Below are 115343 nucleotides of genomic sequence, written 5' to 3'. Positions count from 1 at the left end.
AAGAACTGTTTTTCGAGATTTCACGCAACAAAATGTTTCTCCGGCAGATTTTGAACTGAATTTGTTGTCTCTCTGTTCTATTATAATCAAAGCTGATGGGCAAGTAAGCCAACGGGAATTGGATTATGTGCGACAGTATTTTTTAAGCACTTATGGAAAGGAAAAAGCGAACGCAATCTTTAGAACCTTCAATGAAGTAATTAAAAAGCGGGAGGTTTCGGCACAACGTATCTGTTCTTATTTGGTGCAACGCACGCGTTACGAAGTCCGATTACAGTTGCTTCATTTTCTTTTTGGAATTGCACAGGCCGATGGTCAGGTAAGTAAGGCTGAAGTTATCAAACTCAAAGAACTTGCAGGCTACTTGCGAATTGGGCAACATGATTTTGAAAGTATTATGGCCATGTTCATCAAATCTGCTGACAATGCCTACAAAATTTTAGAGATAGAAAAAACGGTAACGGACGATGAGGTAAAAAAAGCATACCGAACCATGGCGAAAAAATATCATCCGGATAAGGTTGTCACCGAAAATGAAGCCATAAAAAAAGGGGCCGAAGAAAAGTTTAAGGAGGTACAAAAGGCCTATGAGGTTATTCAGCAGGAACGTGGAATTTCATAATAAAGAACTATGCAAGAATTTTGGTTTTATATAAAGTTAGGATTAGATCATGTGCTGGATTTTGGTGCCTATGATCATATTCTTTTTTTAGCTGCTTTGGCAGTGCCGTTCACATTCAAAAATTGGAAACAAGTGATTGTTCTGGCAACAATCTTTACATTAACCCATTGTACTTCACTGGCACTTTCTGCCTTTGATATTTTTACGGTTGATGCAGGACTCATAGAATTCTTTATCCCCGTTACCATTTTATTGACCGCGTTGTATAATTTCACTTATGTGGTTAAGGAGACAAAAATGCCCAGTATGTATCCACATGTATTGGCAACGGCTTTTTTTGGTCTTGTTCATGGCTTTGGATTCTCCAATTACTTCAAATTACTTATGGCCGAAGAGGAAGAAAAAGTGATGCCCCTAATAGCATTTGCCACAGGAATAGAATTTTCTCAGATTATTATAATTCTTTGCGTTCTTGCGTTGGCTTTTTTGGTTTTGGATATTTTTAAGGTAAAAAGGAAAATTTTTATTGCTTTGGCATCTATTTTGGTCATCTGTATTACAATACCCTTGCTAATTGCCACGTTTCCCAAGTAAGGCCTTCGTTAAATTTAATAGAATAAGATTGTAAGGGTCTTTCAAAGCAGGTATATTTATTTAAAAATCAGATATTTTCTGATGTATGAAGGAGCGTAAACAAGAGAAGTACGATAAGGCCTATTTGCGAATGGCAAAAGAATGGGGAAAACTATCCTATTGCCAAAGAAAACAGGTTGGCGCCATTATCGTAAAAGATAGAATGATTATATCTGATGGTTACAATGGAACGCCAACAGGTTTTGAAAACATTTGCGAAGATGAAGAAGGGTACACCAAGTGGTACGTTTTGCATGCCGAGGCCAATGCGATTTCAAAAGTTGCATCCTCTACCCAATCCTGTGAGGGAGCTACCTTGTACATTACGTTATCCCCATGTAGGGAATGCAGCAAGCTCATACATCAATCCGGGATAAAACGTGTAGTATATCAGAAGGCATACAAAGATGATTCTGGATTAAAATTTTTGGAACGTGCAGGTGTAATAACCCATCACCTTCCTATTTTAGAGGAAATGGTTTAACCCCACCATTTATTATGAAAAAGAAGTACAGCTATATTTTACCTACCCTAATTGCTCTTGCAGTGGCTATTGGAATTTTTATTGGAGGCAAACTCCATTTTAATGACACTCCAGAAAAACTGTTTTCTACCAATTCCAAAAAAGACAAACTAAACCGCTTGATCGATTATATCGATTACGAATACGTAGACGATATAAATACAGATAGCATTGTAGATGTTACCGTCAATAATATTCTGGGAAAGTTAGATCCCCATTCCGTCTATATTCCAAAGAGCGAGATGGAGGAAGTTTCCGAAAACATGAAAGGTGATTTTGTAGGTATTGGGGTAAGCTTCTATATGTATAAAGATACTATCACTGTAATTAGAACCATTAAAAATGGGCCTAGTTACATTAGAGGGATAAAACCTGGGGACCGAATATTAATGGCGGATAGCGACACCCTTTTTGGGAGGAGAATACCCAATAGCACCGTTGTTTCAACATTAAAGGGCAAAGAAGGGAGTAAGGTTGATTTAAAAGTGTTCCGAAAGTCGGAGAATAAGATCATGAACATTACCGTTACCCGTGATAGGGTGCCCATAAAAAGTGTTGATGCCTATTATATGCTCACCCGTGATATGGGCTATATCAAAATCAACCGTTTTGCGGAATCAACCTTTGGTGAGTTTAAAGATGCCCTTAAAAAACTTAAGCTCCGTGGAGCTGAAAAATTGGTTTTGGATTTAAGGGATAATCCTGGAGGATATTTGGGAATAGCTGAAAAATTGGCCGATGAATTTTTGGAAGATGACAAATTGATTTTATATACCAAAAATAAAAAGGGAAGGATCAAAAAAGCTTTTGCCACCAAAAAAGGCGACTTTGAAGATAAACCCGTTTATGTTCTGATCAATGAACGTTCCGCATCTGCAAGTGAAATTATTGCAGGTGCCTTGCAGGACAATGATGTGGGCACCATTATAGGAAGACGATCTTTCGGAAAAGGTCTGGTGCAGCGAGAAATGGATTTGGGAGATGGTTCTGCAGTGCGCTTAACAGTTTCTAGATATTATACCCCAACGGGTCGTTCTATCCAGAAATCATACAAAAAAGGACACCGCGATTACTACCAAACTTTTATGGAACGCTATAGTAGTGGTGAATTAATTTCTGTTGACAGTATAAAAGTGGCTGATTCGTTAAAGTTCAAGACACCAAAAGGTAAGATTGTATATGGCGGTGGTGGTATTATTCCAGATGTTTTTGTGCCTATAGGAAGTAATGAAGAAGAAGCTATTGAAAGCATGGATGATACGTACGAGTTCTTCTCCCGTTTTATTTTTGAACATTTGGAAAAGGATAGAAATCGCTATGCCGAGTTTACAAAAAACCAATTTTTGGATGAATACGGAGTGGATGATATACTGCTTGACGAATTCATTCAATTTATGCTGAACAGGAAAATAAAAATTGACTTCTACGCCCAGGAAGACAAAATAAAGGCCTATTTAAAAGCAAATATTGCTGAACAATTATTCTCACCCAACATATCGGCACAGATTAAAGGTGAACATGATACCATGTTGGAAAAAGTAAAGGAATTGGATGCAGCAATTTTTAAGCAATCCGAAATAGGAGTATTGGATTTGGAAAATTAATCCTCCTTCAATTTTTTGTCAATCTTTTTTGAAGTCATAAAAATGAGCAGCAATACTATTGCACACAATGAAGCTACAATACCTATTAAAGCAATAGTGCTATCCCCTTGAAAAGGATTCTCAAAATCCACTAAAGTTACATTATAGGCAACCAGTGCCAGTGCCAATAGAATTAGAATAATACTAAACGTCTTGTTCATACCTAAGAAAAGTTTATCAGTTCATCCATAACTGATTGATATTTGTAGCGAATAGTTTTACAGCTATCGCCAATAGGATAACCCCAAACACCTTGCGAATAACACTAAGGCCATTCTTGCCCAAAATCCGTTCTATTTTAGAGCTGGATTTTAGAACAAGATAAACAAAGATAATATTAATGATAATGGCCACTACAATGTTTTCCACATGATATTCGGCGCGTAAAGCTAAAATGGACGTCAAGGTACCAGCACCCGCAATAAGTGGAAAAGCGATAGGGACAACAGAGGCACTTTCTGGCTGGTCATCCTTAAAAAGAGTAATGCCCAACACCATTTCCAGAGCTAGGAAAAAAATGACAAATGCTCCCGCTACGGCAAAAGAGTTTACATCTATCCCGATCAAATTCAAGATTCGTTCCCCCACAAAAAGAAAAGCCACCATAATACATGCAGCAACAATTGAAGCTTTTTCAGATTGAATATGCCCCACTTTATTCCGTAATGAGATAACAATGGGAACACTTCCCAAAATATCTATAACAGCAAAAAGAACCATACTTGCTGTCACTATCTCCTTAAAACTAAAATTCATCACGTTTCTATTTGACAGGCAAATTTACGTCTAAAAAGAGCTTTTGGATTACATTAATGGGTTTAGTTCGCATCATTTTTTGGTTTTGAATTAACTTTGTTCAAAAAGCAGGGATTAGCATGTTCCAAATAGGAAAGACCATAGTTTCTGAAGAGATTATTCAAAACGACTTTGTTTGTAATTTAAGTGCATGCAAGGGGGCCTGTTGTGTAGATGGTCATTATGGTGCACCTTTAGAAGATTCGGAGACGGAGATATTGGTCGATATTTTTAAAGAAGTAAAGCCATATTTGCGACCTGAAGGAGTAGCCGCTATTATGGAGCAAGGTGCTTTTGTAAAAGGGGAAGATGGGGAATGGGAAACTCCTTTAGTGAACGAAAGTGAATGTGCTTATGTGATTTTTTCCACTGATGGAATTGCCAAATGTGGTTTAGAGGAGGCCTATAACAACGGTGCGACCAAATGGAAGAAACCAGTTTCATGCCATTTGTATCCGGTAAGAACCCGAGAGTATTCAGAATTTACGGCTGTGAACTACCATAAATGGGAAATTTGTGACCCAGCATGCAGTTTGGGAGAAGAACTAAAAGTGCCGGTATATAAATTTGTAAAGGAGGCTCTGATCAGAAAATTTGGAAAAGCTTGGTATAAAGAATTGGAAGAAGTGGCCTTAGAAAATTCTAAACAGTAGGTACATCAAGAATAACTTTAGTTCCTTTTGGATTTCCTTTGTCATCGAATAAGTCAACAATATCTACCACAAAATTATTTTGATAGTCCTTTGAAAAGTTTGCGAAACGTTCCTTGGTAATGCGGATGCCAACAGACTTTCTTTTTAACACCCTATTTTCTTTATTGGTTTGCGCGGCCCCGCGCCCAACACCATTATCTATAATTTCTATTGATATAAAGCCTTGCTTTTTCTTTTTTATATTTAATTGAATGATTTTTTTACCTTCTTTTGGTGAAAGGCCATGCCAAAGGGAATTTTCCAAAAATGGCTGTAAGGCAAGAGAAGGCACTTTTATGTTATCAATGTTTATGTCGTCATCTACCGAAATTTTAAAATCTATTTCATTGGAGAATCTTATGTTCTCAATGTTCATATAAAGTTCTACGGTCTCCAATTCTTCCGCTAGGGAAATTTCCTTTAATGATGAAGCTTCTAAAATTTTACGAATCAACTTTGAGAATTTGTTCAAATAATGAACTGCATTTTTTTGCTCATTATTGATGATATATAATTTTATGGAATTCAGGGAGTTGAACAAAAAATGAGGGTTCATTTGGCTGCGTAGCATGTTTTGTTCCAATGAAAGAACCCGTTTCTCATTATTACTTTGATATTGACGATAAAGGATATAGAGTATAGAGGAAATCAACCCAACTATAAGAGCACTTACAAGTAAGGTGGTCTGGTTCTTTCTTAGTCGTAAACGTACAATCTCATTTTCTTTTGCCAGCACCGAAATCTGATTATTTTTCTTATCAGCTTCATACCGGACAATAATGTCGTTCATGTACCTTACATTGGTCGCACTTGTAATTTCATTCTCATATTCATCTGCCTTTTTGTAATATTCATAGGCCTCTTTGTAGTTCCCCCTTTCCTTTTCGTAATCCGAAAGTTTTTGGTAGCCGTACAAAATGTTGCTGGGCATGTTGCGATTTTTGGACATCTCCAACCCATCCATTATAAATTTGCCCGCCTTGTCAAAATTTCCAAGTTTGGTATGGGCCCATCCGGTATTTATATAGATCGAGGCAGTAATGAAAAAATCGCCAATTGATTTTGATTGTTCATGAAGTGGCTCCAATAATACAAGGGCAGCATAGGGCATATCTTGTTTAAGATAGATTTGGGCAAGGCTGTTTTTACAAATAACACGACCAAAGTCAGAATTGATTTCTTCGTTATAGGCCAAAGACTTTCTATAGTTCTCAAGCGCACCTTCCAAATCTCCTTTTTTCTCAAGACAGTCACCAATATTTTGATGATTAATGGCCAAACCCAATTTATTATCCAGTTCCGTTTCAAACTTAAGGGCTCTTTTAAACTGAACGATTGCTAAATCATACTGTTCCAAGGCTTGATATAGATTTCCAATACTGTTCAGGGAAACATTTATACTCCTTTTTATATGGTGTGAAGGGTTCTCAACTTCTTCGGCCAGCTCCAAAGCTTTTTGATTATAGTCCAATGCAGTTTTAATGGCATCGGTTCGTCTATAAACAACACCTAGCATGTTTAGGCTTAAAACCTTTAATTCGGTATTATTTATCTTTTCAGAGAGCTCTAATGCTTGTTGGTGAAGGTCCACCGCTTTTTTATACTGGGATATGTTCCTGTATTTTGTGCCGATTTGATCTAGGGCATACGCCTGTCCTTCCAAATAATTTTCCTTTTCACATAAATTGGCAAAATACCGTAATAGCGTTGTGTCCCTCTTTTCAGATTTCAACTCGGTATCCAGTGTCAAGTATGTTTTAGGACGCATTTGCACCAGTCTTTCCGCTTTTTCCTTAAAAGTTGTTGGAATTTCTTGACCAAAAGAAGGAAATAGAGCCAAGAAGAAAGAAAAGAACAGTAGGATGTCTTTTATTTGCCGATTTGGATTTTTACTTTTTGTTTCTTGTATTTTATACACAGGTGTTTTGGGAAGTTACAGCATATCCAAAAAATCGGATTTTTTTTGCCGGGAGACAGGAATCTTGTGGTTGGATTCTAAAACCACATAACCGTCAGTTTTGAGAAATTCTTTTATCTTATTAAGGTTGATAATATATGAATTGTGAATTCTGAAAAAGCTGCTTTCCGGTAATAGGGTGTTTACCTCCTTTAGCTTCTTTGTAAGTAAAATCTTTTGGCCATCACTTAAAAAAATTGTACTGTAATTACCATCAGATTCTGCATAGAGAATATCGTCACTGTTCAAGAACAACAATTTGCCATCTGTATTTATCGTGATTTTTTTACTATGGGAATCCGCGTTGAAATTCAATAGAATTTTTTCTAATTTTTCAACGGTCAAATTTTTGGTATTATGCTTTTTTATTTTTGAAATGGTTACCTGAAGATCGTCCGTATCAATGGGTTTCAGCAAATAGTCAATAGCCTCATTTTTCAAGGCCTGCAAAGCGTATTGATTGTAAGCCGTAGTAATGACAACGGGGAAGTCTTTATTTTTCAGATTTTTTATAAACTGAAAACCGTCCATTGCGGGCATTTCAATATCCAAAAAAAGACAATCTGGAGTATTGCGTTCAAGATAGTCCAGAGCCTCATGGGCATCGGTAAAAGATGCAATTATATCCACTTCGTCACTTAAATTGGTCAATTCCCAACTTAAGCTCTGCAGGGCTTTTACCTCGTCATCAACAATAACCGCTTCTAACATGCTTTTATAGAATATAAATCAAATTTAGGATTATTCCGTTTAGATTTTTAAAAATATGTGTTAATGGACGTTTTACACTTATAACTGGTTAAAATTGGTCGGCAAAAGGAAGACTATAAAATTTTCTACAAGAGAATACATTTTTCAACAATCAGCAAAACTGTTAAACATCAAAAACCAATTATACACAAAAACCAACCGTTCATACATGCTGCGCTTGAACGTGGCTTTTAGTTTAATACCTTGGCCTTGTCAAAAATTAGAGACAACTTAAAACTAAATCAAAATGAGAAAATGCATTGTGTTATTCGTGATTTTGATATTTGCTCTAATATACGCTGCTACATTAGAGAGTAAGGATTTAAAAATACAGTCAAACTGGGAGAAAGTAGCAAATACGGACTAACAAGCTCCCACAATAAAAGTTCATATACATTACCAATTTAAATGTACGGCCATAGCAACCAACCTCTTCTATTAAGAACTGCTTGCAAAAAAAATTTTTCGGTTGAGCTGGGGTTTCAAAGTTTGGTTTTAGGTTTCGGGGGAACTACCTAAGATTAAAATTGTATTCCACAGTTAAACTGGAAATGGCCGTGCTTTTGGTAGTGTAACATCAATAAAATTAACCAAAAGGCCAAAAAGTGTACCGAGATATACTTTTTGGTCTTTTTTTATTGTTTAATCCTAACCAAAAATCTTATTCAACAATTGTATTTCCAAAAAGCCAAGTAACATCACTTGTGAACCTAGATTTCAACATGTTGTGTTAAAAACTTTGCTGCCCTTTTAGTAAAACAAACTTTACAATCTGATCACATTTTTGAATCTTTGTTGGCTCTGTTCACAAGGAAATTTCCTTCCGGATAATAAACTTTTTTAAGAATAAACTATGTCAGCAACTGTAGAACCTATATTACAAGAAAACGAAGATAGATTTGTGATTTTTCCCATTAAACATCATGATCTTTGGGAATGGTACAAGAAATGTGAAGCTTGTTTTTGGACTGCAGAAGAAATAGATCTTCATGAGGATTTGACGGACTGGAACAATAAATTAAATGACGATGAGCGTTATTTTATAAAACACATACTCGCTTTTTTTGCTGCATCTGATGGTATTGTAAACGAGAATTTGGCAGAGAATTTTGTAAGTGAAGTTCAATACGCGGAAGCAAAGTTTTTCTACGGATTTCAGATTATGATGGAGAACATCCATTCAGAAACCTATTCTTTGCTTATTGATACTTACGTTAAAGATGAAAAGGAAAAAAACATCCTTTTCAAGGCGATAGAAAACTTTCCTGCAATAAAAAAGAAGGCAGATTGGGCCTTAAACTGGATTGAATCTCCAAGTTTTGCGGAAAGATTAATTGCATTTGCCGCTGTTGAGGGAATTTTCTTTTCAGGTGCCTTCTGCTCCATTTTCTGGTTAAAGAAAAGGGGGCTAATGCCAGGACTTACATTTTCCAACGAGTTAATTTCTAGAGATGAAGGAATGCACTGTGACTATGCGGTTCATTTACATAACAAACACTTGATCAACAAAGTGCCAAAAGAGCGGATTACTGCGATTTTGACTGACGCTCTTGATATTGAAAGAGAATTTATTACCGAGTCGCTTCCAGCAAGTCTTATTGGAATGAACTCAAAACTAATGACACAGTACCTAGAGTTTGTAACGGATAGGTTATTGGTAGAATTAGAATGCGAGAAAGTATATAATGCCACCAACCCATTTGATTTCATGGATATGATTTCACTTCAGGGTAAAACAAATTTCTTTGAAAAGCGCGTGTCTGAATATCAAAAGGCAGGTGTTCTCAACAAAGAAAAAGATGAAGATGCACAAAAAATCAGTTTCGACGCTGATTTTTAAATTGACCAACCTTTAAGAAAGCACTACCCCCTAGTGTTTTCATGACCTTAACCTAAGTGCGATGGAATTTTTCCAGCGCCGCTAAATGTATGCTGGGATAACCAACAAACGTATCATATAAAAAGAATAGTAGCCACATGTATGTAGTAAAAAGAGACGGAAGAAAAGAGCTGATCATGTTTGACAAGATCACGGCCAGAGTAAGAAAATTATGTTATGGTCTTAACGGATTGGTAGATCCACTAAAAGTTGCTATGCGTGTCATAGAAGGACTTTATGATGGTGTCACCACATCTGAGTTGGATAATTTGGCAGCAGAGATTGCCGCTACCATGACAACTACACATCCAGATTATGCGAAATTGGCAGCTCGTATTTCAGTTTCGAACCTACACAAAAACACTAAAAAATCCTTCTCGGAAACCATGAAGGATTTGTACGAATACGTAAACCCTAGAACAGGTAAAAAGGCACCACTATTATCTGATGAGGTGTATGAGGTAATTTCCAAGAATTCAGAAAAACTGGATTCAACCATTATTTATAACCGTGATTTTGGCTACGATTATTTCGGTTTTAAAACTTTGGAACGTTCATACCTATTAAAATTGAACGGAAATATTGCAGAGCGACCACAACACATGTTGATGCGTGTATCCATAGGAATCCATTTGAACGATTTGGATTCAGCCATAGAAACATATGAGTTGATGTCAAAAAAGTACTTCACTCATGCTACACCTACCTTGTTCAATTCCGGCACACCCAAACCACAGATGTCCTCTTGCTTTCTTTTGGCAATGAAAGATGACAGTATAGATGGTATTTACGATACGTTGAAGCAAACCGCAAAAATTTCGCAATCTGCAGGTGGGATCGGTCTTTCTATCCATAATGTAAGAGCTACGGGATCCTACATCGCCGGTACCAATGGTACATCTAACGGAATTGTTCCGATGCTTCAAGTATTTAATGATACGGCCAGGTATGTGGATCAAGGAGGAGGAAAACGTAAAGGAAGTTTTGCAATCTATATGGAGCCGTGGCATGCGGATATCTATGAGTTTCTCGATTTGAAAAAGAATCATGGAAAAGAAGAAATGCGTGCACGGGATTTGTTCTATGCCATGTGGATTTCTGACCTTTTCATGAAAAGAGTAGAAGCAAATGAAGAATGGACATTAATGTGTCCTAACGAGTGCCCAGGACTTTTTACGCATCACAGTGAGGAGTTTGAAGAACTATACTTAAAATACGAAGCGGAAGGAAAAGGTCGTAAAACGGTACGAGCACGTGAACTTTGGGAAAAAATATTAGAATCTCAAATTGAAACGGGCACACCTTATATGTTGTACAAGGATGCTGCTAACCGCAAGAGCAACCAGAAGAATTTAGGGACTATCCGCTCTTCTAACCTTTGTACGGAGATTTTGGAATATACCTCACCAGATGAGGTGGCGGTATGTAATTTGGCTTCTATCGCATTGCCCATGTTTATAAAAAATGGGGAGTTTGACCATAAAGAATTGTTCAAGGTTACAAAAAGAGTTACCAAGAACTTGAATATGGTAATCGATAGAAATTACTACCCGGTCAAAGAAGCTGAAAATTCCAATATGCGTCATAGACCTATTGGTCTTGGAGTACAGGGCTTGGCAGATGCATTTATAATGTTGCGTTTACCATTTACCAGCGATGAAGCTAAAAAACTGAATCAAGAGATATTTGAAACCCTATATTTTGCTGCAGTAACGGCTTCTATGGAGCAAGCAAAAGTGGATGGGCCATACTCATCATACAAAGGCTCTCCAATTGAGCAAGGAGAGTTTCAACATAATCTTTGGGGAATTAAGGACGAAGAACTTTCTGGACGTTGGGATTGGGCTAAATTGAGAAAAGACGTTAAGAAAAATGGTGTTCGCAACTCCTTGTTGGTGGCGCCAATGCCAACAGCATCCACTTCTCAAATACTGGGCAATAATGAGTGCTTTGAACCGTATACCTCTAACATTTATACCCGAAGAGTACTTTCAGGAGAGTTTATTGTAGTAAATAAGCACCTTTTGGAAGACTTGGTGAATTTAGGTCTTTGGAACGAAAATATGAAGCAAGAATTGATGCGTGCCAACGGATCTATTCAGCATATAGAAACCATTCCACAAGATATTAGAGAATTGTACAAGACGGTTTGGGAGCTTAGCATGAAGGATATCATTGATATGAGTAGACAGCGTGGATACTTCATAGACCAAAGTCAATCCTTGAACCTGTTTATGGAAAATGCAAATTATTCCAAGCTGACCTCTATGCACTTTTATGCTTGGAAAAGTGGACTTAAAACAGGAATGTACTACTTGAGGACCAAAGCAGCGGTAGATGCCATTAAATTTACTTTGGACAATACCAAGAAAAAAGAAGTTCCTGTTAGTGTGGCTGCAGAAGCAGAAGTTGTTGCTGCAACACCACAGGCCGCAGAAGCAATTAAGGTAGATACTACTCCAGTAAGCCAACAGGAAGTGGATATACAACCAATGAGCGCAGAAGAAATGAAAGAAATGATTGCACGAGCTAAAGAAGGCCAAGCGGACGATGACTGCTTGATGTGCGGATCATAGTTTATACTGAACTTATCAGTATGTGATAGTGTTTATTGAACAAATGCCTCGGAAAAGTTCACCCCACGTAGAACAACTTCCGGGGTGTTTTTTTGAATAACAGATACTTGAAAAATAAAAAAGCCCGTTTTAAAACGGGCTTTTTTATAAATTGTTTTTTAGTTACAACGACCAAGCTCTACCTTGGGTTAATTTTTGCTCATCTTCACAAGCAATGTATTCCCCTGGAACAGGGAGATATGCTAAAACTTCTTCACCAACATATTCAGAGGTCTTGTAGGACCAGATAGAAATGTCACGTAACGAATTTGCAAAACTATAACAGGAAATCTCATCATCCAGTTGAGCACCTCCAGTTTCTTCAACAGCTTTAAAATAAGCTTCTAAAGCTTTCTCATGAGTTTCTTCAACCTCATCTGTTCTTTTCTTGAGATATGTGGCAAAAATTGGTTCTAAATCTTCTTCATCCAACTCTGACATTGTTTCTTTTTCGGCTGAAGCCAAAACTTTACCCACAAATTTGCCCATGCCCATTTTTAGAAAATCTTGATGCTCCTTCGGCAAAACCTCATTGGCAAATTTGTCTATGAAAACATGCACATTTACTTCTGTGGCGGATGGAGTATCAGTTTTTGGCAATAAGATGTCCAGAAGGGTATGTAAAACTGTTCCTTCCTCCTTGGTGAAAAAATCTGGAGTCCAGTCCAATACTTTCTTGCTATTACAACTCTGTACTATCCCTAAAAGGGTAGGGGCAGCAACAGTATAGCCAAAGGCAAGCCCCATATTTTTTAAAGCAACTCTTCTTTCCATTATATGTTTCCTTTTTTAAGTTCTTCCACTGCATGATTGGCAGCTCTTGCAGTAAATGCCATATAAGTTAATGATGGATTTACACAACTTGCAGATGTCATAAAAGCACCATCAGTAACGTAAACATTTTTAACTGTATGAACTTGATTGTTTCCATTTACAACAGAAGTTTTTGGATCTCTACCCATTCGTGCGGTTCCCATTTCATGGATTCCAAGACCTAATGCATACTCTTCATCATAAGTTTCAACATCCCGAACTCCTGATTTTTCAAGCATGGCAGCAGCCTGCTCCTGCATGTCTTTGCGCATGTTTAACTCATTTTCCTTTATCTCGGCATCAAACGTGACTGTTGGCAGACCCCATTGGTCCTTTTTATCATAATCTAGGCTCATTTTATTTTCGTGATATGGCAAAATTTCACCAAACCCATTGATACCCATTTGCCACCCTCCTGTATTTAGAATAGCATCTTTAAGTTCTTTTCCGTGGGAAACCTCAGCTACTATATCTTCATAGTTGCCCCTGCTTGCCCCACCTTGGTAACCGTAACCGCGAATAAAATCCTTCATGTCACTATTTCCTCCCAAATTGCGGAAACGGGGAATGTATACCCCGTTCGGTTTCCTTCCTTTATAGTATTTATCGGTAAATCCATCCATTTTACCTCTGGCTCCTGCTTTAAAGTGATGGTCCATAATATTGTGGCCGAGCTCTCCAGAATCATTGCCCATGCCATTTTCGAACCTATCCGATTTAGATTGCATTAAGATTGAAGTGGATGCTACAGCAGAGGCGCATAGGAAAATCACCTTTGCCTTAAACTCATAAACTTCCTTGGTAACCCGATCTATAACTTTGACTCCAGTGGCTTTTTTTGTATCTGGATCATATATTACCTCATGTACAATGGAATCTGGTCTGAGGGTCATGTTTCCAGTACGTTCAGCAGCTGGTAAGGTAGATGAGTTACTACTGAAATATGCGCCAAAAGGACATCCTCTTATACACCTATTTCTAAACTTACAAGAACTACGGTTCAGACCTTCAAACTTTTTATCACTATTTATATGGGCTACTCTGCCGGCAGTTATTACACGTCCGTCAAAATGGTCGGCAACGCGTTCACGAACATGCTGTTCCACACAGTTCAACTCCATCATGGGCTCAAATTTCCCATCAGGAAGCTGGGGTAAATTCAATAATTCACCAGTAACACCAATATAACTTTCAACCTTATCATACCATGGAGCAATATCTTTATAGCGAACGGGCCAATCTACAGCAACTCCGTCTTTCTTATTGGCTTCAAAATCCATAGGACTCCATCGGTAACTATGGCGGCCCCACAATAAAGATCTTCCACCTACGTGATATCCTCGCATCCAATCAAAACGTTTGGTCTCATTATAAGGATGGTCTATATCGTCCACAAACCAAAAATGATGTGGTGCTTTTACTGTATATCCTGTTCTATTTTGTTTTTCTTGTCGCGCAATTTTATCTGGAGACAACTCACCATTGTTTGGAAAATCCCAAGGGTCTAGATTTGCTGTAGGATAATCTGTGATGTGATTAACCATACGACCACGTTCCAAAACCAATGTTTTAAGACCATTTTCGCATAGTTCTTTGGCAGCCCAACCACCACTAATGCCTGTTCCTACTACAATAGCATCATATGATTCCTGCTCTTCGTTGTAATAAAATTTACTCATTTAAAAGGATTGTTTATTTCATAAATGTATTAATTATTAAATTAATTTTCTACATTTATTCCCTATGTTTATTGAGAATTTGCCACTATAACGTTATAGTTTTTAATTTTATCCAATATTTCAAGAATACCTTATGAAGAGAAGGAATTTTATTCAAAATAGTGCCCAAGCTGGAATTGCATTATCCATATTAGGCATATATGGTTGTAAACAAAACAAGAAGAAGGAGATGGCGGATACAGAGGTAGAAGAAGATACTTTATTGGATGCTCATGTTGAGTCATTGTTTAAACTTTCACTTGCTCAATGGTCCATACACAGAATGATCAAAGAAGAAGGACTAGATCCTTATCTATTTGCTGAAAAAGCCAAAGGTTGGGGGTTTTCTGGCTTAGAGTACGTAAGCCAGCTATATGAAGATGAGCTTAAAGCCGCTAATTTTTCTAAAGAAGCTATGGATAGGTTTGTAGAAAAATCCAAAACGGAAAGTGAAAAGCATGGATTGGAAAATCTGATTATCATGATTGACCATGAAGGGGATTTGTCGGCAGCAGATGAAAAAGAAAGAAAAGCCGCTGTAGAGAATCACTTTAAGTGGGTAGATGCAGCTAAAGCCTTGGGCTGTCATTCTGTAAGGGTGAACCTAATGGGGAGCAAGATTGCTGAGGAATGGACTCCGGCATCTATTGATGGCCTTACACAGCTTTCCAAGTATGCACAGGATAAAAACATTAATGTCATTGTAGAAAATCATGGAGGATTTTCTTCAAATGCTGCTATGCTGGTTCAAGTGATTGAAAAAGTAAATCTGCCCAACTGTGGTACACTTCCAGATTTTGGTAACTTTTGTGTAAAAAGAGAAGATGGGTCTTACTTTGATACAGCTTGTGTTGAGGAATATGATCGTTACAAAGGAATTACAGAATTAATGCCTTTTGCAAAAGCAGTAAGTGCAAAATCGCATGATTTTGACGAACTAGGTAACGAGACCAACACGGATTATGTTCGTATGATGGAAATTGTTAAAGATGCAGGTTATTCTGGTTATATAGGAGTAGAATATGAAGGAAAAGAACTGAGCGAAGAAGAAGGAATACTTGCCACAAAAAGCCTATTGCTAAAATTACTTAATCAATCTGCATAAAAATTCAGTTTATGAAGGGGTTTTTACACCAACTCTTCGATTACAATTTCTACTGCAATAAAAAGCTCATTGAGCAGTGCGTTGCTATGGAAAAGGTTCCGGAAAAGAGCATAAACTTATTTAGCCATATTTTGAACGCACATCACAGATGGAACAAAAGAATTGTCGAAAAACCAGTAGAGTTTGATGTTTGGCAAGTGCACTTGATTGAAAGTTGGGAAGAAATTCATTATGAAAATCAAAGAACTTCTTTTGAAATCATAACCAATGCAGATGATTTCAGCAAAAGAATAGATTATGAAAACAGCAAGGGAAGAACATATGCAAATGAGCTCAAGGACATACTTTTTCATGTAGTAAATCATTCCACGCACCATAGAGGACAGATTTTGGCTGATTTTCGAACGAATGGAATTGAACCAGAATCGTTGGACTACATATTCTATAAAAGATAATTTCTCTTTATGAGTCCAAAAATTAAGTTTCAACTCTCTTTTATGATGTTTTTTGAATTTTTCATTTGGGGTGGGTGGTTCGTTACACTTGGTACTTTTCTTGGAGAAAATTTAAATGCCTCAGGTGGAGAAATAGCGTTGGCTTTTTCAACACAATCATGGGGAGCTATTATTGCCCCGTTTATTATAGGACTGATAGCTGACAGGTATTTTAATGCAGAACGAATTTTAGGTATTTTACACCTTTCCGGGGCATTTTTAATGTATCAAATGTATGGTGCAGATAGTTTTGGTTCCTTTTACCCCTATGTTTTTGGGTATATGATTTTATACATGCCTACTCTGGCTTTGGTGAATTCGATTGCATTCAACCAAATGAAAGATCCCGCTAAGGAGTTCTCCTTGGTGCGAGTCTTTGGAACAATTGGCTGGATTGCTGCAGGGTTGATAATTAGTTATGTATTTCTTTGGGATTCTCCAGAAGGAAGGTCAGCAGGAATGCTAAAAAACACTTTTTTAATGGTAGCTGTTGCCTCTGCAATTCTGGGACTTTTTAGCTTTATACTTCCAAGGACCCCTCCAAAAATATTGAAAAATGAAAAGGTCAACGTTTCAAGTTTATTGGGATTGGATGCACTAAAGCTTTTAAAGGATAAAAACTTTCTCGTCTTCTTTCTTGCCTCAATACTCATATGCATACCCCTGGCATTTTATTACCAAAATGCGAATCCATTTCTTTCAGAAATTGGGATGGACAACCCAACCGGAAAGATGACCATTGGGCAGGCATCGGAAATACTTTTTATGTTGTTGCTTCCATATTTTTTCAAAAAATTTGGATTCAAAAAAACAATCATGTTGGGAATGCTGGCATGGACTATCCGATACTTATTATTTTCATATGGCAATGCTGGTGAAATGGCCTTTATGTTACTAATTGGAATAGCTTTGCATGGGATATGTTATGATTTTTTCTTTGTATCCGGTCAGATTTACACAGATTCCAAAGCAGGTGAGAAATACAAAAGCGCTGCCCAAGGTCTTATTACCCTAGCAACCTATGGAGTAGGAATGTTGATAGGCTTTTGGGTTGCAGGGAAGATTACCGACATGTATTTAATTTCTGAAAATAGGCACAGTTGGGAAAATGTTTGGATTATTCCAGCCATATTTGCTTTTGTGGTATTACTGTTGTTCACCTTGCTATTTAAAAAAGAACAGGTAACTTATAAATCTTAAACAACCAATATATTTAGTAAACATGGAAAATATAAACAAGAATCGATTATTTATTGCCTCATGCATATCGCTGATAGTTACGGCAATGACCTTTGCTTTAAGGGCTGGAATTATGGGAGAATTAAATGTTGAATTTGGATTCAATGACACCCAACTTGGATGGATGAATTCAATGGCATTTTATGGATTTCCAGTGTCCATGATTATAGGGGGTCTTATCTACCCTAAAATCGGACCTAAACCAATCTTATGGGTCGCATTTATTTGTCACCTCTTAGGATTGATTCTAACAATTATTGCTAAAAGCTTTGTTCCGTTACTTGTATCAACCTTCTTAATTGGCCTTGCCAATGGTGCAGTGGAAGCTGCATGTAATCCTTTGATTGCGGATATGTACACAAAGAACAGAACCACTATGCTAAATAAGTTTCATGTTTGGTTCCCGGGAGGGATAGTTATTGGAGCTCTACTTGGTGAGTTTATGGGAAATGCCGGACTTTCATGGCAAATTCAAATAGCTATAATGATCATACCTACATTAATTTATGGCTATTTAATACTTGGGCAAAAATTCCCAAAAGCAGAGAATATAGAATCAGACATAAAGATGAATATCAAATCAATGTTCACACCATTATTTATATTTATGCTTGTATGTATGGGTTTAACGGCCACTACAGAACTTGGAACAGGTCAGTTTATTGAAAGATTGTTGGGTCAAGCTGGAGCCCCACCACTTATTATTTTGGCAATAGTTACTGGATTGATGGCGGTTGGAAGGTATTTTGCGGGACCGATTATTCATAAATTGAATCCAGTTGGAGTTTTGTTTGGGTCTGCAATAATTGCTTCTCTTGCACTTTATTTATTGTCAAGTGCCACAGGTCCAATGGTATATGTTGCAGCTATTTTATTCTCATGTGGAGTTATGTATTTTTGGCCTACTATGATTGGATTTATAAGTGAGTACAGTCATAAAACTGGAGCATTGGGAATGTCAATCATAGGCGGGTTTGGAATGTTGATTACAGGGATTTCACTTCCAAAAATTGGTCAAATGCTGGATGAAGAACGCACCAATGCCTTGGATTCCGGAGTTTCTGCAGAAGCGGCAGACCTAGTAGCTGGTCAAGCTACATTGGGAAATATTATGTGGCTTCCTGTAATATTGATTGTCCTTTTTGGAATTTTGTTCCTGATGAGAAATAAGCTGGAGGAAAAAAGATTAAAACAAGAACACTAAAAATAAAAAAGAATAATGCCTAAAAAAATAAGACTCGGAATTCTAGGAGGAGGGGGAGATTCCCTTATTGGAGTACTTCATAGAGTAGCCTCGTTTATTAACGATAATTATGAGATTGTTGGTGCGGTCTTTAACCCAGATTTGGATCAAAGTATAAATTTTGCAAAGGAAATTGACGTTCCCACCAATCGTATTTATAAAGATTTTGAAACTTTGGTAGAAGAGGAATTAAAACTTCCTGAGGACGAACGTATTCAAGTCTGTTCCATATTAACACCTAATTTCCTTCACTTTCCAATGGCAAAAAAATTGTTGGAAAACGGGTTCCATGTCATTTGTGAAAAACCGATGACCACAACGTATGAAGAAGCCAAGATTCTTCAAGATACTTTGGAAAAAGCAGGAACAGTATTTGCCGTTACCCATACCTATACGGGGTACCCTATGGTACGCCAAATGCGGGAAATGATCAAAGCGGGAGCTTTGGGAAAAATCCATAAGGTGGATGCAAGGTACTATCAAGGGTGGATAAATACTATTATCCATGACAAGGAAAAACGTTCTTCTGTTTGGCGCTTAGATCCTAAAAAAGCAGGAATAAGTTCGTGCATGGGAGATATCGGGGTTCATGCGTTCAACATGATTGAATTTACCACTGGATTAAAGATAAAATCATTGTTGTGTGATTTTAATTATTTGTACGATGATAATCAAATGGATGTGGATGGAACTGTTCTCATCCGAATGGATAAACATGTAAAAGGTGTTATTCGTGGCAGTCAAGTGGCCACTGGTGAAGAAAATGGTTTGGCAATAGCTATTTATGGCGAAAAAGGAGCTTTTAGATGGGAACAGGAAAAACCAAACTTCCTGTACAAAATGAGCGATACGGAACCTGTTCAAATATACAAACCAGGTCATGCATACAACTCGGAATTATCTTTGGATGGGACCAAACTGCCACCAGGACATCCAGAAGGAATTTTTGATGCCATGGCCAATATATATTTAGGAGCTGCCCGGGCAATTCGAGGTGAAAAATACAATGATGGTGAGTTTCCAACGATGTTAGATGGAGTGCGGGGATTGAATTTTATTGAAAGCACCGTGGCTTCGCACAAGCAAGGAAATGTTTGGGTGGATATGGACTAATACTTTGCGTATACACTATAAAAACAAAGTGGCCGCTTTTGCGGCCATTTTATTTTTCAAACAGTTTTTCAAAATTTTCAAAGACTACTATCATACTCTCCCTTGGTTTTCTATCAAACTGAGAGAGTTCTCGGGTATAATAATCCCAGTGGGTTTTTTGCCAATGCTCTAAGCTTTTGTCACCTTCACCTTCCAATCGTGCATGATCCGAATTCACCGCAAAATAGGGAACCAATCTTACACTGGTAGTTCGGATAATACACTTGGCATTTCCAGACCAATCCGTAACAACGGCAAAATCTCCTATTTTTGGAAGCTTCTCTTTCCGCAGTTGCAGTCCCAGTAATGAATGGGACGTAGCACGTTTAACATCTTTGCGAACTAAATCTGCACAGATATTTGCGTCCTTTTCATTATCACAGAAGCGAATTACTTTTGGAGCGTCTTCTGAAGCAAATTCCAAATGTGCATCCAAAAAATCACCCCAGAGATTTCGAGCAGAACTATTTTCCATGTATGGTATTAGTTTTCGGTTTTTTTAGTACTTTTCTCTTTCCAAGAAAAAGAAAATATTAGGACTAAATATAACCGAATATTCTAAAAAATTAATCCAAAACATCGCATAAAAGCAAATTAGATGAAAACAATTAAAGGACCTGCCGTATTTCTTGCCCAATTTGTAGATAGCCAACCACCTTTTAATTCTTTGGATGGTTTATGTAAATGGGCCTCGGGTTTGGGGTATAAAGGAATTCAAATACCAACCTGGGAATCTTTTCTAATAGATTTGGATAAGGCTGCAGAAAGTCAGGACTATTGCGATGAGCTAAAGGGGAAAATCAATTCGTATGGTTTGGAAATCACCGAGCTGTCCACGCACTTGCAAGGTCAACTGGTGGCAGTTCACCCAGCTTATGATATAATGTTCGATGGTTTTGCGCCTGAATCCGTGAGAAATAATCCAAAAGCACGAACAGAATGGGCAGTTGAAACGGTAAAAAAAGCAGCTACGGCAAGCCGAAGGCTGGGAATAAATGCGCACGCTACATTTTCCGGATCATTGCTTTGGCATACCGCACATCCCTGGCCACAGAGACCTCCTGGATTGGTGGAAATGGGTTTTGAAGAGTTGGCAAAACGGTGGATGCCTATCTTAAACCATTTTGATGAAGAAGGTGTGGATGTTTGTTATGAAATTCATCCGGGAGAGGATTTGCATGATGGCGATACGTTTGAACGATTTTTAGAAGCGACAGGGAATCATAAGCGGGTCAATATTTTGTACGACCCAAGTCACTTTGTATTGCAGCAGTTGGATTATATCGCTTACATTGATCATTATCATGAGTTTATAAAATCATTTCATGTTAAAGATTCCGAGTTCAATCCTACGGGAAAGAAGGGAGCATTTGGCGGATACAATGATTGGGGAGATAGAGCTGGAAGATACCGTTCTTTAGGAGATGGCCAGATTGATTTCAAAACCATTTTTTCCAAGTTAACACAATATGGTTGTGATGTTTGGGCTGTTATGGAATGGGAATGTTGTATTAAAAGTCCGGAGCAAGGAGCGCGAGAAGGAGCAAAATTTATTGCCGATCATATTATAGAAGCTACAACAAAGACTTTTGATGATTTTGCCGGAGGGAATACAGACACTGAAAAACTTAAAAAAATTCTGGGATTATGAAGAAAATAGTTGTGTTCGCATTGGTATTGGTCGTTTTTGCATGTAAGGAAAAGCCAAAAGAAGATTCCAAAGAAGTTGAGCAAGAAGCAGAAATACAAATAGAACAGGAAGAATCTGAATGGACTGTTTTGTTTGATGGATCATCTTGGGATGGATGGCATGTGTATTCCGGAAGGGACATTGAAGAAGCATGGAGCCTGCAAGATGGAGCTATGCTGTTAAACAAAACTTCCGAAGCACGAAAAGATGGGAGTCGTTTCAATATCATAACAGACAAGGAATACACCAATTTTGTGCTTTCCGTGGAGTGGATGGTAAATAGTGGAGCAAATAGCGGTATTATGTGGGGGGTTGTTGAAGATGAAAAATACCCAGAACCCTACACCACGGGTCCTGAGATTCAAGTGCTGGATAATATAGATCATCCAGATGCAAAGAACGGGACCAATCATCAAGCAGGAGCTTTGTATGATATGGTATCACCAACTAAAAATGTGGTAAAACCGGTTGGAGAGTGGAACCACTATACTATTTCTATAAACCATAAAACTAATAAGGGCAGTGTGGTTTTAAATGATATTCTGATTACCGAATTTCCCGTAAATGGAGAAGCTTGGGATGCTATGGTATCCAAATCCAAATTTGCCACTTGGGAGGCCTTTGGGAAATCACAAACAGGGAAAATTGCATTACAAGACCATGGAGAGCCCATTGTAATTGGTTATAGAAATATAAAAATAAAGGAACTGTAATATGCCTAAATACAAGAATATCCTATTACCGTTATTTGCCTTAGTTGTTACCATTTCTTTAGGCCAGGAAAAAGAGCCAACCAAGCCAGGGGCTACCGAATATTATGAACCGGTTCCACCAAAAGTTACACCAGGGGAAAATGGAAGTGCACCAAGTGATGCGACTGTTCTTTTTGATGGAAAAGACTTTACAAAATGGATTAGCAGTACTGATAGCACTGCGGTAAACTGGCATTTAAATGATGATGGAAGCATGACGGTTAAGGACAAGACCGGGAATATTCAAACAAAAGAAAATTTTGGAAGTATGCAGCTTCATGTTGAATGGAGATCACCAGCAGAAGTACAACGGGAAGGTCAGCATAGAGCGAACAGCGGGATTTTTCTGCAAAGAAGATACGAAGTCCAAGTTCTGGATAACAACGACAACCCAACCTATGTAAATGGTCAAGTAGGATCCGTTTATAAGCAGGCTGTTCCACTGGCGATGGCTTCCGTACCTTCAGGGGAATGGAATACGTATGATATTATTTTTCATGCGCCAAAATTCAGCAGAGGAGGAAACCTTGAAAAAGCTGCAACGGTTACCGTGTTGCACAATGGGGTTTTAATTCAGGATAACTTTATTCTTGAAGGCCCAACGGAATATATTGGATGGCCCAACTATGAAGCTCACGGGAAAGCTCCTTTGATGCTTCAAGACCATAAAGACAATAGCAGGGTAAGCTACAGAAATATTTGGGTCAGAAAATTGGATTAGCATATTTTCAACCTTTCTGTTTTCAGTTATATTCAATAAAACCAAAAACCTATTTTGGTTACCTTTGCCAAAATCTAAGTATTCCTTATGATTCAATCCATGACAGGGTTTGGAAAGCATATCGTGCAACTTCCTTCCAAAAAGATTACCATAGAACTTAAATCGCTTAACAGCAAAAGTCTTGACATCAACGCCAGAATTCCACAATTCTACAGGGGAAAAGAGCTGGAATTGCGCAAAATGATTGCCGATGTATTGGTAAGGGGTAAGGTTGACTTTGGTCTTTATGTTGAGATTACCGGAGAAGAAACAACAGCCGAAGTAAATGAAGCAGTGGTTAAAAAATATATGAAACAACTAGCCAATATTGCTGATGGTGATAAGGTGAAGTTATTGGAAATGGCGTTGCGTTTGCCGGATGCAATGAAGACAGAAAAAGGAGATATTGACGAGACAGAATATGAATCCATTAAGGAGGCAATGAAGCAGGCGCTCTCAGAAATCAAAATTTTCCGTGATGAAGAAGGCCAAGTATTGGAAAAGGATTTTATTGCCCGACTTAAAAACCTGAATCGTTTATTGGATGATGTGAAAGCCATCGACCCGGAACGTTTGGACACGGTTCGCGAACGTCTGGAAAAAGCAGTTGCAGATTTGAAAGTGGAATTGGATGCCAATAGATTTGAGCAAGAATTAATCTATTATTTGGAAAAATACGACATCACTGAAGAGAAGGTCCGTTTGGCTAACCATTTAGGCTATTTTGAAACTACGCTAGAATCTAACGATTCCAATGGAAAGAAACTTGGGTTTATTGCTCAAGAAATTGGTAGGGAAATTAACACGATTGGTTCAAAGGCCAATTATGCACCTATGCAACAGTTGGTGGTGCAAATGAAAGATGAGCTGGAGAAGATCAAAGAACAAATGTTGAATGTTTTATGAAAAAAGGAGGGAAGCTTATTATATTTTCCGCTCCTTCGGGCAGTGGAAAAACTACAATTGTTAGGCATCTGCTGAAACAACCAGAGCTTAATCTGGCGTTTTCCGTTTCCGCTACATCACGCCCAAGAAGGGGAAAGGAAAAACATGGCATCAACTATTATTTCATGTCCATTTCCCAATTCAAAACCCATATTAAGAATGAAGATTTTTTGGAATGGGAAGAAGTCTATCGCGATAATTTTTATGGAACCTTAAAAACTGAGGTTGAACGTCTTTGGGCCGAGGGGAAAAATGTAATTTTTGATATTGATGTAGTTGGTGGATTGCGTATAAAAAAGAAATTTCCGGAAGAAACCTTAGCTGTTTTTGTAAAACCTCCCAGTGTTGATGAATTAAAAATCAGACTGAAAAAACGAAGCACGGAAAGTGATGATAAGATTAATATGCGGGTTGCAAAAGCTTCGGTTGAGCTGGCCACGGCACCACAGTTTGATAAGGTTATCAAAAACTATGATTTAGATGTTGCCCTAAAGGAATCCTACGAATTGGTATCCGATTTTATAGGAGCAAAGGTACCTAGTTCAGAAGAAGAATAGAAAAATGAAAAATGTAGGGCTATATTTTGGAACCTTCAACCCTATTCATATTGGCCATTTGGTCATTGCTAATCATATGGTGGAGTTTTCGGACTTGGATGAGGTTTGGTTTGTGATTACTCCTCAAAGCCCATTTAAAACAAAACAGTCCTTGCTAGATGACCACCATCGCTATCAAATGGTTTTTGAAGCTGTACAGGATTATCCAAAATTACAGCCCAGCAAAATAGAATTTAATTTGCCCCAACCCAATTATACCATAGATACGTTGGTTCATTTGGATGAAAAATATACTGCTGAAAACAATTTTTCACTTATAATGGGAGAGGACAATTTGAAAAGTTTTCACAAGTGGAAAAACTTTGAAACCATTCTGGAGAATTATTCCATTTATGTGTACCCAAGAATTTCTGAAGGGAAGATGAAACATAAATTTGAGGGGCATCCAAAGATTCAAGTTGTTGAAGCCCCCATCATGGAGATTTCATCAACCTTTATTAGAAAACAGCATAAGGCTGGAAAAAATGTAAGACCCTTGCTTCCAGAATCAGTTTGGAAATATATGGATGAAATGAACTTTTACCGTTAGAGGTTTAGTGGACCGTAGGCTTAATCAGAACATCAGTTCCTAGATATTTATCATCCTTGTTGTAATACCAAGCCCGTGTTTTTGGCATTTTTACGCCATTGATTTCTTCCAAACCGCTGAGTAAGATATACTCCCCATCTCCCTTACTCTCATCATGATAGAATTGATAGACTTCCATTGCGTAGGTGTTGGGGTCAAAATAGAAATACCAAACATCATTTCCCACTTCCTCTTCATAATTTACTTTTAGAACAAGGTATTTCTTGCCTTTAAAAGTTTTGCTCTGAACGGTATCGTCAAGAATGGTTCCAGGGTCTTTTAACTTCATTGGGAGGCCATATAGATAGGTGTAATAGTTTTGCATCATTTTTCCTCGCTCACACGAAAGTCGATGTTTTTTTCTATCTGTCTCAGAGATTTCTGTGGAGCCATTTAAACGTATAGTACATTTTTCTTTATTAAACAGATAACTGTAAGTAGTACTATCTTTTTCGACAGATAAGCTAAATTGTTCCTTTAATAAGTCGATTTTAATGGTACTTAACCGGTCACTGGATTTAGGGGTGTTCATAAGGACCGTAAATGATCCATTGAAACTTTCCCACTTTTGGTTTGGATTGTGAAATGTTATCGACTTGTTCAATAACTCTTCTGCAGAAATGTCCTGTGCATAAAAGACAGTGCCCCAAAAAAGAATCAAAATTAAAATAAGATTACGCATTGATCAATCTTGTTTTTCTATCCTTGCTGGCTCAATAGTGCTGTCGTGCTCTGAATAATATAGTTCCAACAAACTCATTGTCGTCTTAATTAAATCCTTGCTTTCAGTGAGGAAAGAAAAGTATAAGGTGGTGTTTTTTGGGCTGGATTCCTCGGTACGTGTTCTAGCAACCTGCTTTTCGATTTTTTCGGAAACCATGGCTAAAAGCTCATCTCTTTTGGTTAAAATGGATTGAATCTTTTCAAAGGTTCTTGTTTGGAAAATTTCTTGGGTTCCATTAAAAAGCTGTTCCAGTTCAACATCAAGTTCCTTGAGTTCTTTTATCTGCGTGTACTTTAATTTTTTATGGTTGTTGCGTACATGTTTGTATCCAAGCGTTGAAATATACTCCAAGGATTGGGAAAGGTCTTGCAGATGCCCTAGTAAACTAATGTAAAAATTACTGGCTCCCCCAACACTGGATTCATCAAGATTTTTAATGAAATAGAAAATGTTGTTTTTTAAATCGTCTATTTCACCAGACATTTTGTTCACTCCTTTTTTGTTCTTTTTGAGCACTTCAATATCATGTCTTGCCAAACCATTTACAGAATAGGTATATATCCTATTGCTTCTTTTGATCATATTGGCAATGTTATCGGCACTTTCCTCTATTACCCCTTGAATTGAACTGCTCTCGGCTCTTCGTAAACTATCTTCTGCTTTGGTTACCTTGGTTTTTTTATTGTGCGACATGTAATTGCGCAATAAAATTATAGCGGTAATAAGCAATAAAACTACCAACCCAACAAACCTTCCCAAATGAAGTGTATAGGCAATTAGTGCGGCCGCTACAAATGCGCTTAAAGCGGTAAAAAACCATCCTCCAATAACATTTAAGACCCCAGCAACCCTGTAAACGGCACTTTCCGCCCCCCAAGCCCTATCTGCCAAAGAAGTACCCATAGCAACCATAAAAGTCACATAAGTGGTTGACAAGGGCAACTTCATGGACGTAGCAATAGAAATAAGAATACTTGCTACCATTAAATTTACAGATGCCCGTACCATGTCAAAAGCTGGTAAATCTTGTGCCTTTGTAATGGGAACATAGGTATAAGGTACGGTAAAACGTTTATCCACTTTTTGCTGTATGGAAGGAGGTATGATTTTTGAAAGATTCTCAAAAGTGGCAATGCTAAACTTAACAACCTGTCTTGACAGATAATTAGGTTGAAATCGTTCATCACCCTCATCTTGTCTTGACAAATCTACACTTGTTTTAACAACATTTTTTGCCTTGGATGAAAACCATAAGGTAACGACCATAATGCCACCAGAAAGCAATAATAATAAAGTGGGTGTTTGTACTGCTGCGGACAACCCATTCATATTAAAATTCTCGGGTGCAATGCTAGATACTTGCCAATCCTGAAAGGACTGTAATGCAGCAATGGGAACTCCTATAAAGTTTACAAGGTCATTACCTGCAAAAGCCATGGCGAGTGCAAAAGTTCCAAATGCTATAACAAGCTTATAAATATTCCATTTTAGAAAACTTGCTGCAGTCCAAGAAATTAATGTCCATAGAACAATATTGAGTAACACAAAAATTTGAGGTTGGGAGCTAACGAAATCTGAAATTGGGCCATTAAAAATAGCCGCACTTTTTAGCCCTTTAACTAAAATAAAATATATGATTGCAGTCGTTGCCAATCCACCAAAAATAGATTCAACCCATTTTGATTTTGATTTGTAATCGAATGAAATCAGTAGTCTTGAAATAAATTGTACAATGGCTCCAATGGTAAAGGCCACAAACACGGATAAAAGTATCCCAAAAATTATCTCGGCTGCCTTGTCTGTATTGATATAGGTGGCTAAATCTGAAAAGCCCCCATCACTTTTAATGATTTTCACCAAAGATATCGCTACGGAAGCCCCTAAAAGTTCAAAGACAATTGAAACCGTTGTTGAAGTGGGCATTCCCAAAGTGTTGAAGAAATCCAGGAGCAGAATATCGGTTATCATCACAGCCATAAAAATGAACATGATTTCCTCAAACACAAATTCCCCTGGATTAAAAATACCCTTTCGTGCTACCTCCATCATGCCGCTAGAGGACATTGCCCCAAAGGCAATCCCAATGCTTGCCACAATCATAATAGTCCTAAAAGAAATAGCTTTGGAACCTATTGCTGAATTTAAAAAATTAACTGCATCATTACTTACGCCAACAACCAAATCGGTTATTGCCAAAATTCCCAATGCAATAACCATGAAAATGTAGATGTTCTCTCCCATTAAAAAAGAAATATGACAAAAATGCCATTATAAATTGGCACCAAGGTTAACATAATGTTACGAAATATAAGGTGAAAACGGGAATATTTTTAATGCACCATGAGTTGAATTTAACTTTTGGCATATCTTCGTTCAAAAACTAGGAAATCTATGGATTGGGAACGTTTACTTTCTTTAAAACGTTTTGGGGATACACATAAAAGATTACGAAAGGAACAGGAGGAGACCCGCTTGGGTTTTGAAGTGGATTACGACCGTATTATTTTCTCCTCATCTTTTAGAAGTCTTCAGGATAAAACGCAGGTTATTCCGCTTCCAATAAGTGTAGGATCTAAAAAGGATTTTGTGCATACACGACTTACACATAGTTTAGAGGTTTCCGTAGTTGGCAGGAGTTTGGGCAGGACAGCTGGACAACGAATTTTAGCAAAGTATCCCTATCTATCAGAAATTCATGGATATCATTTTAATGATTTTGGAGCAATAGTTGCAGCTGCCGCTTTGGCCCATGATATTGGGAATCCGCCTTTTGGACATAGCGGTGAGAAGGCAATCGGCAGTTATTTTGAACAAGGTATTGGAAAAAAATACAGAACTATTCTTTCAAATGAAGAGTATCAAGATTTAATCGATTTTGAAGGAAACGCCAACGGATTCAAATTGCTTACGGAATCTAGGGAAGGAGTTCCTGGCGGACTTCGTTTGAGTTATGCAACTTTGGGTGCCTTTATGAAATATCCAAAAGCGTCACTTCCCAAAAGGCCATCAAAGCATATAGCTGACAAAAAGTTCGGGTTTTTTCAGTCTGAAAAGGATTTCTTTCTAGAAGTTACTGAAGAAATAGGACTCGCTGTGAATCCCAAAAATTCTGGAATTGGTTTTTACAGACATCCGTTGACCTATTTGGTCGAAGCCGCTGATGACATTTGTTATACGATTATTGATTTTGAGGATGGTATCAATTTAGGATTGATTCCTGAGGAATATGCATTGGAATACCTTATCAATTTGGTGAAGGAAAACATCAATACCAAAAAATACAATGCTATGAAGCATTCCAATGACCGATTAAGTTATCTAAGAGCATTGGCGATAAACACCCTAATTACAGATGCGGTTGAAGTTTTTGAACAAAATGAAACAGAAATTCTTACAGGAAGTTTTGATTCTGCATTGTTGGATAAAGGAAAGTATAAAGCTCAGGTAGACGACATTATAAAACTGAGTGTTGAAAAAATTTACCAATCCACAGAGGTAATAGACAAAGAACTTGCGGGCTATAGAATTATCTCTGATATTCTTGATTTTTACACCCAAGCCTTGGTGAATAAAAAAGAAGGAAACGCAACGAATTATGACAAACTATTAATTCAAAGTTTGCCCGATGTGTATAAAAACACCGATGTACCTATTTATAATATCTTGCTGAACACCTGCTGTTTCGTTGCTAGTCTTTCGGATAGTGCTGCGGTGCATTTTCACAACAAACTAATGGGGAAACAATTTTAAAAAGCATAGGTAAGGCCCACCCCCAGCAATTGTTTAAATTGTATTCTTGGTATACCGGGGTCTGTAACGGTTCCATCATCGGCCACTACTTCATCAAACTTAATGTCATCATCATATATAAGGTGGGTTCCAATGTTTGCATTGATATGTTTGTTCACCTTTAGATTGAAGTTCATTTCCCAATCCACATCAATATTACCAAAGCTAATGAGGTAATCGGTATATAGGTTTACCCGATGGCTCATTATTACATTTTTTATGATTTCTTTCTCCCAGGTATTGGTAATTAGAAACCCAAGTTCCATAAATACGTGTTCCCCTTCTTCAACCCCAAATGCACCTTGGTTGGACAAATTTTCATCCGTAACAAATGTTGCTTTTTGAGTAATTGGGGAAATATATAGGTTAAACTTTTTCCCTTCGGGAATATAGGATGTTCCCACACCCAAAAAAAGATATCCCGGAGACATAAACCTTGAAATAGGAGTAGTTCTGTTGGGATATTTAAAACCATTGGAAAATTGTGTGTTGAAGTTTGCCTTTACCGAAAAATACCAATTGGTGATTGTATCCTTTCTAAAACCGATGGTTGAAGATATTCTTATTTGATCATCAGTTTTTCTAAGTTGTCTCCCTTCCTGCGCGTTTAGGCCGTATCGCAAACGCAATTCGTTGTTCCAATTAAGATAACGGAATTTATAATTTCGTGTAAAACTTGCATTGGCCAAAGCGGAAACTGAATTATCTCCACCGGCATTCCAGTTTACAAAAGCAACCTCGTTAATGTTGAGTCCAAATTCATTTTTTTTATCCCAAAAGGATGTTGGCACAAAGCGCTTATATTTTTTGCTCAATGGTTTTACACGGTTCAAGATTGTTCTTGGGTCGGTCCGCTTAGCAGCTCTAGTAACATATTTTAGTTTTACTTCTTTTATCCGCACTACTTGAAAATCATTTGAAGTGGTATCTGTGTCAAATACCCTTGATAAATTTACCTGGGCATTAACGGCAGACAAAGCGGATAGAAGTACAGCAATAAAACAAATTAATCGCATGTGGTCAAGGTTGATTTAATATAAGTTTGAATTGCATCAAAATCCATACCAGCAATCTTATGAGTTTCCTGTATTGTTCCATGTTCAACAAAGCTGTCCAGAACGCCAAAAATTTTAACAGGTTTTGAAAACTTAGCTTCATTTGCAAATTCCAACACTGCAGAACCAAAACCTCCAGTTTTGCAACCATCCTCAATAGTAATGATATGGTCATATTTTTCAAAAATAGACCTAAGTGTGTTTTTAGCCAAGGGTTTTACAAACCGCATATCAAAATGCCCTATTAAACCAACACTATCCAAATTTTTCAATACTTCTGCAAATTGATTTCCGATATGACCTATGGTAAGAACAGCAATTTTAGAGCCTTCCTTTAGACAGCGGGCCGTACCAATTTCAATAGGTTCAAATTTAGCTCTCCAATCCAAAGTAACACCTCTTCCGCGGGGATACCTGATGGTTATTGGATGGTCTAGACCTAACTGCGCTGTATACATGATATCCCGCAACTCCATTTCATTCATTGGCGCAAACACTATAAGGTTGGGAATACATCGCAAATAAGCAATGTCAAAAACACCGTGATGCGTCGGTCCATCTTGCCCAACAAGTCCAGCCCTATCCAAGCAAAAGATTACTGGTAAATTTTGCAAAGCAACATCATGGATTACCTGATCATAGGCCCGTTGGAGAAAAGTAGAGTAGATATTACAAAAAGGGACAAGCCCTTGCGTAGCCATTCCAGCGGCGAGGGTAACTGCATGTTGTTCAGCGATTCCCACATCAAAAGCCCTTTTGGGAAGCTCATCCATCATAAATTTCAAGGAGCTTCCTGTTGGCATTGCAGGAGTGATACCTACAATCTTTTTATTTTTTTTAGCCAATTCAACCAAGGTGTGACCAAAAACGTCCTGGTATTTTGGAGGTTTTATTTCTTCCGATTTTTTAAGTCGTTCTCCAGTTGTGGCATCAAACTTTCCTGGAGCATGGTAAACCACCTGATTTTCCTCTGCTTTTTTGAGTCCTTTTCCTTTTGTTGTTATGATATGAAGCAATTTTGGACCGCTTAATGTCTTTAGCCTTTCCAATTCTTGCACTAATTCATGTACGTTATGTCCATCTAGAGGACCGGAATAGTTAAGATTAAGGCATTCAAAAATATTTTCATCCTTGGCAGTACCTGCTTTTACATTGGTCAAGTACTTTTTCAAAGCCCCAACACTTGGGTCAATACCAATAGCGTTGTCATTTAAGATAATCAAAGCGTTAACATCCGTAACACCTAAATGATTCAAACCTTCAAAAGCCATTCCACTGGCTATCGATGCATCACCAACCACGGCAATATGTTGTCTTGAATATTCTCCCTTTAGTTTTGAGGCCATTGCCATTCCCAATATGGCTGAGATTGCTGTTGAACTGTGACCGGTTCCAAAGTCATCATATTCACTTTCACTTCGTTTGGGAAAACCGCTGATTCCGCCCAATTGTCTATTGGTATCAAAAATTTCCTTTCTACCTGTCAAGATTTTATGCCCATATGCCTGATGGCCAACATCCCAAATGAGTTTATCGTTTGGTGTATCAAATACATAATGAAGCGCGATCGTAAGTTCCACCACACCCAAGCTGGCACCTAAGTGGCCCTCTTTTGTGGCTACAATATCAATTATAAATTCCCTAAGCTCCCGCGCAAGTTGAGGCAGTTTGTCTAAAGACAGCTTTTTAAGGTCTTTTGGTGAATTGATATGTGTTAAAAGTCGTTCCAAGAAATCAAAAAACAAAAGTACCTAATATCAATAACATGATTTTATGTTTAGTTTAGCCGCTGATAAAATATTTTGACACATTGGAAAATCCTTTTGATGATACTTATTTTATGAAAAAAGCCTTGCAGGAGGCCGAGATTGCATTTGAAAATGGCGAGGTTCCTGTTGGTGCCGTAGTGGTTGTGAACAATAGAATTATTGGTAGGGCACATAATTTAACGGAACGTCTGAATGATGTAACCGCTCATGCCGAGATGCAGGCAATAACGGCTGCCGCAAATTTTTTGGGAGGTAAATATTTACACAGATGTACGCTATATGTTACTCTTGAACCATGCCAGATGTGTGCCGGAGCCTTGTACTGGAGTCAGATTTCCAAAGTAGTTTATGGTGCTTCGGATTTGGAGCGCGGTTTTAGTGTAATGGGAGGGAATTTACATCCTAAAACAGAGCTGGTTGGTGGAGTTTTGGAAAATGAGGCCTCAGAATTGTTGAAGCGGTTTTTTATACAAAGGCGTAATCTCAACTAAATAAAAAAACCCCGATGAAACCATCAGGGTTAAATCAAATTAAGAATACAATATTGTTATCAGATTATCTGCACTTGTGCAGCAACCATTCCTTTTCTTCCTTCTTCTTCTTGGTATTCTACTTTGTCGCCTTCGTTTAGTTCCAATCCGTTCAATGCCGTAACATGAACAAAAATGTCCTTTCCTGTGTCGTCGTTGGTAATAAACCCAAAACCTTTGGATCCATTAAAAAATTTTACTGTACCAGTCATTAAAAATAATGTAAATGTTAAAATACTAAATTAGGGTATTTTCGATTTATCTGGATGAAATAAACTTTAAATCTTATGAAAATTATTGATTTTCAGTGTTTTTGTCCTTTTTACCTTGCATTTTTTTAATGTTCTCATGGGTTAACATGTAATCTTTCATGTTTTTACCTTTGCTTTCTTTTATCAAAAAAAGCGGCATTGCCACAAAGAAAAGTCCTACAGTACCTGATCCTATAAATTTATTTGCTTTTAATGGGTCATCTTTTTTAATACTGAATCCATAGATGATCAAGCCAAATGAGAGTAACACAATTAGAACGATTATGTATTTCAATTTCATCTTGTATGTGTAATTAATTTTCTTCGATATGCTGTCAATAATTTTGATTTTGAAATAAAGCCCATATACTTCCCTTCTTGTATAACGGGTAAATTCCATGCACCACTGTCCTGGAATTTTTGCATAACCTGTTTCATAGTATCGCTACCATAAAAAACATGTTCTGGTGGGGCATGCATCAAATTTTTAACGTAGGTTGAATTATAAAGTTCGGTATCGAACATAAATTCCCGGATATCATCCAAAACAATAATACCAATCAATTTTTCTTCCTCATTGAGAACGGGAAAAATATTTCTTTTGGATTTTGATACGGATTCATGCAACATTTGGCCCAATGTCATTTCTGGGTGAACGGATTTAAAGTTCTTTTCTATCACGTCATCCATTTCCAATAAAGTCAATACCATTTGATCTTTGTTATGGGTTAAAACAGCTCCTATTTTTGCCAATTCCTTAGTGTAAATCGTATAATCAAGGGCATTTTTTGTAATTAAATAGGAGATGGATGCTGTAATCATTAAGGGAACAAAAAGCTGATACCCACCAGTAATTTCCGCAATTAGGAAAATGGCCGTTAATGGCGCATGGATTACTCCTGCAATTAGCCCAGCCATACCGATTAGTGTAAAATTACTTTCTGAGACCGAAAAACCCAATCCCAGATTGTTGATGACCTTGGCGACTACATTTCCCAATGCGCTTCCCATTACCATAGTTGGAATAAAGATTCCCCCAGCACCTCCAGCAGCAAAAGTTGTGGTCATGGCTATGGCCTTAAAAATGGTGATGCCGAACAACAGCGCTATAACTACCCAAATATTATGGATATGTGCATCAAAAGGGGTTTTTCCTAGAGCCTTTAAATGGTCACCATCCAATAGATTATTTATAAAGCCAAAACCTTCCCCATATAGCGGAGGAATTGCATATAGCATTATTCCAATAGCAATACCACCAACCAAGAGTTTGTATTTTGGACTTTTAAATCGTTTGAAAAAGTCAAAAATGGCAAAATACATCTTGGTAAAATATATAGAGGAAAAAGCCGTGCCAACACCCAAAAGAATATAAAAGAAGGTATCTTCTAATTGAAAGCCTTCTGATAGTGAAAAGCTAAAAAGCACTTCATTTCCCAGAAAGAAATAGGAGGTGAGCACTCCTGAAATAGAAGCCAATAGTAGAGGTAACATCGACAACATGGTCAAATCCAAAGTGAATACTTCCACGGCAAAAATAATAGCGGCAATTGGGGATTGAAATATTGAAGAAATAGCTCCGGCCGAAGCGCAAGCAACCAGCAAGGAGCGTGTTTTTGTATCTAAATGGAACAACCTGCTTAGATTGGAACTTATTGCCGAACCTGATTTTACCGCTGGACCTAACAATCCCACGGATCCTCCAAAGCCTACAGTCAAGGGTGCCGTAATTAAAGGCGCATAAATATTTTTAACTTTTAAAAGCCCTCCTTTTTTAGAGAGGGCAAATATTATTGAGGAAATAGCATGTTGTATCGGTTTTTTATGAATGTATTTAACGTAAAGAAAGACCAGGGCTAACCCAATAATTGGTAAAATAAAATATAATTGGTTTTCAGAAAAAACAATACCTTTTTCCAACAAGGATTGTATAAAATAGGTGGTATTTTTTAAAGTTACAGCTACTAACCCTGCTAGAAAACCAACTACCAAACTCATGATATGCACGAAGGTTTTGTTGGAGATATGTTTATATCTCCATTTTAAAAATCTAGTCAGCAAAGTTTTGGCATCAGGCATGGCTAAAGTTAACCCAATATTTGTGATTTCAGTTCTTCTAAATCTTCCATATAGATTTGGCGCAATAACTCAACATAATGGTAGTGATTATAGAAACCTGAATTGAAATCTTCAATGGCCTCATTTATCATTAAAAGAGCTTCTTTTTTTTCTCCTTGTTGGTGCAGTAATATTGCTTTGTAGTATTTCGCGTCGGCGGAGTTTTTAAAATAATGTATGATTTTATTGAAATCATCAAGAGCCTTTGGAATATTACCAGCTTCAAAATATGTTATGCCCCTATATAAAAATGCTTCCAGTTCAACCCAGTCCTCTCCGGTATCCTCAGTTTCTTTTTGGATATGCTTGTTCCAATAGTGCAAAGCTTGCGTATGGTCTTTAAGTCCCAAATAAGCAATTCCCCGCCAATAATCAACACTGTGGCCTTGTGGATAATCTAAATGTGGTGTAAGTGTATCCGACGCATTAAAATCTGCAATTGCTTTTTTATAATCACGATAAAAATACAAATAGAGATAGCCTCGCCAAGGAACCCAGGTTTTTGGGTCATGACGTACAGCCTTGTCAAATTGTGGTTTCCACTCATGGGGCATGCCCCGTTTTAGATAAGCAACTGAAAGTTCTCTCAATGCCTCTGCATAGGTTGAATCGACTGCAATGGCTTTTTCTATTCTAACCATGCTTTCTGGGGAACCTTGATATAGATGAGAGCCTTCTTGAAATATTTTTTCTGCCAATTTTCTACGCTCAGGGGTGTTGAGTGTATCAGTTGCACCATTACAAGAAATTATAACCAAAAGAAAACTAAGGCAATATTTCAACGATTTCACCATTTTCAATTCGATATGAGATGTACATATAATAATTTAAGGGACTCCCTTTATAGTCTAAGGCATTCCAATGGTTTGAATTAGATGTAATGCTAAAAAGTTGGTCTACCATGTTCTGTTCAAGTTCAGTTTCCTCAAGGTCTAGGTTCATTTCAATAATTTCGAACCAACCTGGTTCACCTTTACAATTGACTAAAAAACGGAAGTTTAAATACCCTGAGTCTGAATAGCCATTATTTTGGTAAGTTTTTAATATATTTTTTCGAAAAGTATTCTTGCTGATTTTATATGCCCTGTAGGCCGCACCGTTATATGTGTATGCTATTTTTTTGTCACCACAAAGTTCATATTTTGTATTGGCGAGGGCAGTGCTTTGTTCAATGTAACCGATATAATGAAGGTATTTTTCTTTGGCAGACTCATACTTTGTTGCGTTTTCGTAATTGCTATAGCTGTAAATTATGGCAATTAAGACTAGGAGAGGCAATAGTGCATAAAGTAATATCTTAATCCATTGTTTCATCGATTATGAAGTTAACAAGTTTTTCTGATATTCTTCGATATGTTCAGGATGACTAAATGGAAAAAGAGTAATTGCTTCAAAGGTCCATTATTAAAATTGAAATCCTACAAATCAACCTTTAAATGAAGCTCCTTTAATTGTTCATCATCAATAGTTGCTGGAGCATCGATCATTACATCCCTGCCGCTATTGTTTTTTGGAAAAGCAATAAAGTCTCTGATGGTTTCCTGTCCACCTAAAATAGCGACCAATCTGTCAAGTCCGAAAGCGATTCCACCATGTGGAGGAGCACCATACTGAAAGGCATCCATCAAAAATCCAAATTGTGCTTTTGCTTCTTCTGGAGTAAAACCAAGATGCTTGAACATGGTAGCCTGAATTTCTTTATCGTGGATTCGAATGGATCCGCCACCAATTTCGTTCCCGTTCAATACCAAATCATAAGCGTTTGCTTTCACTTCACCTGGATTGGTTTCCAACAATTCCAATTGTCCGGGTTTTGGAGAGGTGAAAGGGTGATGCATGGCATGGTACGTGTCCGTTTCTTCATCCAATTCCAATAAGGGGAAATCAATTACCCAGAGAGGAGCAAATACATTGGGTTTTCGCAATCCAAGTCGTTCCGCTAATTCCATACGCAGAGCGCTAAGTTGGGCTCTGGTTTCATTCGTGTTTCCAGAAAGCACGCAGATAAGATCTCCAGCTTTAGCATTGGTCGCCTCTGCCCATTTGGCCAAGTCTTCTTGATCATAAAACTTATCTACTGAGGATTTAAAGGTGCCATCTTCATTACATTTTACGTAGACCATCCCTTTAGCCCCTACTTGGGGTCGCCTTACCCAATCAACAAGCTTGTCAATTTCTTTTCGGGTGTACGATGCTCCGCCGGGAACAGCAATGCCAGCAACTAGTTCTGCCGAGTTGAAAACATTAAAATCTTTGTGTTGCGCAACTGCATTCAATTCTCCAAACTCCATTCCAAAACGAATATCAGGTTTGTCATTTCCATACAAACGCATGGCATCATCATAGGTCATTCTTGGAAAATCTTTTGACTCTATTCCATGGACTTCTTTCAGCAGATGTTTTGTCAATCCTTCAAAAGCATTGAGGATGTCTTCCTGTTCCACAAAGGCCATTTCGCAATCTATTTGGGTGAATTCAGGTTGTCTATCAGCACGTAAATCTTCATCCCTAAAACATTTTACAATCTGAAAGTACTTGTCCATTCCACCCACCATAAGTAATTGCTTAAAGGTTTGGGGCGATTGTGGCAGCGCGTAAAATTGCCCTTCGTTCATTCTGCTTGGAACAACAAAATCCCGAGCTCCTTCGGGAGTAGACTTTATCAAATATGGAGTTTCAACTTCAATGAATCCTTCTTCAGATAAATACTTACGGACTTCCATAGTTACTTTATGCCTAAAGATGAGATTATCCTTTACAGGATTTCTTCGAATGTCCAAATAGCGATATTTCATTCGGATGTCTTCTCCACCATCCGTATTATCTTCAATAGTAAAAGGAGGTAGGATAGATTCATTTAATATTTGAAGCTCAGCCACAAGAACCTCAATATCACCAGTTGGAATATTGGGATTTTTGGAGGCTCTCTCTATAACCTGGCCTTTAATTTGGATTACGGTTTCCCGTCCTAAGCCAGTTGCCTTACTTAATAGAGCTTTTGGGGTGCGATCCTCATCAAACACTAATTGTGTAATGCCATATCGGTCGCGTATATCTACCCAAACAACAAAGCCTTTATCCCTTACTTTGTGTACCCAGCCACTTAGAATAACTTCTGAATCAATATCTGATGCCCTTAATGCACCACAAGTATTATTTCTGTACATGATATTTACTATGGAGCGCAAATTTAAGAGGAATGGCAGTATTTATTGTTAGAGATACCTATTTTCTTGCCAATTCTAAGTTTAGAAAGAAATAAGGAGAAAAAATCTATAATTGACCAACGTAATATTTAAAACACATTTAACTAACCTAAAATTTACATTTAGTGTTTTTTTCAAGCTTTTCGGTTAAAATTCATCGATAAAAGGTTTTATCTATTTCAATGCTATATTTGTTAATATGTTGATTATTATTGTTTTATGTATTTAAAGTTAATTTAATGTAAATTAAATGTTATTAAAATATTCATTTAACGTAAAATAATAATTACATTTGTATCGTTAATGTTATTGAATAAACTTAAAACCCATATCATATGAAGAAAGCAATATTTTTTTTAGCGGTGATGTTTTCGGTTTGTATGTATCCACAAGATATTGAACCGACTTTTGAAAAAGTGGGGAAAATGGTAAAAGCTACATATTTTCACGAAAACGGTGAAATAGCCCAAACGGGTTATTTATTAAAAGGTAAGTTACATGGACAGTGGTTTATGTACGATGTAAGTGGTAAGAAAATTGCCTCTGGTAAATACAATGAAGGAAAAAAATCTGGAAAGTGGTTCTTTTGGAAAGGCCAGATTTTAAAAGAGGTTGATTTTGCAGAGAACCGCATTGTTAATGTAAAAAATTGGAATCAATCTGAATTGGTTTCGGTAGATAAGTAACTATTACAATACTTAAATAAAAAAGCCCCGACCTAAGGTCGGGGCTTTTTTATTTCATAGTACTTTGTTAGGCAGCAATATCTACTTGTTCTTTTTCCTTTACTGAGGATTTCTTGCCTCCTCTAATCCTGATTTTTAATCGATATATGATATTGAACAATACTGGTACAATAATCAATGTAAGGAAAGTGGCCACAATTAACCCGAAGATTACGGTCCAGGCCAATGGTCCCCAAAAGATTACATTATCCCCACCCATATATATTTGCGGGTCAAAATCTGAAAATAAGGAAACAAAATTGATGTTCAACCCTATGGCCAGTGGAATCAAACCAAGAACTGTTGTAATTGCCGTCAATATTACAGGTCGCAACCTTGCCTTACCTCCTCGAATAAGTACTTCGGTAACTTGTTCACGGTTCAATAATGCATTATCGGGAAGATTCAGCTCAACCTTTTTACGATCAATCAATATTTGCGTGTAGTCCAACAGTACCACACCATTATTTACTACAATACCAGCTAGAGAGATAATTCCCATCATGGTCATCATAATTACAAATGGCCAACCCGTAATGATCAAACCGCCAAAGACCCCAATAAAGCTCAAGAAGATGGCCATCATAATAATTGCCGGTTTTGAAATACCTCCAAATTGGAAAATTAAAATGAGCATGATAAGGCCTAAACCAGAGAAAAAAGCGCCAACCAAAAATTGCATTTGTTTGTTCTGTTCTTCTATTTGACCAGTATAATCAATCTTGACACCAGCCGGTAAGCCTTTAAACTCCTCCATTTCTTTTTGGATTTCTGTCACAATTGCTCCTGCATCTGTAAATCCAGGTTTTAAGGCTGAATATACTGTTACAACTCTTCTGGTATCCCTGTGTTTGATGGCACTAAAAGATGAGGTGTTTTTTTGCGATGCGACAGCAGATACAGGAATTTCCTTTATCTGCCCATTAGCGGGATCTCTAAAAATGATGTTCTGATTGAACAAAGCACTCGTATTGTATCGTAGATCCTCATTAAAGCGAACATTGATGTCATAATCTTCGCCATCTTTCTTATAAATGCCCGCTTTATCTCCAAACAGGGATTGACGCAATTGATTTCCAACTTGGCCCACAGAAACTCCAAGTTCACCAGCTTTTTCTCGGTCTACAACAACCTGCATCCCAGGCTTGCTTTTGTTTACATCGATTTTCAGCTCTTCTATCCCAGCTACGTTTTTACCGTTGATATAATCGCGCATACTTTCTGCCGTAACAATCAGCTCATCATAATCGTTGCCCTCAATTTCAATATTGATAGGATAACCCGCTGGAGGTCCAACCGCATCTTTTTCAACCGAAATTGTAACCCCAGGATAAATACCGGCAATACCATCTTGAATTTTTAAGCGAAGGTCTTCTGTATCCAGACCATCCCTATATTTAAACTCACGCATGGAAATGGTGATTTTTCCACGGTGTGGCATTTCCGCTGCAGAACCTCCTTCGGTAAATGGGTTTTCAGCACCTTTACCCACCTGGGAAACGCTGGATTCCACTAAAAGGTTTTTATCTGCATCCAAGTATTCATTACCATCAGCAATTGCATAAACGCGTTCTTCAATAGCCTTGGTAATCATATCGGTTTTATCAATATCCGTTCCTTCGGGATATTGAATATAAACATAGACTTCATTGGGTGTATTGTCTGGAAAGAATTCCACCTTTGTTCGTTGACTGCCCAAAGACATTCCGAAAAACATAAATGCACAGATCAACATCGTGACGGTAGCACCAAAATACCAGTATACATTTTTACCCCTGAGAGCATGCTTCAATCTTCTTTCATACCAATTTTCAAAACGTACAAGCGTATTCTTTTGGAAACGTAATGCCCATTTTTTAAGGAAATACTTATAAATCCAAAACATACCTGCAACTACGATCATCAAAGTCCCCAATCCGCGCATGGCTCCACCTACAATAAAGATGAACAAACCAAAACCACCAAGAATTGCACTGATTCGAATCAATTGCTTTACCGTTAATTCTTTTTCACCAACTTCCATAAAACTGGAAACCAACATGGAGTTCATAAAAATGGCCACAAATAAAGAGGAACCAAGAACTACGGATAGTGTGATTGGGAAAAATATCATGAACTGCCCCATTAAACCTGGCCACAGACCAAGAGGTACGAAGGCAGCAACCGTTGTTGCCGTAGAAATAATAATGGGAACAGCGATTTCCCCAATTCCTTTTTTGGCCGCTTCAATCCGGGACATACCTTCTTTGTCCATCAAACGGTAAACGTTTTCCACAACCACAACTCCATTATCAACTAGCATTCCAAGTCCCATAATCAATCCAAATAGGATCATGGTATTTAGGGTGTAGCCTACAGCAGATAGGATCATAAAGGACATGAACATTGACATTGGAATTGCAAAACCAACAAACAGTGCATTTCTAAACCCTAAAAAGAACATGAGTACCGTAACCACCAGAATGATTCCAAAAATGATGTTGTTGACCAAGTCATCAACCTGGTTCAATGTTTTAGCACTGGAATCGTTGGCAATGGTAATGTGTAGGTCTTTTGGAAAGTAATTTTCCTCTGCATCTTTAACAATTTCACGAATTAAATCTGCAGCCTCAATAGCATTTTCCCCTGAGCGCTTTTTAATATCGAGCATTACCACACTCTCTCCTTTTTCCCTAGCGTAAGTAGTCTTGTCTTCTTCTTTAAAGGAAACTTCGGCAATATCCTTAAGATAAACTGCACCATTTTCAGATTTGACCACAAAATTATAAAGCTCTGTAGGCTTTTCAATTTCTCCAAGGATTCGAATAGTTCTTCGTTGTCCACTGGTAACCAAATTCCCTGCGGACATTGTCATATTTCCATTACTGATGGCATTTTTAACGTCGGTAAAATTTACCTTGGCTGCCATCATTTTGTAAACATCAACGGCTATTTCAACTTCTTTTTCCTGAGCACCTCTAATGTCTACTTCCTTAATCTGCGATAGATCTTCAATTTCATCTTCAAGATATTCCGCATATTCCTTTAACTTCTCAACAGGATAGTCTCCAGTCAGGTTCACATTCATGATTGGGAATGACTCTGCCAAGTTTAGGTCAAAAACATTGGGTTCGACCTTGGCACCGTTAAAAATAGGCCAATCTTCCCCAGCCTTCTCACTATCCACCTCATCCTTTACTTTTTGCTTTGCGGATTCTACCGTGATATTCTCATCAAACTCTACAACAAGCATGGAATAATCCTCTTGTGAAGTTGAGGTAAGCTCTACCAAATTGCTTACGTTTTTGAGTCGGTCTTCCAAGGGATCCGTAATCAAACGTTCCATATCTTCAGCAGTATTGCCAGGATATGGTGTGCTAATGTAGATTTTGGTTTCTTTTACCTCGGGAAAGTCTTCACGAGGCATTGAAAAGTAGGAGGATAATCCTATAAAAAGGAACAACCCGATCATCACGTAAATCACAGACGGATTGTCTATGGCCCAAGATGAAAGCTTGAATTCCTTATTAATATTCTTCTGTACTTTGCTCATTATTCTTAGTTTTTGGCAGTTGAGGTTGAGTCTAGAATCTGTACTTTTTGACCATCTCTTACGCTTCGTGCACCTTCAGAGATAATTCGGTTTCCATTGGTTAAACCTCCAAGGACTTCAACAAAATCTCCTTGGGTCTTACCTGTTGATATAATCGCTTTTTTTACTGTTGGATTCTCACCATTAGAAGCTTCATCAACAACATAGACATATTCTTCACCTTCAGAATTTTCCGAAATAATACTCTGTGGAATAAGGATGGCCTCCTCATTGGTATAGTCATTAATTTTAACCTGTGCCGTTAGATTGGGCTTTATACTTCCATTTTTGTTGGGAACAGGAATCTCAGCTTTAAACGAACGATTCCCTGGATTTATAAAGTTACCAGTTTGTCTAACTTTGGTTTCCACATTGTCCCCTAAAACTGGGAAGTATACCTCTACAGACTTACCTGGGGTAACATTTGGTAAATGACTTTCAGGAACTTCGACCTCTACATACATATCATTAAGGTTTACAATTCTGAAAACCTCTGACCCAGGACCGGGACTTACCACGGTACCCTGATCTTTGATAACATCATCAATTATTCCAGAAAATGGAGCTCTTAGAGAGGATTTTGATAACTGACTCTGCATTTGCTTCACTGCACTTTCTTGTGCTTCATAGTCTGTTTTTGCCTGTAAATACTGAATCTCAGAACCTATATTTTGGTCCCATAGTCTTTTTTGACGTTCAAAAGTTGTTTTTGCCAGTGCAGCACTCGTTTTCATTTGGGCCAGGGAACTGGACAATCCACCATCATCTATATAACCTAACAATTGTCCTTTTGAAACTTTTTGTCCTTCCTTAACATATACTTTGTGCAAAGTACCTGCCATTTCTGGGTAAATAAGTACATTCTGCTTGGTCATTACATCTCCCTGCAATTCCAAATAATGATTAAACTTTTCTGCCTTTGCCGTAATGGTTGTGACCAAGGGTAATTTGGCATTATCATCTAATTGGGCAATAGCAGAGTCCAACAATTTTATTTCAGCTTCCAAAGCTTTTTGTTGGTTGGTAATTTCCGTTCGTTTTGCTCGAATGGTCTCCAAATTGTTACCTGCGATAACACTTTCTACGGAACCTTCGCTACCTCCTCTGCAAGAAGCGAAGACTAATACTGCGAGTACTGGATATAGTATTGTTTTCATGATGATATGGTTTTATTTTTTGACTATTGATTTATGATTGTTTCCAATTCTGTTTTGCTGTTGATGACATCAACCATGGACTGTAAATATTCTTGTTGAGTGGCGTATAATTGTGTCTGTGCCTGTCTAAGCTCGAAACTTGTTGCCAATCCTTCAGAGTATTTAATTTGATTTTTGTTTTCAATGCGTTCTGCAAGCTTTAAATTCTGCTTTGAGGTGTCATATTCTTCAATTGCCAGGATATAATCACTTTTTGAACTTTCCAGTTGAAGACGAATTTGTTCTTGGGCTTCAGTTAGTTGAGTTTTTGCCTTATCCAAAGCTATTTTGGCACGCTGGGTTGTGGCACTCCTCCCCAAAGAACTAAAAATGGGAATGTTTAGGTCGAACCCTAAAATAGATTGCCCAAACCATTGCTGTCCGCTACTTAAGAAGTTAAAACTATCGCTAAAGGAAGAACCTCCATAGTTTACAAAGGCATTCAAAGAGGGTAGTGCCCTACTCTTTGCCAATTTCAACTCATAGAATCGTTGCTCATTTAAGTTGTTGGCCAATTTATAGTCAACATTATTTTCCATTTTAAACTCTGTATCCAATAATCCTAAATTGATTTGCTTTTGAGCTAAATCATCCAGGTTTTCAGTTAAAATGGTTGGATTTTGAATAGGAAGACCCATCATTAGATTCAACATTTGTAATGTTATCTTCTCCAAGCGCTTTGCATTTTTCAGTTGGTTGTTTACTGAAGACAATGTAATCTGTAATTGATCAACGCTTTCTTCATCACCAAGACCATTCTCATAGATTCGTTTTGTTTCATACAAATTCTTTTCCAAGGTGGCTTTGTTGTTCTCTGAAATCAATACACTTTCTTGCGCTAGAAGGACATTTCCATATGCTTCAACAACGGCTTGCCTAACATCTAAATCTGTTTTTTCCTTGTTATTTCTGCTATAGCTCAAAAAAGCCTTGGTAGCTTGAACTCCCACTATATAAGATCCATCAAAAATCTGTTGTGTCAAGGTTGCCGTTGCTGTAGCAGTTTGGGGCTGTCCAAAGACCACTTCCTGGAAGGTTCCTGGTTCACCATCCGGAAAGAATTCGCCCGGGATTTGGTTTACTGGTTGCTTGAGCTGGTTTTGATAACTAATGGCACCAGATATTTGGGGAAGTCCTGTTGCAATGGTTTCCCATTTTTGTTTTTGGGCATCTACAAGATCTCTACTTGCATTAATTGCACTATAGTTGTTTTGCTGGGCATGAGCAATAGCCTCGTCCAGACTAAAACTATTGTTGCTCTCTTGACCTTGGCTTAACCAAGGTGATACTAATAGTAAACAAATGATTAGTGTTCGCATTTATTCAAGGTTTGAATTGATGATTGAGTTTAATATTTTTCTTCCTTTTGGGGTTACAATCCCTCTTAGGTGGTATTCCAGATAATCCTCCATGAGTTGGGTAACGGAAAAGACTTGTAGTGGGAAAAGACCGTTGTCCTTAATACTTGTGACTCCTGAAAAATAAATTCGGGAAACAAAGTCAACATTCAAGTTGTCCCTATAAATTCCCATTTCAATCCCTCTGGTCACATTATCTACTACACAATCTTGCATGGTCTCAAACTGTTTGTTTTTGAGTGAAGTATGAACTTTTGGATAATATTTCTGCAATTGATATTGAGGAGAGGATTTTTCATCCTTAAGATGGAGCATTACAAATCTTTTTATTTCATATAGTTCTTCAATGGGATTTTTTTTCAGGGCAACAATTTCATCTATACCATTTGAGATGTACCAGAAAAGATCCATAGTACTCTCCTCCACCAATTTGGTCTTATTCTCAAAATGGGAATAAATGGTTTTTTTTGAAATCCCCATTTCGTTGGCAAGATCATCCATTGTCACACTCTTAAATCCAAGATTTAAAAATAGTTCGGTCGCCTTGTGTAAAATCTTTTCTCTCATAATCGGCGACAAAAATATGTTCGGAAACTTTAAAAACAAAAAAAGTTTCCAAGGTTTTGCATTTTTTTAACGAATTCTTAAAACTTCTGTTTTTTTTTATAATCATTTTACATGATGAAGACGAAAATGCGAATTGATTTTGGACTGGATTGTTGTTTTTCTTTCTGAGTAGAAAAAAAGATACCTTGTACTGGCGTTTAGCCGCTCCCTCACCGTCAAAGTTTTATTTTTAGATGTCATCCTCTTTGTTTTTGTGTTTATCAACATAATCTTTAAAGGCTTTTTCACCTTCTTCCTTCCAGAAGTCATCATAAAGCTCCCAATCTGAAAAATCCCTTCGCATAGGACGACATTTGTCAAACGATTTAAAGTGTTTTTTGGATTTTTTACCACTTTTTGAACTATTGCTGTGTCCGCCACCACCAAATCCAAATATGATTTTGGCCAATACAAGTATTCCCAAGGCCTTCCAATACCCTATTGTGGGTAGACCAAAAAGATCGGGCATTAGCCAATTCCATAATCGCATTAACACATAATTTGCAAGTAGAAATAGTAAAATGCCCAGCACTATCATGGCAAATACTTTAAATGCCTTAGTTACGTAGTGTATGGTTTTCTGTTCCATATGTTCTTCCATATCTTTTTTATAATCCATAATCGAATTTTTTTATACTATTTTAAGTTTTAAGTCCCTAAATAAAATTGATATTGCCCTATGTCTTCTTGACATTAAGGTTCCTGGTGAAATATTGGTCTGTTCCGAAATCTCTCGATACGTATATCCTTCAAAATCAACAGCGATAATAATATCCCTATAAGATGGTTTTAATTTCATAATTGCCATCTGCAACTGGTTTTTCATCTCCTCGGAATAAGTGTTATCGGCATTTCCGTAGAACAATTCTGCAAATTCTGCCCATTTCGTATCAATACCTTCGCTGTCGTATTTTGTTTCTTTTTTGGTACGCATGATATCTATAATCCTATTTTTAATGGCGCTATAAACAAATCCTCCTATATTGGTTATAGGGATGGCATCCTGGGGTCTGGAAAATATTCGCAACGCCACATCCTGTACAATGTCTTCTGCATCCCTTTCTGTTGTGTTGTTGATTTTTGATTGTACATATCCTTTAAGGGAATGGTATTCCTCGTCAAAAAAATCAGAAAGGTTGTTATAGTTTTCTTTATTGGAAACCATTCAAAAAAAGGGCTGTTTGCTGTCTTCAATTATAAAGACGTGGGTTTTCAAATCCATTGCATTTTTTTGAAAAAAAAATTGCACACTATCAATTTGACGCGCAATTACACTATTTGTAACAATGGCTGTATTTTTGGAAAAAATTGAAGCAATGCGTTCAACAGCGTTTTACCGTAACGAGTTTATAATACACCTTGAAAAGAAAATTGAGGTCAAGGAGCCCAAAAACCTATATGAGCCAATCAATTATATTTTAGGTTTGGGGGGAAAGCGATTGCGCCCTGTGCTAACCTTAATGACCACTGATCTGTTTGGTGGAATTCTCCAGGATGCCTTGGATGCAGCTTTGGCGATTGAAATGTTCCATAATTTTTCCTTGGTCCATGATGATATTATGGATGATGCCCCCTTGCGTAGGGGTAAGACCACGGTGCATGAAAAATGGGATGTGAATACAGGTATTTTATCCGGTGATGCCATGCTGATAAATTCCTATCAGTTTTTTGAAAGTTATGATTCAGAGGTTTTTAAAAAGTTGACCATTCTTTTTAGCAAAACTGCGATTGAAGTATGTGAAGGACAACAATATGATGTTGATTTTGAATTGAGGGATGATGTTACAATTCCCGAATATCTAAAAATGATTGAGTACAAAACGGCAGTTTTGGTAGCTGCAGCCATGAAAATGGGAGCCATTATTGCCAAAGCTTCCCAAAATGATACCGATTATATTTATGAATTTGGCAAAAACCTTGGAATAGCCTTTCAGCTACAAGATGATTATCTGGACGCTTTTGGCGACCCCGAAACCTTTGGAAAACAGGTTGGGGGGGACATCATGGAGAACAAAAAGACGTTTCTCTACCTAAAATCATTGGAGTTTGCCCCAAAAGAACAACAAGAAAGTCTAAAGCATTTATATTCCCTACAACCTGAGGACCCTACAACCAAGATCGAGACCGTGAAATCCATTTTTATGGAAAGTGGGGCAGTGGAAGAAGCGAAAAAGGAAATTAGTGACTATACCCAAAAAGCTTTTGATGCGTTGGTTTCGATAAAGATGTCAGAGAAGAACAAATCAGTGCTAAAGGAATTTGGAGAAAATCTTATGAAAAGAACGGTCTAAAAACTCTCTTTAACAATGCTTTCATAAAAGGGAACGCTTTAGGAGCTGCCATTATTTGTATGTCTTCATAAACACTGGTTTCATTATCAAGAAACTTTAAGATTAACGAAGCTTTTCTTTTTTTGAACAATGATTCAAATATAGATTGGCCCAAATGGTTTTGACTATGAAGGATATCCAAAAGCAACAAGTCGTAGAACCAAAATTTATCCCTTTTGTAAAATTTGGATAGTGTTTTTCCTTTCTTTAGATGATCAGTCAGTGCCTTTACTTTTTTGCTGGTATTATAAAATGTGAATCCCGTACTGGGTTTTGCCCATCCACCGGCTATACCAATATTCAAAATACTATTCGTATTGTGCTTATGAAATTTATAACAGGTCATGGGAATGTTACCTACTTCTTTTTCCATTATTTCATAATCAGAGCAATTCAATACATTGGTTAGGTAATCTTCAATGGCATCTTCATATTCCTGTTTTTCCAAGGTTTTTTCTGAAAACAAGGTATATTCCAAAAGCGCTTCGGTTTCGGAGAATGGAAGCACATACATAAAACGGGTATTCCCTTTTTGAGGTATGGAAAAGTCCATAAAAGTAGCTTCATCTACCTTAAAAATAGGATGTTTGGTTTTTACAAACCAGCCTAAGAAATGCTGTTGAAGTACCGGATATTTCTTTTGATTTATGACGCTTTGATAATCAAAGGTGCTATTGAAAACTTGCGTTCCAGAAAATTTTTGCGTGTTGGTTGATACCATGGCTCCATTTTCATTTTCCTCAATAGCAACAACATTGCCTTTTAGCCATGAAATGTTGGAATAGCCTTTTATTCTCGTTAAAAAATGGCTATAAAAGTCAATGCCTCGAAGCATTTTATATGTATAGGGTCTAATTGTTGTGGAAAGTTTTAAATCTTTTCCCGCAAAATATACCTTGGACCAGCTTTTATGGAGAATATCATCAAACGCACCATTTTCTTTTTCCCAAAAACACCAAGTTCGGTCGTTTTTTGATTTATCATCCTTCTCCAGTATCAATATGGATTTGGATGCGAAGAAATCATCTTTTCCCAAAGAATCTGCCAGCATAAGACCAGCTGCACCTGCTCCAATAATGATATAATCGTAATGGGACATGCATCAAAAGTACGGAAAGGAATATATATTTACTTAGGAAAGGTTTAGCTCTAGCATTATTGTACTTTACTGGGGTTCTCAACTTTTTTTAGCCAAGGCTAGAGCGGAAGTACCCTAATGTTACGATACTCCACCGTCATAACGGAACCATCATGAATCTGGAAACCAATGATGCCTTCTTGGGAAGCTTTTGGATCGGTATCGGTATAATCCATTACCTTAAAGCCGTTAATCCAATATTCCAAACGATTTCCATGTGCCCTAAGGGTCATTCGATTCCACTCATCCGTTTTGTAAGCTTTATTGATGATATCCTTATCGGGGAAAATACGCAATGATGGTCGGGCGTACCAATCCCCGAGGGTTCCCCTGAAATTTTTCCCATCGGGATGGTGAAAGGCGGCATCAAATTCGTATCCCGAAGGGGCCATATACGATTTCTTACCATTCTGACTTTTGAAAAGAAACGGATGTACCCGATAGTAGATACCCGTATTGCGACGTCGATCTCCGCTAAGTCGCATCTCGCAAGTGAACTCAAAATCCCTAAACCGCTGTTTGGTATAAAGCCATTCCGGGATTTCAAGTTTCTCCTCTCCGGTAGATCCAATAATACTTTCGTTCTGTATCTTCCAGTTTGTGGAGGGAACCTTCCAAGCATCCAGGGTACCCCCTTCAAGCAAATCTATCACTCTGTTCCCAGCAACTTCGGGCTCAATGACTTCATTGGTGTTTTGGGAAAAGGACAGCTGGGAAATCATAAAACAACAGCCTATACATGTAAACAACAAGAGCTTCATTGGATTGGATATTTTAGGTTCAATGATAACGGCCATAGGATTTAAATACATTTTCCTTCCAAGATACAAAAAGGCAGTGTCCTAAAAAACCGTATACCGTAATCCAAAGAACCCACGGATACCTTGGTTGGGGCCGTACACATAGCTGGGATCAAAAGTAAGGGCATATGGATTGTCCGCTGTTACCACAACATTACCTTGGGGGTCAAATTGTACGTTTTGATCAAAGGGATCATTGGCACGAGCTATTATAAAAGGATTTCCCCGGTTGGGCGTCCAATCCAAGAGGTTTTTAATACCACCGTAGAATTCAAACTTGTCTAACCCTTTGTAGGTAAACTGAATGTTCTGAATGCTCCAAGTAGGTGAGAACTCCTGTCGGGGATCTAACTCCCCTAAAGTTGGTAAGCGCATTGGCCCGTACAAATTACCTGTATAATCTACAGTAAGATTTAAACTTCTAAAAGTATAGGAGACATTCCATGTTCCAGTAATGCTTTCGGTAAGTATTTGACGTTCCGTAACTCCATTTTCAGTATTGCTTACATCTTGCCAAGTGGCCCCCACCAAAAACTTAAGTCCATTGGGCAGCACTAAATCGATATTGGCACTTACCCCTTTGGAAACTGATTTTCCATCTAAGTTATCATAGATAATTTGATTAGGGTCGGTATCGTAATCTGGTAAAATAACATTGGAGAAATGGGTATAAAAAGCGGAAGCATCAATACCTACGAAGGTGCCATTGTCCATATATATTTTTTTCAAATAGTTGAGGTTTATGTTTACAGAACGTTCAGGTTTTAGTTCTTCGGAAATAATTACGTCCCGTGCTCCAGTCAGTGCGGCATGATCTTCAGTAAACAGGTTCACCACTCGAAACCCTGTTCCTGCATTGATTCTGAAAATATCATTATCGGAAATTCTCCACTTATATGCGGCTCTTGGGGTAAGAATATTACCATGCCTATTGTCATAATCATAGCGGATGCCCCCTAAAAGGGAATGTTTTTCAGCAAGTTTTAATTCATCTTGAACAAAAAGACTGGGAATCCAGACTTCGTCAGCACTTTCTGTAGCTGGGGTATTATCATCATAAAAGTTATAGCGAATGGCACTTCCAAAGAGCAAATCATGGTTGCCAATGGATTTGTCCCAAGTCATTTGTCCAAACCCGATTCGCTGATTTGCCAAATAGGAAACATTCCCGTAAACAGAGTTTTGATCATGGTCATTATAGGACACAGAAAGCATTACTTTTTCATCAATGGGTAATTGATATTTTCCCAAAACTTCCCATCTGCGGGTATAGATACTTTCTCCATAAATATCGTCGCCACCTCTAAACTCTGGTGTCCATTGGAGTTCCCCTCCCCATCGGTCTTCATAAAAGAATCGGCCTGCAAGAGAAAATACCTTGGCATTATCCCGCTTAAAGTTCCATTTTTGGAAAATAGAGATACGATCTTGTAATGTCAGATCTGTAAAATTATCGTCGTTGTTGTCAATGATTTCATCAAAATTAAAATAATTGATGCCCAACAATACATCTGTTTTTTTACCCACCTCAAATTTTGAACCAATATCTAGGTTGTATTCCCCCCAACCGGTCAAATACCCATCCGCAAAAAACTCGGGGGCATTGGGTGCATGTTTGGTAATGATGTTGATTAAACCGCCAACAGCTTCACTGCCATAAAGTGTGGAGGCAGGCCCTTTTACAATTTCAATTTGTTCAATTAGGGAGTTTGGTATTCCGGATAATCCGTAGACCGTACCCAGACCGCTTACAATGGGCATGCCGTCTATCAACACTAAAGTGTAAGGCCCTTCCAATCCATTTATATGGATGTCGCCCGTATTGCAAACGTTGCAATTGATCTGCGGACGAACCCCATTTACATTCTGAAGGGCTTCAAAAATACTTGGGGTTGGGTTTTGTTTTAGAAAGGTTGGCTTATAAACTTCAACAGGAACAGCACTTTCCAATCTACTTACTGCTTTTAAGGTACCGGTAACCACCATTTCATCCAATGCTTCGGCGGATGGTGTCAACTCAATATTGAGTGTTATTGATTCATCTCTTCCAATTAAAAACGACTTTCTATAGGGTTCATATCCAATAGCTGAGGCAATCAGCACATAGTTTCCTGGGGCCAGGCTAGCAATAGAATAGTTTCCATTTTTATCGGTAGAGGTACCGTTTTGGGTTCCTTTTAAGTAGATGTTGATAAAAGGTAGGTTTTGTCCATTTTCGGAGACCTTACCTTGGATTGTTCCGGTTTGGGACCATCCCGAAATGAAACTTAGTAAAATTAGTGCCAATGAGATTGATTTCATTTTTTACTCATTTAAATTAAAATTTAGACAAATCTAAAAATTTGTTTTTATAAATAAAAATGTATTTTTGAAAAATTAAACTAATTGCTATTTTCAGTGCAGTTGGGTGGTAACATCAAAAGAACATATGACCAGGTCCGAAGAAAACTATATCAAGACCATATTTCATTTAGGAGGTAATACGGCTACGCCAATTGCTACCAACGCCATAGCGGAGCAAATGCAAACAAAACCGTCTTCAGTTACGGATATGGCCAGAAAATTAGCTGATAAGGGTCTGGTCCACTACAAAAAATATCAAGGGGTCTCTTTGACCGATTTCGGAATTAAAACAGCGCTTTCCATTATTCGAAAACATAGGTTATGGGAGGTTTTTTTGGTAGAAAAATTAGATTTTTCATGGGATGAGGTTCACGAAGTAGCAGAGCAATTGGAACATATAAAAAGCGAAAAGTTAATTGACAAATTGGATGAGCTTTTGGGTCATCCCAAATATGATCCGCATGGAGACCCAATTCCCACAAAAGACGGCAAGTTTATGGTGAGGGACAAACAGTTGTTGAGTGAGATGCCTTTAAAAAGTATTGGTGTTTGTGTTGGAGTTAAAGATACTTCTGCTATGTTTTTAAAATTTTTGGACAAGAACAATATTGCTTTGGGAAATACAATCCAAGTTTTGGAAAAAGAAGATTTTGATATGTCGCTCCATATAAAAGTCGAGGATAAAAAATTGAATATATCGCATCAAATAGCATCGAATCTTTACGTTAAAAAGAATGACTAATGGAACAAGTAATCAACTATTTTGAATCTATAAACCCTATTTTGGCCGCTTTTTATGCCACTTTGTTTACTTGGGGACTGACAGCCCTGGGAGCTGGATTGGTTTTTTTCTTTAAAAACCCAAACCGAGCCGTAATGGACGGAATGCTTGGGTTTACTGGTGGGGTGATGGTAGCCGCCAGTTTTTGGAGCTTGCTTGCCCCTGGAATTGAAATGAGTCCGGGTGAAGGTTTTGTTAAGGTAATTCCTGCCGCAGTAGGGTTTTTACTGGGGGCGTTTTTTCTTTTTGGATTGGATAAGGTACTACCGCATTTGCATATAAATTTTAAAGAAAGTGAGGCGGAGGGTATGAAAACACCTTGGCACAGAACCACTTTGCTCACCTTGGCGATAACATTGCACAACATCCCTGAAGGGTTGGCCGTAGGGGTACTTTTTGGAGGTGTCGCTGCTGGCTTTGATGGGGCAACCATTGGAGGCGCAGTTGCCTTGGCCCTGGGGATTGGATTACAGAATTTCCCTGAAGGTTTTGCCGTGGCCATGCCCTTGCGAAGGCAAGGTCTTACCCGAAGAAAAAGTTTTATGTATGGGCAAGCATCGGCATTAGTGGAGCCCATAGCTGCGGTTATAGGGGCTTGGGCCGTGCTTACCTTTGAACCCATTTTGCCCTATGCACTGGCCTTTGCGGCGGGCGCGATGATTTTTGTTGTTGTTGAAGAGGTGATTCCGGAAACCCAACAAGACAAACATTCGGATATTGCTGTAATGGGCTTTATTGGGGGTTTTATTGTGATGATGACCTTGGATGTAGGGCTGGGGTAGTTTGAAATTATTGATTTTAGGACTTATCTAATCAAAGAAAAGTGTCCCGATTCAGAACTTCCGTTTTCAAAGACTATGCTGAACCAATAATCTGATGAAGGCAATCTTTTACCGTTGAAATTTCCATCCCAACGGGAATTGTTGTTATCTAATTGCTTTAACAATTTTCCAAATCTGTCGAAAATTGTAAGTGTAAAATTTTGGTTTATTTCTCCAGAAATTTCCCAATAATCATTAAAACTATCCATATTTGGGGAAAAGAATTTTGGGATGAACAACAATGAAACTTCCTTCTGAAAAAACCCACAACCATTTATTTCCCTTCCAAAAACAGTATAACTTCCTCCTTCCAATACAGGTAAAACATTATTTTGGGTGTAATTAATACCATCCAAAGAGAATTCAAATTGATTATCATAATCTACCATTACAGTAATGAGTCCTTCTTTTGAAGATGTTTTGATGTCTATTAAATCCGATGGAATTTCAAAACCTCCTGAAATTGAAATAGTAGCTTCGGCAGTATCTTGTCCACAGTCAAAGGTAACGGTGTAGCTATAAATTCCTGCTACATCAATTGTAGGATTGAAAATATTAGACCCGCTTGACAAAGAAGGACTCCAGGTACCCCCTTGTGCGGCATTTTCACCTAAACGCTCCAACAAATCAAAGGGTTCATTATTTATACAGGCTTCCAGCACAATATCATCTCCTGCGCTGGTTTGCGGATCTATGTCCACTTGAACTTGAAAAGAGGTACTACAGCCACAATCTGATTCGGGTAGCATGTATGTATAAATTCCAGAGGAATCTACACTAGGATTCAAAATGTTACTTGTTGAGTTTAGTTCGGGACTCCAACTACCGCCAAGTTCAATTGAATTAGGGAGAAGACTGGTTAGATCAATTGGAGTATCTGAAGAACATAACTCTACCGTTTCTGTAATATTTGAGCTTCCTTCTTCTGGGGGGAAGATGCTATTGCTTAAATCATAGTTCCAGACACTGGAGGATAAAGTTCCTCCAAAAAGAAGGTCATCTGTTAACACAAGTTCATTTACAGTCCGTTTTCCTATACCCGCACACAACTCAAACCAAGGTGAGCCATCAAGAGAGGCGACAAAAACCCCTTGATCTGACCCGGCATAAACCAAATCATCTACAATTTCCGCATCAAATAATGGAATGGATTCATCATTAAATGCATTCCAGCTCCCTCCAAAATTATCACTTACCCAAAAACCTCGAGCTGTTGCCGCATATAATTTATCTTCATGTAGAATTAGTTTATAAACCAAAGTAAAACCGTTCGTAATTGAAACCTCGCCCCAGTTTAATCCAAAATCTATGGATTCAAAAACTTTACCATTTCTTGCACTGATCAATATGGTGGCGCTTTGGATAACAATGGATTCATAGTCTGAATTTATACCAAGACCTGACCCACTTGTAAGGCTCCAAGATACTCCATCATCCAATGAAATATAGAGGCCAACTCCATTTACTCCTGCCAATATAACCCGATCTCTTGTGGCAAGAGTTGCTACATTACCTCCTGGGCCTGGGTCAAGAATTTTTGTCCAAGAATTTCCATCATCCGTGGATTCGTAAACACCATCATCGGTTGCAATGAGCAAGTTGTCCTGATAAGTAATTATATCGGAAACATGGGAAGACTCAATGGTATTCAACCCATTTCTAAGTCTTGTCCAAGATTGGCCATTATCACCTGAGCGAAATACATGTTGATTTTTGGTGCCAGCATAAATAAAAGAATCATTGGTATGAAGTGATTCGATGCTTGTTGCCAATATTCCGTTATTGCTTTCATTCCAGTTTAGACCGCTATCACCAGAAGAGAACAGTCCTTCTGATGTAGTCATCAATATTCTACCATTGGTAAAAAGGGCATCTTCAGCAGGTCTATCCGTATTGTTATTTTGGATAAGATTCCAGTTTACCCCTTCATTATCGCTAAAAAATATCCTGCCATCAGAAGTTGTTATAAAAACTCGATTTCCAGAAGTTTGAATACTTGTTATTGGGGCATTTGGACTAACGGTAGCCGCTGTCCATGTCGTCAAAGCTCCATTGGAGAAAAACACCGCATTACTATCAGTAATAAACAAAGTATTTGCTGTGGCGGCAATTGATTTTATTGCCCCTGTAAGTAAACCTGGGAGGCCAACCGAGTTCCAGGTGTCGCCGTTATCTGTGGTTCCGAATAAATCAGCACCAGCGGCAAACAATTGGCCATTGAACATGGCAAAATCGTTAAACAAGACCATTGCAATACCTGAACTTTTTTCTTCCCAGCTCGTTCCTCTATTTGGAGAATAGTAGACTCCGCCGTCCTCGTTGGCGGCGTATAGATTAGTTCCATCCGCATAGATCGAATTAAATGTAAAGTTGGAAATGCCGTTATTTATTGGCAGCCAACTAGCTCCAAAATCTTCAGATTTAAAAAGTCCATCCTCCTCAGTTACAACATAAACGAACTCATCATCAGAGATAAGTTTTTTAATAGTAATGTTACAGGGTAAACCAGAGTTGGCCGTTCTCCAAGAAGTGCCATTATTTGTAGATAGATATAGACCAGCTTCGCCAGCAGATAAAATCAAATTACCATTTGCAGCGACAATTTCTTTGAGTGCACCACCTTGCGGCCCACTAGTTTGAACCCACTGTGATATTCCCAAGGTTGTCGTGAAAAAACCGACAAACAATAGTATTCGAGTTTTCAAATTCATAGCAACATTCGTTGAAAACAAAGCATTTAAAGATATAAAAGGGTTTGTCAAAATCAAGCACTATACCGTTAAAATGTTGGAATTATGGGATTTATCTGAAAATTTAAAATCTTTTTTACTTCACAATATTGTTTTTTGGAAAGGACGGGACATAAATCAAATGAAAAATGCATTGTCATTTTTTCATTTTGTGGCGCTTAGGGATTGTTGTAATGATAGACTTGGATGCTGGGTCAAGGTTAAAAAAGTTTGAAATTGAACAAGAAAGGGAGCTTACAAAGATGACTTTGTTCAAGTGAATAGTAAAGCTGGATTTCCTTCGATTGAAGATTATAATAATAAGGAATACGCACACCGTCATGGGGTTGATTTCACTTATAATATCAAACGAACAAGTGGAATATTTCGCTGGGAGCCAACTATCAGCGAAATGATATTTCAGGGAGAAAGGAAGGGGATGTTTTTACAATCCTTAATGATACGCTTACCAAATTTCTTTCGGATGGAGAGCATAGTTTTGATAAAACCAACTATTCTATAATGTTTACTTTTAAGTTTAAATTAGATATTCTAAATAATTATTATTTAGAATTTTATATTAGAAAAAAGTAAAAACATAACAACAGATATTTTATTATTTTGACAACCATGCAATTACTCCGGCAGAAGGGAAAATAAAATATATACTAATCAGTATTTTAATGAAAATCTCCGAATACGTAAAAATGACTTTGTTTTGGGAAGTTTTGATTATACCTATCAGTTTAAAAATGAAGGGCAAATTTCAGCATCATTGCTTTATGAGTATACCCTATTGGGAGGACCCACCACAAATCGAAACCTGGGATTTCCAAATACAGGAATAGTTTTCCAAGATGAATTCAACACCAATGACAATCCGTTGAATAGATTTCGATTTCAAACAGATTATGTTTTTCCAGACTTTGAAGTTGGAAATGGGAATATCTTTTTTGCAACGGCATATTATAGAAATACAAAGAATGTTGTAAACAGGGGGAATACCATTTTAAATGACACAATTTTAAATCGAATTTACTCCAATGTGGGCAAGGAAAAGACGTTAGGATTGGACATGGGATTTGAACTAAAACCCACAACAAAATGGATCAACTTTATTGGTGGCAATGTTTATCACTATGCTATATCAGGTAGTTTTAAAAAGAGTTTTTTGGATGATAGGCTTACTGCAACGTTACAGTGGCAACATATAGATATGGGTCTTTGGAATACCAATGAGCAACGAATAACCACTTCTAGGCCAGACGAGTTTTTTACCACCACCAATTATGTTTATGAAGTAGATGTAGTGTTGTTGAATCTGAGTTATTCAATCAATAATTCAAAAAACAAATCCAGATTTATTGAAAGTGAATTTTGAAAAAGGGAATTTTAATCGGCCCTTAATCTTTTTTTAGTCGTATTCCCATAATCAGTAACCAAAGACATGTGCCAATCTCACCGATGCTAGCGGGAATGGTGATATAGTCGGAAACCCACAAATCTCCATAGTTTGAAAAGGCAACTCGACCTGCAAAATCTAGAAAATAGCCACAGCTGCCAATCATTAAAAATAAGCCCAAAAACTTAGGCAAAAACCCTGATTTGAATACCAAATATCCAAAAGGGAATAACCAAAGCCCCCAAAATGCTTGAGCAACTAAATTCCCATAGCTGTACGATTTTAGGGATAACATTACCTGTGATTGGATTTGTTCTGGTGTAAAAGCTGCAAGATGTTCCGCACCATTGAGAAGTGCAAGAACATCAAATTTATGTATCATGTTGACAAAGGAGATAGGTACGCTTACTATCGCCAAAACTACCATTACTAAAGCAAAGTTTTTATTAATGGATTCAAAAAGTTTATATAAGACCAATGGCAATAGTAAAAAGAAAATATAGCAAAGCAAACCTGCCAAAATTCCAGACCTGAAAAGAAGTTCGAAAGACTGAATATTCCCTATCGTACTAACTGGGTCGTTCGAAACAATAAGCCGTGATGGAACATATAGAAGGCTGAAAATACCTGTAAGCACAACTAGAAAATAGAGCAAGCCAGCTAAATGGGCTGTTTTTTTGTTTGGACCTAATTGTTTCATTAGTGATATGGTTTGTATAAAGAAAGACGTTTGTTCCCTAGAAATGGTTGCCTGGCGATTGTTGTAATTCTTCCAAGATTAACCCATAATCATATTGTAAATCTTCATGCAATGCGGAAATTTTCTTGCTGATATAGTCCAGCTGGCGGTTGTACAGATTCAATAAAGTCGTGTTGCGGTTTATGGACGGTCGAAAGGCCTTAAGTTTTTCGCAGAAATACAACATGAGTTCAACCTCTGTTTCTTTTTTACCAGAGTATCGGATGTATTTTTTTAGGTTGCGAAGAATTTTCCGCGAGCTTTTTTTGATGTAAAAAAAACTATTGATGTTTATTTCGGAAAACTGCTGATCTACTTCTCCTTTCACGGTTTCAATATATCCTTCTTCATCGTCGGATTCAAACAATAAATAAGTCAATAACTCCTTATTTTCTTTTTTGAATTTGGATAAACGAAGACAAAGCTCCAATAACTCATCAGGGTTTCTATGTTGTAGTTCTTTTTTGATTTGGACTACCGTGGCTGCTTTCATTCTTTCAAATTACCCAGTTCGTGTTCTATTTGTTGTTTCACATCTTGCGCTTGTAATTTAATCTCGTACCATCGGGACATTTGTTCTCGATTACTGCCGAATTTAAGCAACACCATTTTCCAAAAATCCCTGTTCTCTTTAAGTGCTTTCAAATCAATACTTTCTAAATTGGCAATATTTTGTACGTTTAGTCCCAGTGATGAGAACCCTTCAGGATTCATAAACAAGGTCTCTACGAAAATGGGTGTAATAAGTTCATCGGTTACCTGGCGGGTTGTGCCATCATTGTCACTTTCACTTGCATTTCGGTAATAGTCAAAAATATTTTGGCGTAATTCTTCATTTTGTACATAACTCATTCTGCCCGATGAAACAGCTTCATCAAAAATACCGCTATTGCTCTTAAAGTATTGATCAATTACAAACTCAAACGATTTTTCAATAAACAAAGACTTATCAATATTGGATGAATTTTCAAGCAGCTGCACAATACTGTCCAATCGGGATAATCTCTTCGTGGATATTTCAGTGCTGTTTTCAATTTGAAGAATATCCAACTTAATCTCATTGGCCAAATTGGTAAGAAGAGAAACTTCTTGTTTGCGTTCTTTTTTAGACTCACTATAATTGTTCAACTGCAAAGCAATCAGAATACCAATGACCACCAAGATAATCTCCCCAATGGCATAGAATAGATATTTGGAAAACTTGTTTTCAGAGAGTAAATTTTGACGGATGCGACGGAAGAATTTAATCATAATCCTTGGGTTCTGTTAAACGAATAATATTATCTATCATAGCCGTCACCCCCTCTTCCTCAACAGTAGTTAAATTGTTATACAAATCTCCAGCTCTTTGATTTAGAAAATTTCTGTGTCTCTTGCTAAAAAATGCCGTAATATATTCAGGGTCGTCATTTAGGTCTGGATCAAAATTTTCTCTTGCCCAAGGGCGATATTCATAAAACAGAAAATTTATGGCAAATTCCTCTTCTTCTAAATAATCATTTAGCACGTCTTTCCATGAAATTAAATTTCGTCTTAAAGTGTCATTTTTAATGACATCAAAAGAAGAAGAGTTTAAAAGCGCCTCAACACTACCATTTTTGGGGTTAAACGATTTGTTTCTCCAAACCAAACCATAGTAATAGCGAATACTATCCGTCAAATGGGCATTCGACTCATCAACCTTAGGGTTCTTAAGATCAAAGTTTTGTATAATCTCCAACAATCTAGAACCGGCATGTAAACTCACTTTATTGTAATTTATTATAGAGTCTAACTGTATTTTGTTGGATTTAAAATCCAAATTTATCTCTTCTAAAAAAGCTTGCTCTTTTTCAAGTTCTTTTACCTGCTCATTCCAATTATTTATTTGAAGTGCGATTAAAATACCAATGACCACCAATACAATTTCGCCAATGGCATAAAGAAAGTAATTTGAATACTTTTTTTCGGAAAGCAATTTTTGCCGAATCTTTCTAAAGAATTTAAGCATGTAAGGTTATTTGATATAAATATAGCAAGTTATGACTGATGTTTATTGATTGCTGAACGGTTGTTGAAATCGTTGGATTCCGTTACCTTTAAAACTACAAATTTCAAAACTATGCGGAGACTTCTTCTTTTATTTCTTGTGACCGGTGCACTGCAATTTTCTACTGCACAAAAACAAAACTTTTCCTACTTGGACATTTTTGATTTACAATATGTCTCGGACCCTCAAATATCGCCTAACGGTGAGTGGGTAGTATACCGACGTATGGGATATGACATTATGAAAGATGCCGCCGTTGGAAACCTATGGTTAGTAAGGATTGATGGAAGTAAACACCAAAAATTGACTTCCAGAGAAGTAAATGAAAGTAGCCCTAGATGGTCACCCAATGGAGATAGAATTGTATTTTCCAGTAGTACCGATGAAGGTTCGGAAATCTATATGTATTGGTTTGCTTCTGGGAAAATCGCAAAATTGAGCCAATTGCCATTTAGTCCCAGTTCATTGGCATGGTCTCCAGATGGAAAACAACTTGCATTTTCAATGAATGTTCCCAAAGCGGCTCCGGTAATTGCCAAAATTCCAAAAAAACCAAAGGGAGCCAAATGGGCAGAATCTCCAAGAATAACGGATCGTGTATATCATGAAGCTGATGGTAGGGGGTATATAAAACCAGGCTTCAATCATATCTTTACTATTCCAGCAAATGGAGGTGCGCCCCGTCAAATTACTTCAGGAGATTGGCATCATAGAGGCACACTCTCATGGACAAAGGATGGCTCAAAAATTTTCTTTTCAGCAAACAGGGTTGAAGACTGGGAATACCGTTTTAGAAATAGTGAAATTTATACTGTGGAAGTGGAAAGCGGTGAAATTTCTGCGCTTACCGATCGCAATGGGCCAGATTACAGCCCAAAAGTATCTCCTGATGGAAAACATATTGCTTATTTAGGATATGAGGATAAGGTACAGGCATACCAAATCCGTAAGTTGCATGTGATGAATTTGGACGGAAGCGGGAAGCGTGTAATTTCTGAAGGACTGGACAGAACCATTTCCAACATTCAATGGAATTCCAAGAGCGATGGTTTATACGTTTCGTACGACGATAAGGGCAATGGGAAAATAGGTCACATTTCACTCTCTGGAACGGTCTCCAAAATTGCGGACAATGTTGGGGGAACGTCATTGGGAAGACCCTATGCTAGTGGGTCGTATAGTATTTCAAAAGGTGGGACGATAGTATTTACGCATTCACGCCCTAATTACCCTGCGGAATTGGCGGTGTTAAAACCAAAAAGTAATGACCCCATAAAGATTACCGCACTCAACAAAGCCTTATTGGACTACAGAGATTTGGGCAAGGTAGAGGAAGTATGGTACAAGTCTTCGGTGGATGCAAGAGACATTCAAGGTTGGGTAGTGTATCCACCAAGCTATGATGCCTCCAAAAAATATCCATTTATGGTCGAAAACCATGGAGGACCCATACTCAATTATGGAGATCGTTTTTCTATTGAAATGCAATTGTATGCTTCAGCAGGGTACATTGTTTTTTATCCAAACCCAAGGGGAAGCACAAGTTATGGCGAAGAGTTTGGGAACTTATTGTACAACAATTACCCTGGGGAAGATTATAACGATGTAATGGATGGGGTAGATCATTGCATTGAAATGGGAATTGCACAGGAAGATCAATTGTTTGTGACCGGTGGTAGCGCTGGAGGCATTATGTCTGCATGGATTATAGGCAAAAACAATCGGTTTGAAGCTGCCGTTGTGGCCAAACCAGTGATGAACTGGATCAGTAAAACTTTGGTGGCCGATAATTATTTTTACTATGCCCAAAATAGATATCCAGGACAACCTTGGGAAAATTTTGAAGGCTATTGGAAATTTTCTCCTATTTCCCTCGTTGGTAATATAGAGACCCCAACTATGGTTATGGTGGGCATGAACGATTTACGTACCCCACCAAGTGAAGCCAAACAACTGTACCATGCCCTAAAATTGCGTAAAATTGAAACGGTGTTGGTCGAAATTCCCGGAGCAAGCCATGGAATTGCGAACAAGCCAAGCAATTTAATCACCAAAATTGCACATACCGTGGCATGGTTTGAAAAGTTTAGAACAGATAAGGGAGATGAATAAAAAGAAAAAGCATTGGTTGTGGAACGTTTTGATTGTTCTTACGCTTGTAATCTGCGCCTCTGCTTTTGTACTCCATTATAAAAATTGGCACAAAATTGAAGAAGGGAAATTTAGAGTCCTTTCAGGAGTCTATTATCAGAAAATACCAATTTCTGAAATTGACAGCATTGAATTTGTTGAAAAGCTTCCAGAAATGGAGCGCTTCAATGGGTTTTCTTGGATGGCCAGGGAAAAGGGCGTTTTCAAAGATTCGTTAACCGAGTCTAAAGTATATGTGTTTGTAGATGATTTACGACAGGAAAAAATACGATTGGTTCATCATGATTCCCTTAAGCTATTTATCAATTTTAAGGATAGTATACAGACAAATGAAATTTATGATTTTCTGAACAGCAAATTAATGGCAAACCTTGAAGCCCAAAATTGATTTTATAAACGTATACTAAGAAACGATAATCTTGTCCAGATTTTACTTATGAGAATTTTTTTATATACCTTTTTAATAATCCCTTTTTTTATATTCTCACAGAATACTATTTCCGTTCAGATTCATAACGTTCCATCTACAGAAGGAAATGTAAATGTAGCGGTTTATGATTCTGATGATACCTTTCTGACTTTTGAAGGGGTGTTTAAAACCGGTACGGCCCAGGCAAAAGAGGGGGTGGTAAAGTTGCATATAGAAAATATACCTCCAGGGGAATATGCGGTAGCCGTGTTTCACGATCAAAATGGGAATAATATTCTTGATACAAATTGGTTGGGAATCCCGAAGGAAAAAGTTGCTTTTTCAAAAGCCAAAATGAAGACCTTTGGTCCACCAAAATATAAAGAATGCTGTTTTAAGGTAAACAGTGATACCGAAATTGATATTGTTTTTTAAAAACGTTCAATAAAAACACTTAAAATTTATGGAAACACTTTTACTGGCTCAAGTAATGGGAAGCTTTTATGGTCTATTGGCCATTATTTTTGGAGCATTTGGAGCTCACGCACTAAAGAAGAAATTGACCCCGGAACTACTTCATAGTTTTGAAACCGGGGTCAAATATCAAATGTACCATGCTATTGTACTGTTGGTGCTTAGTTATAATCTTGGGTTTGATCAACCCTTGGACAAGTACATTATAAATTGTTTTGTTTTTGGGACCTTACTTTTTTCTTTTAGTATTTATGGATTATGTATGAGCGCTGCCAGTGGAAAAAAATTAAGGTTCCTTGGTCCAATAACACCTATTGGGGGATTACTGCTCGCAATAGGGTGGGGCTTATTGCTATATTCCTTTATTGCACCCCTGTTTTAAAGCCGCAAATACATATTGCCATTAATGGTATTTAAGCGCAAACGGTTTGTTGCATTGTTAAAACTACCTTCTACTTTTTGGCCTACGTACCTATCCGTAACTTTCAGGTCCAATTTTTCATCAGCATAAATCTGACCATGAATGGTTTCTGCCGTAAGACGTGAGTTGGCCATAACCAAGTCTATCTCACCATTTATGGTCTTAAGATCTAAGTTGCCGCTATACTTTTTAATATCAATATTGCCGTTGATAAGATCAGCTGTAAAATCTCCTTCGATAACTTCAGATTTTAGGTCGCCATTGATACTGCTAATTTTAAATTTTGCGTTTTTAGGAACGTAGAGCACATAATTAAACTCGGTTAAATCCCCCGTATTATAGCAATTCCTTTTCTTGTCAGGATTTTTTTCAAGACAATCTTTCCGATACGCCTTAAAAACTGCTTCTGCCTCTGAGGTAATATAAATTTCACCTGATTTTTCTTCAATGTGCAATTTGTAAAACTCTTGAAATTGTGAATCTTCGGTGTAAATATCAGCTTTAAAATACACGGTGTTTTTATCCCAGGTTTTCACATCGATGTTGGAAGCAAATTTTAGGTCTACATCTATAATCTGATTGGTGTAGGGAATACTCTTTTCAATAACTTTTTGGGCATTGATGGATAGACTGATGAAGCCTATTACTACCATGATTGTTAAATGTTTCATGACTGATCGTTTTTTGATTATTATTTTCTTAAATAAATATTCCCATTGGTAGACTTTAAGGAAATGTTGACACCCCCATTATTAATAGTCGCCCTCACTTTTCGTCCTGAAATCGATTTAAGGCCGTCCTTTTCTTCCCTTTTAAACTCAAAGTTGGTGTAGATATCTCCATTGGTTGTTCCCAGTGTCAAATTTGCTGGAGTATTTGAAGGTAAGGTAACATCCACTTCTCCGTTTGTGGTATAGATGGAGATGGGGGAATCTTGTTTTACTTTTCCAAATTTTACGATAACTTCTCCATTAAGGGCATTAGCAGTTACTGGTCCATTTACATTAGTAATTTCAATACTTCCATTGAGTTGGGCATCGGCTTCTATTTCCCCGGAGAAACCGTCAATTTCAATATCCCCGCTCCATGTACTTTTTACGGATACGTTTTGTGTTTTTGGAAGATAGATTGTTGCTCCTTCCGATTTTCTTAGATTTTTTACGATGAGTGAATTTCCATCTTGGATTACGTAGAATCCAACTTCAGTATTATCAGATCCACCTTCGCCAACCAATCGTAGGCCTTTTGCTTTTTCAGTAGTTTTTGAATATCTACTGCCTTTTATCAGCAGTTCATTGGAGTTGGAGGTCTTTAAGGTTATATCGGATTTTGATTCAATTTTAACCCATTCAATTCCACTTAATGATTTGGAATAATCTGTTTGTGCAACGGCAATACTTGTTGAGATACATGCCATTAAAAAAAGTGTAAAATGTTTCATGATTTTTCGTTTTTTGATGTTTATATGATTTTTGGTAATCCTAAATTGATTTCATTTTTGACAAAGGGTTGGGTATCCTCCTGTTCCAATAGTTTTTTCATGGGCGCAATAGCTTTCTTTTCTTGAATTTTTACCAACGCCTGAATTATGCCAATCTGAATACTTGGGTTTTTTTCCACCTCCAGGGCTTCAATAAAGACTTGTTTCACGTTTTCTGAAGTAACGAACCTAGAAAGTGCTTCGAAAGCGTTTAAGCGGACATTGTCATTTTCATCATAAAGAAGTCGGTTGCCCAAAGCTTTTACAATGGCTTCATCCGGATTCGTAAATTCTTCGATGAAACTTACACCTTGGATTCTTTTACTGGCGGATTGATTTTCCATTAAGGAAAGCATTGCCGTTTGTTTCAGTTGTAAGCTTTCATTTCTTAACAATGCCAAGTCTTGGTCAAAGCTTTTATCTTGTAAAATTCTTCCCATTTGAAAGGATGCAACCAAAAGCGCAATGCTTGCTGCAATTTTAAAAACATTGGAAGCCCAATTAGACTTTTTATTGACCGAATCAAGGGAAACCACTTTAGAAGTAGCTGATTTTTCTTCAGCCAAAGCGCCTTCAAAATTGGCTGCAAGACGTTTGGTGGGTACCGCGAGTTTTTCCTCTTCAAAAGCTTTGAAAAGTATTTTCATTTCATCCAGTTCCAATTTGCATTGAATACAAATGGATACATGTTCTTCCACTTTTTTAGTTGCTTCCTTGCTCAATGTATTGTCTAGATAATCTGGGAGCAAGTTTGAAACATGATTCTTCTCCATGTCTATATATTTTCTAAATAAATAGTTTTTAATTTTTTTAAAGCCCTGCAAACCCTGGTTTTTACTGCACCAGAAGTACTGCCAATGATTTCCGCCAATTCTTCATATTTTATTTCTTGAAATCTGTTTAAAATAACCAACTCGCGATCTGTTGCATCCAATTTATTGAGCGCATTTTGCAAATGCGAATAATCTTCATGCATGTTTTCTTGGCTCTCCAGTTGTTTGTATTCAAGTACATCAATACTCTCATGAGTTTGATGGTTCCTGGTAAAATGTGTTTTTAAATTATTTCTGGCTATGGTGAACAGCCATGATTTAAAAGACCCATTTTTATAGGAACTTCGGTACTTTATCAACTTATAAAAAACATCTTGTGTAAGATCTTCGCTCAACATTGAATCTCCAGACATTTTATGCAAAAAATTGTAGATATGCTTATGATGTCTATCAAAAAGCACCTTTAGCAAATCTAGATTGCCATCTGCAACTTTTTGCATTAGTATTTCATCTGAAGGCTCTTTCAATTTTTGTTTTTAGTTGGTATGCTATCCTATATAGTCAGGAATTTATAAAAGGTTACACGGAGAAGTGAATTTTTTTAAAGAATTCTTCACTTTTTGAGATAAATGGGAGGTAAACGAATATGTAATATGTTGAAGAAGTGCTAACTAGTTACATCCACATTCACCTTCACCGCAGGATTTGGATGTGTTTCTTTTATTCGAAAATAAAAATTTGGGAAGGATAAATTTCCATACTAAGTACCCCAATGCCAATGTAAGGGTTGAATACATTAAAATATGTTGAATAGTATCCATTACTTAAGTATTTGAAAAGCGCTCAATGCAACAAGATAAGCAATAATGCTCATAATTAGTAGCTGAAGCATGGGCCATTTCCATGAATTGGTTTCTTTTTTTACAATGGCCAGCGTGCTCATGCATTGCATTGCAAACGCATAAAAAAGCATTAACGAAATGCCCGATGCCAAATTGAACAGGGGTTTTTTGCCCGTATGATCTAATTCTGCGGCCATTCTACTTTTAATGGTTTCTTCTTCATCATTTCCAACACTATAAATGGTGGCCAAAGTACCAACAAAAACTTCTCGTGCGGCAAAAGATGTCAGCACCGCAATGCCAATTTTCCAATCATAGCCTAAAGGCCTGACCAGGGGTTCAATCGCTTTACCCATATATCCAATATAGGAGTGTTCCAGTTTGTAGCTGGCAATTTCTTGCGCTCGAGCTTTTTCCCTTAGAATATTCGTCATCACTTGTATCGAATCTTGGAGAGATTTTAATCCGATGGCATTTTCCTGAGCCACTACGCTTACCTTGGTATTTTTCTTGTAGGCATCGATATTGTTTCGAATATAGTTTTTGCTATAAGGGGAAAGCCCTTCATTTTCAATTCTTTTATTTACGATTTCTTCTGCATTCTTGAAATCGGCAGAAAAACCATTTGAACCTAAAAACCATAGTACAATTGAAATGGCCAGAATGATTTTTCCGGCACCAAACACAAAACTTTTGGTTTTTTCCAATACGGTGTAAACAACATTTTTAAGGAGCGGGAGCCTATAGGTTGGCATTTCAATCATAAAAAGCGAACTACTTTTTATTTTCAAGATCTTATTTAAGATCATTGCCGAAAAAATTGCCGTTCCAAATCCTAAAAGGTACAATAGCATTAATGTTAATGCCTGGTAGCTCAAGCCCAGAATCTTTCCTTTGGGAATTACCAAGGCAATAAGGATGAGGTAAACTGGCAATCTTGCCGAACAGGTGGTGAACGGTGTTACTAAAATGGTAATTAGGCGTTCTTTCCAGTTTTCAATAGTTCTTGTTGCCATTACGGCAGGTATTGCGCAAGCTGTTCCGGAGATCAGGGGAACAACGCTTTTTCCACTTAAACCGAACGGGCGCATAAGCTTGTCCATTAAAAAAACCACGCGACTCATATATCCTGATTCTTCTAAAAGTGAAATGAAAAGGAACAAAAATGCAATTTGCGGGATGAATACCGCTATACCACCTATGCCGGCTAAAATACCTTCCGCTAAAAGGTTGGTAAAGACTCCGGAGGGCAAGGTATTCTTAATCCAATCACTTGCCATTGAAAATTGCTCATCAATAAAATCGGATGGATAGGTACTCCATTCAAAAATGGCCTGAAAAATGGTGAGCAGTATAACCAAGAAAATAAAGTACCCGAAAATTTTGTGTGTCAATATCTTGTCCAAAGAGGCACGCATACCTCTAGCTGCTTCAAAATCTACCTTATATGTTTCTTTTAAGGTGTCATTGATAAATTTATAGCGCAATACCGTTTCTCTGTGCTGAAGTTTTTTAAGCTCTGCTTTAGATTTTGTAGAGAAAGAAGTTGCGTCTTGAATACGCTTCTTTTCAATGGGCATAAAGTTGACATCCTGGGTAATCACTAACCACAGTTTATATAGGCCTTCCTTTGGAAATGCCTTTTGCAATCGCTCAAAATACTCAGGTGAAATCCTGGAAGTATTCACATTGGCAGTTGTAGATAAGCTCTTAAAATCTGCAATCAGTTCTTTTATGCGATCAATACCGCTACCTTTTCTAGTGCTTACCAGAGCAATTTTGGTATCCAGCTTTTTTTCCAACTCCCCAACATCCAAGGAAATTCCTTTTCTGGACATTCTATCGGCCATATTAATGACCAATATGGCAGGAATACCCAAATCTTTGATTTGGGTAAAAAGCAGAAGGTTTCTTTTTAGATTTTCTACATCGCTTACAACGACTGCCACATCTGGATAATCCTTATCATTTTTATTGAGCAACAATTCCACCACCACACTTTCATCAAGTGATGTGGTATTGAGGCTATAAGTTCCCGGAAGGTCAAGAATGTGGGCTTTTACCCCTCTGGGTAATTTACAAACACCTTCTTTTTTTTCAACGGTAATCCCCGGATAGTTCCCAACTTTTTGATTGAGTCCGGTGAGTTGATTAAAAACAGAAGTTTTTCCGGTGTTGGGATTACCAATTAGGGCAACATTGATGCTTTTGCTCATACGTTTTCGGTGTCTTCAACAATATCAAGCTCAATTTGCTTGGCCAAAGAACGTCTAATGGCTATATGGCTCCCATTTACATTAATATAAATAGGGTCTTTTAACGGGGCAACCTGAACTAATTCTACATGATTTCCTGGCAAACATCCCAACTCCAATAGTTTTATGGGAGGAATGCTATCCGAAAATTCCCTTATGATTCCTTTTTGTCCATGTTCAAGGTCGATAACGGTCGCCACAAATTCTTATTTAGATTAATTTTAAGTAAGAGCAAAAGTAAGTAAAAAAGCGCATATGGGATTTCAAAAGTTTAGGGATTTCAAGCATTATTCTCCATAGCTTGCTTTTAGGATCTGCAAGTCTTGAAGCAACTTTTCAATTTCTTTGGAATCCGTTCCATCGTAAAAACCTCTAATCCTTTTTTCTTTGTCCACAAGGATAAAATTTTCGGTATGGATCATATCGTATGGACCTCCATTACCATCGGTTTTAACGGCCAAATATGATTTCCGTGCCAATTCATAGATTTGTTTTTTATCGCCGGTGACCAAATTCCATTTATAGTCCACAACCCCTTTTTCCAGTGCGTATTTTTTCAATTGCGCTACTGAATCGATCGTTGGGGTTACCGAATGGGATAGTAGCATCACATCTTTGTCATTAATTACCTCATGCTGTATTTCTGCCATATTCTTTGTCATAATAGGACATATGGTGGGGCAGGTAGTAAAAAAGAAATCGGCTACATAAATTTTATCCATGTAGTCTTGTTGGGTAATTTTCTTTCCATTTTGATTGATCAATTCAAAATCTGAGATCGTATGGTACTTCTTTTTGTAATGCAAAGTACTGTCCACCAATTCCTGGCTTACCATGCTGGGTTGGTAAATGGGTAACATCTTTTTAGGTTGCAACGCAGTGTAAAAAAGATAGATTATCACAATAGAAAGTGCCAAGAGCACCATTCCAAAGAATTTATATTTTAAAAAAAAGGACAGCATGTTTTGCAAAATTACGGCTGACTGCAGGATTGTTTGTCATAAAACGGAAGTTTTGTTGCCAAAACTTTCTTAAAACCCAGTGTGGTCTCAACGCCTGTTTTTTTATGACTTTGTAAAAGTTTACTTTTGTGCGTTTTAACAGATACGATCAAATGAGTCCCATACTAATAAAAACCATACAATTCTTTCTCAGTTTGTCCTTGCTGATTGTTCTTCATGAACTAGGACATTTTATCCCTGCAAAATTATTTAAGACCAGGGTTGAGAAATTCTACCTCTTTTTTGATATAAAATTTTCCCTCTTCAAGAAAAAAATTGGAGAGACCGTTTATGGAATAGGTTGGTTGCCATTGGGAGGCTATGTGAAAATTGCTGGAATGATTGATGAAAGCATGGACACAGAAGCCATGAAAGAAGAACCAAAACCCTGGGAGTTCAGGAGTAAGCCTGCTTGGCAACGATTGATTATCATGTTGGGCGGCGTTACGGTTAACTTTATTCTTGCGGTTATTATTTACATTGGAATGGCGTATTCGTATGGTGAACAATACGTCCCAATGGAAAGTTTACGAGATGGTGTTTGGGTAATGGAAGAGGAAATAGGGGATAAGGTCGGAATACAAACAGGGGACAAAATTATCGCCGTTGATGGTAATGAACTTGAATCCTTTAACAGCGTTTTTATCGAGTTGATCAATGGAAATACCATTACATTGGAAAGAGACGGACAACGGATTGAAAAAGAAATTCCAATAGACTTTATTTCTACCCTTTTGGATGATGAAGAAAAAGTCAGGTTTTTAAATTATCGTATTCCATTTTTGATAGGTGAGGTATCTGAAGAATCTGAGAACAAGGATTCTGGTCTAAAAGTTGAGGATGAAATCATAAAAATTGGAGACGACAAAATCACTTATTTTGACCAGGCAAAATCAATTTTAAAGAAATATGAAGGACAGCATATTGAGTTAACTGTTGCCAGAAAAGGTGGGGAAGTTGCCAATATTCCGGTCAAAATTAGCGATAGTGCAACCATTGGGGTGAGGCCTGGTTTTCCAACTATGGAAGATTTGCAGGAAAAAGGAATGTTGAACATAAAGGTTGAGACCTATTCTTTTGCTGAGTCTATTCCTGCAGGTATTGATAAGGGCGTAACCACATTGTCCAGTTATGTAAAACAACTTAAAAAAATATTCAATCCTTCCACTGGGGCTTATAAAGGAGTTGGTGGATTTGCCGCTATTGGGAGTATGTTTCCTGATACGTGGAATTGGGCTGCTTTTTGGTCTACCACGGCATTGATTTCCATTATTCTTGCTTTCATGAACGTATTGCCCATACCCGCATTGGATGGGGGACATGTAATGTTTTTGCTGTATGAAATGGTAACAGGCAGAAAACCTAGCGATAAGTTTTTGGAATATGCACAAATGGTTGGGTTCTTTCTTTTAATAGCCTTGTTGTTATTTGCGAATGGCAATGATTTGTACAAATGGCTTTTTAAGTAGAAAACCATTTTTTTTGCTTGTAGTGTTTTAAAGAAACTGCTATATTTGCACCCGCTTAAGGTAAAATATTCCTCCTTAGCTCAGTTGGTTAGAGCATCTGACTGTTAATCAGAGGGTCCTTGGTTCGAGCCCAAGAGGGGGAGCAGAAACAGCAAGGCTTCAGAGAAATTCACACTCTGGAGCCTTTTTTATTTGCACGCAATTTGCACGCAGATTGAGAAAAATTTTATTTGGAGTTAAACTTTAACATTTCAGTCTAAATTTTTCTAGAATTATTTTCCGATTTGTCCCAAATACTTACCCTTAAACTTTGCGCATGGATCCTGTTTCGATTTTATAGTGTTCGGAAAGATAAGCGTAATATAAAATCGAAATAGGGCGTACCTACTTTATTCCCAGAGTAGTTATTCTATTTCAAAACTATGTTTGTCCCACACTTTTCAAACTGCATCAAAGAACATCAAATAAAATTTGAGAAAAATGATTACACAAATAATCACAATTAGTAGTAAATAATATTTTTTACAGCAAAAAGTTCCAATGTTTACTGCACCTCCCAAGGTTTTTACAGTAAAAAATTTTCTTCTCGGAATCCTGAAATAACATAACTAATTGAAAATCAATTAACTGAAAATTGTAACATAGCGTTAGCGTGTTACCCTCTTGCTTTACATTCTTCGTCCTGCTGGCAGGACAAAAAATGTAAACACTAAGTGCCTTTCGCCTCAACCATATTTTACCAAAACACTCCAAATTTCATTGATTCCTAAAATCTAGAGAAAATCGGATTGTTAGAAACAAAGTATGAACCTGTTTAAAATTAATTGAAATCAAAATGCGATAAGAAACAGAATATCTGTGTCGAACTATCCCGTAAAAGGTGAATTAACGAGAATACTAAAACAGACCATGGGATATACTGTTAAAAAAATGTAGCTCTGAGAGGATGGTCTCAAAGAACAGCCGACTATGTGGAAACTTAACTAGCTAGATGCTTTCTCAGTAGCTTCAAAAAGCAGTCTAACCCCTTCCTTTTTAGATGTTGGAACTTCCTTCAATAACTTTTGGTATAAATCAATAAATACTTTAGGGCCTCCCGAGTTCTCTTTTACAAACTCCGACAAAATGCTATTGAATTTTTCTTTACCAATTATGTTTTGCAATTGGTTTAGTGCAACAGCTCCCTTATTTTCTTCCAAATAATCTGTGCCATCTGCATACAACAAGGTAGGTTCCGTATTGGGCTCATTGTTTTTGTCTTTACCATATTTATCCATTTTCTTTTGGATAAGCATTTCTGCGGCTTCTTGTCCTAAAGTCTCTTTTACAAAACTCAATCCTACGGCTTCTGGCAACGCCAAGATGAACATATCAGCACCTTGCACATCTGCAACAGGCAGTTCTTTTTGCACCCATAAACTGGCCAATCCGCTTCCAATGGTCTGATAGATATAGGCCTTCTCTTGTAGCCCCTCAGTGTTTGCCACCCAACCTTCTTTTTCTGAAAGCGCAATGGTATTCGCAAAGGCATATTTAGCATCTTGCCAACGGTGGATTTCTGCTAATTGAAGTTTATCAGTTACTGCCTCCGTCCCGAATTGTTTTTGCATATAGGTTATCCCTTGCTTAATGGCATCTTGATACAATACTATATTAAACGCATGTGACGGTTTGTGGAGAATAGAATAATTGATACCATTTGCTACATCTTTCTTGACCGCATAGTCCGATGAACCTAAGTGCCAATTAAAGACATGGGGAGTATTGATTGTATAATAGGCAATGGTTCTACCATCCTTTGTTTCTATTTTTTTTAATTCCCCAGCGGCGAAAGGTAATTGCCCTGCTTCTGTGCTAATGGTAATACTTCCCTTTACCAAATCGGCATCTGTTGAAAAAGCATTTTGTCCAAGTGCAAATGGGTCGCTAATTTCCGCCATCCTAGATTTTAATCTACTCAATCCTTGTTCCTCCCGCTTTCGGTTTTCCAAAAGTTCCTTACCGCTGTCATAACCGATTACAGGCAAAAAATCTTGCACGCTTCCAAAACTTCCTTGATACGTAATATCCGCTTGGAAATTATTCTGTGTAAAACCTTCGTATTGCTTTACTCCTTCCAATGAAAGTTGGAGCAAGATATCGGCCTGAAAAATCTTTGGAATAAGATATGCCGTAAAGTTTTGATTTTTATCCTCCTTAACAAGTTGTAACTCTTGCCCGTTCAGTTTTAATTGGGTAACCGTTGCAAAGTCTTTCAAGTTTAAGAAAAGAGTGTCTATCCCTGTTTCATTGCTCAGTGTGATATTGGCCGAATAGCTGGCCCTTCTTTCCGAAGGGAAAAGGTCAATTTTCATATCGACCGTTTTATACTTTGGTTGGGGACGCGTTTCTAAATACTTGTATTTCTTTTCATATTCGGCATCAAGTCGCTCTTCCTCAGCTTCTGGTGTAAAGTTTCCATTGTCATAAACATTTTTTGTTATGAATGACATTAGAACAAAGAAAAGACCAAAACATACAAGCATTACTACTTTTGGGATATAGCCAAGCTGCATATTTTTAATTGATAGGCGATTGCGCCATTTTTTATCAGAGCCACGTTTCCATATCCATATTCCAGCCATTACCAGGGTTGTTGCCAGTGCCAACCAAAGAAAGAAGAACCAATTGGCTGCAGGCTGAAAAATACCATACCCACTTATTTCCGAATAATCCTCAATTCCCGGGGTGAAGCCATAACCTATCCGCAAGTCCTCTATAATACCCATATCAAAGGAAACAATCAAAAAAAGGAACAGACCCACACATAAGAGATGGGTAAGAATCCGTTGTCCACTTAAAGCACCTATAAAAAATACCAGGGATGCCCAGAGCACAAAATTTAGAAAAGCCCACCTATATAAAAGTAAATCTTCGGCAAATCTGCCTAAATCAATATAAGAAGCCCCGCCTAGCAAAACTTGGGTAAATACCGATATAAAAATAAAACTTAGACTTAGCACAAAAGCAAGACCCACTACGGCCGCAAAGCGCGAAAGTTGGGTTACCCAGACGGGTACCGGCAACGAATCGGTAATCTGCCAAATATTGACCGTTTTATCTTTAAAAAAAAGTTCTCCTGCCCAAATCATAATCAACATGTTGACAAATACACCCCATTGCAAACGGAAATAGGTCATATTACTGCTAATGGGCAGCTCATTACCTATGTAATAAGTTGCATTCCAAGTTACATTCTGTAAAAAAATCATCAATAAAATAATTCCCAGAATAATCTTAAATGAAGTAGGCCGAACTATATTCAAAAATTCAAGTTTTGATAAGGACCATAATTTTCGGAGAAAGTCTGAAATGCGAAATTGTTTTATAATCTCGGGCATTTTTATTGTTTGAATTGTAAAGACTTCTTTTTTACTTTCCTTTATTTTCTTGGATTTATCTACCCCTGCTTGTACAAAATATTTAAAAGAGAACCTAAAATATGAGGCAACAGCAAGTATCAAGGCAATTATAAGCCAAAGCAACCTGTTCTGCAGTATGTATCCCGACAGTTCAAAGTAATCGGTATTTTTCTGTTCAGGGGTCAACAAATCTGTATAATGCTGTGCAGCCACATAACCCCCGGAATCAGCCAAAATATAGGCGGTGAGATTATCGCCACCACCTGTTTCAAAAGAAGTCTGTGCAATTAAAAATATAATGACCACCAAAAAAACGGCCAAATAACTTGTGGCTATTCGTCTTGTAAAGACAATCGAAAAAAATACAAGCGCAACATAAAAAAACAAGTTGGGGACGGTAAACATGATCCAACCATGCAATAAAGGTCCCCATTGTACTGGTCCAAAACGGTTGACTTCACCAATACCGGAATAGGGGACTAAAAGGTGTCCCACAATCAACCCAGTACTTAGAATTACGAGATACAGAAAAGCCGCCAAAAATCTGCCAATAAAAAAATGTTTGTCATTAATGGGCATGGCATAAGTCCACTGAGCCGATTTGTATCTTATTTCCTTGTAGAGAACACCACCTGTAGCAATGGCGATGATAATGATCATTAACATTCCCATACCAGCATAGTTGCGATATAGAATGCTACTAGCATTCATTAAAACCCCTTCATTCGCGAAATAGTCAAAGGAACCCTTGGTATACCAAATGGCCTGAAAGACCAGCATGATAAAGAAGATCAGCGTAACCCAACTGAACAAACGTTGTTTGAGTTCATTTTTTATGATGGAAAATATTGTCTTCATTCTAACTCTCGCTTAAAATTTTAAAGTAGGCATCTTCCAATGAAGGGGATTTGGCATCAAATTCACCAGCAGGCAATTCGTCGGCTAAAACGGTTATCATCAATTTACCGGAAAAGAAACGTTGCGATATGACATTGTACTTCTCCTGATATTCCGTTAATTGTTCTTTATGAATGGGTACTTCATATAACTTGTCACGCATCACTTCTTGAACTTCATCAGGTTTACCTGTAAGTACTACTTTACCATTACCAATAATGGCCATATCCGTACAGAGTGTACTCACATCTTCCACAATATGGGTAGATAGTATGACCACTGCATTTTCGCCCAATTCCGAAAGTAAATTATAGAAGCGGTTTCGTTCCATGGGGTCTAGCCCTGCAGTAGGTTCGTCCACTATGATGAGTTGGGGATTGCCCAATAGTGCCTGAGCAATTCCAAAACGCTGTTTCATGCCTCCTGAATAGCCATCCAGTTTCTTCGTCCGAACATCGTAAAGGTTTACTTTTTGCAAGAGGGCGGCTACGGTATCTTTTCGTTCCCCTTTATGCACAATGCCCTTCATATCCGCAATATGTGTGAGTAATTCTTCTGCGGTTACATTGGGATATACTCCAAACTCTTGGGGGAGATACCCCAAGGTTTTTCTCAATGCTTCGGGGTTCTTTAGCACATTGATGCCATTGAAATCAATTTCCCCGGTATCCGGATCTTGTAAAGTAGCGATGGTTCGCATTAAGGTAGACTTACCTGCCCCATTTTGTCCTAAAAGTCCAAACATCCCTTTTTCAATGGTTAAAGAAACATTTTTCAGGGCCTGTACACCATTCGAATAGGTTTTTGATAAGTTGTTGATTTCTAGTTTCATTTCAATCAATTTTATGAGTTATCCAAGCACTGTAAATAGAGGTTTGGAAAAAACGGGTCGGTGGCTTAAAGCCAGCACGAACCAATAACTTCTTTAATTCTTCTTCACTTGTGCGATGCAATTCTTTTTTTATCCTTGTGAAACGTTCATCGATTTCCTTTTGGGCTACTGTGTTTTCCAATAAAAGTTCGAGTACTTCCAAATTGGTTCTCAACTGTTCGCCATTCCCAAAAATCCCCATAATTATGAATGGAGAGCCGGGTTTCAAACGTTTTTCGACTTGCTGTAACAATGCCAATTTATCCTTCGGATATTTTATAAAGTGTAAGACGAGAGATAGCGTTGCTGCATTGAAAAAAGTAGTGTTCTTAAAGTGTTCGAGCTTGCCCGTAAACAATTCGATAGTACTGAAAGCTCTTAATTTTTCCTTGGCCAAGGCAATCATTTCCGGAGAAGGATCTACACCGGTGAGCGACCAGTCCTCTGAAGATTGGGCCAAGGCTTTCATCTCATTGCCCGTGCTACAGCCCACTATCAGGGCGTTCTTTTCGTCTGTGTGGTTCAGCAGCTTTGGCAACATATCGATATAATAATCGTAGTTGGGAATCCACTTTGCCGCAAAATCATCGTAGTTATTGGCTCTGTTTCCTTCGAATATGGCAATGTTCTTTTTCATTCTCGTACTTTCAAATAATCCCTTTTTGTTTTTTAAGCAATACAGGTTGCCATTCTTTATACCTACTAAAAAGCACTACTAAATTCAACAGAAAGAATACCAGGTCGAAAATGATGAACTGCATATATTTTGAAAAGAAAACATGCGTCATTAATAAGCAAAGTATCAACGGAACCAACATGACACTTCCCAGTAAATAAGTGCGCTTAAATACCAATAATGCTCCACATAGCAATTGAAAAAAGCCTACGAAATACAGATATCCCGATGCCTGCAGAAATTCATAAAACATAAAGAATTCTTCGGCTGCCTCTGCCGTATCAGCTCGGAAAACTGATGAGTCATAGGGCATAAACAATTTTTCCACTCCTGCATAGATGAACATCAAAGCCAATAAAAATCGGATGATATAAACAACTATTTTCATATTATTTAAAACTTACCAGTGAGTGTAACACCATATGTTTGAGGCAGCCCAAAGGAAGCCGCGTTAAAACCACCTACGCCATAACCATAGCTATAATAAGCTTCGTCAGTAATGTTCTTTCCCCATACGAAAAGGTCTAAATTCTTAGATGTGAACCCTATTCTTCCATTTAACAGACCATACTCATCTTGTGTGGTATCATTATCTACTGAAAAAAAGAAATCTGATTGATAATTGTAATCAAGACTGGTCTCTAAATTGAACTTTTTGTTCAAGGGTAATTTATAGTTCACGTTCATGTTACCGTTGAATTCTGCTGCCAAGGGAATGCTGTTTCCCGAAAAGTCCAGTTCTTCACCAGTATTGAAGTCTATGGGATTGTACTTTGTTATTTCAGTATTTAAATAACCTAGATTAAGCGTGAAATCCAATCCTTTGGCAGCAACCCATTTACTTTCCAATTCCAGTCCATAGCTTCTGGATTCACCTATATTGTCCGTGCCAATTACAAAACTTGTCAAATCCAAAACAGTAAAAACTTGTTGGTCTTTGTAATTGATAAAGAACCCTGTTAGATTTAACTTTAACCTATTGTTCAGAAGATTTGTTTTTACACCCGCTTCGTAATTAGAAGATTTCTCAGGTTCAAAAGGTGCAGCATCGGGGTCTGTAACAAAAGTATTGATCCCTCCGGGCCTAAAACCCTTTGCATAATTGGCGAACAAGAAGACATTGTCATTTACATCATATCCTAAAGACACTTTTGGAGAAAGCGCATCAAAAGTTGCGTCATCACTAAAACTGTTCCCTGGTAATGCCGGATTTGAAAAGGTACGTACTACACTGGCTTCAACTTCTTCATAATCGGCACGCATACCTCCAGTAACTGAAAGTTTATCGGAGATTTCATATGTGGCCTGGCCAAACACTGCGATTCCCTTTCTGTCCGCAATAGGCAATTCAATTTGGTTAAAAGGTGCAAGGGGTGCAAAATCAGGAGCAGCTAAGCCAATATCATTTCCAAATCTGCGAATGTCTTCTCGTTCTTCTTTATTTTGATAAAGAAAAACGCCAGCTGTCCATTGTAGGCTTGCATCCGAAGAAGAACTTAGTCGCAGTTCTTGCGCAAAGTTCTCATAAATACTATTAGGCCTGCGGGCTGATTGTATATCAAATGGCGTATAATCAAATTCATCCAAAGATTCTTGTTGAGTAATTTGATAGGAGGTAATTGAATTAAGCGTAAACTTTTCAAAATCATATTTTAGAGTGAATGCAACGTCTTGTGTGAGCACCTTTTGAAAAATATCTACATCAAAATTCAACTTGTAAAGACTGTTTTCCAGAATATCTTGCAATGAATTATCGGGAGTTGCCAAGGCAAAGGCATACGCATTTGATTCCCTTCGTTGAATGTTATAGCGGAGTGCCATGGATAAATTATCATTGGCAAAATATTTTAGCCTGAAATTTGCGTTTAACGCTTTTCTATTTTGTAGGTCTTTGTTGTTAAACTCATTGGTAACGAAGCCATCACGCTCTGAAACCTTGGCGCTGGTTCTAAAAAACAATTTATTTTCTACCAATGGGGCATTAAGGGCAAAGGACATTTCTTTGGCGTTTAAATTCCCATAACCAACCGTAGCATAACCTGACAGTTCATTAGTAGGCCGCTTCGTGGTAATTTTAAGAACCCCTGCCAAAGCATTTCTTCCATAAAGTGTTCCTTGTGGTCCTCTAAGTACTTCTATCTGCTCTACATCCGCCAAAGCAAGCGGATAGGCCAAGGTGGAAAAATAGGGTACATCATCCACATATACCCCCATTGTAGGATTTACATCGATAGTGGAAATACCCCTACTGGCTACGATAGTAAAAATACCAGGGCCACCATCATCATAAGTATTAAAATTTGGGGCAATACTACTCAATTCACCAAATTCCTTTACTTGTAATTGTTCTATGCCCTTAGCCCCTATCGCCGATATTGAAGCTTCTGTCTTTTGAATGTTCTGCAAACGTCTATTTGCAGCAGAAACCACCACCTCGTCTAACTGGTTAGAGGATTCCACCAGAACAAAATCATAAGAAGATTGTGAATTTTGAGATACATTTATCTGATTGACAAGAGTTTGGTATCCCAGGTAACTAATCTCGATAAAATACGTTTTTGAAACGACACCTTCGATTGCATATTTCCCTTGATTGTCAGTTGAGGCCCCTTTTGTTGTTTCCAACAAGCGAATGTTGGCTCCTTGAACGGGATTTCCATCGGTATCTGAAATTGTTCCTGTAAGTCTATTTTCTTGGGCAATCCCTGCAAATGATAAAAGAGTAAAGAAAAGAAGTGCTAGATTCTTGAAATTCATGCGTATTTAAGTTGGTTGTTATTATTTAGATTAATTATAAATAACTAAATTTAAAGCGTAAAAATAGTTTTACGCTTGTAAATAGCGACTACGCGAAACGGAATAAAACCTACGTAAAACGGAATAATAATGGGTGTGAAATTATACTTACGGGATTTAGAGGAAATTATTTTTGAGACTGGCCAGCAACAATATCATATAGACAATGCCGGTACTAGTGAGTTTAAGTTCACGTTCGACTATGAAAAGTTCAATGGTTGGTACAAGGAAATAGTACTCGACAATTTTAAAATTAGTTATGGAAGTGGAAGTTTTGCAGAGAAGACCACCATTTTTTTTGAGTTTGATGAAGAAACTGTAGAGATGCACTTTTCTATAAAAGGAAACTCCTCGACATCGATGGATACTTTAGATGGAGGTTTTTTGATTGGCCCAAACAGCCATAACATATTTTACGGGAACGATTTTCGTGGTAAAATTGAATGGAATTCAAAGGAAATGTTCTTCTTAGAAATCAATCTAAAACCGGTATTCTTTGAGCAATACCTTCCTACCAATGGGCAATTTGATTTTTTCAAAAAATTAATACAAAATAAAGAACTAGGAACCATAAGTTCTCATAACCACCCCATAACACCTCAAATGTTCCAAATCATCAATGATATTATCAACTGTCATTGGAAAAATGAATATCGTAGGCTTTTTTTGGAATCCAAGGTGATGGAACTTTTGCTTTTACAGTTAGATCAAATGCAACAATGTGAATATTGTTTCTCAAACTCTGATACATCCAGAACAATGATTGACAAAATGCATTTGGCCCGTGATATTATTATTGGAAAATTAAACGACCCTATTAGCCTACCTGATCTGGCTAGAATGGTAAGTACTAATGAGTGTACACTTAAAAAAGAGTTCAAAAATATTTATGGTAAGACAGTATTTGGCTATATCCGTGATGCTAAAATGCAAAAAGCTAAAAACCTGTTGTTGCACAACAATTTATCCGTAACTGAAATTTCTGAAATGGTTGGTTATAAAAATCCACAACATTTTAGCTCCGCTTTTAAAAAGCAATTCGGTGTTGTGCCAAGTTCCATAAAAAGCTAATGCCTGATGTATATCAAAAGTAACTTAAGAATAGCCTGTACTATCACCTTGATTCTTATGACCGTAGTAAGCATTGGTCAAGAACAAAACCAAACATTAAAATCGGTTTTAATACAACAATTACAGGCCAGTCATCACAATGAGGGGTGGTTTGTACCCATGAATAAGGCCTTAGAAGGACTAACGCCAGAACAGGCAATATGGAAAGACAGCACTTCGAATCACTCCATTGCGCAATTGGTATCGCACATTACATTTTGGAACACAAGGGTCTTAAAGGTTTTTAAGGGCGAAGAGGTCGGTGATTTTAATCAGGACAATAAAGTGACGTTCTTCAAACTTAGCAATAGCGATTGGAATTTGGCCATTAAAAAGTTGGATAGTTTGCAAAATACTTGGGAATTAGTTGTGCAACAATCCGATGAAGCAACTCTCAAAAAATGGAGTGAAGAAATACTGAACATGTGCGCCCATAATGCCTATCATATTGGTCAGATGGTGTACATCAGAAAAAAAAATGGATGGTGGAGGCAAAGCCATATTCCTAAGTTGCAAAAAATACCTTCCAAATACTTCAAAAGATTGTATGCCCTTAATGATTCGGTGTTCCGTTCAGAACAACCTAGCAAAAAGGGTTTTAGGAAATTGGAATCTCTTGGTGTAAAAACAGCCATAACCTTTCGTAGAAACAAAGATGACTCCAAGAAAGCAAAGGGCTCCGGGCTACAATTGACGCACATTCCTTTAAAGACTTCTGAACTTACCGAGGCTGATTTGATAACAGCATTGAGGGCTATAAACTCAGCAGAAAAGCCTGTGCTGGTACATTGTTGGCATGGCTCAGATAGAACAGGAGCCATAATGGCCGCATATCGTGTGGTTTTTGAAAATTGGTCAAAAGAAGATGCCATTTCTGAGTTACGGCGCCCTGAACTTGGGTATCATGAAAATTGGTATCCTAATGTTATTGACCTCATTTCAAATCTTGATAAAGAAGGGGTAAAGGAAAAATTAGGGCTTTTGAAGTTTAAATAAAAAGCCCCAATCCAATTTAACGATTGGGGCTTGGTAAGCTAGACTAACTCCTAAAACTAAACTCTTATTCTTGTAATATAAATAGTTGTGTGGCTACACCACCCGTGGAAATATTGTAGATATTAGTACTGGTATTTGTTGTTGGATCAAATTCATAATACCCGTTAATGGATTCTGTTGGATTAAAAACTTGAAAATAGAACTTTCCATTGGCCTTGTATGAAAATGGATAAACAAACCCAGCAGTAGAAGTAATATCGGCAATGGTTTCAGCAGTTTGTGCATTCAAATCAATTCTGGTCCATTTCATGTTTGGGCTGTTGGTAACCAAACCAACCAACTCATTGAACTGTGCATCAGTTATCATTCCTGTAGCAAGTAAGCCTAAAAGTTCATTTACCCTGGGAACATCTGCTTCAGCAGTCATTGCAGCATATGCGATACCGTTAGCATCATAAATTGACCCGGTACAAAGCTGTGCCACGGAGTTTTGAAAACCCAATGCGTCGACAGGATTAAAAGCATAATCCGGATCAAAATCAGTACCACCTGAAGGAATCTTCAAAAACTGAGGTCTTGAACTGGGCGGAGCTGTTGGGCCAAATTGGAAATCCAAACTGTATTGGCCTTGTGTAAGTAAGAAAATATTGCCCTGTTCATCAACCAACGGGTTTTCCATTCCCCGAGTCAAGGGATATGTGGCCCCATTGAATACTGCTGTTTTTTCCCAAGAACGGGTATTGAGATTTACTACTTCTACAAATATATCAGTACCCTCGTAAAATTGTGGTGTCACGGGGGTATTGGTGGTCAAGGGAAGGAATACTCTATTGTCTTGTGGTCTATGAATGATATGGAAATACGAATTCGCCTGACTTTCTCCAAGGTCTTTTGGTGCCATTGCTTCAGGCATTTGTATTTCCTGAATAAACTGCATAGTCGTAGGATTGAAAAGAAATAGACTTTGGGTGTCGAATATGGTATATACCCCCAAATCATCGTTGAGAATCAAAACCTGACTTAGATTTGCACTTAGAGGAATTGCGCCAGCTCTAACAATCTTATTGGTTTCTTCATCAACGGCATACCTGTTCAATTCTAGGTTTTCGGTGTCCAATGAAGGTCCAAAAGCCAGAAATTTATAAATAGTATTCGGAAAATAACGACTAAAGGAGCTGGAAGTATTCGTAGTCAAATCGATAGCTCCTGAGGGTAAATCCGAAGAATAATTCGTGAAATATGAAAAGGATGTGGGTGTACTTAAGATTGAGGATGCCACAAAACCACTTTTGGCATAGGGTAAATCTGCAATGGTCTGTTCTGCTCCTGCAACCGTTTCAACAACAACTTGGGTTACCACCTCTTCAGGTTCACAGGACAAAATCAAAAGTGCAATCGTCAAAAGGCCAAAAAAATGTTTAAAATTCGTTTTCATATCATTAAAAATTGGAAATCTCATAAATCAGTTTAAAGTTGAAGTTGCGCCCCGGTCTCGGAATGCTAAAATTGTCGAATAAGTCTTCATCTGTGATGTTGACCACATTGAATGCAGCTGTAATTTTTTTGTCGAGGAAACTCAGGGAAACGCCGGCATCAAATCGGTCTTGTTCAGGGACAAAGGCGTCTGGTGTAGTTTCTAAGGTTTCGCCGTCAGAAACAGGGCGAATATTGAATACATCCACATGGGTGTACAATCCATAAAGCCGAACATCTACACCTGAATTGAAGATATCCTCCGTTTGCCACGATAGTTCTGTATTGTAGAAAAACCGAGGTGTATTTGGCAATTGAGAACCCACAGCGTCATCTGTTGCCGTATCGACTGCAAATCGTTCTATGGTTTTGTCAACGAAACTGACATTGGTGTTCCAATTGAAGTTTTTAAGGAAATTGAACTGTAATTCCGTTTCAAAACCTTGTGAATCTATGTCGCCTATGTTTGCGTTCTGTTGTCTTGCGGCATTGGCATCAATAAAGATGAAGTTCCGTTGCTTTCTTAGGAATCCGTTTGCTGTTAACCCTAATCGATAATTCTCGTTATAACGCTTATTGTATCGAAACCCAAGATTAAAATTGTCACTTTCCTCGGGTTGTAGTTCTCCATTGGGAGCCACATTCAATCCATCACCAGCAAACTGTACAATCTCAGGAATTAAAAAGCCACGTTCATAAGAACCTCTTATCGAAAATACATCGGTGAGCTTGTATTGAATACTACCATTCCAACCCAAAAACCCTTCTGTACTTTCAATAGCAACCCTATTGAGATTACTAAAACCAACCAATTTATAGGTATAGTATTTTAAGGCTGCGGAAAATTCAAGGTTTTCATTGAATAAGGTATTATCATATTGCAACCCCGAAATATTCTTGGTGATTTTCTGTTCTGGGGCTACTCCAAATTGTGTGGGGTCATCAATATCGAAGTCTTTGAGTTCTTGGTCTTGATGTGCCAAAAGATTGCTAAAGATCAAATTGCTGTTTTCAGATACTTGAAGGTTCAGGGTCAATCGATTTACAAGGCTTTTTGTGGTAGTTTCTGTGAGTGCGGGGCTTCCGTCTTCAAATTCCCCTCTTCGCCCATTGGTATCGATGATATCTCCTAACCAGTTGTAGGTGTTTGATGTGGTATCCACAAACTTTGTAAATAGGTCACTGTAGTTGGATATGGTCTTCAATTTCAATTTATCCTTAATCAACGTTTTATCATACTTGGCAACGATGGCTACATTTTCACGTTCACCTATTGCTTCACCAACAGCGACATTGGAAATGGGGTTAACATTGTTTTGAAATTCCCGGAAAGTATCAAAGTAGTTGAAAGCAATCTCTGCATGATCCGTCCATTTTTTGTTATACGTGCCCAATATAGCTGTGCTATATTGTAAGCGATAAAGGTCGTGGAACCGTCTTATGTTCAAAGGTTCTTCTAAGTCCACAGGTTGTCCGTTATCCGGATTTACAACACGAATAGGAGCTTTGAATGTATAATCATTGTCAGAGTAATTGGCTCCAGCGGTGACTTTTACAAAACTCTCCTTGCCATCGGTTAGGGTTACACTAACATCCCCAAGATGAGTATTAAATGAACCCGCACTGTACGATGCTCGTAGCCTATTCACGGTATTTTCCTCAGTGATGATGTTAATCCCTCCTCCGAGGGCATCCGAAGAAATGTCCACAGGAAGTACACCCTTGAAAACATCTACACGTCGTATTCCCGTTAATGGCAATGTGGCAATATCGGTTCCTGGAAACAAAAACTCTATGGGGACTCCGTCAACAAATGTCCTCACAGCCGTTCCATTTAGTCCATTGATGGAAACGTCGGCACCGTCTCCCAAAGAACCAGAACGACGGATACGAACACCTGCAATTTTGTCCACGGCATCGGCTAGAATATTAGTTTGTGAAACCACATCGGCCAATTCAAAACTACCTATAGTGATAGCCCTTTCTTCCTGTTTGGTGGAAGATTTTTTACCCTCGACAATGACATCGTCCAAGGCTTGAACATCTTCTATTAGGGTAAAATCCAATGTTAAATCACCATTTACAGAAATAGCTTGGGTTTTGGTGGCAAAACCAATAGAACTTACGGTAATTGTGTAGTCTCCGCTACGGACGTTTTTGATTTGGTAGATACCATTTTCATTAGCAACGGCGTATTTATTGTTTCTGTCAAGATTTATGGTGGCATAAGCTAGAGGCTCCCCATTTTCGGTTTTTATGGTTCCAGAAATATTGTATCTGTTTTGGGCTATGATTGCCGTTGGAATCAGCAATAAGAAAAATAGTATTTTCTTCATTTTATGGTCGGTTCTACTTTTTGATGGGCAAATCTAATACTTTATTTTTATTTAGACTTATTATAAATAAAAGTATTTGATAAAGTCATGATTACACTTAATTGGGGATTCTCTACTTAGATTTAATGACGTTTTGTAGTACTGGTGAAGGTTCTTCTTTTGCCAACTTACCTACCTGGGCATCTATGATTTCTCTTTCAACGATTTCCGCTTTGTCAACTTTTGAAGGACGGTTCAAATAATATCGGTTAATCAATAATCCAGATACTCCGATAATCAACCAAGTGAAGTCCACGCTGAATACATAATATTGCTTACTGGCAAGGGAATTCCATATCCAGTCTCCTGTAATTACCCCGTTGACAATGGGAATAAGAAGTCCAAAAACACTTCCGAGGATGATGTAGTTTCTATTCAATTTGCGGTAATCGTTCCAAAACAATCCTAAGATTGTGAGAATCAACCAACCCATAAAGAAAATGGAGTTTACAATTGGTACTCTACCTTCCATTGCCAAGGGAACTAGCTTATTTGCAATGAATATCAACGCTAGGGCAGGGAACATGGAAAGGGTAATCGCCAAATAGAATTTAGTAACTCTATGGTGAAACCTTCTTTGCTTGTCCGTATAGCTAGGTTTATTCCTTGCAGTGCGCCATATCATTATTCCGCTGATTATGATATAGCAGGTAATCATTGCCAAAAGGAAGTAGATTATTTTAAGGAAAATCCCTCCATAAGTGGCATAATGAAGTTTGATCAGCACACCGTATGCTCCTTTGGCATATGGTCTTGTCTCAGGTTCAATAGCTTCTTTTAGCTGTCCATCTTTATAACCATATACAAATATACCATCACCTCCAATGCTTTTATAGTCGTTCACACGCACTCCTATGGTTCCATCTTCTTTCCCATAATTTGTTGCGTAGATATAGGTAACGTTGTTTTCTGGGTAAGCAGCACTTACTTTATTATATATGCTGTTGAAAGCAACGCCATCGTCAATGGCTTCTGCATTTTCATCATATTTTATTCCTGCATCAGGTCTTACTGCCTTAACGACCTCTGTAGTATCTCCGTTGTACATCAAAATGGCACTTGGTGCCAACAGCAATATGGAAAGACCGAGCAATGCCCCAGTTACTGCATAAATTACCTGAAACGGCAACGTAATCAATCCAAGTGAAATATGCCCGTTGGTCCAAATCTGCTTCCATTTTCCTTTGGTTGTAAAGGCGTAAAACTTATTAACGATGTTTTTCCAATGCGTTAAAACGCCAGTAATGACAGCAAACAAAAAGAAAAAGGCAACAAACCCCGATAAATAAAGCCCAACAACGGGTATTTGACGGAAATAATGCAATTCATAAATAGTCCGTGCCATATGAGTGCTAGGCTCATCACCAATGGATATTACATCGTAGGTATTGGGATTAAGTATGGCAGTGAAGAACGTCAACTTACCTTCCTCCGTTTTATCCCTCCCATATAAAGTTACCAATGGATTGGCCTCGGTTGGAGGCGTAATGCCAAAAGTCAGGCTCTTGTCAAAACTTTCTGCGTTTTCATCCACTATACTTATGACCTTATCATAATCAACTGTAGCAGGGTCAACATGGTCAATCCGGGCGGCTGGATTTTCCCATTGATACAATTCATCCATGAAAAGAGCTACTGCACCAGCGTAAAAGCAAACAAATAGTGCAAAACTGATTACAATACCCGATACGGTATGCGTATGGAACATTGCATTATATAATCTTGGTTTGAGGGCTTTGAGTTTCATGGTCGGTTTTATTTGTTGAGAAAGATTACAACACCAAAGATTAAAGTTAACAGCAGGTATATTCCCCAGACTTTCCAACCATTTTTAAACAAAAAGGCTATGACCAACAAGGCCGCCCAAAGAATAAAGGAGGTATAAGCAGTAGTAATAATCAGTGCGCCTTTTTGTTCGAGGAGACTTCCTAGAGCATTATGAAAAAAGATGGTTACAAAGAATCCACCCAGAATGCCTGCGGTAATTTTTAGAATTCTTTGGCCTGGGTTTGATAGGTGTTTTTGGTTGGCAGGCATTTACAGAATATTTTCAATTACTATTACGATTAAACTTAGTATGGCAAGGAAATAAGCATATTTCTTATGTAGTGGTAATAACATAATGGTAAGACACAGGCTCAAAAGCAAAGTGATTAAAAAAGTGAGCAGACCAGTTGCTAATCCCAATTGAAACGACAATAAAATCGCTGATGAGATGAAAAGTAGATATGTAATAAGTCTCGTTACTAATGGCCTTTCATTAGCTTCTTTCTTGATGCTATTTAGTTGTTCTGGAAAGTGTTTTGACTTTACATAAAGGAGAAAACAACCGAGAAAAATTAAAACAATACCCATTATTACCCTTATTTAAAAAAGCAAACATAGATATTATTTTTAATAAATCTAAATAAAAATAATTATATTGCAAAGGTTAATCTAAAGGGCAAATTGGCTTAACCTTTACTTAAATATCTTATATGGCCTGTATTAGTAGTTTCAAAATAATCAAAGGAATATTTACTTCCTTTCTTGAAGAAAACGGACACCGTAAAACACCTGAACGTTATGCCATTCTGGAAGAAATCTATAATACCGACGAGCATCTTAACATAGATACCTTGTATGATATAATGAAAAGTAAAAATTATAGAGTTAGTCGGGCTACCTTATATAACACCATGGATATTTTACTGGAATCTCGTCTAGTGCGCAAACATCAATTTGGGGATAAAGTTGCCCATTTTGAAAAGTCTTTTTTTGATGGTAAGCACGATCATATTATTTTGACGGATACAGGTGAGATATTGGAATTTGCAGATCCCAGAGTTCAGGAAATAAAACAGACCATTGAAGAGACTTTTAATATTAACGTAGATGAACACTCTCTTTATTTTTATGGTGTTCGAAATCAAAAAAATTAAACTACAGAGAGTTCAATTCTAACTGATAGTTATCAAGTATGTTGCTTGGTAAGGACTTAAGATAAATTTGGGTAGTACTGAGTTTATTATGTCCCATCATTGCAGATATGGCTTCCAAAGGAACTTTTTTGAACATAGCATGAGTTGCAAAACTATGTCTTGAAACATAAGAGGTCAAACGCTCTTCAATCCCACATTTTTTTGCAATCTCTTTCAAACCAATGTTGTAACGTCTAAGCTCCCATTGGGCATCTTTGTACTGTAATTCCAAAGTGTCACGATAAATTATAGGCAATAAAAAACCAGAGGGGTTAGGATTGCTTAGATAATAATCAATGATTGGTTCAATCTGATTCGTTATAATTATATCATATCGTTTTCCTGTTTTTCGTCTTTGAAATTTGACACGGCCATCAATAATATTATCCCTTTTTAGAAATGCCATATCGATAAAGGACATACCCAGCATCAGATAAGAAAGTATAAAATAATTGCGATAGTGGAAATGGTTAGAACCAACCTCGGTTTCCATCTCAAGTATTTTTTTAATGCTTTCCAGTTTTATAGCTCTTTTTTGGGTTGGCTTAGTTTTTATGGTGTAGTATTTAAAAGGATATAAGGATTCATCCACCATACCTTCCTTGATTCCTTTATTGTAGATGGCCTTTATTGTTCTCATATAAGATGCAATTCCATTAATGGTATTGCCTGGCTTAGATAAATGATGCCTTTCAAACCTTTTTAAGAATTCAAGGTTGAGTTCATTGAATTTTAAGTCTCTATCATTTGTAAAAACTTTTAGTCTTCCAATAATTCCGGAATAGTTTCTAGCGGTTCCGATTCGTTTTTCTAATATAAGTTCTTCTGCTTTTTGAAGGCCAAATTCATAGAAGGAGTTTAAACGTTTCCTGTTAACAATTTTATCAGCAATGTCTTTTGCCGTAAGCTTATCCAATTGGTCATTATCTGCCAACTTATTGATTACCTCTTGAGCCTTGATTTGTTTTTTTAATAAAAGGGTGTTCATTAGATGAACAGAATCAACATCCGGGAAATTTCTTTTTACTTTACATCGTTGATGATCCCAATACTCTTCTGGGACATAATGACCTGTTTTGATTGAAGTAGTTTTTCTAAAATGGGTCAGCCTTAAAATGATGGGAAAACATCCATTTTGGGTCATTCTTCGGGTGTCCAAACTTAGTTTTATACTCGTGTTCATGAACATAAGTTATAAAAAAATTTGCACGCAATTTGCACGCAAAAAGTTGGTTTCAATTGATTTTGTTTGACAACAAATTTTATTAAAACACTGATATTCAATAAAATATGCGATTTTTAAAATTTGCTTGGATCCCGTTCGGAGACGCTGTTAATCAGAGGGTCCTTGGTTCGAGCCCAAGAGGGGGAGCATAAATTGCCCAGTAGATATTAAATCTACTGGGTTTTTTTGTTTTTCAATATGTTTTTATCTCTGTCTTTTTCTGTTTTTAAAATATAAATGCAACTGAGTTGCATTTATTGGCAATTTCTTATATTTTTATGACCGGTTTGCTACTATGGGTTTCTTAATGCCCACGGGATGCAAATTCCCATAACTGCAAAAAAGAGAAATGATAGAAAATAACAAATTGCCGGTAACCGTTCTTAGCGGTTTTCTGGGGGCTGGTAAAACTACCTTGCTGAATCATGTGCTGCATAACAAAGAAGGCTTAAAAGTGGCCGTGATTGTCAATGATATGAGCGAAGTGAATGTTGATGCAGAGTTGGTTAAGAGTGAAAACACCCTTTCTCGAACAGAGGAAAAGCTGGTAGAAATGAGCAACGGCTGTATTTGCTGTACGCTAAGGGAAGATTTAATGGTAGAAGTGGAGCGACTGGCGAAGGAAAACAGGTTTGACTATCTCCTTATTGAAAGTACGGGAATTAGTGAGCCGATTCCCGTTGCCCAGACGTTTTCTTTTATTGACGAGGAGAACAATATAGATCTTTCCCGCTTTAGCTATGTGGATACAATGGTAACCGTTGTGGACGCTTTCAATTTTTTTAAGGATTTTGGAAGTCCGGAAACCTTAATTGATAGAAACCTAACAGATATCGATGGGGATTATCGAACCATTGTCAACTTATTGACTGACCAGATTGAATTTGCCAATGTCATTGTCCTCAATAAAACGGACCTAGTTTCAGAAGAGCATATGGGCATTTTGAGTGCGACCATTACCAAACTAAATCCTTCGGCCCGAATCATTAAATCCCAATTTAGTAAAGTAAATCCCAAAGAAATACTGAATACCAATCTTTTCAATTTTGAGGAAGCGGAACAAAGTGCTGGTTGGATTGAAGAACTTAACAAGGATGAGCATACTCCGGAAACGGAGGAATATGGGATAAGTTCTTTTGTTTATCGAAGTAAAAAACCTTTCGACCCAGAACGCTTTTGGCATTTCGTACAGCATAAGTTTCCAAATAGTGTCATTCGTAGTAAAGGGTTGTTTTGGGTTGCATCACGACCTGAACAGGCTTTGATTTGGGGCCAGGCAGGAGGTTCCTTGAGAACAGATAGTGCCGGGGTATGGTGGAGTAGCATGCCCTTTCAAAAACGCTCGCAATATGTTGCTTTTCTTGATAACCAAGAACAAATTGAAGCTGAATGGGACAAAACCTTTGGGGATAGAAAAAACGAAATTGTATTCATCGGCCAAGCTATGGATGAGGAACGGATGAGGGCTGACCTTGACACATGTTTGGTCACAGATAAAGAACTTGAATCACAAAAGTGGATGCAAGGATATCATGATGACTGGCCGGTGGAAAGGGCTTACGCATTAAATTAATATTACAATGAATCGAACTCGTTTTCTAAGAAATGCTTTAGGCTTTGGTCTATTTTCATTCATTGGTTGTCGTATGGATAACAGTAAGGCAAAATCTACCAATAAACTGGCAACCGCCACGCCATCTACAAATCAAGAATCTACAAAAGACCTTCGTAAAGAACTCATGGCGGCTTGGCATCGGTCAGAAATTATGACCATGACCAATGTGGATCAAATGCCCCCTGCATATTTCACTTTTAAGTACACAGATGAGGCCATGACTTTTTCCGAGCAATGGAGACATTGCGTCATCTATACTTGTGGACAATTGGCAGGTAGGGTAGGCATTAAAAATCCATATGAGAATGTAAAACTTCCGGTGCAAATGCCAAAGGAAGATGTTATCAAGGAACTGAAAAGTATGTATGCTTTTGTTCAAAGATCTATTGGCGAACTGTCAGATGAAAAGCTACTTTCCAAATGTGATTTTGCAGGCGATACCATTCCGGTCTGGCGCCTGTTCTATGCAATGGAAAACCATATCATTCATCATCGAGGACAATGCGTGGTCTATCTTCGGCTCAATGGAGTTGTTCCAAAAGGCTTTTATGGTTGGTGATAATTGACATTTCTAACTTACCTGCAATTTCTTTATAGTTTTCTATAATTAGAATTTGGTAAACCATCACTTACAATTTTCCATAAGGTCAATTGCTATTCTTGGCTATTTTCTAGTAAATGTAGCTTATTCATTTTTTCAATTAGGTCACTGGTAATTGCTACTAATGTTAATAATAGGGCCCTTGGTTCGAGAGCCCAAGAGGTGAGCTCAACAGAAAAGCAGTTACAGAAATGTAGCTATTTTTTTGTTTTTTACTTCGCATAAGAAATTATCACGCACTAGGTTAAGTGAACTTTATAACTGGATAATAGTCTTTTTAAAAATGTAATCCTTTTTTGATCTTTTAACAATATTGACATTTGAAGGTTATTTTAAAGTGATGTTCAAATTAAATTATCCTTAATAAATCGTTGCTATATTTTTCGTTTTTGCATAGTCAAGTACTTTTCAATACATTTATCGAAATAAACTAACTAAACAATACTTTTCTTCTAAATGCCCATTAGCTCAAAAATAACCGATAATTTATTGGTTGGAGAATTTGAAAAAGGTAATGAAAAAGCCTTTCGCAAATTGTTTGAAATGTTCTGGGAGCCTATGTTTATAAATGCAAAATCTATTGTCTTGGATGTAGATGCTGCCAAGGATATTGTTCAAAACATATGGACCAATATATGGCAAAACAGGGAGATACGAAAAATTGAAAATTTTGAAGGATATCTTTACAAAGCCGTAAAATATAGCTGTTATAAATATCTAAGAGACAGCAAATTTGATACTACACACATAGAGATTATAGAATCATTACAATTGAATTCAAGACCTGAGATTGAGAAACAGTATGATTTTGAGGAAACGCATACTCTTCTTCAAGATTCCTTGGATAAATTATCTCCCAGATGTAGACAGGTTTTTAAGTTAAGTCGATTGGAAGAGGTGAGCAATGAAGAAATTGCCAATCTTCTTGGAATATCCAAACGGTCTGTTGAAAACCAAATGTCTATCGCTTTAAAATCCATACGGCAGCACATGACCACCGTACAATCAGCCGTTACGACATTTCTTACCTTTTTCCTTATTTTTTAGTTGCTTTCCGAAGCCAGTTACAATTATTTGTACAATCCTTAAATGTTAAAGAAACGTTAAAAACATATTTGTTGTGTGAGTTGTACTGCATTTAGGGTTCTTATTCTTGTAGCCCAATTTTTATGCAAGAACAAGAATTCAAAAGATTACTTAATAAATACCTCGAAGGCACCTTATCTGAGGATGAGACCAAAATTCTTGAAAAATTCGAGGAGGAACTGAAATCAAGGAGCCAAGGGATCAATTTTAAAAATAATGCGGAAAAAGCTCAATTTCAAGAATCTATTTGGTCTGGAATTGACATGGTTTCCAATAAGAAAGCAAAGACCCAAACATGGAGATTAGCAGCTTCAGTTGCGGCTATATTTATCGGTCTTATAGCCACGGGATACTTATATCTTCAAAATACCTCTGCTACCTCGTCAGGATTAATTCCCGAAAATGCCATTACACTAGAACTTGAAGATGGTAGTATAAAAGTTATTGAAGAAAATGGCGCAACCCGTATCCTTGATGAAGATGGTAATTTAATTGGCCAGCAGAATGGCAATCAATTGGTATATGACAACAAAAGCTTTGTTGAGGAAATAGCTTTTAATACGTTAAGAGTACCCTATGGCAAGACCTTTGAGCTGCAGTTATCGGATGGTACCAAGGCGCATTTAAATGCTGGATCTTCCATAAAATATCCTATTAAATTTCTCAAAGGACAGGATAGACAAATATTCATAACTGGTGAAGCCTACTTGGATGTAGCCAAAAATCCACTTCATCCCTTTATTGTTAGCGCAAACAATTTAAATGTACGGGTACTGGGCACACAATTCAATGTTAATGCATATCCTGAAGATGAGATAACGGAAATTGTACTTGTAGAAGGTTCTGTTGGCCTGTATTCCAATAGTGTTGCGTACGATTCACAGAAAAGTACCATTCTTGAGCCCGGCTTTCAGGCTAAGTACAATAAATCAACAGAGCAAATTAGCACTGAAGAGGTGATTACAGATATTTATACCTCTTGGATGAAAGGCGAGTTGGTTTTTAGAAATATGTCCTTCAAAAATATCATGAAAAAATTGGAAAGGCATTATGACATCAAAATCGTAATGAACAACAAAGAATTATCAGATAAAATATTCAATGCCAGTTTTGGAAATGAGCCCTTGTCCAAAGTTTTAGAAAGCTTAAGGGAAAATTACGATATAGAATATAGCTTAATAAACAATGAACTAATTATAAACTAAACAATAGACTATGACATAACACCTATTTACCATTTAATAAGTGTCACTTTAAAATTTCTAAAAAAAATAGAAATAAAAAAATCGGAAAATGTTACCAGCATTTCCCGATTGTATTAAAGTGATTCTACTAAAAAGTATAACCACGTATAAACATTATAAAAGTATGAAAAAACTTCTTACCCCAACAGGAAGGCGTCTGCCCTTGTTGAAATTCGATTTAAAAATGAAATTGAGTGCCTTATTTATCATTGTTGTTTTGTTTTCAATGAAAGCAAATGATACCTATGGCCAAAGAACCAATATATCTCTGGAATTAAACAACGTAACAGTAGCACAGCTTATCGATAAAATTGAAAGTACTACTGAATTCAGGTTTATTTATAAGTTAGAAGATGTTGATTTAAAAAGAAATGTTTCAATTACTGCTGAAAATGAAAAAATCAGCACTATTCTTAAACGCATTCTTAAAGGCACCAATACAACGTTCAATATTAATGACAGATTGGTATACTTAGTTAAACGTAAAGGAAACATCTCAAAATTGTCAGACCTAAAAGCTATAGAAAATGACAAACAGCAAACAGCGCTAAACGGAACGGTTACAGATCAGAATGGTCAACCACTTCCTGGAGCCAATGTTGTTGAAAAAGGGACCACCAATGGTACGCAGACCGATTTTGATGGAAACTATACTTTAGAGCTTTCCACTGAAAACCCAATCCTTGTAATTTCCTATATCGGTTTTTTACCGAAAGAAATAGCAGTAAATGGGCAAGCTACCATAGATATCATATTACAAGAAGATGCAGCAAAACTAGATGAAGTTGTTGTGGTTGGTTATGGTTCGCAGAAAAAAGCTAATCTAACAGGAGCAGTTGTAAGTGTAAAAGGTGATGATATTAATAAAAGACCAATAACCCAGGGGTCGCAAGCATTACAAGGAGTTGCATCTGGGGTCTATATTAATACCAATTCTGGAGAACCTGGTAATGACAATGCTACAATTAATGTAAGGGGGGTAGGAACATTGAATAATTCTGACCCATTAGTTTTAATTGACGGGATAGAAGGCCCGCTAAATAGTATTAATTCTAACGACATTGAAACCATAAACGTATTAAAAGATGCCGCTTCAGCTGCTATTTATGGTACGAGAGCTGCAAATGGAGTTATACTCATTACAACGAAAAGAGGTAAAACAGGCAAGCCTTCAGTGAGTTTCAATTCGTACTATGGCATAACATCTCCAACTGTTTTGGCCAATACTGTAACAGATACAAGAACCTATTTGGAAACTTATGTTCAGGCTGCTGCTTATTCTGGTAGAACCCATCCTTTTACACCGGAGTTAATCGACGAGATTTCAGCTTTGGGCTCCAAGGATTGGCTTGGGGATTATGTGAATACCGGATCCATACAAAACAATGATTTATCCATTTCTGGGGGCTCCGAAAATGTGAAGTATCGATGGTCTACAAGTTATTTAGATCAAAAAAGCTTTTTGGAAGGAGATTACTTTTTAAAACGGTTGAATACACGATTAAATTTAGACGTTAATTTAGGCAGTAAGGTAAAAATAGGGACATCTCTATCATTTATCAATAGTGAAAACCGCCAAGCAACCAAGAATGATGCTCCTGCTAATAGTTCGCAACGGGGTATACCTGAAGGCGAAGGGATTGTTCCAAGTTTTTCGGATGATGGGAATAAAGGAAGCTTTTTATTTACCATACTTAACGTAAGTGCTCCCAATGGTTTTGTTTTTGATGAGTTTGGAAGATATGGTGGAACCGGTGGTGAATCAACAAGGTCTCAAAGGCACAACGTGCAAGCCCTTATTGATAATCAATGGGTAAATATTGATGGAAATGAGTTTTTGGGGAATGCTTTTGTAGAGTACGAACCTATTGAAGGCCTTAAGCTTAGGTATACCTCTGCATTAAACTTCCAACAAGAATCGTATCAAGATGTACGTTTAGAACACGAACAATATGACAGATTTGGAAATAGGACTGCAGTGCGTGAAGCTGGAAGTTTGCTAATTGCTAGAGAATCAACAATACTAAATCGTACCAACTGGCTTCAAGCCACTTATACAAAATCATTTGGAGACCACAATTTTAACTTTCTAGTAGGAGCCAATGAAGAGACTTCAAGTATTAGAAGAATTGCAACTTTTGAAAAAGGATTTGGGTCAACTTCTTTGGTGCGAGTTGGTAATGGTACAGAAGCAGTCGATATAAACAACTATAATGGTGAATGGGCATTGCAATCTGTTTTTGGCAGATTAAATTATAACTACAAAAATAAATATTTGCTAGAGGCAAATATTAGGCGTGATGGTTCATCAAGATTTGGTTCACAAAGTAGATGGGCAACCTTTCCCGGCTTATCTGTTGGATATGTAGTATCGAATGAAAATTTTTGGAAAAGTGACTTCTTTACTTATTTCAAGTTACGAGGGTCGTGGGGTAAACTAGGGGTTCAAAGTACAAACTTGTACCCATATGCTTCTGAAGTAGTTTTGGGGTCCGATTATAATGGTGTATCTGGAGCTTCCTTAAGCAAATTAGGGAATCCAAACTTGGCATGGGAAGAAACAACTGTTACTGATGTTGGGGTTGATTTGAAATTTTTTAATGGAAAAATTTCACTAGAGGCGGATTATTTTATCAAAGAAAGTACAGGAATATTAACAGATTTAGCAAACCCACTTACCTCGGGTATTGATTCCGATATCTCTGTGAATGCGGCATCAATTGAAAATAAAGGATGGGACTTGACCCTTAGTGCTCGTCATAATATTGGCGATTTGAGAATGTCGGCAAGTGTAAATGTGACCCACGTTAAAAATAAGGTTCTTGAAGTAGATCCAAGTTTGGCAGGGCCAGATGATCAAAGACGAGTTGGTCAAGGCTGGTGGATCAGGGGAGAACCTATTAATTCTTTTTACGGTCATGAATTTGGTGGTATTTACCAAGTAGAGGATTTTGATGATAGCGGTAATTTATTGGAACCATTGGATTTTACCTGGTTGGGAAGTAATGTGCCACGTCCAGGTGACATTAAGTATACAGATCAAAATAATGACGGAGCAATAAATGAGGATGACATGGTCGTAATCGGTAATCCCAATCCAGAATGGTTATATGGATTCAACTTTGATTTTGAATATAAAAGATGGGATTTGGGAATGTTGTTCCAAGGAATCGGCACTGCAAATTCATTGGTCAATAGATATACCGGTAATTTTGGACACTCTGGTTTAAGGGAATACTGGTTAGATGGATGGACGGAAGAGAATCGTAGTAATATCGTACCAAGAATTTTCGTTGACAGAGAAGGTTGGAACGGAAATACCATTGAAGGCGTTGGCGGTCTTGCACAGACTTCCAATTGGATTATCGATAGAAAATTTTTACGCCTAAAAAATATTGTAGTAGGGTATTCTTTGCCCGAATCCATTCTTGAAAAGCTATCTGTTGACAATTTAAGGATCTATTTAAGTGGACAAAATTTATGGACCAAATCAGAATTGGATGATTTAGATCCTGAACGAAATGCATTTACCAATCACTTTGCGGCTACATTGCCACAGGCCAAAGTTGTTACCCTTGGACTTAACCTGAAATTTTAAAAAAAGATATTATGAAATTAATTGTAAAAATATACGTATTGCTGATACTGGTTGCTTATGTATCATGCGATAATCTAGAATTAGACCCTTTAAACTCTGTTGGTTCTGATGTTTTTTATACGTCTCCTGAAAATTTAAATGCTGGTTTATATGGTATTTATGATGCTTTACAGCTTGAGGGGATGTATGGAGAACAAGTATTGTTGGATGGGTTGAGCGATAATTGTATTGTAGCTCCAAACTTTGCACCTGATGTATTTAATTTTGCCGCTGGGAATCAAGTTGAAGTTGCAGCTTCATTTATAGATAATTATCAAGATGCCTATGTATTAATACAAAGAGCAAATTTATTATTGGATAATGCTGATGGAGTAGATGGAATACCTAGTAGTGATTTGGAATTGATTAAGGCAGAAGCAAGAGGGTTACGTGCGTTGGCATATATGAAACTAGTGTACTTGTTTGGTGATGTGCCATTTATCACAACTTCCATAAGTAGAGATGAGGCTCTACAAATAAGCAGGACTAGTCGTGATATCGTTATTGAATTTGTTTTAGATGAATTTGTTGCTGTTGCCGCTATTTTAGGCACAACATCTTCAGACGGCAGATTAACCAGGCAAGCTATTTTGGGTTTACATGCTAAAGTCATGTTGTATGAAGCAAGAATTGGTAATAAAACTTGGGCGGATGCTTTGACCGCAATAAATGACGCCATAGCTGTGGCAGACAGTGGAGGGCATGATTTATTTGATACGGATACGCCCACCAATGATTATAAGTCACTATTTACCGAAGCCAATGAAGGAAATTCTGAATTCATATTCTCAGTAAAATTTAATTCCATAGACTTATCTAACTCATATCTAGAAAGATATTCATGGCAAGCTGGTGTATTGGTCATGTATGTTCATCAAAATTTTGCAGATGCTTATGATTATGCAGACGGTTCAGATTATAATCCCACAGATGACACCTATGTTGGCAGAGACCCCAGATTAAGTGTAAATATTATGCACGAGGGACTTACTTTTGCTGGTTTAACCTATGATGGGACAGACGGAGGCGGTTTTGTAGGGGGCAATTCACCAGGAACGGCAACAAATCTATTTTTGTACAAATTTGTATCTACCGATTTTTCAGCAACTTTTAATGAAGGAACATTGGATGTTCCCGTATTGCGATATGCCGATTTGGTATTGATGCAGGCGGAAGCTTTGAACGAAACGAATGGAGACGGACATCCGGCACTCAATTTGGTGAGGGATAGGGCAGGATTACCTGGATTGGCCGGACTTTCCCAAAGTGATTTGAGAGACGAGATTATCCATGAGCGGAGAGTAGAGCTTGCTTTTGAAGGTCAGCGTTGGTTCGATTTGGTTACTTTGGGTCTTGCCGATAATATAATTAATACAATTGTTGAAGAGGATGCCACCGTTGAGCGAGGCTTTACTGCAAACAGGAATGAATTATTGCCAATACCTCAAACAGAAATAGAGGCGAATCCAAATCTTACGCAGAATCCTGGATATTAAAATTTTAGTTTTGAGTTAGTTTTTTTAAAGGCGTAACATACCTGTTATGTTACGCCTTTTTATTCCGAATTTTAGAACTATTCTTAGAAAACAAATTGCCACAATCTAAATTGAAAGCCAAGACAAAATGATGAACTATTTCGTACGAAGTTTCTATACTTTATATTGTTCCCGATCAAAAACATGGATTAAATCAATCATTCTCCTGATTACTATTGCACTGTTCTCACTACCAAGTGCTAGGGCCCAAAAAAAACTATTTGTTTTTTCGGGCCAATCTAACATGGCAGGTAGATCTGCCATAACGGAATTGGATTTTAAAAGTATTTCCAATGTTTATATTTTGGATGACAAAGGGAATTTTGTATCTGCCCAAAATCCACTTAACCTGTATTCAAACATTAGAAAAGAGGCCCATATGCAAAGACTTGGTCCCGTATATACTTTTGCAAGGGCCATGCACAATGCTTATCCAAAAGATACCATTTTACTTGTGGTAAACGCGAGAGGAGGAACCGCCATTGAACGTTTTATGAAAGGAGATGCTTCGCAGTATTACAAAAAAACAATAGCACGAATAATGCAGGCTCAAAAAAAAGAACCTTCAGCTAGTTTAGAAGCAATTATTTGGCATCAGGGTGAATCAAATAGAAGTAATTATAGTGGATACCTTGCAAATTTGAAGACACTTATTTCTGATTACAGGACCGATTTGCTAAGTCCAGAACTCCCTTTGATCTGCGGGCAATTGGGGCTATGGAATGCTAATTATAAAAACATACGGAAAGAGATTTCAAAAATGGAAGTAGCGGTGCCCAATTCACATTTAGTTGAATCAGATGGGCTCATTAATTTTGATGAACATCATTTTGACAGTAGATCCCAGCGACTACTTGGTTTGCGTTATGCGAGAAAATTTTTGGAGATCAAAGGCCTTTCAAAAGCAGAAATTCTAAAAGCAACCAAGGTAAGTTCTTTTGAGGCCTTAAAAGAAATGCTACATCAACCAATTGAAAATTATATTATGGTTGCTGCACATAGGGGAGATTGGCGCAATGGCGCGGAAAATTCATTGCAGGCAATTGAAATGGCCATAAAAATGGGAGTGGACATTGTTGAAATCGATATTGCAGTAACCTCAGATAGCATCCCTATTTTAATGCATGATAAATATTTAGATCGTACAACAAACTGTACGGGCTTGGTGAAGAATAGGACCTATGATTCTTTGAAAAACTGTAATCTGGAAGACGGGCTAAACGATTTAACAACCCATAAAGTTCCCACACTTGAAGAGGCATTAAGAAAAGTAAAGGGAAAAATTTTGATAAATATAGATAAAGGAGAAGACCATATACCCCTTGTGTACCCTATTCTTAAAAAGACAAAAACTTTAGACCAAACTATTTTTAGCAGCTACTACCCTTATGAAAAGTTACAAAAGCTTTCAGGTGGCTTAATTGATAGTGTAATGTACATGCCCAAGATAAAGCATGACACTAAAAACCCCGAGAAATACCTGGGCACTTTTGTAGTCAATACCCGGTCGGTCATATTGCAGACTAGAGCATTATCAGAACAGGATACCTTGTTGCAAATAATACCCAAAGCTAAAAGCAAAGGACTATGGCTTTGGATGAATACTTTGGAACCTTTTCATTCTGCAGGCCATACGGATGAAAAAATAGTAGAAAATCCAGAGGAGCATTTGGGTTGGGTGCTTGATCAGGGAACGAACATTATCCAAACGGATCGACCCAAAATAGTTTTGGAATATTTAAGAAGGAAAGGGCTTCATAATTAACAGGATCTCTCTTTTTTGCAGAAAGCTATAGTATAAAATAGTATGCTGTAGAAAAGAAATGGGATTAATTTTTATAAATTCAAACAGCACTAAATACCATAAGCCAAAAACAACTTTAAGTCATGAGCGACACCAACGATTTTAAACAATTCGAAAATCTAAATGAGGAACAACTACCCGTAGCCAAGCATAAATTACATCATTGGAGTCACTTTCTGGGGCTTTATGCAGGTGAGCATGTTGCTGCCACCGAATTTGTTATTGGAGCCACTTTTGTTGCCTTGGGGGCAAAAACCATGGATATTATATTGGGTTTGCTTATCGGTAATGTTCTGGCAATTTTAAGTTGGAGTTTGATTACCACACCAATTGCCGTAGAAACGCGGATGAGCTTGTACACCTATCTCAATAAAATAGCTGGAGATAAGATGACCAAGCTTTATAATTGGGCTAATGTCATCATTTTTACGGTCATATCGGCAGCCATGATTACAGTGTCGTCAACGGCGGTTCGGTTTGCTTTTGACATTCCTGCGCAACTCAACTGGTATCCTACCAATGTATGGTTCGTTTTGGTAGTGTTGATTGTTGGAATTGTTGTGGTTTTTGTGGCAATCTATGGGTTCAATGCCGTATCAAAATTTTCGGGAATCTGCGCACCTTGGTTATTTACCATGTTTGCCAGTGGTGCCTTGGTACTTATGCCCGCCTTGTCCCTAGAAGTAATTGGAGAAACAATGTTAGGTGGATGGGAAGATTTCATGACCATCGGGAACCAATCTATATGGACTGGGACCAACAGTGATGGTGAATCTGGGATAGGATTGTTGGAAGTGGTTGGCTTTGCATGGGCGGCCAATACCATCACCCATTTTGGACTTATTGATATGGCTTTACTTCGATATGCAAAAAAGAAATCCTACGGATGGACCACAAGTTCAGGAATGCTTTTTGGGCACTATATAGCTTGGATCGCAGCAGGAATTATGGGAGCTGGTACAGCTGTACTTATTGGAAAATCCATTGTGGAATTGGACCCGGGAGATGTGGCTTACTACGCTTTGGGATGGTCTGGATTTGTAATTGTAATTGTTGCCGGTTGGACCACGGCCAATGCCAACCTTTACCGCGCCGGCTTGGCAGCACAAGCCATATTTACAAAATATTCCAGAAAAACAACCACGCTGGCGGTTGGTCTGGTAACCGTAATTGTTGCCTGTTTTCCTTTTGTGTTTACCCAGATATTGCCTCTTCTCACTTATGCAGGACTCTTGGTGGTACCTGTGGGTGCCATTGTATTTGCCGAACACCAGATTTTTCCTAAAATAGGATTAACACGTTATTGGTCTTCCTATAAAAAACTTACCACAAGTACTCCAGCCATAGCTTCCTGGGTATTGGGTCTTATTTTTGGATTTGGGTTGGATTTTTTAAATGTAATGTCATTTTACTATTTGTTTATTCCCACTTGGATTTTCACCATTTTGATGTACACACTATTGGCATCCAAATTTGGAGCTAAGCAAAAATATCCGGTTGAAGAAAAAGAAGAAGAGGTTCGTACTAGGAATATCGAAATGTATCAAGAACAAAAGGCTAAAGAAGAACCTGTCCTAGTTCCGGACAAATCGCTTTTCACAAAATTGCTTCAAACTATTGCCCTTATATCACTGGGCATAACTTTGGTGCTTGCGGGGATTACTATGTTTGCCAGTCAGGATGTAACCATGTACACATCAAATAGGGAAATATTTTATATGTATGCCTTTGTTTGTACCATCGTCTATTTTATTACAGCATATTGGGCCATGCAAAGAAAAAATAAAATACAGGCATAATGGGAAAAACGATTTTTCTTAACCAAGAAAACCTGCCAAGTATTGCTGGTCAAGTTTCCTGTCCTTCGTATGACAGAAGTGATATTAAAACGGGAATTGTACATGTGGGCGTGGGCGGATTTCATAGAGCACATCAGGCTTTCTATACCGATGAACTTCTGGAAAAGGGCAAATCCAATGATTGGGGAATATGTGGTGTAGCCCTGTTACCTTTTGATGACAAAATATATCAGGTTCTAAAAAAACAGGACGGATTGTACACCTTGATTATAAAGGAATTGGATGGGTCTCTTTCCATTAGGGTCATAGGATCTTTAGTAGAGTATCACTTTGCACCTGAAAATCCAAAAGCGGTCATAGAAAAAATGGCAAATCATGAAACGAAAATTATTAGTCTTACCATTACAGAGGGAGGCTATAATTATGATGAAGCCACAGGAGAGTTCATTTTTGATAATCCCAACATACAACACGACCTAAAGAATCCCAACTTTCCTAGCACCATTTTTGGCTATCTGGCACAAGCTTTTAAGCTAAGAAAGGAACGGGGAACGCAGGGTTGCACTATTCAATCCTGCGATAATATCCAAGGGAATGGCCATATCACTGAGAAAATGGTATTGAGCTATATTGGGAAAGCCGAACCTGGTTTGGTGGAATGGGTACGGAACAAGGTTTCCTTTCCCAATAGCATGGTAGATCGGATTACCCCTGTGACCGTACAAAAAGATATTGAACTGCTTTTGAGAGAGACAGGGATCAAAGATGAGTGGCCCGTGGTTTGTGAGCCCTTCCGACAATGGGTCATTGAGGATGATTTTTGTTCTGGAAGACCAGCATGGGAGAAAATGGGAGCCCAGTTTGTAGATGATGTGGCCCCCTATGAACGAATGAAGCTGAGCTTGCTCAATGCCGGGCATTCCATATTGGGAATTTTGGGCGCGTTGGTTGGGTATTCAACCATTGATGAGGTGGTGAACGACCAAGAGATTGCCTCGTTTCTTGCTACGTTTATGGATAAAGAAGCAACTCCTTCACTTGGAACCTTGGAAGGAATCAATCTAAAAGAATATAAAATTTCGCTGATAGAGCGGTTCGGAAATCAGAATATAAAGGATCAAGTCTCCAGAATATGTTCTGAAAGCTCTGCAAAGATTCCCAAGTTTCTTTTGCCAACGGTTAAGTATCAAATAGCCAATGATGAGAATTTTAGTCATTCGGCATTTGTCATTGCCGCTTGGGCCATTTATAGTTTAGGGAAAGATGAAAACGAATCACAGCTTGAAATTATGGATGTAATGGAGACCTTATTGTATAAAAAAGCAAAGGAGGCACAAGAGAACCCAATTGTATTTTTAGGAATAGAAGCTGTATTTGGGAACCTGAGGGATTCAAAAAACTTCGTATCAACCTATTTGAAAGCCTACAAAACCATTAAAGAAAAAGGGATTAAGAAAGCAATCGCCGATTTTAAATACTAAACAATCTCGTTTGTTTTATTAGTGGATTACAAGCCTAGAACAGCGAAAAATTCCGCTTTGTAGCTTTCACCAATCGGGATATGCATGTCTCGTATAACAATTCTATTCCTCTGAACGGTTTTAATGAAATTCACATTTATTATAAATGATTTATGAACCCTAAGAAACTGATTTGAGGGGAGTTTATCCTGCATCTCTTTAAAGCTCATAAGAGTCAATATGGTTTTATTGGTGTTGACAATATGAATCTTTAAATAATCCTTTAATCCTTGAATATATTCAATACTGTCCAAATCTATTTTAATACTTTCATATTCCGCTTTCACAAAAATGAATTTCTTGGCCTCATTGGTTTCGCCATGGGATGAGAACACATTGGCATCGATTGGTTTTTTAGCGGAGGACATAAGCTCTTTTACTCGGGAAACCGCTTTTATAAAACGGTGATATGGAATTGGTTTGACCAAATAATCAACTGCGTTAAGTTCAAACCCTTCAACGGCATACTGCGAATAGGCTGTTGTAAAAATAAAGAAGGGACGGTTTTCCAAAGAACCTATAAAATCCAATCCACTCATCTGGGGTAATTCTATATCGCAAAAAATAAGGTCAATTTTACTGTCTTTGATAGTTGTAATGGATTCCAAGGGATTTGTAAACGTGCCAACAACTTCCATAAAGTCCAGTTTTGCACAATATTCGGTTAAGACATCTATTGCCAAAGGCTCGTCATCAATAATTATACATCTCATAGTTATAGTTTTAGGGTGAGATTTACCTCATAGGTTTTACCGTCGTCAGAAACAATTAATTCATGAGAATCTGGATACAGCAAGTCCAAACGATTTTTAATATTGATAAGTCCAACACCAGAGTTTTTAGACTTCTTTTTGAAAGCCCCAATTTTATTCATTACATATAGGTGTAAAGAATCATCTTTGATAGAAAGGCTTATCTTGACATTGGTCTTTCCTTCAAAATCGGTTCCATATTTAAAGGCATTTTCAATAAAGGAAATAAACAGTAAGGGAGGGATTATTTTTTCTCGATATTCTCCAGAAATTTTCAGGGTTACATTTTCACTATCGGACAATCTAAGGCGTTGCAGCTTTACAAAGTTTTGAATGTATTCCAGTTCCTTCTTCAAGGGAACAAAACCTTTATCGGCTTCATAAAGCATGTAACGCATCAATTCGGATAGGTTAATAATGGCATCCGAAGTATCAGGAGATTTTTTTACGGATAAGGAATAGATGGCATTCAATGAATTAAATAGGAAATGAGGATTCAATTGGGTCTTTAAGAACTGAAGCTCTGAGTTTATCTTTTCTTTCTCCACTATTTGGCGTAAATCATCGTTTTTTCTCCATTCAGTATAAATTTTTAAGAGCGTACTTATTACAAAGGGAACATACAATCCGATTGTATACTTGGCGAATGGACTTAATGGCGGTCTAGGACCGTTTTGCCTGGAAATTTCTTGTTCCGGAAAATTATATAGCATCAAAACAACAAGACCTAACACGATAGCTGTTGAAACCGATAAATAGATGAGCGTTTTTTTCTTGAGTAGTAATTTGGGGACGAGGAAAAAATAATTGAAATAAAACAAGAACACCAGTAACACCATACGAATGGGCAAGTTTGGGGGCATGGGTCTTGACTGGGTAATAAAAGGAAATAGCCAAATACTGTAGAAAGTAAGCCATAAGACAAGATGTAGTAATACTTGTTGAACCCGTCTTTTTTCACTCCCCATTTTAGCTCGTATTAGTTTAATGGTAAGGTAATATTTAGATTTTCAATCTCTTTTAAATGTACCACTGGGCTTTCGCCATTTGATAGTTTTTGAGCGACCAAGTTTCCTATTAGTTGGGCATCTTTGGCAGTTGCAAATGGTTTGTCTCCTTGTACAGCTGGGATAAAATCTTGTTTAATAAGTATTTTTTCTCCATTAAGTATTTGGTAACCAAATCCACTCTCTGTGGCAACAACTTGGACCTTGAACTCGCTTTTTTTCTCTTTTGTTCCACGTTCGGAAATCAAATAAAGCAACAAACCTATAAAAAGTAGCAGTAGAATTGTAAGGCTGAACCACTTCATTTTCTATAATTTAAACAAAATGGGGCTGTATTTTTAATACAACCCCATTGAATTAACTAAAAACAGCATCAATCAAAAAGTTATTAAATCCTAGTCATCTTCGTCATATTCCTCAAAAGGGAAAAATTCATCAAAGTCATCTAAATAAAGACTGCCCGTTCGTCCAAGTCCCACAAAGGCCCTAGATGAATTGGAAAATGCAATGGGATCTTGTCTACTTGCGCCTTCAAAGTTGGTTTTTTCTTCCCAAGTGTCATCTGATGGATCATATTGCCATACCGATGTTGCTGTACCTCCAAGTTCGCCACAGGCAATGTAACCATATCCACTTATGGTAAACCCAACTGCGTTGCTTCGTGTAATGGAATAATCATCTTCTTCATCCAAATCTAATTTACTTGTCCAGGTCTCCGTGGTGGAATCAAAAACCCAAAAATCATCTAAATAACTTCCATTGGATACCCCAGTTCCCAAATAAACATTGTTCCCAATGGTAAAGGTGGTAGCGGCCCTTCTTTTATCACCTCCAAAACCAACAAGTTCTGACCATGAGTCTGTGGAAGGATCATACTTCCAAAAATCCTTACGGTCGTTTTCACCATCGTAACCCGTTCCAAAATAACCAAACCCGTTTATTCCAAAGGCTACAGCACTTCTTCGTGTGGTGGTTGATAAGCTTGCGATTTCAGCCCATGTATTGGCACTTGGATTGTAGGAATAAAAATCTCCCAGTTCGTCCAATCCGTCATATCCGGAACCTACATATCCAGTTCCATCAATTTCAAAGCCAACCGCTGCATTTCTGGCCACTCCAGGAAAATCTGCCTTTTGGGACCAAAAGTCTCCGTCCATGTCATATGCCCAAACAGAATTAAGGTAATCGTCCCCATCATACCCTAAAGCTATATACCCGGTATTTCCGATTGTAAAGCTTGATGCGCCACTCCGCGGACTACCATCAAAAACGGACCTGTCAACCCAATTACCCAAATCCTCATCCTCATCATCATTGGAACAACTTGTAAGGAAAAGAACTGTCAAACTCATTATTGACACTATTTTGAAAGGTTGTCTTATTCTTTTCATATGGTAAAGATTATTATTTGACCCAAAACTAAGGTGCTCCACTCCAGATTGAAACCGAAATAGATAAAATGGGTTTTTTAACGTATGAATAGGCGTATTTAATCTACCAACCCAGAAGGCCATTTTGTAGAGAAATTTTTGGTTTTGATCTTATAAAAAACTGGGATGGTCTATCTCGGTTTTAATGCTTGAACATGCCTTCTATTTTTACTTCAAATTAAAAAGGATGGAAAAGAAAATAGGTTTGCTGATCATTGTATTGTTAATGATTATAGCCTGCAATGAAGACAGTCTGACAACAGATTTTGTTGCAGGTGATGTTTTTACTGATAGTAATATTCGTGTAGTACTGGTTGATACAAGTACGGTAGAAATATCAACAATGAAATTTGACAGCATCATAACTTCTCAAGCCACCCGGATGCTGGTGGGCAAGTACACAGACCCTGTTTTTGGAACAGTTCAAAGTTCCAGTTATGCACAGCTGTTGCCCTCTTCTTATACCATTGATGCTGAGGCGGAATATGACAGTATTGTCTTTTATTTAAATTATGATGAATACTATTATAATGATACCCTTCAGCAAAATAGCATCCATATTAAGAAACTGAATGAGCAATTAAAGCCTGCGGATGACACTAGTTTTTACAACACCAGCACAATTTCTTATGAAGATGACGATCTTGGTTTTATAAGCTTTGCTCCAAGGCCTCTGCAAACAGATTCTTTGGAAATTAAAATTGATGATGGCTTTGGAATAGCGCTTTTTGAAAACCTACAGGAAAAAACAATCACAGATTCTGATGAGTTTACGGAGTATTTAAAAGGTATTGTATTTAAACCAGATGAAGCCGATGATGGTTCCGTACTGGGCTTTTCAATTACTTCAAGTCTAATGCGCCTCTATTTTAGCACTTCTGTTGAAGATGAACGGATTCAGGAGTATTTGGATTTTACAATAAACACCTCAACCACTCCCATGCCTTTCTATAATCAGATTACTGCGGAAGATGCAAACACCTATATAGAAAGTCTTACAGATCAAGAAATAAACTTGGAGAGTTCCCAATCGGAAAATCAGAGTTATATACAATCAGGTATTGGGATAGCCACAAGAATTCAATTTCCACATATAAAATCCATATATGATATTCCTGGAACCGGGACCATTTTAGATGCTGTCCTTAAAATAAAACCTACAGAAGGCTCTTATGATGATCAGTTGCCGTTAAGGGACAATATCTCTGTATATCTAGTTGATCAAAACAATGACCTCACCGGGCAACTATTTACTTCAGATGGTTCAACCATTCTGGCAACACTAAATACCGATGATGAAGAATTCAACGACATCTACTATGAGGTCTACCTGGGCAGTTATATTGAAGAACTACTTCAGGCCGAAAGGGAAACCAACGAAGCACTAATTCTTTTACCAAGTGACTATAGCGCCACAGTGGACAGATTTGTTTTGAATGGAAACAACAGCGCTGACTACCAAACAACATTAGAGCTAACCTATGCTATATATGATGAAGATGAATAAGAGTATTAGTGGTAAAATATTTTTTGGTGTAGTGTTATCCATAACCTATTCATTCGGACAATCTGAAGGTTTAACAAGCTCTCCATATTCATTGTACGGGTTGGGGATAATAAACCAAACCAGTATTGGAAGATCCAATAGTATGGGCTATACGGGAATTGGATTGAAAACGGAAACGGAGATCAATAATTTGAATCCTTCAAACTTTGCACTGATCCCGAAAAATTCCTTTTTCTATGATATAGGGGTAATGGGGGAGCATAATAATTTTAGCAATAAAGGCACTGATGAAACCCGGACCACATTAAACTTTTCCAATTTGGCATTTGCGTTCCGAATAACGGACGGTTTGGGAGCTGGAATTACTATGGTGCCCTATAGCGATGTTGGATATTCCTTAGTAGGACTCCAAACAAATATTGAAGGGACCAATGAAACCTTTGAAAGTAATGTGTCCGGTTTGGGTGGATTGAATGACCTTAGATTGAATCTGGGATACGGGATAATAGATAAATTACGCTTGGGTGTAAGTGCTTCGTTTCTTTTTGGCAATATTGAGGAAGACGAGGCTTTCATAACAACCAATAGTGCTTTTCAACTTACAGAAGCTACCAATTACAGTGGCGTTAGATTAGGTTTGGGTATGCAGTATGACATTTCGGAAAAGATAACCTTTGGGAGTACAATCCAATTTCCAACAAGTTTAACAGGCAATTTAAAACGTTCCGTAATAAAGGTTTTGGATGGAGCGGAAGTTACCGTGGAGGATGAGGAAACGGATACTACTTCCGATTTTAATATGCCAATGGAACTTGGTTTTGGAATAAGCGCTAAACTGTTTAAAACGTTAATCGTAACTACAGATTACAAGAGAAATTTTTGGAACAATACGGGACAGGCGGAGAATATTGGAAACTATGTGGACCAGGATATTTACGCTTTTGGTCTGGAATATATGAAAGACCCAACGAGCTTTAAATACAAGAATAGGATACGATATAGAGCTGGGTTTAATTATGACAATGGGTATTTGGCAATTAATGATTCCAAAATAGATGGTTATACTATTACGGCGGGGATTGGCCTTCCAATAGGTCAAGGAACTAATTCCATGCTCAATTTTTCGTATGGATATGGCTCAAAAGGGCAAATTCAGAATATACTCATTAAAGAGGATTACCACCTACTTACACTAAATTTGAGCCTTGAAGACCTTTGGTTCAAAAAAAGGAAAATCAATTAATTCTCGAAGCACCTTTTGGGTAAATCAACTTGAGTATTCCACTGAACACTCAAGTTGACGTATAAGAATTACTGTGCTGATAAATAACTGCTTACCGCCGAAGCCCGACTTGCAGCATGCGACTCAAGTATTGAAACCGCAGATTGAAAATCTGAACTTGACTCTAAAAAGGTGTATCCGGATATTTCGGAAGTGGCATAGGATTCAACCAATGTTGCATACGTGTTATACAATGCTTGTACCGTACTTGTCTCAAATGCCCCCTCTATAACCTCCTGTACATAGGCATCGTACGTAGCTTTATAAACTGGGTCATTATATATATAACCAATCAATGGCCAGCTAGCTGCATTAAGCCCAGAAAAATCTAAGGGTAGGGCACCTCCCTGATTACCAGTTTGGAATGCTTCATTGTTATCCCATGGAATCCATGTTAATTTTCCCGTTTCAGGATCGTTATATAGATAATAGTTGTGTGTCATTCTACCATAAGTATCCCAATTCTGAATAATGGTATTTACGGCCAAATATTTTAGATATTTATCAGTGTCGAAAATGGCATCCAAATTTGATCGCCAAGTAGCTGCATCACTTGTTCTGGTAGACGAGTTAATGATGGTCAATAAGCTTTCAACATCCGAAAAATCAGCTTCATCCTCATTTGTTTTCTTTTCATACTCATCTTCGTCATAAGTTCCTGACGCAAATGTGGCCGCATCGCCATCCGGTTTGTATACATTACCATCATTGCTTGTAAATTGGGTATCAATAACGGTATCATCCACCTCTTCGACCAAAGTATATAATCCAAAATAGGTAGGGCCATTACCATTGTCCACATAAACCTGATAAAATGCAGTATGCGAAACAGCTAATCCTGCGCTTTTAAATATATCGGCGGCTACCTTTTCCCGTAGCATGGATTCATCATTGAAATTATTTTTAAGGCTCAGCTTTTTAAATCCGTAAAAACGTTGGTCATCTATCTGGGGATAATCATCTTCAAACTCATCAAAATCCAATTTAAATGATAGTTTTAAAATGCCTGAACCCCAACTACTTGCTAAACTGGAGTTGCCTTTAAAACGCACACCAACCTTATACCATTCAATATCATTATAAAAAACAGAGCCAGGAACAAAAACCGGATTTTCATCAGAAAAATCATTACCAGCTCTCCCACTTCCAAAATTTCCATACAAATCGGTCATATCATCAATCATGACATCCCAGTTATCTTCTGAAATAACAATGTCCAATCTTTTCACTTCATCATCAGGAAATACTGCATCAAAATTGGGGTCGGCGTCCTTGCTATGTGTATCTATGGTCCAATCTGTTGCCACAAAATCGGTATCATCGATTACAACATCAGTATTCTCTTCTGCTTGTTCTTCAGCTTCCTCATCGTCCAAAACTATTTCTTTGGTCGAGCAGCCAATGAATAGAAAGGCTGCAAAAAGTATAATGCTCAAAGGAGCTGCTATTTTAAAAATTGCTTTTTTCATAGTTATTTGCTTTTAATTGTGTAGATGTATTTTAAACCAATAATGTTGGTAGTCTCTGGAATTGTTTCATTCAAGTCTTTTTCAATACGATAAAACAGACCAAGCTTTCCAAGTTTTTTAAATTTATAATCTGTGCCCAACGTCAATCTTATTTTACTGAATCCGTTATCGTCGTCTTCTTTTTGAAAACGGTTGAACAGTTCTGCCGAAAATTTGGGATCCAACTTCCAGTTTTTAAAATTGTATTCCATACCAGCTTTAAAGCGTATGTTTTGTTTTGCATAATCACCTTCAGAAGTTGAAATTGATAGGTCATTTTTATTTTGATATCGTAAACGATATTTAAGTGTGAAACGCTTTAGCTTGTGTTTGTACATTGCATCCAAATGGAACCTAAAATGATTCTCATACCCTTGGATGCTTCCTTCATTATCATTTTCCCTTATAAACCGGAGGCCAACACCAAAATCAAAGTTTTTGGTGATGGAACGCTCAATACCCAACTGGGTAAAATATTCACTTATTTCTGAAATGTTTTCATCCAATCGTAATTGCTCTTGAAGTTCAAAACTCCATTTCTTATTGGGCTTGTACCTTACGGTGATTGAATTCCAGCTTTCCAAATCATTGGTGTCCTCGGTTTGTGAGTGAATGGTATGTATACATAGTATACTTATCAGTAATGTTCTAAAGAAAAAACTCTTCTTATACGGCTTTATACTCTTCATAAACTACTTTTTATTGCTTCCCATTGAAATAGAAAATGGTCACATTTGCCGTATCTTTTAAAAAATCTACCTCACCAATGGTCACTTTGTTTATGTTTAGACCTGTTCTATTTTCTAAATCACTTTTTAGTGTCTCATAATTCTCAGGCTTTATATTTTCAATATTTTCATAGATAATGGATTTGGATTCTTCCTGTTTTAAGGCCCAATAGCGTTCTATCAAAAAAAGGATTGAAATGATGAGGATATTTGCACCAACAATTTCGAAATAGCTCATTTTTTTGTTGGCCAAAGAGTTTATGACTGATACTCCAATAACCACAAATAAATAGGTCATTTCCTTTATGGGGATGGGATCCGTTCTGTAACGAATAATCCCGAAAATGGCAAAAAGCCCAAGAGCCATTCCAATATCCAGCTCATATTTTTTAAGCGTAAAACATAGGAAAAACACTATAGCGCTGATTAGGTAATACGTGAATACATAATCTTTTCGCTTGGCAAAAGGATAATAAATACATCGGATTATAAGGGTTAAAAATGTAAAGTTGATGACGAACCTGAATAGCATTTTATAAAAGTCATCATCAAAAAGGGGGATATCTAAAAACTCCATATTCTTTTGTCTATTAAGCGGTTATTTTGTTGATTTTAATTAGTTTGCCCTTAAACCGATTGTATTTTAAACCATCATAAACACCTATCATTCCAATGCAATATTTGCTAATACTATAAGGGTTTACCTGTTTGGATTTTAATTGTTGTACTATGGATGAATTTCTATTAAAGCGCTCTTGCTTCACCTCAATAATTACCAGATTATGGTAGGTCTTGAACGAGTTATTTATTTTGAAAGATATATTTAAGTCGATTGTCAAACGTTCCTTGGCTGCTTTACTGACCAATGTGATCCTATTGAATTTGTTCCAAATAATGGGTTCAAGCTCAAAAGTTCTCTTTGTTGTATTTTGAATAAATTCCAAAGAATCTGTGGATAAACTTGGTGTAATCTCATCTATTGAAGTCCTTGTTTTTGTGGTTTTTCCTCTGCCATCTT

At 37.5% G+C, this 115343-nt stretch carries 100 protein-coding genes and 1 tRNA gene (2 of these 101 only partly in view); 45 read left to right on the top strand and 56 right to left on the bottom strand.

The features are described from left to right. From AAY42_RS11720 to AAY42_RS11705, 4 genes are all read left to right on the top strand, one after another. Nucleotides 1-622 carry the 3' portion of a TerB family tellurite resistance protein gene (locus AAY42_RS11720; protein WP_055395408.1) on the top strand. Its footprint begins 116 nt before the window's first position, so 622 of the gene's 738 nt are visible here — the last part of the coding sequence; its start codon lies off the left edge, out of view; it ends in the stop codon at nucleotides 620-622. Nucleotides 623-631: 9 nt separating this feature from the next. Continuing rightward, nucleotides 632-1216, top strand: a complete 585-nt coding sequence (locus AAY42_RS11715) for a HupE/UreJ family protein (RefSeq protein ID WP_055395405.1) — start codon at nucleotides 632-634, stop codon at nucleotides 1214-1216. An 85-nt stretch (nucleotides 1217-1301) separates the two neighbouring features. Beyond that, nucleotides 1302-1739 (top strand): deoxycytidylate deaminase, encoded by a 438-nt coding sequence (locus tag AAY42_RS11710; RefSeq protein WP_055395403.1) that lies wholly within the window; start codon nucleotides 1302-1304, stop codon nucleotides 1737-1739. Between the two features lie 14 nt (nucleotides 1740-1753). Then, a complete protein-coding gene (locus tag AAY42_RS11705) occupies nucleotides 1754-3382 on the top strand; it encodes a S41 family peptidase (RefSeq protein ID WP_055395402.1) in 1629 nt (542 codons plus the stop codon). Here AAY42_RS11705 and AAY42_RS11700 read toward each other — a convergent pair. Both AAY42_RS11700 and AAY42_RS11695 read right to left on the bottom strand, forming a co-directional pair. Beyond that, nucleotides 3379-3582: a hypothetical protein gene (locus AAY42_RS11700; protein ID WP_055395400.1), complete on the bottom strand. Its 204-nt coding sequence runs from the start codon at nucleotides 3580-3582 to the stop codon at nucleotides 3379-3381. The genes AAY42_RS11705 and AAY42_RS11700 overlap by 4 nt on opposite strands. A gap of 16 nt (nucleotides 3583-3598) precedes the next feature. Further along, complete coding sequence (locus AAY42_RS11695) at nucleotides 3599-4177, bottom strand: MarC family protein (RefSeq protein ID WP_055395397.1); 579 nt, start codon at nucleotides 4175-4177, stop codon at nucleotides 3599-3601. A gap of 119 nt (nucleotides 4178-4296) precedes the next feature. Here AAY42_RS11695 and AAY42_RS11690 point away from each other — a divergent pair, with 119 nt between their 5' ends. Continuing rightward, on the top strand, nucleotides 4297-4869 hold the full coding sequence (locus AAY42_RS11690) for a DUF3109 family protein (RefSeq protein WP_055395395.1): 573 nt from the start codon (nucleotides 4297-4299) through the stop codon (nucleotides 4867-4869). Here AAY42_RS11690 and AAY42_RS11685 read toward each other — a convergent pair. After that, a complete protein-coding gene (locus tag AAY42_RS11685) occupies nucleotides 4859-6826 on the bottom strand; it encodes a tetratricopeptide repeat-containing sensor histidine kinase (protein WP_082433418.1) in 1968 nt (655 codons plus the stop codon). The two genes, AAY42_RS11690 and AAY42_RS11685, sit on opposite strands and share 11 nt — an antisense overlap. A 15-nt stretch (nucleotides 6827-6841) precedes the next feature. After that, on the bottom strand, nucleotides 6842-7576 hold the full coding sequence (locus tag AAY42_RS11680) for a LytR/AlgR family response regulator transcription factor (protein WP_055395392.1): 735 nt from the start codon (nucleotides 7574-7576) through the stop codon (nucleotides 6842-6844). Nucleotides 7577-8468: 892 nt separating this feature from the next. Between AAY42_RS11680 and AAY42_RS11675 the strand changes: the two genes are divergently transcribed. After that, on the top strand, nucleotides 8469-9455 hold the full coding sequence (locus AAY42_RS11675; RefSeq protein ID WP_055395390.1) for a ribonucleotide-diphosphate reductase subunit beta: 987 nt from the start codon (nucleotides 8469-8471) through the stop codon (nucleotides 9453-9455). A 137-nt stretch (nucleotides 9456-9592) separates the two neighbouring features. After that, nucleotides 9593-12070, top strand: a complete 2478-nt coding sequence (locus AAY42_RS11670; RefSeq protein WP_055395388.1) for a ribonucleoside-diphosphate reductase subunit alpha — start codon at nucleotides 9593-9595, stop codon at nucleotides 12068-12070. 162 nt (nucleotides 12071-12232) lie between these two features. On the opposite strand, the gene AAY42_RS11665 is transcribed toward AAY42_RS11670, so the two are convergent. Both AAY42_RS11665 and AAY42_RS11660 read right to left on the bottom strand, forming a co-directional pair. Then, entirely contained in the window at nucleotides 12233-12883 is a 651-nt protein-coding gene (locus tag AAY42_RS11665) for a gluconate 2-dehydrogenase subunit 3 family protein (protein ID WP_055395387.1), read from the bottom strand. After that, nucleotides 12883-14601 (bottom strand): GMC oxidoreductase, encoded by a 1719-nt coding sequence (locus AAY42_RS11660; RefSeq protein ID WP_055395385.1) that lies wholly within the window; start codon nucleotides 14599-14601, stop codon nucleotides 12883-12885. The genes AAY42_RS11665 and AAY42_RS11660 overlap by 1 nt, the downstream gene beginning before the upstream one ends. A 133-nt stretch (nucleotides 14602-14734) precedes the next feature. Between AAY42_RS11660 and AAY42_RS11655 the strand changes: the two genes are divergently transcribed. From AAY42_RS11655 to AAY42_RS11635, 5 genes are read left to right on the top strand one after another with little or no spacing between them, the layout of a single operon-like run. Continuing rightward, nucleotides 14735-15745, top strand: a complete 1011-nt coding sequence (locus tag AAY42_RS11655) for a sugar phosphate isomerase/epimerase family protein (RefSeq protein WP_055395382.1) — start codon at nucleotides 14735-14737, stop codon at nucleotides 15743-15745. Between the two features lie 11 nt (nucleotides 15746-15756). After that, nucleotides 15757-16200 (top strand): DinB family protein, encoded by a 444-nt coding sequence (locus AAY42_RS11650; protein WP_055395380.1) that lies wholly within the window; start codon nucleotides 15757-15759, stop codon nucleotides 16198-16200. Nucleotides 16201-16209: 9 nt separating this feature from the next. Further along, a complete protein-coding gene (locus tag AAY42_RS11645; RefSeq protein ID WP_055395378.1) occupies nucleotides 16210-17439 on the top strand; it encodes an MFS transporter in 1230 nt (409 codons plus the stop codon). Between the two features lie 22 nt (nucleotides 17440-17461). Further along, nucleotides 17462-18682, top strand: a complete 1221-nt coding sequence (locus AAY42_RS11640; protein ID WP_055395376.1) for an MFS transporter — start codon at nucleotides 17462-17464, stop codon at nucleotides 18680-18682. A gap of 15 nt (nucleotides 18683-18697) precedes the next feature. Further along, entirely contained in the window at nucleotides 18698-19834 is a 1137-nt protein-coding gene (locus AAY42_RS11635) for a Gfo/Idh/MocA family protein (protein WP_055395374.1), read from the top strand. Nucleotides 19835-19883: 49 nt separating this feature from the next. On the opposite strand, the gene AAY42_RS11630 is transcribed toward AAY42_RS11635, so the two are convergent. Further along, nucleotides 19884-20348 carry an ASCH domain-containing protein gene (locus AAY42_RS11630; protein ID WP_055395372.1) on the bottom strand — a complete coding sequence of 155 codons (465 nt, stop codon included), beginning with the start codon at nucleotides 20346-20348 and terminating at the stop codon, nucleotides 19884-19886. A gap of 123 nt (nucleotides 20349-20471) precedes the next feature. Here AAY42_RS11630 and AAY42_RS11625 point away from each other — a divergent pair, with 123 nt between their 5' ends. The 6 genes from AAY42_RS11625 to nadD all read left to right on the top strand — a co-directional run bounded on the left by AAY42_RS11625 (nucleotide 20472) and on the right by nadD (nucleotide 25166). After that, entirely contained in the window at nucleotides 20472-21524 is a 1053-nt protein-coding gene (locus tag AAY42_RS11625; protein ID WP_055395370.1) for a sugar phosphate isomerase/epimerase family protein, read from the top strand. Further along, nucleotides 21521-22276, top strand: a complete 756-nt coding sequence (locus AAY42_RS11620; RefSeq protein ID WP_055395368.1) for a 3-keto-disaccharide hydrolase — start codon at nucleotides 21521-21523, stop codon at nucleotides 22274-22276. Before AAY42_RS11625 ends, AAY42_RS11620 begins: the two co-directional genes overlap by 4 nt. A gap of 1 nt (nucleotide 22277) precedes the next feature. After that, entirely contained in the window at nucleotides 22278-23036 is a 759-nt protein-coding gene (locus AAY42_RS11615) for a 3-keto-disaccharide hydrolase (RefSeq protein ID WP_055395366.1), read from the top strand. Between the two features lie 87 nt (nucleotides 23037-23123). Continuing rightward, nucleotides 23124-23981 (top strand): YicC/YloC family endoribonuclease, encoded by an 858-nt coding sequence (locus AAY42_RS11610; RefSeq protein ID WP_055395362.1) that lies wholly within the window; start codon nucleotides 23124-23126, stop codon nucleotides 23979-23981. Further along, nucleotides 23978-24577, top strand: coding sequence for a guanylate kinase (gmk, locus tag AAY42_RS11605; protein ID WP_055395360.1), 600 nt, complete (start codon nucleotides 23978-23980; stop codon nucleotides 24575-24577). The genes AAY42_RS11610 and gmk overlap by 4 nt, the downstream gene beginning before the upstream one ends. A gap of 4 nt (nucleotides 24578-24581) precedes the next feature. Continuing rightward, the gene (nadD, locus tag AAY42_RS11600; protein WP_055395358.1) at nucleotides 24582-25166 is read left to right on the top strand and encodes a nicotinate (nicotinamide) nucleotide adenylyltransferase; all 585 of its coding nucleotides are present in this window, start codon (nucleotides 24582-24584) and stop codon (nucleotides 25164-25166) included. Between the two features lie 4 nt (nucleotides 25167-25170). Here the strand turns inward: nadD and AAY42_RS11595 are convergent, their stop codons facing one another. Both AAY42_RS11595 and AAY42_RS11590 read right to left on the bottom strand, forming a co-directional pair. Next, nucleotides 25171-25887 (bottom strand): DUF6503 family protein, encoded by a 717-nt coding sequence (locus AAY42_RS11595; RefSeq protein WP_055395356.1) that lies wholly within the window; start codon nucleotides 25885-25887, stop codon nucleotides 25171-25173. 3 nt (nucleotides 25888-25890) lie between these two features. After that, on the bottom strand, nucleotides 25891-28170 hold the full coding sequence (locus AAY42_RS11590) for an inorganic phosphate transporter (RefSeq protein ID WP_055395355.1): 2280 nt from the start codon (nucleotides 28168-28170) through the stop codon (nucleotides 25891-25893). A 150-nt stretch (nucleotides 28171-28320) separates the two neighbouring features. On the opposite strand from AAY42_RS11590, the gene dgt reads away from it, so the two are divergent. Then, entirely contained in the window at nucleotides 28321-29679 is a 1359-nt protein-coding gene (dgt, locus tag AAY42_RS11585) for a dGTP triphosphohydrolase (RefSeq protein ID WP_055395353.1), read from the top strand. Here the strand turns inward: dgt and AAY42_RS11580 are convergent. Together AAY42_RS11580 and dxs are read right to left on the bottom strand one after the other, a co-directional pair. Next, the gene (locus AAY42_RS11580) at nucleotides 29676-30734 is read right to left on the bottom strand and encodes a DUF3078 domain-containing protein (protein ID WP_055395351.1); all 1059 of its coding nucleotides are present in this window, start codon (nucleotides 30732-30734) and stop codon (nucleotides 29676-29678) included. The genes dgt and AAY42_RS11580 overlap by 4 nt on opposite strands. Beyond that, entirely contained in the window at nucleotides 30725-32503 is a 1779-nt protein-coding gene (gene dxs, locus AAY42_RS11575; protein ID WP_055397908.1) for a 1-deoxy-D-xylulose-5-phosphate synthase, read from the bottom strand. Before dxs ends, AAY42_RS11580 begins: the two co-directional genes overlap by 10 nt. An 80-nt stretch (nucleotides 32504-32583) precedes the next feature. On the opposite strand from dxs, the gene AAY42_RS11570 reads away from it, so the two are divergent. Beyond that, complete coding sequence (locus tag AAY42_RS11570) at nucleotides 32584-33033, top strand: nucleoside deaminase (RefSeq protein WP_055395349.1); 450 nt, start codon at nucleotides 32584-32586, stop codon at nucleotides 33031-33033. 59 nt (nucleotides 33034-33092) lie between these two features. On the opposite strand, the gene AAY42_RS11565 is transcribed toward AAY42_RS11570, so the two are convergent. The 6 genes from AAY42_RS11565 to aspS form a co-directional block, all read right to left on the bottom strand. After that, nucleotides 33093-33284, bottom strand: a complete 192-nt coding sequence (locus tag AAY42_RS11565; RefSeq protein ID WP_055395347.1) for a cold-shock protein — start codon at nucleotides 33282-33284, stop codon at nucleotides 33093-33095. 82 nt (nucleotides 33285-33366) lie between these two features. Further along, nucleotides 33367-33624: a hypothetical protein gene (locus AAY42_RS11560; protein WP_055395345.1), complete on the bottom strand. Its 258-nt coding sequence runs from the start codon at nucleotides 33622-33624 to the stop codon at nucleotides 33367-33369. Further along, a complete protein-coding gene (locus AAY42_RS11555) occupies nucleotides 33621-35402 on the bottom strand; it encodes a chloride channel protein (protein WP_055395342.1) in 1782 nt (593 codons plus the stop codon). The genes AAY42_RS11560 and AAY42_RS11555 overlap by 4 nt, the downstream gene beginning before the upstream one ends. 8 nt (nucleotides 35403-35410) lie before the next feature. Further along, nucleotides 35411-36235, bottom strand: a complete 825-nt coding sequence (locus AAY42_RS11550; RefSeq protein WP_055395340.1) for a tetratricopeptide repeat protein — start codon at nucleotides 36233-36235, stop codon at nucleotides 35411-35413. Then, entirely contained in the window at nucleotides 36207-36755 is a 549-nt protein-coding gene (locus tag AAY42_RS11545) for a hypothetical protein (protein ID WP_055395338.1), read from the bottom strand. Before AAY42_RS11545 ends, AAY42_RS11550 begins: the two co-directional genes overlap by 29 nt. Before the next feature lie 104 nt (nucleotides 36756-36859). After that, a complete protein-coding gene (gene aspS / locus AAY42_RS11540) occupies nucleotides 36860-38608 on the bottom strand; it encodes an aspartate--tRNA ligase (RefSeq protein WP_055395336.1) in 1749 nt (582 codons plus the stop codon). A gap of 374 nt (nucleotides 38609-38982) precedes the next feature. Here aspS and AAY42_RS11535 point away from each other — a divergent pair, with 374 nt between their 5' ends. Beyond that, nucleotides 38983-39333 (top strand): toxin-antitoxin system YwqK family antitoxin, encoded by a 351-nt coding sequence (locus AAY42_RS11535; protein WP_055395334.1) that lies wholly within the window; start codon nucleotides 38983-38985, stop codon nucleotides 39331-39333. Between the two features lie 67 nt (nucleotides 39334-39400). Here AAY42_RS11535 and AAY42_RS11530 read toward each other — a convergent pair whose 3' ends face one another. The 6 genes from AAY42_RS11530 to AAY42_RS11505 form a co-directional block, all read right to left on the bottom strand. Continuing rightward, nucleotides 39401-42904 (bottom strand): efflux RND transporter permease subunit, encoded by a 3504-nt coding sequence (locus tag AAY42_RS11530; RefSeq protein ID WP_055395332.1) that lies wholly within the window; start codon nucleotides 42902-42904, stop codon nucleotides 39401-39403. Nucleotides 42905-42909: 5 nt separating this feature from the next. Then, a complete protein-coding gene (locus tag AAY42_RS11525) occupies nucleotides 42910-44100 on the bottom strand; it encodes an efflux RND transporter periplasmic adaptor subunit (protein WP_055395330.1) in 1191 nt (396 codons plus the stop codon). Between the two features lie 23 nt (nucleotides 44101-44123). Then, nucleotides 44124-45458, bottom strand: a complete 1335-nt coding sequence (locus AAY42_RS11520) for a TolC family protein (RefSeq protein WP_055395328.1) — start codon at nucleotides 45456-45458, stop codon at nucleotides 44124-44126. Then, on the bottom strand, nucleotides 45459-46064 hold the full coding sequence (locus AAY42_RS11515) for a TetR/AcrR family transcriptional regulator (protein ID WP_055395326.1): 606 nt from the start codon (nucleotides 46062-46064) through the stop codon (nucleotides 45459-45461). It lies immediately after the preceding gene. A gap of 229 nt (nucleotides 46065-46293) precedes the next feature. Beyond that, entirely contained in the window at nucleotides 46294-46722 is a 429-nt protein-coding gene (locus AAY42_RS11510) for a hypothetical protein (RefSeq protein ID WP_055395324.1), read from the bottom strand. Between the two features lie 12 nt (nucleotides 46723-46734). Further along, complete coding sequence (locus tag AAY42_RS11505; protein ID WP_055395323.1) at nucleotides 46735-47268, bottom strand: RNA polymerase sigma factor; 534 nt, start codon at nucleotides 47266-47268, stop codon at nucleotides 46735-46737. Between the two features lie 151 nt (nucleotides 47269-47419). Between AAY42_RS11505 and AAY42_RS11500 the strand changes: the two genes are divergently transcribed. Continuing rightward, the gene (locus AAY42_RS11500) at nucleotides 47420-48394 is read left to right on the top strand and encodes a polyprenyl synthetase family protein (RefSeq protein WP_055397906.1); all 975 of its coding nucleotides are present in this window, start codon (nucleotides 47420-47422) and stop codon (nucleotides 48392-48394) included. On the opposite strand, the gene AAY42_RS11495 is transcribed toward AAY42_RS11500, so the two are convergent. From AAY42_RS11495 to AAY42_RS11485, 3 genes are all read right to left on the bottom strand, one after another. Beyond that, nucleotides 48375-49532, bottom strand: coding sequence for a lycopene cyclase family protein (locus tag AAY42_RS11495; protein ID WP_055395321.1), 1158 nt, complete (start codon nucleotides 49530-49532; stop codon nucleotides 48375-48377). The two genes, AAY42_RS11500 and AAY42_RS11495, sit on opposite strands and share 20 nt — an antisense overlap. 98 nt (nucleotides 49533-49630) lie before the next feature. After that, entirely contained in the window at nucleotides 49631-50332 is a 702-nt protein-coding gene (locus AAY42_RS11490) for a 3-keto-disaccharide hydrolase (protein WP_175288762.1), read from the bottom strand. 81 nt (nucleotides 50333-50413) lie between these two features. Further along, nucleotides 50414-52672 (bottom strand): TonB-dependent receptor, encoded by a 2259-nt coding sequence (locus AAY42_RS11485; protein ID WP_055395317.1) that lies wholly within the window; start codon nucleotides 52670-52672, stop codon nucleotides 50414-50416. A gap of 127 nt (nucleotides 52673-52799) precedes the next feature. On the opposite strand from AAY42_RS11485, the gene AAY42_RS11480 reads away from it, so the two are divergent. Next, on the top strand, nucleotides 52800-53456 hold the full coding sequence (locus AAY42_RS11480) for a metal-dependent transcriptional regulator (RefSeq protein ID WP_055395314.1): 657 nt from the start codon (nucleotides 52800-52802) through the stop codon (nucleotides 53454-53456). Further along, nucleotides 53456-54277: a ZIP family metal transporter gene (locus tag AAY42_RS11475; protein WP_055395312.1), complete on the top strand. Its 822-nt coding sequence runs from the start codon at nucleotides 53456-53458 to the stop codon at nucleotides 54275-54277. The genes AAY42_RS11480 and AAY42_RS11475 overlap by 1 nt, the downstream gene beginning before the upstream one ends. Nucleotides 54278-54300: 23 nt before the next feature. Here the strand turns inward: AAY42_RS11475 and AAY42_RS11470 are convergent, their stop codons facing one another. Continuing rightward, nucleotides 54301-57027, bottom strand: a complete 2727-nt coding sequence (locus AAY42_RS11470) for a DUF6242 domain-containing protein (protein ID WP_139063728.1) — start codon at nucleotides 57025-57027, stop codon at nucleotides 54301-54303. Between the two features lie 736 nt (nucleotides 57028-57763). Here AAY42_RS11470 and AAY42_RS11455 point away from each other — a divergent pair. Continuing rightward, on the top strand, nucleotides 57764-58426 hold the full coding sequence (locus AAY42_RS11455) for an outer membrane beta-barrel protein (RefSeq protein WP_055395303.1): 663 nt from the start codon (nucleotides 57764-57766) through the stop codon (nucleotides 58424-58426). A 22-nt stretch (nucleotides 58427-58448) separates the two neighbouring features. On the opposite strand, the gene AAY42_RS11450 is transcribed toward AAY42_RS11455, so the two are convergent. From AAY42_RS11450 to AAY42_RS11435, 4 genes are read right to left on the bottom strand one after another with little or no spacing between them, the layout of a single operon-like run. Beyond that, the gene (locus tag AAY42_RS11450; protein ID WP_055395301.1) at nucleotides 58449-59147 is read right to left on the bottom strand and encodes a DUF4386 domain-containing protein; all 699 of its coding nucleotides are present in this window, start codon (nucleotides 59145-59147) and stop codon (nucleotides 58449-58451) included. Nucleotides 59148-59184: 37 nt separating this feature from the next. Then, entirely contained in the window at nucleotides 59185-59679 is a 495-nt protein-coding gene (locus AAY42_RS11445; RefSeq protein ID WP_055395299.1) for a hypothetical protein, read from the bottom strand. After that, a complete protein-coding gene (locus AAY42_RS11440) occupies nucleotides 59676-60437 on the bottom strand; it encodes a DUF6090 family protein (protein ID WP_055395296.1) in 762 nt (253 codons plus the stop codon). The genes AAY42_RS11445 and AAY42_RS11440 overlap by 4 nt, the downstream gene beginning before the upstream one ends. Next, nucleotides 60430-61176, bottom strand: a complete 747-nt coding sequence (locus AAY42_RS11435; protein WP_055395295.1) for a DUF6090 family protein — start codon at nucleotides 61174-61176, stop codon at nucleotides 60430-60432. Before AAY42_RS11435 ends, AAY42_RS11440 begins: the two co-directional genes overlap by 8 nt. Before the next feature lie 111 nt (nucleotides 61177-61287). Between AAY42_RS11435 and AAY42_RS11430 the strand changes: the two genes are divergently transcribed. Genes AAY42_RS11430 through AAY42_RS11415 form a run of 4 tightly spaced genes read left to right on the top strand, consistent with a single transcriptional unit; the run spans nucleotide 61288 to nucleotide 64631 of the window. Then, nucleotides 61288-63327 (top strand): alpha/beta hydrolase family protein, encoded by a 2040-nt coding sequence (locus AAY42_RS11430; RefSeq protein WP_055397905.1) that lies wholly within the window; start codon nucleotides 61288-61290, stop codon nucleotides 63325-63327. Next, nucleotides 63320-63754, top strand: a complete 435-nt coding sequence (locus AAY42_RS11425) for a hypothetical protein (RefSeq protein WP_055395293.1) — start codon at nucleotides 63320-63322, stop codon at nucleotides 63752-63754. Before AAY42_RS11430 ends, AAY42_RS11425 begins: the two co-directional genes overlap by 8 nt. 48 nt (nucleotides 63755-63802) lie before the next feature. Further along, nucleotides 63803-64210, top strand: coding sequence for a DUF2141 domain-containing protein (locus AAY42_RS11420; protein WP_055395291.1), 408 nt, complete (start codon nucleotides 63803-63805; stop codon nucleotides 64208-64210). A gap of 28 nt (nucleotides 64211-64238) precedes the next feature. Next, nucleotides 64239-64631 carry a DUF423 domain-containing protein gene (locus tag AAY42_RS11415; protein WP_055395289.1) on the top strand — a complete coding sequence of 131 codons (393 nt, stop codon included), beginning with the start codon at nucleotides 64239-64241 and terminating at the stop codon, nucleotides 64629-64631. Here AAY42_RS11415 and AAY42_RS11410 read toward each other — a convergent pair. The 7 genes from AAY42_RS11410 to AAY42_RS11380 form a co-directional block, all read right to left on the bottom strand. Further along, nucleotides 64628-65341 carry a DUF4097 family beta strand repeat-containing protein gene (locus AAY42_RS11410; RefSeq protein WP_055395287.1) on the bottom strand — a complete coding sequence of 238 codons (714 nt, stop codon included), beginning with the start codon at nucleotides 65339-65341 and terminating at the stop codon, nucleotides 64628-64630. The two genes, AAY42_RS11415 and AAY42_RS11410, sit on opposite strands and share 4 nt — an antisense overlap. A 20-nt stretch (nucleotides 65342-65361) precedes the next feature. Then, on the bottom strand, nucleotides 65362-66111 hold the full coding sequence (locus AAY42_RS11405) for a DUF4097 family beta strand repeat-containing protein (RefSeq protein WP_082433414.1): 750 nt from the start codon (nucleotides 66109-66111) through the stop codon (nucleotides 65362-65364). Nucleotides 66112-66131: 20 nt separating this feature from the next. Then, nucleotides 66132-66923 (bottom strand): HEAT repeat domain-containing protein, encoded by a 792-nt coding sequence (locus tag AAY42_RS11400; RefSeq protein WP_055395283.1) that lies wholly within the window; start codon nucleotides 66921-66923, stop codon nucleotides 66132-66134. Nucleotides 66924-66925: 2 nt separating this feature from the next. Further along, nucleotides 66926-67450: an RNA polymerase sigma factor gene (locus tag AAY42_RS11395; RefSeq protein ID WP_139063726.1), complete on the bottom strand. Its 525-nt coding sequence runs from the start codon at nucleotides 67448-67450 to the stop codon at nucleotides 66926-66928. A 293-nt stretch (nucleotides 67451-67743) separates the two neighbouring features. Then, entirely contained in the window at nucleotides 67744-69981 is a 2238-nt protein-coding gene (gene feoB / locus AAY42_RS11390) for a ferrous iron transport protein B (protein WP_055395279.1), read from the bottom strand. Then, nucleotides 69978-70220, bottom strand: a complete 243-nt coding sequence (locus AAY42_RS11385) for a FeoA family protein (RefSeq protein ID WP_055395277.1) — start codon at nucleotides 70218-70220, stop codon at nucleotides 69978-69980. Before AAY42_RS11385 ends, feoB begins: the two co-directional genes overlap by 4 nt. 87 nt (nucleotides 70221-70307) lie before the next feature. Beyond that, nucleotides 70308-70982, bottom strand: coding sequence for an SCO family protein (locus tag AAY42_RS11380; protein ID WP_055395274.1), 675 nt, complete (start codon nucleotides 70980-70982; stop codon nucleotides 70308-70310). 152 nt (nucleotides 70983-71134) lie between these two features. Here AAY42_RS11380 and rseP point away from each other — a divergent pair, with 152 nt between their 5' ends. Both rseP and AAY42_RS11370 read left to right on the top strand, forming a co-directional pair. Then, nucleotides 71135-72490, top strand: a complete 1356-nt coding sequence (rseP, locus tag AAY42_RS11375) for an RIP metalloprotease RseP (RefSeq protein ID WP_055395272.1) — start codon at nucleotides 71135-71137, stop codon at nucleotides 72488-72490. A 69-nt stretch (nucleotides 72491-72559) separates the two neighbouring features. Beyond that, nucleotides 72560-72633 (top strand) — tRNA-Asn (locus AAY42_RS11370). Between the two features lie 840 nt (nucleotides 72634-73473). Here AAY42_RS11370 and AAY42_RS11365 read toward each other — a convergent pair. Genes AAY42_RS11365 through AAY42_RS11345 form a run of 5 tightly spaced genes read right to left on the bottom strand, consistent with a single transcriptional unit; the run spans nucleotide 73474 to nucleotide 81092 of the window. Next, nucleotides 73474-76749, bottom strand: coding sequence for an ABC transporter permease/M1 family aminopeptidase (locus AAY42_RS11365; RefSeq protein WP_055395270.1), 3276 nt, complete (start codon nucleotides 76747-76749; stop codon nucleotides 73474-73476). A gap of 1 nt (nucleotide 76750) precedes the next feature. Beyond that, nucleotides 76751-77620: an ABC transporter ATP-binding protein gene (locus AAY42_RS11360; RefSeq protein WP_055395266.1), complete on the bottom strand. Its 870-nt coding sequence runs from the start codon at nucleotides 77618-77620 to the stop codon at nucleotides 76751-76753. 1 nt (nucleotide 77621) lies between these two features. Continuing rightward, nucleotides 77622-78296 carry a class I SAM-dependent methyltransferase gene (locus AAY42_RS11355; RefSeq protein ID WP_055395264.1) on the bottom strand — a complete coding sequence of 225 codons (675 nt, stop codon included), beginning with the start codon at nucleotides 78294-78296 and terminating at the stop codon, nucleotides 77622-77624. A 10-nt stretch (nucleotides 78297-78306) separates the two neighbouring features. Next, nucleotides 78307-78723 carry a MauE/DoxX family redox-associated membrane protein gene (locus AAY42_RS11350; RefSeq protein WP_055395262.1) on the bottom strand — a complete coding sequence of 139 codons (417 nt, stop codon included), beginning with the start codon at nucleotides 78721-78723 and terminating at the stop codon, nucleotides 78307-78309. Between the two features lie 5 nt (nucleotides 78724-78728). Next, complete coding sequence (locus tag AAY42_RS11345; protein ID WP_055395260.1) at nucleotides 78729-81092, bottom strand: TonB-dependent receptor; 2364 nt, start codon at nucleotides 81090-81092, stop codon at nucleotides 78729-78731. Between the two features lie 129 nt (nucleotides 81093-81221). Here AAY42_RS11345 and AAY42_RS11340 point away from each other — a divergent pair, with 129 nt between their 5' ends. Next, a complete protein-coding gene (locus AAY42_RS11340; protein ID WP_055395258.1) occupies nucleotides 81222-82202 on the top strand; it encodes a helix-turn-helix transcriptional regulator in 981 nt (326 codons plus the stop codon). Between the two features lie 6 nt (nucleotides 82203-82208). Continuing rightward, nucleotides 82209-83237 carry a phosphatase domain-containing putative toxin gene (locus AAY42_RS11335; RefSeq protein ID WP_082433412.1) on the top strand — a complete coding sequence of 343 codons (1029 nt, stop codon included), beginning with the start codon at nucleotides 82209-82211 and terminating at the stop codon, nucleotides 83235-83237. 64 nt (nucleotides 83238-83301) lie between these two features. Here AAY42_RS11335 and AAY42_RS11330 read toward each other — a convergent pair whose 3' ends face one another. The 4 genes from AAY42_RS11330 to AAY42_RS11315 all read right to left on the bottom strand — a co-directional run bounded on the left by AAY42_RS11330 (nucleotide 83302) and on the right by AAY42_RS11315 (nucleotide 89122). Continuing rightward, on the bottom strand, nucleotides 83302-84672 hold the full coding sequence (locus AAY42_RS11330) for a hypothetical protein (RefSeq protein ID WP_139063725.1): 1371 nt from the start codon (nucleotides 84670-84672) through the stop codon (nucleotides 83302-83304). A gap of 4 nt (nucleotides 84673-84676) precedes the next feature. Further along, on the bottom strand, nucleotides 84677-87046 hold the full coding sequence (locus AAY42_RS11325) for a TonB-dependent receptor (protein ID WP_055395253.1): 2370 nt from the start codon (nucleotides 87044-87046) through the stop codon (nucleotides 84677-84679). A gap of 112 nt (nucleotides 87047-87158) precedes the next feature. Further along, the gene (locus tag AAY42_RS11320) at nucleotides 87159-88832 is read right to left on the bottom strand and encodes a PepSY-associated TM helix domain-containing protein (protein WP_055395251.1); all 1674 of its coding nucleotides are present in this window, start codon (nucleotides 88830-88832) and stop codon (nucleotides 87159-87161) included. Nucleotides 88833-88840: 8 nt separating this feature from the next. Then, nucleotides 88841-89122, bottom strand: a complete 282-nt coding sequence (locus AAY42_RS11315; protein ID WP_055395249.1) for a hypothetical protein — start codon at nucleotides 89120-89122, stop codon at nucleotides 88841-88843. A 440-nt stretch (nucleotides 89123-89562) separates the two neighbouring features. Between AAY42_RS11315 and AAY42_RS11305 the strand changes: the two genes are divergently transcribed. After that, on the top strand, nucleotides 89563-90006 hold the full coding sequence (locus tag AAY42_RS11305; protein ID WP_055395246.1) for a Fur family transcriptional regulator: 444 nt from the start codon (nucleotides 89563-89565) through the stop codon (nucleotides 90004-90006). 1 nt (nucleotide 90007) lies between these two features. Here the strand turns inward: AAY42_RS11305 and AAY42_RS11300 are convergent, their stop codons facing one another. Continuing rightward, nucleotides 90008-91228, bottom strand: coding sequence for a site-specific integrase (locus tag AAY42_RS11300; protein WP_055397904.1), 1221 nt, complete (start codon nucleotides 91226-91228; stop codon nucleotides 90008-90010). A gap of 391 nt (nucleotides 91229-91619) precedes the next feature. On the opposite strand from AAY42_RS11300, the gene AAY42_RS11295 reads away from it, so the two are divergent. The 9 genes from AAY42_RS11295 to AAY42_RS11255 all read left to right on the top strand — a co-directional run bounded on the left by AAY42_RS11295 (nucleotide 91620) and on the right by AAY42_RS11255 (nucleotide 106072). Further along, nucleotides 91620-92843 (top strand): GTP-binding protein, encoded by a 1224-nt coding sequence (locus AAY42_RS11295; protein WP_055395245.1) that lies wholly within the window; start codon nucleotides 91620-91622, stop codon nucleotides 92841-92843. Between the two features lie 7 nt (nucleotides 92844-92850). Beyond that, on the top strand, nucleotides 92851-93444 hold the full coding sequence (locus AAY42_RS11290) for a DinB family protein (protein WP_055395244.1): 594 nt from the start codon (nucleotides 92851-92853) through the stop codon (nucleotides 93442-93444). A 498-nt stretch (nucleotides 93445-93942) separates the two neighbouring features. Then, nucleotides 93943-94533 carry an RNA polymerase sigma factor gene (locus AAY42_RS11285; protein WP_055395242.1) on the top strand — a complete coding sequence of 197 codons (591 nt, stop codon included), beginning with the start codon at nucleotides 93943-93945 and terminating at the stop codon, nucleotides 94531-94533. A 122-nt stretch (nucleotides 94534-94655) separates the two neighbouring features. Then, nucleotides 94656-95777 carry a FecR family protein gene (locus AAY42_RS11280; RefSeq protein ID WP_055395240.1) on the top strand — a complete coding sequence of 374 codons (1122 nt, stop codon included), beginning with the start codon at nucleotides 94656-94658 and terminating at the stop codon, nucleotides 95775-95777. A 163-nt stretch (nucleotides 95778-95940) separates the two neighbouring features. Next, nucleotides 95941-99414 carry a TonB-dependent receptor gene (locus tag AAY42_RS11275; protein ID WP_055395238.1) on the top strand — a complete coding sequence of 1158 codons (3474 nt, stop codon included), beginning with the start codon at nucleotides 95941-95943 and terminating at the stop codon, nucleotides 99412-99414. Nucleotides 99415-99425: 11 nt separating this feature from the next. Next, on the top strand, nucleotides 99426-100949 hold the full coding sequence (locus tag AAY42_RS11270; RefSeq protein WP_055395236.1) for a RagB/SusD family nutrient uptake outer membrane protein: 1524 nt from the start codon (nucleotides 99426-99428) through the stop codon (nucleotides 100947-100949). Nucleotides 100950-101076: 127 nt separating this feature from the next. Further along, a complete protein-coding gene (locus tag AAY42_RS11265) occupies nucleotides 101077-102753 on the top strand; it encodes a sialate O-acetylesterase (RefSeq protein ID WP_082433408.1) in 1677 nt (558 codons plus the stop codon). 122 nt (nucleotides 102754-102875) lie between these two features. Beyond that, on the top strand, nucleotides 102876-104591 hold the full coding sequence (locus AAY42_RS11260; protein WP_055395232.1) for a purine-cytosine permease family protein: 1716 nt from the start codon (nucleotides 102876-102878) through the stop codon (nucleotides 104589-104591). Next, nucleotides 104591-106072, top strand: a complete 1482-nt coding sequence (locus AAY42_RS11255) for a mannitol dehydrogenase family protein (RefSeq protein ID WP_055395231.1) — start codon at nucleotides 104591-104593, stop codon at nucleotides 106070-106072. Before AAY42_RS11260 ends, AAY42_RS11255 begins: the two co-directional genes overlap by 1 nt. 26 nt (nucleotides 106073-106098) lie before the next feature. Here the strand turns inward: AAY42_RS11255 and AAY42_RS11250 are convergent, their stop codons facing one another. The 4 genes from AAY42_RS11250 to AAY42_RS11235 form a co-directional block, all read right to left on the bottom strand. Beyond that, nucleotides 106099-106824, bottom strand: coding sequence for a LytR/AlgR family response regulator transcription factor (locus AAY42_RS11250; protein ID WP_055395228.1), 726 nt, complete (start codon nucleotides 106822-106824; stop codon nucleotides 106099-106101). Nucleotides 106825-106826: 2 nt separating this feature from the next. Next, entirely contained in the window at nucleotides 106827-107831 is a 1005-nt protein-coding gene (locus AAY42_RS11245; protein ID WP_055395226.1) for a sensor histidine kinase, read from the bottom strand. Nucleotides 107832-107842: 11 nt separating this feature from the next. Continuing rightward, nucleotides 107843-108175, bottom strand: a complete 333-nt coding sequence (locus AAY42_RS11240) for a DUF4907 domain-containing protein (RefSeq protein ID WP_055395224.1) — start codon at nucleotides 108173-108175, stop codon at nucleotides 107843-107845. 90 nt (nucleotides 108176-108265) lie between these two features. Further along, nucleotides 108266-109222 carry a Kelch repeat-containing protein gene (locus tag AAY42_RS11235; protein WP_245625616.1) on the bottom strand — a complete coding sequence of 319 codons (957 nt, stop codon included), beginning with the start codon at nucleotides 109220-109222 and terminating at the stop codon, nucleotides 108266-108268. A 265-nt stretch (nucleotides 109223-109487) separates the two neighbouring features. On the opposite strand from AAY42_RS11235, the gene AAY42_RS11230 reads away from it, so the two are divergent. Continuing rightward, complete coding sequence (locus AAY42_RS11230; protein WP_055397901.1) at nucleotides 109488-110807, top strand: DUF4270 family protein; 1320 nt, start codon at nucleotides 109488-109490, stop codon at nucleotides 110805-110807. After that, entirely contained in the window at nucleotides 110800-112050 is a 1251-nt protein-coding gene (locus AAY42_RS11225) for a BamG family beta-barrel-assembly machinery protein (protein ID WP_101956448.1), read from the top strand. The genes AAY42_RS11230 and AAY42_RS11225 overlap by 8 nt, the downstream gene beginning before the upstream one ends. 68 nt (nucleotides 112051-112118) lie before the next feature. Here AAY42_RS11225 and AAY42_RS11220 read toward each other — a convergent pair whose 3' ends face one another. The 4 genes in view from AAY42_RS11220 to AAY42_RS11205 are tightly spaced (at most 13 nt apart) and all read right to left on the bottom strand, a layout consistent with a single transcriptional unit that may run on beyond the window. Then, a complete protein-coding gene (locus AAY42_RS11220) occupies nucleotides 112119-113558 on the bottom strand; it encodes a CotH kinase family protein (RefSeq protein ID WP_055395220.1) in 1440 nt (479 codons plus the stop codon). A 2-nt stretch (nucleotides 113559-113560) separates the two neighbouring features. Continuing rightward, nucleotides 113561-114286 carry a DUF2490 domain-containing protein gene (locus AAY42_RS11215; protein ID WP_055395218.1) on the bottom strand — a complete coding sequence of 242 codons (726 nt, stop codon included), beginning with the start codon at nucleotides 114284-114286 and terminating at the stop codon, nucleotides 113561-113563. A 10-nt stretch (nucleotides 114287-114296) separates the two neighbouring features. Beyond that, nucleotides 114297-114902 (bottom strand): DUF4956 domain-containing protein, encoded by a 606-nt coding sequence (locus tag AAY42_RS11210; RefSeq protein ID WP_055395216.1) that lies wholly within the window; start codon nucleotides 114900-114902, stop codon nucleotides 114297-114299. Nucleotides 114903-114915: 13 nt separating this feature from the next. Continuing rightward, nucleotides 114916-115343 carry the 3' portion of a polyphosphate polymerase domain-containing protein gene (locus tag AAY42_RS11205; RefSeq protein ID WP_139063724.1) on the bottom strand. 328 nt of this gene lie beyond the right edge of the window, so the window shows 428 of its 756 coding nt (coding positions 329-756); its start codon lies beyond the right edge, outside the window; its stop codon occupies nucleotides 114916-114918.

It is taken from the genome of Flagellimonas eckloniae (assembly GCF_001413955.1).
GTDB lineage: Bacteria > Bacteroidota > Bacteroidia > Flavobacteriales > Flavobacteriaceae > Flagellimonas > Flagellimonas eckloniae.
This window is presented reverse-complemented; position numbering and strand designations above follow the sequence as displayed.

What these genes read in the sequence shown, in the direction of transcription:
- AAY42_RS11715 (WP_055395405.1), top strand. Translation starts at nt 632, where the DNA reads ATGCAAGAATTTTGGTTTTATATAAAGTTAGGATTAGATCATGTGCTG.
- AAY42_RS11710 (WP_055395403.1), top strand. Translation starts at nt 1,302, where the DNA reads ATGAAGGAGCGTAAACAAGAGAAGTACGATAAGGCCTATTTGCGAATG.
- AAY42_RS11705 (WP_055395402.1), top strand. Translation starts at nt 1,754, where the DNA reads ATGAAAAAGAAGTACAGCTATATTTTACCTACCCTAATTGCTCTTGCA.
- AAY42_RS11700 (WP_055395400.1), bottom strand. Translation starts at nt 3,582, where the DNA reads ATGAACAAGACGTTTAGTATTATTCTAATTCTATTGGCACTGGCACTG.
- AAY42_RS11695 (WP_055395397.1), bottom strand. Translation starts at nt 4,177, where the DNA reads ATGAATTTTAGTTTTAAGGAGATAGTGACAGCAAGTATGGTTCTTTTT.
- AAY42_RS11690 (WP_055395395.1), top strand. Translation starts at nt 4,297, where the DNA reads ATGTTCCAAATAGGAAAGACCATAGTTTCTGAAGAGATTATTCAAAAC.
- AAY42_RS11680 (WP_055395392.1), bottom strand. Translation starts at nt 7,576, where the DNA reads ATGTTAGAAGCGGTTATTGTTGATGACGAGGTAAAAGCCCTGCAGAGC.
- AAY42_RS11675 (WP_055395390.1), top strand. Translation starts at nt 8,469, where the DNA reads ATGTCAGCAACTGTAGAACCTATATTACAAGAAAACGAAGATAGATTT.
- AAY42_RS11670 (WP_055395388.1), top strand. Translation starts at nt 9,593, where the DNA reads ATGTATGTAGTAAAAAGAGACGGAAGAAAAGAGCTGATCATGTTTGAC.
- AAY42_RS11665 (WP_055395387.1), bottom strand. Translation starts at nt 12,883, where the DNA reads ATGGAAAGAAGAGTTGCTTTAAAAAATATGGGGCTTGCCTTTGGCTAT.
- AAY42_RS11660 (WP_055395385.1), bottom strand. Translation starts at nt 14,601, where the DNA reads ATGAGTAAATTTTATTACAACGAAGAGCAGGAATCATATGATGCTATT.
- AAY42_RS11655 (WP_055395382.1), top strand. Translation starts at nt 14,735, where the DNA reads ATGAAGAGAAGGAATTTTATTCAAAATAGTGCCCAAGCTGGAATTGCA.
- AAY42_RS11650 (WP_055395380.1), top strand. Translation starts at nt 15,757, where the DNA reads ATGAAGGGGTTTTTACACCAACTCTTCGATTACAATTTCTACTGCAAT.
- AAY42_RS11645 (WP_055395378.1), top strand. Translation starts at nt 16,210, where the DNA reads ATGAGTCCAAAAATTAAGTTTCAACTCTCTTTTATGATGTTTTTTGAA.
- AAY42_RS11640 (WP_055395376.1), top strand. Translation starts at nt 17,462, where the DNA reads ATGGAAAATATAAACAAGAATCGATTATTTATTGCCTCATGCATATCG.
- AAY42_RS11635 (WP_055395374.1), top strand. Translation starts at nt 18,698, where the DNA reads ATGCCTAAAAAAATAAGACTCGGAATTCTAGGAGGAGGGGGAGATTCC.
- AAY42_RS11630 (WP_055395372.1), bottom strand. Translation starts at nt 20,348, where the DNA reads ATGGAAAATAGTTCTGCTCGAAATCTCTGGGGTGATTTTTTGGATGCA.
- AAY42_RS11625 (WP_055395370.1), top strand. Translation starts at nt 20,472, where the DNA reads ATGAAAACAATTAAAGGACCTGCCGTATTTCTTGCCCAATTTGTAGAT.
- AAY42_RS11620 (WP_055395368.1), top strand. Translation starts at nt 21,521, where the DNA reads ATGAAGAAAATAGTTGTGTTCGCATTGGTATTGGTCGTTTTTGCATGT.
- AAY42_RS11615 (WP_055395366.1), top strand. Translation starts at nt 22,278, where the DNA reads ATGCCTAAATACAAGAATATCCTATTACCGTTATTTGCCTTAGTTGTT.
- AAY42_RS11610 (WP_055395362.1), top strand. Translation starts at nt 23,124, where the DNA reads ATGATTCAATCCATGACAGGGTTTGGAAAGCATATCGTGCAACTTCCT.
- gmk (WP_055395360.1), top strand. Translation starts at nt 23,978, where the DNA reads ATGAAAAAAGGAGGGAAGCTTATTATATTTTCCGCTCCTTCGGGCAGT.
- nadD (WP_055395358.1), top strand. Translation starts at nt 24,582, where the DNA reads ATGAAAAATGTAGGGCTATATTTTGGAACCTTCAACCCTATTCATATT.
- AAY42_RS11595 (WP_055395356.1), bottom strand. Translation starts at nt 25,887, where the DNA reads ATGCGTAATCTTATTTTAATTTTGATTCTTTTTTGGGGCACTGTCTTT.
- AAY42_RS11590 (WP_055395355.1), bottom strand. Translation starts at nt 28,170, where the DNA reads ATGGGAGAGAACATCTACATTTTCATGGTTATTGCATTGGGAATTTTG.
- dgt (WP_055395353.1), top strand. Translation starts at nt 28,321, where the DNA reads ATGGATTGGGAACGTTTACTTTCTTTAAAACGTTTTGGGGATACACAT.
- AAY42_RS11580 (WP_055395351.1), bottom strand. Translation starts at nt 30,734, where the DNA reads ATGCGATTAATTTGTTTTATTGCTGTACTTCTATCCGCTTTGTCTGCC.
- AAY42_RS11565 (WP_055395347.1), bottom strand. Translation starts at nt 33,284, where the DNA reads ATGACTGGTACAGTAAAATTTTTTAATGGATCCAAAGGTTTTGGGTTT.
- AAY42_RS11560 (WP_055395345.1), bottom strand. Translation starts at nt 33,624, where the DNA reads ATGAAATTGAAATACATAATCGTTCTAATTGTGTTACTCTCATTTGGC.
- AAY42_RS11555 (WP_055395342.1), bottom strand. Translation starts at nt 35,402, where the DNA reads ATGCCTGATGCCAAAACTTTGCTGACTAGATTTTTAAAATGGAGATAT.
- AAY42_RS11550 (WP_055395340.1), bottom strand. Translation starts at nt 36,235, where the DNA reads ATGGTGAAATCGTTGAAATATTGCCTTAGTTTTCTTTTGGTTATAATT.
- AAY42_RS11545 (WP_055395338.1), bottom strand. Translation starts at nt 36,755, where the DNA reads ATGAAACAATGGATTAAGATATTACTTTATGCACTATTGCCTCTCCTA.
- aspS (WP_055395336.1), bottom strand. Translation starts at nt 38,608, where the DNA reads ATGTACAGAAATAATACTTGTGGTGCATTAAGGGCATCAGATATTGAT.
- AAY42_RS11535 (WP_055395334.1), top strand. Translation starts at nt 38,983, where the DNA reads ATGAAGAAAGCAATATTTTTTTTAGCGGTGATGTTTTCGGTTTGTATG.
- AAY42_RS11530 (WP_055395332.1), bottom strand. Translation starts at nt 42,904, where the DNA reads ATGAGCAAAGTACAGAAGAATATTAATAAGGAATTCAAGCTTTCATCT.
- AAY42_RS11525 (WP_055395330.1), bottom strand. Translation starts at nt 44,100, where the DNA reads ATGAAAACAATACTATATCCAGTACTCGCAGTATTAGTCTTCGCTTCT.
- AAY42_RS11520 (WP_055395328.1), bottom strand. Translation starts at nt 45,458, where the DNA reads ATGCGAACACTAATCATTTGTTTACTATTAGTATCACCTTGGTTAAGC.
- AAY42_RS11515 (WP_055395326.1), bottom strand. Translation starts at nt 46,064, where the DNA reads ATGAGAGAAAAGATTTTACACAAGGCGACCGAACTATTTTTAAATCTT.
- AAY42_RS11510 (WP_055395324.1), bottom strand. Translation starts at nt 46,722, where the DNA reads ATGGATTATAAAAAAGATATGGAAGAACATATGGAACAGAAAACCATA.
- AAY42_RS11505 (WP_055395323.1), bottom strand. Translation starts at nt 47,268, where the DNA reads ATGGTTTCCAATAAAGAAAACTATAACAACCTTTCTGATTTTTTTGAC.
- AAY42_RS11500 (WP_055397906.1), top strand. Translation starts at nt 47,420, where the DNA reads ATGCGTTCAACAGCGTTTTACCGTAACGAGTTTATAATACACCTTGAA.
- AAY42_RS11495 (WP_055395321.1), bottom strand. Translation starts at nt 49,532, where the DNA reads ATGTCCCATTACGATTATATCATTATTGGAGCAGGTGCAGCTGGTCTT.
- AAY42_RS11490 (WP_175288762.1), bottom strand. Translation starts at nt 50,332, where the DNA reads ATGAAGCTCTTGTTGTTTACATGTATAGGCTGTTGTTTTATGATTTCC.
- AAY42_RS11485 (WP_055395317.1), bottom strand. Translation starts at nt 52,672, where the DNA reads ATGAAATCAATCTCATTGGCACTAATTTTACTAAGTTTCATTTCGGGA.
- AAY42_RS11480 (WP_055395314.1), top strand. Translation starts at nt 52,800, where the DNA reads ATGACCAGGTCCGAAGAAAACTATATCAAGACCATATTTCATTTAGGA.
- AAY42_RS11475 (WP_055395312.1), top strand. Translation starts at nt 53,456, where the DNA reads ATGGAACAAGTAATCAACTATTTTGAATCTATAAACCCTATTTTGGCC.
- AAY42_RS11470 (WP_139063728.1), bottom strand. Translation starts at nt 57,027, where the DNA reads ATGAATTTGAAAACTCGAATACTATTGTTTGTCGGTTTTTTCACGACA.
- AAY42_RS11450 (WP_055395301.1), bottom strand. Translation starts at nt 59,147, where the DNA reads ATGAAACAATTAGGTCCAAACAAAAAAACAGCCCATTTAGCTGGCTTG.
- AAY42_RS11445 (WP_055395299.1), bottom strand. Translation starts at nt 59,679, where the DNA reads ATGAAAGCAGCCACGGTAGTCCAAATCAAAAAAGAACTACAACATAGA.
- AAY42_RS11440 (WP_055395296.1), bottom strand. Translation starts at nt 60,437, where the DNA reads ATGATTAAATTCTTCCGTCGCATCCGTCAAAATTTACTCTCTGAAAAC.
- AAY42_RS11435 (WP_055395295.1), bottom strand. Translation starts at nt 61,176, where the DNA reads ATGCTTAAATTCTTTAGAAAGATTCGGCAAAAATTGCTTTCCGAAAAA.
- AAY42_RS11430 (WP_055397905.1), top strand. Translation starts at nt 61,288, where the DNA reads ATGCGGAGACTTCTTCTTTTATTTCTTGTGACCGGTGCACTGCAATTT.
- AAY42_RS11425 (WP_055395293.1), top strand. Translation starts at nt 63,320, where the DNA reads ATGAATAAAAAGAAAAAGCATTGGTTGTGGAACGTTTTGATTGTTCTT.
- AAY42_RS11420 (WP_055395291.1), top strand. Translation starts at nt 63,803, where the DNA reads ATGAGAATTTTTTTATATACCTTTTTAATAATCCCTTTTTTTATATTC.
- AAY42_RS11415 (WP_055395289.1), top strand. Translation starts at nt 64,239, where the DNA reads ATGGAAACACTTTTACTGGCTCAAGTAATGGGAAGCTTTTATGGTCTA.
- AAY42_RS11410 (WP_055395287.1), bottom strand. Translation starts at nt 65,341, where the DNA reads ATGAAACATTTAACAATCATGGTAGTAATAGGCTTCATCAGTCTATCC.
- AAY42_RS11405 (WP_082433414.1), bottom strand. Translation starts at nt 66,111, where the DNA reads ATGAAACATTTTACACTTTTTTTAATGGCATGTATCTCAACAAGTATT.
- AAY42_RS11400 (WP_055395283.1), bottom strand. Translation starts at nt 66,923, where the DNA reads ATGGAGAAGAATCATGTTTCAAACTTGCTCCCAGATTATCTAGACAAT.
- feoB (WP_055395279.1), bottom strand. Translation starts at nt 69,981, where the DNA reads ATGAGCAAAAGCATCAATGTTGCCCTAATTGGTAATCCCAACACCGGA.
- AAY42_RS11380 (WP_055395274.1), bottom strand. Translation starts at nt 70,982, where the DNA reads ATGCTGTCCTTTTTTTTAAAATATAAATTCTTTGGAATGGTGCTCTTG.
- rseP (WP_055395272.1), top strand. Translation starts at nt 71,135, where the DNA reads ATGAGTCCCATACTAATAAAAACCATACAATTCTTTCTCAGTTTGTCC.
- AAY42_RS11365 (WP_055395270.1), bottom strand. Translation starts at nt 76,749, where the DNA reads ATGAAGACAATATTTTCCATCATAAAAAATGAACTCAAACAACGTTTG.
- AAY42_RS11360 (WP_055395266.1), bottom strand. Translation starts at nt 77,620, where the DNA reads ATGAAACTAGAAATCAACAACTTATCAAAAACCTATTCGAATGGTGTA.
- AAY42_RS11355 (WP_055395264.1), bottom strand. Translation starts at nt 78,296, where the DNA reads ATGAAAAAGAACATTGCCATATTCGAAGGAAACAGAGCCAATAACTAC.
- AAY42_RS11350 (WP_055395262.1), bottom strand. Translation starts at nt 78,723, where the DNA reads ATGAAAATAGTTGTTTATATCATCCGATTTTTATTGGCTTTGATGTTC.
- AAY42_RS11345 (WP_055395260.1), bottom strand. Translation starts at nt 81,092, where the DNA reads ATGAATTTCAAGAATCTAGCACTTCTTTTCTTTACTCTTTTATCATTT.
- AAY42_RS11340 (WP_055395258.1), top strand. Translation starts at nt 81,222, where the DNA reads ATGGGTGTGAAATTATACTTACGGGATTTAGAGGAAATTATTTTTGAG.
- AAY42_RS11335 (WP_082433412.1), top strand. Translation starts at nt 82,209, where the DNA reads ATGTATATCAAAAGTAACTTAAGAATAGCCTGTACTATCACCTTGATT.
- AAY42_RS11330 (WP_139063725.1), bottom strand. Translation starts at nt 84,672, where the DNA reads ATGAAAACGAATTTTAAACATTTTTTTGGCCTTTTGACGATTGCACTT.
- AAY42_RS11325 (WP_055395253.1), bottom strand. Translation starts at nt 87,046, where the DNA reads ATGAAGAAAATACTATTTTTCTTATTGCTGATTCCAACGGCAATCATA.
- AAY42_RS11320 (WP_055395251.1), bottom strand. Translation starts at nt 88,832, where the DNA reads ATGAAACTCAAAGCCCTCAAACCAAGATTATATAATGCAATGTTCCAT.
- AAY42_RS11315 (WP_055395249.1), bottom strand. Translation starts at nt 89,122, where the DNA reads ATGCCTGCCAACCAAAAACACCTATCAAACCCAGGCCAAAGAATTCTA.
- AAY42_RS11305 (WP_055395246.1), top strand. Translation starts at nt 89,563, where the DNA reads ATGGCCTGTATTAGTAGTTTCAAAATAATCAAAGGAATATTTACTTCC.
- AAY42_RS11300 (WP_055397904.1), bottom strand. Translation starts at nt 91,228, where the DNA reads ATGAACACGAGTATAAAACTAAGTTTGGACACCCGAAGAATGACCCAA.
- AAY42_RS11295 (WP_055395245.1), top strand. Translation starts at nt 91,620, where the DNA reads ATGATAGAAAATAACAAATTGCCGGTAACCGTTCTTAGCGGTTTTCTG.
- AAY42_RS11290 (WP_055395244.1), top strand. Translation starts at nt 92,851, where the DNA reads ATGAATCGAACTCGTTTTCTAAGAAATGCTTTAGGCTTTGGTCTATTT.
- AAY42_RS11285 (WP_055395242.1), top strand. Translation starts at nt 93,943, where the DNA reads ATGCCCATTAGCTCAAAAATAACCGATAATTTATTGGTTGGAGAATTT.
- AAY42_RS11280 (WP_055395240.1), top strand. Translation starts at nt 94,656, where the DNA reads ATGCAAGAACAAGAATTCAAAAGATTACTTAATAAATACCTCGAAGGC.
- AAY42_RS11275 (WP_055395238.1), top strand. Translation starts at nt 95,941, where the DNA reads ATGAAAAAACTTCTTACCCCAACAGGAAGGCGTCTGCCCTTGTTGAAA.
- AAY42_RS11270 (WP_055395236.1), top strand. Translation starts at nt 99,426, where the DNA reads ATGAAATTAATTGTAAAAATATACGTATTGCTGATACTGGTTGCTTAT.
- AAY42_RS11265 (WP_082433408.1), top strand. Translation starts at nt 101,077, where the DNA reads ATGATGAACTATTTCGTACGAAGTTTCTATACTTTATATTGTTCCCGA.
- AAY42_RS11260 (WP_055395232.1), top strand. Translation starts at nt 102,876, where the DNA reads ATGAGCGACACCAACGATTTTAAACAATTCGAAAATCTAAATGAGGAA.
- AAY42_RS11255 (WP_055395231.1), top strand. Translation starts at nt 104,591, where the DNA reads ATGGGAAAAACGATTTTTCTTAACCAAGAAAACCTGCCAAGTATTGCT.
- AAY42_RS11250 (WP_055395228.1), bottom strand. Translation starts at nt 106,824, where the DNA reads ATGAGATGTATAATTATTGATGACGAGCCTTTGGCAATAGATGTCTTA.
- AAY42_RS11245 (WP_055395226.1), bottom strand. Translation starts at nt 107,831, where the DNA reads ATGGGGAGTGAAAAAAGACGGGTTCAACAAGTATTACTACATCTTGTC.
- AAY42_RS11240 (WP_055395224.1), bottom strand. Translation starts at nt 108,175, where the DNA reads ATGAAGTGGTTCAGCCTTACAATTCTACTGCTACTTTTTATAGGTTTG.
- AAY42_RS11235 (WP_245625616.1), bottom strand. Translation starts at nt 109,222, where the DNA reads ATGAGTTTGACAGTTCTTTTCCTTACAAGTTGTTCCAATGATGATGAG.
- AAY42_RS11230 (WP_055397901.1), top strand. Translation starts at nt 109,488, where the DNA reads ATGGAAAAGAAAATAGGTTTGCTGATCATTGTATTGTTAATGATTATA.
- AAY42_RS11225 (WP_101956448.1), top strand. Translation starts at nt 110,800, where the DNA reads ATGAATAAGAGTATTAGTGGTAAAATATTTTTTGGTGTAGTGTTATCC.
- AAY42_RS11220 (WP_055395220.1), bottom strand. Translation starts at nt 113,558, where the DNA reads ATGAAAAAAGCAATTTTTAAAATAGCAGCTCCTTTGAGCATTATACTT.
- AAY42_RS11215 (WP_055395218.1), bottom strand. Translation starts at nt 114,286, where the DNA reads ATGAAGAGTATAAAGCCGTATAAGAAGAGTTTTTTCTTTAGAACATTA.
- AAY42_RS11210 (WP_055395216.1), bottom strand. Translation starts at nt 114,902, where the DNA reads ATGGAGTTTTTAGATATCCCCCTTTTTGATGATGACTTTTATAAAATG.